Raw genomic sequence first — 115,343 nt, 5'->3', positions numbered from 1 at the left:
TAACATTATCTCCAATCATAACTTCAGACGGATAAGCATTCCTACATTGAATTTGTGAATGGTACAATTGAAGTTTACGTTTGCTTTTTTCTAATTCTAGTAATGAAATAAACGGACTAAACCAATGCTCCACCTGCGCTAAGTTCATCTCATCAAAGATACACATATACATTTGCTCAGGATTTGACTCAGCTTCTATTAATAAACTAACAAGACCAGTTTCACTCTCTTGATATAAACCTGTGCCTGGGTTTAAGAAGCCCAATATATCTCCTGGTTCATGATATGAAGGCGAAATAGGTAATAATTTTATATGTCTCCCATATTCAAGTCCAAGTGTTTTTCCATAAAGTAGCGCGAGTTGTGATTTTCCTGTGCCAGACATACCTCCAATAATCGATAACATATTTGTTTTTAAGCTCAGATGTAAATTCACGAGGTCGGTTTGATCAAAATATAACCCCTCATTACGTGAATTATCAGATAGATTGCTTAGAAATGAAGCCTCATTAGTTTCACCGATGAAAATTCCTGCCTCAACTTTATTTCGGTTTTGTTCTATTACTTTGGATTCTGGCTCTATTGTCTTCGTATTTCCCGTTAATAGTTGTTTCTTTTTCCTCTCAAGCCTTTTATCCTTAGCTTCATGCAAAGGAAAACCATTAGCCGCTATTTCTCTATGGAGCTTATGAAAATATCCCGAAGCAACAACGTATACTTGATCACCATGTCTGAGCAGCACGTTATTAAAGAAATCAGACGTGACCTCCATACAGCGGACTTCATCCGGATTTTGCAAGTAATAGGTGGTTGGGTTGCCTGATGTTTTCATTTTCCCTTTGCTATAAAGAACTTTATCTAGATAAATAAGTGAAGGACTACGGAATAAATCAGGATGATGTGGCAAAACAAAAGGCCGATTTTGTTTAAGTCGCTCATCAAAGTCTCCTCCTTTTTCATTCACACCTAAAAGAGGCCCTGATATAATTTCATATTTATCCTCTATGAGTTGATCCTTCAACTCTTCAATCTTTAGAATTTCTAGGAAAAGATTCGTACTGCTTGAATATAACGAGAAAAGTACAAGTTTGTTCTTTAAGCTTTGTTGTAGCTTTTTTCTCTGTTCTTCTGGCTTTAATCGATCAAAATCGAAAACAAGCTGAGTCTTTATTTTCTGTAAATTATTTGAGCTTCTCGTGCTGCCGCGAAAAATTTTGTTCTGATAAGCAAAATGCTGCGAGATTTCGTCTGGTATATCAGACAAACATTTAATATGAAAAATAAGGAATTCCTGATTTCCGTCTTTTACAGGTTCAAGCATAGAATACGTCATTTCTTCTTCTGTTGTTAATCTTCCTACGAAAACGGCTTTCTTTAATCGTGCTTCTATATCACTCGTAAGTTCACGCGTTAATTTCATTGATAATGGCTCCTTCTAGGTAGTAGATGATTTGTCTCGTTACTGCTGTGGCACTACCGCTTACCGATTTATACGACAGATCAAAGAGTTCTACGTTCTCATCTAAGTAAAATTGCTCTTGCGATGTAAAACAATCGGAATGTATGAATATGTATTTTACGTTTTCTTCAAACTGACAATCCAGTAAGTCAGAGACATCATGAATAGTGATAATTTGACTAGTTGGAAGCATACTAGCATATTCGTCTTGGTTAAAACGTGTAATCAGTACAAATTCGGACTCCGTAACAAGATGAGGTTCTTCTATTACTTTGGTAGCAGCGACCTGCTCCTTCGATTCATATTGTTGCTTAAGACATTCGATCTCTGCTTGCTTCTCTGCATATATTTTTTTATATTCCTTTTCAGAATCAGCTAACTTTTTCTCGTATTCGGTAATCTGTCTCTTCAGCGCTGTTTCTACTTCTACTCTTTCGCTGTTTTGCTTCTCTAGCTTTTTTAGCTTTCTCTCTTGTGCCTTGTCTTCCTTTTCTAGCACGCTTTTTTCTTTTAAGAGGTCTTCGATCATCTTCCAAAGTACCTTTTGACTATCATGAAATGCCATCTGAAAAAAAACTGCTTTTTCCCCTTCAGTCCATTTATTGATTTCATCCATTTTGGTTGAAGCAAGATATGAAAGTTCTCCGATTGTCACAGAATTTTTCTCTTGAATCCAGTCTTTCACGCTACCTTCAACTTCCAGTTGCAGATCCAGACTTTCTTTTATGAGCAAACGAAACTCTTCATTGGCTGAAGCATCTTCCCATGCTAATGCTTTTAATTGAAGCTGCCTTTTAGGAGCAAGTTTCTTCGTCCCTAGATCCTCCAGAGGATGCTTCTTTCCTTGTATGTTCTGTTGAATTTTGTCCTTGTTGTCATTGAATATCTCGGGATATAATATACCGGTTAATGCAATGGCCTCGGCTGGTGTAATCGTATTTCCAATCCTAGATTTATGATAGAAATCTTCGAAATTTATTTTCGACTCCTTCGTTTTAATGGCCGTGGGTTCATACCACTTTTTCATCCAGATATATTCATTCAAATTTTGCCTGAGCTTCTCAATTGTTTTCTTGCGAAGCATAGCTAATGGAGCCTTCCCCTGATTTTTCGAAGTAAAACCTTGAATTTGAGGCTGAATAATGGTTGCGATTTTACGCAGTTCATTTTCATTCAGCAGTTGATATATCATCTCCAACCAAGCATCTTGGCTGATTATTTCAATCTCTTCGTTGTTCTTCACTTTAGTAGCCATGTGGTGTCTCCTTAAGATTCATTTTTCATTCCGTTACTTTAATTAAATCACAGGAGTAGGTCATCTGTTTGTCATGGAATGTATGTTCCTATGGAAAATAATCCTTTTAGTTCCTATGCATATTTGTTTAATTCAGAACGCAACTCACCATGAATCCTCCATATGATCGAAGAGTTGTCGATTCTGTATGAAAAACGAATGGTAACCATCATTGCCAAAATTAAGTAGTATCAAATGTTTTCTGCATCGAGTAAGTCCAGTATATGTTAACTCATCCATTCCAATAGAAGCGCCACCTTCATCGACCCGTGTGCCTGGTTCTAATAGCAGGACCAGGTTCCGAATCTCCCAACCTTTAAAGCTATGAATTGTAGAGAGCTTACTTGTACCTCTATTCATCCAGAAGCTCATCTTCTTGCTCCTTCGGAGCTCATCTAACTGCATTTTCAGCAAAATTGGATCAGTTACTTCCTCCTTCAACTTATCATGCATTTCCTTTTCCTCGAAGGTAGTTGTTGTCCGCTCATTTCGATAAGTTCTGATATATAGATCAAATTTTTGCAGAATGTCGTAGTTCGCTGCTAAAAACCCGATATCATTCGGGTGCAGAGATAAGCCATCTAGCAGTGAGTACAGCTTCTCTGCATGCTCCAATGTGCAGCGCTCTGCGTAATAATAGTGAACTTGATGATCAAAACCATTATCAAAATCCAAAAGCATTTGAACCGGCTTAAGCTCATCTTTCTCATATTTGGTTACAAGATACTTGTCCTGAAACTTGGACGCTATTTCACATACCTTATTGGATAATCGGTGCGTCTCCGTGAGACTGTTCCATTTCCCTGAAATTAGTGTTCTTATTTTACGATCCTCCAGCTCCCGACCGTAGATATTTTGCTTCTCGTCTCCGAAAACGACAAACTCACCACCGCGCTGTAAGAAATAGTTTTTGACAAGTTTCTGCCATTCCAGCTTAAAATCCTGGATTTCATCAATGAAAATAGCATCGTATTTCGTGATTTTTGCGGCTACTTGTTCAAAAAAATGCTCATTATCATAATCGGTGTAATTGCTGACTAATAAGTTATAGTTATTACTTTGGCTTTTAAAAAATTGATGATAGTTAATGATTGTAAACCTACTCCACTTAAACTGCTCTCGTACCCGACTAATTTGATCATGGATATAATTAACAAGCGTAAGGTTATAGGTAAGAATAAGCACATTACCACCTGTTCGTTTGTGCGCATTAACAGCTCTTTTTGCCAACACAAGTGTTTTTCCCGCACCAGCGACGCCCTTGACTTTCTGTTGCCCCGACCTACTTATAGATAATTCCTGTTGCCGTTTGGTATAAGTAATGCTCTCACCATTTTCTAGCGCATGTTCAGATGGGGACAAGTATCGTAGAAATTTTTCGTACAGTTCGTTTGTAAACAATACAGAGGGCTTATCTAGTCGTCGCTTCTGCAGGATCTTATGTAAACTCTCTTCATTGAGCGAGTCATGACCTAAAATATCAAAATAAGCACGATCCCTTGTTTTTTCTTGATCCACAAAATTCGATGCCCGGGACTCCGTTTCATTGTGAAAATATACAGCAAAATGAATCACGGAATAATAATTTCGATTATTAATTTTCTTTTCCAATAACCCTTCAATATGTAACCCATACAAATTATTTTTGTATTCCCGCGCTTGTTCCACCGGTGAACTTACGAACCCTTTATGGTTCTTAAGTCCCCAAACGCCATTACGTTTAACAAAGTAGTAATCGAGGTTCCAGTCTTTTACTTCTAATATCCATACTCCCACTCCTTTCCGCATCACAATGACGTCGGGATTGTCACCATTAAGACAGGGTTGAAAGAACACCTCGTAACTGTTATCTAATGTGGTTGCCAATGCTTTAAGTAATGACCTTTCGCCTGCCGTAGGTGGGACCTTCAATGTTTCAATCTGTTCCAAAGTAGGAGAAAAAATAGCCATATTAGGTTTCCTCGCTTTAATAAAGCACATAATTTCTATACTTGATAAAAACATGCAAGAACCGCGGGATTGATTGTCACCAAACGGTCCTTGCATGTTTTCGATACGTTTTTTATTAGCTTATCTTTAACAGCAACTCAGCACCGAGCCGGACTGCTTCCTTTTCACCAAGTTCCAACTCATTCTGAGTTCGTATTGCTAATTGCCGAGTAGTACCAACGCGGTAAAGTTCTCCTGTTAAAGGTAACACCTCGGTTGGAAAACGAATTGTAACGGATACTGGAAATGGAAGTTTTAAATCTTTTCTAAGTGGCGTGTAGTGAAATTCATCACCCAACTTTTCAAGCTTCTTCTGATTTTGAACCAATTCGTTTTCAAACTTCTTTTTCTCTCGATCAAGTTGGTCTAGTTGCTTAATCAATTCGTTCTTACCACTTGCATTCTTCTTTATCGTTTCTTGCATTTTCTTTTCAAGTTCCTGCCGCTCTTTAATCGATCCTTCATATTTCTCTACTACGTGTTGCATACCTTCATGTTGTGTCATTCGTAGATCCTGGTGGGTCCCAAGCTGCTTCATGCAATACTTCATCATTTCTTTAGCATCAGAAATTTTATTGCTTTCCGTTATCTCGTTATAAATATGAGCTTTATCTATTTTCTCCAGTTCACTTGAAAGATAAGGACCAACCTTACCAGTAAAGTGTTTCTTTTTATCATTCTTACTAAGATTATTAAACTTATTAATTTCTGTATTTAGATATGCACATAGTTCTAATACTTTTTTATCTGCTTTGACAGCTGATAAAAACTCTTCATGCTCGGTTTCCATGTGTAAAATGCTCTCATTGACTTCTTGAAGTTGCGCTGCCAGCTCCTCGTATTTCTCCGTTAATTCGGGAGACATTTGATCCTTCTCCTCTGAAATAATAGCTTTTTTGCTTTCAATCTGCATAATCTCCCAATCAACTCGCTGTTGATCGGACTCCAATTCTTTCCGTTCTTTCGTCCATGTATCCTTCTTCTCTTGAAGCTCTATTTGCTCATGCAATTCCATCTGCTCTTCCTTTAACTGAGCAATATATTCATCCATTTTTTCTAATAACGTTGGCGCAGTCTGCCAGTCAAAAGAGCCGTTTTCAATTGATATAGTAGTACTTTCAAGTTCCTTGATGGTCCGCTCTAAATCATTACGAGTATCCCGATTAAAAAATACACCGAGCAATGATTTTAATAAAGTACGCTTCTCGTTAGCAACTGATCTCGCATATTCCAGTACATCTTGCACCCGTTTCTTAAATGCACCTTTTTCCTTCTCCCATAAATCGTACAATGGATCCTTTTTTGCTTTGGCATCTAATACCCTTGGAGCTAGTTTCCAGCGATGAACAATTGTTCTTGCAAGTGTTCCATCCTCTTTGAACTTTGGTTTTACAGAGCCCTCGAAATAGCTACGTAAGTTTTCTGTTTCCAAAACTCCATGTTCAATCATTTCTAAATCCTTAATTTGAGTAAGGTTAATGTTATTCTCATAAGTTTCGAACATTATTTCATTCGACTTCAATTCTCCTAAAGTAACTTGTTTATTAAAGGTCCACATACGCCCTTGCAACGATTTCAACCTCGATTGAAAATTCTGAAGTTCAAGGCTACTAAGCATAATTCCAGTTTCCTGCTGATCTTGATTTGCCCCACTGAGCAATAGCCCTTCACGGTCATCGGCTAATAAAAAGAAGTTAGTTAACCCCTCGAGCGAATGTATCCTAAAGTTGCTGTTAGGCGGTAGTTCTTTCAGAAAGCGATGATCGTGCTTTAAATCAGTGTATAGACTTACATCAATACCTAATTGAGATTTTTTTTCTAATATATCCATGAACTCTTCGCTGATTCCAAAATGGGACAAGCCTATTTGAATGTGAGAAGTTGCTGACCTTGCAAGTTCCATAGCCTTGTTAGTAAGGTATTGTGTGTTCCAATTGTTATAAAAGTATCCCCTAGGTTGAATTAGTGGATAAACGTCGAATGGCGCTCGAGACTCAACAGCAGGTAATCGTTTACGACCTCTCTGCTCCTCCGTTGAACCCCAAAATCTCCAGACGAAGTAATGAAATGCCTCCTTTAACTGTTCCCCATTCAATGATACAAAAAAGTTACTTCCGTTAGCATTCGATTCCAAACAGTTATATCCGAAGAAATAACCCTTCTTAGTTTCAAGCGCTTTTTGTGGGTCTATTAAAATTTGAAATCCTGTTACCTGATTATCAATCCGGACAATAGCTTTATCGGCTGTAAATTCTGCGAGTGTATCATCTGGCGTACCCAAGAGTAGATACAACCTTATTCCCTTCAATGCAAGCTTCGGTATTTCCTGTATGAGTACTTTTGGCAACGATGAACTACTACTTATACAAATAAACGATGTAGCTTGTCTCACGAGGCTCAGAATAGTATCAAGTAATGGCATCGTGTTGTCGGATGAAACGGAAGTTGATTCTCTCTGCCAAACCTCTTGAAGCACCAAACTGAGGTTTGTTTGATTTTCTTCAAAAATCTTCATTGGGACTGCACCCGAAGTTGTCATAAGTATTGCACCTCTTCTACCAAGCTTAGTCTCTCGTTCAATTTCTCAGGAAATATTTCAGGTAAAATCTCCATGAAAGTAATATCATTCCAAGTGCCTAGCGTATGGATATCTGCATCTTGCATTCTGTCATATCGGCACTGGTCGAGCTCAGCAGTCATTTTATACCTGTGCCAGATCCCATTCGAGCGAAAGGCAAAATATCTGTCGTGCGGTTGGACACTACCTGTATATACATGGTCGTACGTTTCCACTTCCACAGACCTATCCCGAATCGTTACAGACTCTTTAGTGACCAGCAAGACCTTACGCACGCCGTATTCATGGAAAGCCTGAAGAAAGAGCTCAAACTTCTTAATTTGCGCTTGATTTTTCACGAACTTTGAAGAAAATACGAGTACATCTGGTTGTTCACTGCCTACGATCTGATTCACTAACCCCAACATGGATAATTGCTGACCAACCGCAAGATCAATTTGTCTTTGTCTCACTACAAAACGGTCATCGATATCGACGAACAAATCAATAGGAGTTTGCAAGTTCCAGTATGCCTGCTGGTGATTTGATTCTCTTAAATCACAGATCATTTCATCCGGTGTCAACGAATCGATGACATACCGATAGTTACGAAATGCATTTTTACCCTTCAACTCTTCCAGGTATAACAATAATTCTCTTTCACTTTTGTAGCCTCTACCCAAAAACTTGGCGACAAGTAGCATGAGCCACTTTCTCGCATCGGATGAATTTTTCGGAGCGATCGGTACGGCTTGCAACTCTGAAGCTTCGAATTCTCCTAGTCCTATAAAGTTAGTAAGGGCGGGTACTTTTAATGAAGTATTTAAATTGACATAATCTTGGTCTGGCAAATTGTACATGGGAACTTCTAGACATTCCGTAGCTGGATTCCAAGACATTTCGGATCGCTTCACTAATTCGATGATGTTCTGTAAGAAACGCTTCATGTCGAAGCCTTCTAACACATCAGCCATATACGTATCCGATCTGAAAGGTTGTACTCCCCCGCTCTTTAGCTCACCAGTAATCGAAAATTGTGAGATGTTAGTGCGACTCATATCAATATCCCAGCGGAGTCGGCAGGTGCCCTTTTCTTCTGATAAATTTGCAAAGGTTTGATTTCCATCGAATTGCTTGACTTTAAACGCTTTATTATCAATTAGTGAAACATAATTGTTGCCAGTAAACCGCAATTCCTCCATCACTACCGTATTCGATGTTGGCCTTTTTCTTCCACTTCTCTCAAAGTGAATGACGCGATCTTGAAGAATAGGATCCTCCATAAAGTACAGAGTGAACAGACCTCTCTCCTCTACGGGGACGAGTCCGGTTTCAACAACCTCTCGTCCTTTACCTGAGATAGAGCCATTTGGTTTTAGCATTCCTATTGCCTTTAAATGCTCGATAATTCCCTTCACAACCGTAACGGGAACTTCATCACCTATCACTTTGTGCAGATCTTGTTCCCGGGCCATTCCGCCTTGGTCTTTAATATACAAAAGAAGCTCGACCATATCTGGTCGATTGCGTGTCATTGATTCGATCGTTAATACAGCTTCGAACGCCTTAATACCACTTTTTCGTTGAAGAATAATACGCATGAATATCAGCACGCTCCTTATTGATTTGTCATGTGGATTGAATCTCTGGCAAGAAGCTTTAACTGCTCCGATTGGTCACTAGTTAAAAAGTAATTGTACTTACCAACGATAACTCGCTGGTATCTAGCTCTAGTTATAGCCACATTAAGTCTGTTTGGATTATCCATGAATCCCATACCTCTTTCCGTACGTACCATGGACACAAAAGTAAGGTCTGCTTCCTGACCTTGAAACTTGTCAACCGTATAATTCTTTATATCAACGTTACCAATACTAAACCTAGCTAGCTTTTTTTCACCTTTTGCAACTAGCTTATTTAATGCATCGGCAATCAATTCTCTCTGTTTGTTGTAAAAGGACAGACATGCCACTTCCCAACGTCCAGTTTCGTTTTGGTCATTCTGATTTATGTTCGCCCACTCTATGAAACGACGAAGTTCCCTTATCAACGCTGCAACCTCTGCTTCATTACTAGACTTCTTCATTCTTCCATTAACATCCAACCACATATTACGGGCTGGATAGCGATCATAGGTCCATTCGCGCTGCTTTAGAGTATGGCTTGAATTTTGCAGTGCAAAGTCTTGGTAAAACTGTTTACGTGGAAATTTAGAAATATCAGGATGCATTCTATGCTGGTAATCTAATGTTACAAATCGATTGCTTTTCTCCTCTGGATCAAAACCAGAGTTCAATGTTGTAATAAACGATTCATCCCTATTTTTGCCTACTCCCTCCTGAAGTGCTTGGAGAATTGAAGGCAGGGCCACATCCCTAACCACCTCAATATCCCTAAGAGACTGAGGACTAGCGGTTTTGGGTGATAAGAGCTCGAGCTGTCGTCTGTAGCTTACTTTTGCATTTGAGTTCTCAACATTCTCAAGTTCAAATATCCGAACCATACGCCAACCGTACTCGGAGGCCCATGTCTTTTCCTTGAAAAACCTTTTTTGTTCTATAATAAAGTCAATTGGTAGCTTGTCCCGGTGTCGATCTTCTTTCCAAGTAAATTTCAACATGTTATGGAGATCGATTGGGTGTTGCTGATAAAAAGCATTCACCTGATAGTGTTGACTGCTATGCTCCCAATTCTCCTTAATTACAACCATATGATTGGGAATAAAAGGTTCCATTTGTTCGAATAGCTTTTCGTTAACAAACAACACATTCACACCATTTAGAGCCCAAATCACAGTATCTCTTGCTCGAATCTGCTCGTCTGAAATAGTTAAGAACGAAGGTGACGATGTTGTAACATCCGTGTCGACGACAGCGACAGCTTTCTTGATTTCGTCACGTCTTGTAGACGTGAGCTCAAGACGAATCGCATTGATTACTTCTTTGGATTCAACAATGCAAACCGGCATTCGAACCTTGTAATTATGAATGTATTGATAGATGAGCAGACATGCCTTCTTTAGAGATGGATTCAGCTTACTATTATCGTCTATACCCGCGATAACTTGTTCACGCTCGTTATACGGAGGTAGCTGCTTAATATCCCCGACTAGAATCCATTTTTTCGCAAACATTGCAGGTATAAGGAATTCCTGAAAAGTGGTTTTACTGGATTCATCGATGATCAAATAGTCGTATATCGGATTCGCCGGCTGATCCCCAGTTAACTGGAAAGATGGATGTTGAAGGATTCCTACTGTTGTTGCACAAACCAGATTAGCTGATTCAACTAGCAAGTCAAAGTATTTATGACCTACGTATTTATCCAAACAAAATTCCACAATGTCTTCGCTGACCGAGTCCTGTTTGCCAATACGTAAAGGAAAGATCCCTTCCATAAGACCACCGACCTTCAACCTCTCGAGCACATTATCAATGGCAACATGAGTGGATCCGCATAACATGATTCGCTTGCCTCGTCTAACTAGTTGCACAATCAACTCTAGGATTGTTGTTGTTTTTCCTGAACCAGGAGGACCTTCGAGCAACGCAAAATCAGGAGTAGCTAATGCTTTTCTTACGAATTCACGTTGTGCAATGACCCCGTCCCGAGAAGCATCGTCCAAAACATACCACCTCTGTATTTCCTCCTGTGCAAAAGTAGGCCAAAGCCGATGAGATGTCTTTTTCTGCGAGAGCTTAACAAGAGGTAAATGTTCAATTAAAGGTACATTCTTTAATCGTTGAACAGCTCTTTTCTGTTTGTCCAACTGACTTGTGTTGACTTTAATAGATAAGATTTCTGGAATATCTTTATATTCAAACTTTTGCTTATAATTTTCTCCAGTAACGTAAAGGATTCTTTCATCCGCATTGGAATTCTTAATAAGAATTCTAACTCGCTTATCTCCGATGACACCTTCTAGTGTCTCTGTATCCTGGTCAAAAAAATAATCGATCGGGGATTTCGAGAAGAAATCTTCTTCCTCTGTTTCATCTTTCAGTCTAATTGCTAATTGCCCGCCGCGTTGCTTACCTGACACTCGTTCCTTATTTTGAGTGATACGGAACAGTGGGAATTTTATATCGGGGTGTTCATAAATAAATCCTTCCGCCAGTGCAACAGTATTTCCCAATGTGGTGTATTGGTCACCTTTCTTCTCAATCCTTAAGCTCTCTCCAACAATCTCAATCGAATGCGGAACTGGAATTTCTTTGATTGTGTAGCTTACTTGAACTCCGTTGTTAAATAGAGCTTTCGGCGTCGGAAATCCTCGAGCGACAAAATACTTATTACCATGTACTTCCTTTAAGGGAATGGATTCGCCAATCTCGTTCTTGTAAACCTTTCCGCCACCATTTAAGATTTTCCAAATATTCTGTTCGATAAAAAAACCGTTAATTGATAGATCTAGATCTTCATCCAGATCCCCCTCGATCGTGAATTGATAACAACCTCGTGTATGCTGATAGCTCTTACTTATTATTTCAAGAGACTTCCCATTTTGAAGCAAGTTGGAGATTTCAAATTCAGAAATCGAAGCAATACTACCATCTCTTGTTGTAGCAAGCTTCTCTCCGTTATACAATGATGAGTCATGGATTTTCAATAGATAACGTGAATGGCTTAACGGAATACATTCAAATTGGTGTTCATGAAGATTACTCCAGTTTTGATCTAATCGGAGCCCATGGGAATAATCGAACGGTATATCGTTTTGAAGATTCAATTCAAGATAATTTTCCTCCATAAAGACTTCAATTGTTGAAGAGGCGCGAATTGTGATCTCATAGGCTAACGGATCGAAGTGAAGCGCCACGGGATCTTCAACTTTTTCCCATGATGCAGTTATTTGTTCTTTCTCTCGCATTGCTTTGATGGCCAATTCCAAATAACGATCAAATTTAGTCAAATTGTCATAAACAGCTCCAACCATGTTATTGGCAATACGAATTTCGCCATACATAGCACTGTAAAATAAATTACGGCTATTCACGTTACCATCTCCTATACGTTTCCATACGGACAAACAAGTTAATTAAAATAGTTACTTTTACAATAAAATCATTCTACTCACCTAGTTCAAAAGAACTAATAATCACGCTGTAATATATTCTACACATAACGACAAAAACCTTCTCTTTTAACTAATAAAGGGAGATAAGTCACAATTTCCAAAATCCTTTCAAATAAAAAACAGATATCCGATAAACGAATATCTGTTTTGAAATACTGAATTGATTATTAACGCTTTCATGCTAGGCTCAACCAATGGACAGCGGGCGTTCAAAGTCTCTTGTATATTCCTGCACTTCTCCCTACGGAGTTTCAAAGATGTGCCCAATCAACACTTGAAGAGTAGACTGATCCTTTCAGAATAGGGGATCAGACGAAATTACTTTTAATGCTATGCTTATTACGCAAGTTAATGAATGCAATTAGATGTCGTAATGAGTAATATCTTACTTATAAAAATCACCTGACAAGTAATGTCAGGTGATTTTTATTGGAGGTTCCATGATAAGTTACAGGAATGAAATTTTCTCCGATTGACCTTCAATGATATATAAAAGCATCTCACATTTAATACGATTAGATTTTTCAGATGATAATATTTGAGTAATAAGTTTTAACTCTTCTTTAGCAATCTTAGTTGTACGATAATCATTCATAAAATAAATTCCCCATATATAATCATTAAGTATATCCATTGCAGAAACATATTCTAAGCCCTAGCTTTGCTTTTTATATATTGTGTCACAATCCAGAGAGTACGCATCAATACTAGTAAATGTAGATGAAAGTATTCTGGATTCTATCAAACTAGTACTAACTCCTATTAACTGTATTTCCACTTACATAATTACATTATCATTTCAATCAATTCGTAATCCAATTGTGTATTTAGGATCAATTGATTCGAGTGTACTGTTGAAGTACTCTTTCTGCCATAAATATTTAGCTTGAACCCCTGTTTCGAACTCCTCAAGTGGTCTTGTCAATTTAATAAGATCAAATTCATTTAACTTATTAACTATTGATTCTCGAGCTATTCTTAAAAGTTCAAGATACTCTCTGTTAGTATTTACTTCTTCCCATTGAGACAGATAATCAATGAATTTATGATCATCCTCATCTATTATAAATAGCTTTGCTATTTGTTCTGCCTCATCTTGTGGTGAATGAAACCCATTATTAATTGCAATACTCAACGCACTATTTCCAATAAGAATACGAGGATACTTAGCTACTTTACTTTCCAAATGGTACGCTTCAATCATTGCTGGACCAAATACAATGTTATCGTCGTGGACGAGTAAACCGGCTGCTATACCACCACGTAGTAATATTCCAATTGCTAACAATTCAATTTGAAGATGTATAACATCAAGAAATAGAAAAAAGCCTGCCGATACCTCAGAAGATGGATATGATATTACAATCGAGTCTGAGAAAACTGTAATTTCTTTACCCAGCTCTTTCATATTTAGAAGTTCACCATCATTTTCTGCTTTCCTCTCAGCAATATGATTTAATGCAATCTTTATTTTTTTAAAATGCTCAATATCTATTACTGTTCGCTCTACATGATCCTTAAATCCTAAAATATCAATAAATGCAACTATTCGATCCTCATATTGTTCTACATTTATGCTCATTTTTCCGCTCCTTTAATTGGTGTAGTTAGTTATTCAGTTGAATTCTATTATTATCCATATATCCTAACAAATAATTAATAGATTCTCAAATGGGTAACCACGAAAAAATAATAGTCTACTAATTATTACCACTTATTTTCAATTCAATCCTGTGTTCTTGAACTTGAACATAGTGTCGGTTATGCCGGCACTTTACCCTGGAATTTGCAGCGATATGTCCATCATAAAGCTCGACACGCTCCAGCCTCTTGCAACAATAACAGTTCAGCTCATTTAAGAAAATAAAAGAAAATAAAAGAAAATAAAAGAAAATAAAATAAAAGAAAATAAAAGAAAAGAAAATAAAAGAAAAGAAAATAAAAGAAAAGCAACCTCACTGTGGGAGGCATGGAACGATTTGTGAAGATCACTTTTAATCGAGAAACCTTCTAATTAATTCAAACAGCATATACATCTCCTATGAACAGTCTTAATGTGAATATGCTGCCGTTCGAAGATAAACCTCAGCTACTCACATCTGTAGCTGCAGAAGCTACTCGGACATTCTGATCCCAAAACGAATGTTATTTAAACGCATCTCCGGAATATATGAGATGGATGAAGCAATTGATGTTGTTGACAAATAAACCTATCGCCGAATCTAACCGGCTCTTCCGCTCCACCCCATTGATCTCAAAATCCTCGCTGTTTCTCGAACAATAATACTTCATGTTAATCTATTGATATGGCGCCCAGCCAATATATCACATGGCAAATTGTCAATTTCTTAGTAAAAGATAATTCCAATTCCATACTCATAATCATAGACAAAAGGCCAGTCTGCTGAAGCAATTCCCTTGCAGCTTTTTGATTAATTTTTGTAATTTTTGCGTTTACTTTATTGAACCACTGGACAGAAGATAAAAAGTTTCAACTTGTACTGTATGCGGGCAGGCTTTTGGTTCACCTCCCGCCGCGGCAAAAAAAGCCTTGATTTAAAAGGTTTTTTTACATTTTAGCACGGTTACGTTTGGGATGCTTCAACTAAAGCAGATTTTAGATATTTGTTTCCATTTTTGTCCTTGAACAATACGTGTTCAACATCGGATTTTTCATTGAATATTTTTTAGTAACGTACATCCAAATACTTCTTGAACCTAATTGCTCGGTTATTTAGTTACTTTTATAAAAAAAGAAGAAGGGCACCTGCCCTTCTTCTTTTTTTATACTATCTATTCAAATTCAAGCTCATCTGAATCCTCTGTTCATCATACCAGTCATAACTCTTATCAGTTACGACTTTATAACCAATACCTAACTTGTTAAAATATTTCTCTGCACAAAGGATTTTCCGCTTTTCTTTCGGAAAGCGGAGTTCATCTAAATTCAACCCGCCCTTCGTTTCACGAACCAATTCCAATTTAAGAGATCCATCTCGGTAATTGCGGATAATTCCCCAATCAGGATTATAGTTTCCAATAATCTTTGGAAGCTGTATCTTAAATTTTGGCGGAAATTTGAAGTAAAGAACGGTATTTTCTTTTTCGGCATCTGTTATAACTAGATTTTTTACAAATCCTCGTTCTACATCAGAGTCAACTTGAACCTTGTCATATAGACCAGCACTCCCTGCCTCAACAAGTTCACGTTGTGGTTGTTTGAGTACATCTGGGAAAAGCTCATCCAAATCATATACGTCTTTATCGTCTACAAATTCAAAATCAATATTCTCTACTACATGATCACTCAAAATAATGCGTACCTGAGCTAAGAATTCAGAGATCCAGCCCTCTGGATTATAAAAGATCTTCTCTTTTTGATCATTTCTCATTCGTTTAAAAATTTCAATGATAGTTATCTTTGTAAGGTTAGTCTCATTTGCAACTCTTTTAATAAAATCTGGAATTGGATAAGCCGTTTTATCAGAGGACTCAATTATTTTTTGTGCTTTTACGGCCATCTCCGCCTTAAACGAATGCGGTTCCAATTTTTTAATAACTACCTCATTATCGAATTTGACATATGGTTCACCATATTGTTGATCAATACGGAGAATTTTGAACCCCCTCAGTCGCTCATTCCTAGTCAGTTTCATTAGGTCGTCTTTTTCTTCGACTAAATAAACATTATCCTGACTATTACCTTGTGTATCTTCCATTTTTATACGGAGTTTAGCCCGCGTCCCATCTACATTGTCAAGGGAAATCCTATAATCAGCCAGTACAAAGCGTCCTTTACTAATTTCAATCAATGGATTTGGAAACTTTGTATTGTTTAACTTTTCAACACACTGTTCAATTAATTTCTCGGTATCAATTGTAAGTGAATATTGCATACGTCTATTAAGTTTTTTCCAAAAATCCTTAAACTCTTGTGAAGAAAAGAGACGATCATTACGTTTCGACTTTCCTTGCTCAGGTTTTTTTGGTTTGGGCGGAGCATCAGTACCGTCTTCAATATACTCGTCTTGAAGTTTCGTAACGAAGGATTCATAGCTTTCATTTGCGACAACCGTTAGTACGTTGACATCATGATTTTCTGCTCGTTTGCCTTCTTGATCGACAGCTAGCCGCAATCCCCGTCCAATTTCTTGTCGCTTCTTTGCGACAGAGCTTGTTTGGTTCAGTGTACATATTACAAAAACATTCGGATTATCCCAACCCTCTTTAAGTGCTGAATGAGCAAATATAAAACTTACTGGTTCATCGAAAGAAAGTAACTGTTCCTTGTCTTTCATAATTAGCTCGAATGCTTGCTTTTCCATGTCTCTCTGTTTTTGGTTACTTCCATCAGTATCCACTGCATCTTCTTCAGATGAATCAGCTTTTGGTTTTGCAAAATAACCTTCACGAACAAGATTTGCAGGTAAATGTTTATAATCGTTATAGCGGTGCTTTAATCTTTCGAAACTTTCATCAAACAATCGTTTAATTAGCCCATCTTCTGAGGTATAATTCTTTACTCTGTCAATAAAAAACAACGATAAAACCTTGATACCCTGGGGCTTTAGTTCAGCCTGTCTCTCTAAATGCACTGAGATTGTTCGTTCAATTTGAGCTCGAAATATAGCTTCTTTTGAAAGAATAGAATCGACTACAGATAATTCCACTCCATTCTCAAACACAATTACCTGTTCTTCCTCTTTTTTACCGAAGCGAATAGCCTCTACCTTGAACCCTTCATAATCAGGATTTTTTGTTTTCCCAAACAGATCATCATTATTTTTTAATACTATTTCCTTTTCGACTAATGTCCCACTCTCTAAAACCATTGCCTTCAATTTTGCTGTTATTGGATTTCTCGTTACTTCATTCAATCTTAAAACTTTTTCATTGAAATTACCAAGCTCGGAAACCCCAATGACTTCAATTTGTTTCACCAGATTATTTCGGAAAGCTTCCATCGGTGTCAAGCGATAAACCAAATTTGGAGTGTGTCTGTGCGTTGCAGAATATCGTAAAACAAAGAGTGGTTTAAGAGTTCTAATTGCTTCCTTTGATTTTTCTGATTCATAATTCTGTGCTTCATCAAGAATGACAATCGGGCGAATGGCTTGAACATACTGATACGGCTTCCATTCCCCAGGAAGTTTCTCCGTATGCTTATAAAAGTTATTCGATGCTTTGTTGAAAGCATCGATTGTCATGATCATTACCGTCAAATCAGTATTAGAGGCAAAAGAATGCACTTCATTTAAGCGACTACTGTCATATGGAATTACTGATATTTCTCGATTATTATACAATTGTCTAAAATGTTTCCTAGTAATCTCAAGAGTTTTTAATACTCCCTGATATATTGCGACACTTGGAACCACAATAATAAACTTGTTGAACCCGTACTTTTCTCGCAACTCATGTATAGTCCGAATATAAACATAAGTTTTTCCAGTTCCTGTCTCCATTTCAACAGTAAAATGGGGAACACGAACAGAATCAATTCCTGTATTTTCAAGAACCATTCCATCATCAATGTAAATATCCTCGATAATCTCCAATTCACTACCACGTTTTTTTTCGTTATTTCGTTGTTGTACAAGATGGAGATTGTCTTGTAATAGAAATTCGTCCAAAGATTCATCTGCAGAATAGTTTGATACAACATCCTCAACTGTACCTGACATTAACTCTTTTTGTTCCTGGTAATGTATGCCTTCAAAGAGATCTACAACACTAGCAATGGAATCAAGTTGATAATTCTGATTCGGGTCGAATTTAAAAGTTAGCTTTTTACTCAAATTACTCCCCCTCATCAGATTGTTTTCACTTTCATTGTTTCACTTAATAAAATCTTCTCTTGATTAGATAGTGCTTCATCCAAACATATGAACACATCATCCTGATATTTAACCTTTATTCGTGAAACCACTGTTGAAAATAGCTGTTCGTTGAGACAAATAACCATTTTGAATGGTATTTCTTCATGCTCCAAAACCCATAAACTATTATTATCCATTTGTTCTTGTTCAATTTTACTATCCAATGGGAATCCTTGATGCAGCATAAGTTCAATAACAATATTTTTCTCTGTATATCCTTCTGCAAAGTGAGAGGCTGAGAACAAATCTAAACTTGATTGCAATTGTTCGATGCTCTGCCCAGTGTATTGACTCCACTTTTTTATATTCGATTTAGCAAGTTTATAGACAGTAAATCCTAGATCAAAGTTTTCCCTTTTGTTTTCAGAAATGTTTAGTGATGAAATACATCTTCTTATTCGCTCTTTAGAAACCTCCGCTATGTTTGCAAACGACTCATTCTTGATTACTTCGGGTAACTGAACCAAAATATATTTCAAATTTATATCATCTTCTTTATTTACCTCAAGAACAGCATGTGCAGTCGTCCCAGAACCTGCAAAGAAGTCCATAACAATGTCATTTTTCGAGCTTGTTCCCTGTCTAATCAGTTCCTTCAAAAGCGCTGTTGGCTTCGGAAATGACATTACTTTTTCACCGAATAACTCACTTATTTCTCTTGTTCCATCACTTGTAAAACCTAAATCTTTCAAAAGAGATGAAAAACCAGTGTGACTATTTTCATTATCCTTCAAGAACCTTTTTTGCCGTGGTCTACCCGATGGGTCTTTAGGAAACAAAATTTCATTATTTGCGATCATTCTTTGAATTGTTTCTTTGGACTTTGACCAGCCCCTACCAGGATGTGGTGGGTACGCTAAATTAGTAAAAGGATCAACAATATCATAATGAAGATTTGGTCTTTCGTTTTTATCCGCCAAACCAGTCAAGTTTTCACTTGCCCACGGTCCTCTTGGATCATTATCGGGGTTCTTATATTTTGTTAAATCAATTTCTTTACCCTTTAGTTTTGACTTGTCAGATCTTCCATAAACTAATATATACTCGTGATCAGTAGATGCCATATTTATATTTCTATTGTCCGCATTTTGTCTTCTGTGCCAAACAAGTGTACTAATGTGATTTCCATTGAAAGTTTCATCAAGTAATAGTTTGAGATTGGTATACTCGTTGTCGTCGATACTGACAAATATTAAGCCGTCGTCCATCAAAAATTCCTTAGCAAGTTTAAGACGGGGATATATCATGTTTAACCAATTTGCATGAAAACGACCATGTGACTTGGGGTTACTTGTCAATAAACCTTCTTCATCTGCTTGCCCACTCTTCACCAAATATTTATCAACAGGTTCCTTAAAATCATCTTTATAAATCAAGTCACTTCCAGTATTATATGGAGGATCGATATATATCATCTTAACTCTTCTTTTATAACTTTCCTTTAAGATACGCAATACTTCTAGATTGTCCCCTTCAACAAATACATTCTTTGTATTAGACTCATCAACACCTTCACCTACGGCAATATTTAAAGTCCCTTCTGGAGGAGAAAATGCAAGTTTACGTGCTTCCCTCTTTCCAACCCAACGAAGTCCAAAGCTTTCTTCTTCATTATCTTCTAACATATATTCGTCTATGCCGGATATCTCTTCTTTTAAGACCGTAAAGTTTATTCTGCCATCAGTAAATGCTTCTGGGAACAAATCTCTAAGCTTTAGGATCCGATCCGCATCAATTCTGGATAACCGTTCGATCTTTTCAATAGTCATTGCTTTTTTACTCCTCTTCCTGTGATAAGTTCGCATCCAAAATCTCTATTCTCTCATGCTCAGAACCATAATCGTCATAATACGACATAAACTCGCTTTTTGCACGAGTAGACGTAAAGGCATATTGCTTGTATGATTCGCATGAGAAACGAACATCGCAGTTGCGACAAACGTGAACAGCGAATGTCTTATTGTCTCGGATTGTTGTTGTTAGTTTCTCATACGGTGATGGTCTGAATGTATTTTCTTCGATCTTATCGACAATCTCACCAAATGACAGAATACAGTCCATTACCTTGTTTTGATCGATTTCTATTTGAACTTCAGGTTCCCATTCATTTAATACTCTTTCAACTCTGCTGAAATCTCTCGATTGAAAAGCACGTCTTATTTCTTCAGTCTGACCCGTCGCAACAATTGAAGTACCATCTAGCTCTTGCCCACGGATCGTCTGCCAAATATGTGCATAAATATTTAACTGACCAGTGTAATCAGTTTTATTATGTCTTACGTAGTCAACGTCATGTGTCTTGATATCGTAAAGGATAGTACCATCAACTTCCTTCACTACATCAACAACCCCCTGAATTGTATACTTCCGTCCGCAAGGGGTTTCTTGTAATGGAAGGGTCAGCTTAACCTCTGTCTCTGAAACGTTTTCAGCTAAACTTTTCATTTTTTTCCAATACAGCTTAACTTGCTCTAATGCTAATTTCTTTACAAATGGAGCTAAAGAGTGCCCCCCTTCCAGCTTCAATAATTCATAGTTTTCCTCAAAGATTTCCTCAATATAGTGTAACATCTCATCATCTTTCACTAATAGGTTCTCCTCTTGAAGAAATAATTTTATTATGAAGATCCTCAATGGTCTTATGGACCAAGTTGCCAAATAACATTGTCTGACTACGAGATGGTACAAAATCATACTTTTTAAATGCCATATAGTTTCTTGGACATTTCAAATAAAGAAGATAATCTGATGTATAGGAATATACTTTCGGAATGTCCTCAATTTTTATTGAGACAGAAGGCAATGATGAATATGGAACTTCAGGTATCGTTTTATACTGTTTCTCTATGAATAATTGCTTAAACACTGCATGCGTTTTTATCCCTCTACCTCTCGGATTAGCTAGTATAAGCATTTTTTCAGCTCGTGAGAGGGCAACATAAAACAGTCTCATTGAGTCAAATTCAGGAACTCGATGTAGCGGCTCAGAATCACCTGTTACAACCTTCCTAATAATTTCCTCATTTTTTGGTATATTATTTCTTTTCTCTAATGACCCTACAATAACATATGGAAATTCAAGACCTTTCGATTGATGGATCGTCAAAAAAGGAATACGTCCTTTAGGAAACGGGGTTTCATCATTTTCGTATTCTGATTCTCCCAAACGATATAGCCCATACACATACCTTCCAAAGAAATTAGCCAGTAAGCCACCATCAATTAGAACAGCACCAGTTATCATTGATCTACCTTGTTCCAAAAAACGGGCCAGATATTCAGACAACATGGACAAGTTACAGATAGGTCCTTCATCCGTTCCATCCTCGGCAAGCTTAAACATATTCGAAAAATATGAAAATCCACATATTCGATAAAAAAGGTCAAGAATTGTCCAGTCCAGAGAAGTTGAACGATTAAGAACGTACTGTAAGGTGAAAGGTTTCCCCTCTCTTCTCTTCTCGACTACAATTTTATCTAACGTAGAAGATCCAAGACCCTTTTTTGCTTTCTGAGAAAGTCCTGTTATATTCATTAAATCCCTTTTATGTTCACTTGGCTCATACGACTCCTTTAGTGTCCATCCCTTTTTATCCACTGCTTCTAGAAGTCGAATGTAATCTTCCCTACATTCACTAAGCTCTTCTTTTTTCATTTCTACAAATCGAGTAAGCCGCTCGTCATTCTCCATAAGCTCTCTTGAATAACTCATCGAGGTGTCAAGCCAATCATGATAATCACTATAGGCTCCACTATACTCTTCACGTTTAGGTTTACCAAAAATGCTTAGGAAGACACCAAACATGGATCTAGCTTCATCTACTTCCAAGAAGCGTCCAGCACGAGGTGCATATACTTTTAGTCCCTCTTTTTCAAGGGCATGCTTCATTGTTCGAGCCTTTGTATTTTCTTTTAAAGCTGGAAATAGAAACGCTATTTGATTGGGATCGGATACTTTTTTTCCATCAATCAGTGTCTTTACAAATTCCGCTATTTCCTTCGCAACCGCCTCATATGTGTTTGGCGTGGAAGTAACAACTGCTACATCTTCTTCTTGATTGTTAGGCTGAATATCTTTGTTATGTAAGCGGTAATAACCTGTTCCATCTTTACGACTCCAATCAATCTCGTCGATAAAGCTTGTATAGGTGTTCACGATTTGTTTCTTGGAACGGTAATTTATATTAAGCTTAATCTCTTTTGGACTTACTCCTAAATACATATTACATCGCTGTGGAAACTGTACAAAGTTCTCTACTGTAGCACCACGAAACCTGTAAAGAGCTTGATCATCATCGCCCACTATGCAGAGATTTTTATATCCTTTTGATAAACGAAAAATCAATTGTTCTTGTATCTTATTGGTATCCTGATATTCATCAATGATAATGTGTTCAAATAGTTTCGTTACATGATCACTCTGCATCAAAGTTTGCAACGCTTTTTGTTGAAGCAATGAAAAATCCACTTGAGTTCTTCCGAATAAGTAATCTTTGTACCAACCATATAATATAGAAATTTTATTTAGTGTATAATCCTGCAAAATTATTGCTCTATTTTTTATTTCATCTGCAGAGAGATTTTCTTCAGAAAAGCGATTAAAAATACCAATTAATGATTGAGCAGAAGTATGCCTGGAACTCGAACGAGCTTCGAAATAACTTTTTAGTTCAGATCGAAAGTCATCTTCTTCAATATGTAGAAGTTCTTGGATTTTACCCCAGAAGCTTGAAGAATTGATTAGAAAATATTGCTCTAATTCGTCTAATAATACAGGTATTTTGACCCTTGATCGATCTGCTACGAAACGTCTATCAGTAATAATTCTTTGGCAAAGTGAATGAAGTGTACCAACATACATCTTGGATAAATCATATGGTTTTCCCGTATTATTCGTAACAGTCCCTAAAATGGACTGAAGACCATCTTGTAGTTGTTTAGCAGCTTTTTCCGTAAAGGTCGATAAGAATATCTTTTCAGGTTGAACTCCTTGAAAAACCAGCATGTTCACTACTCGCCATAATAATACTCTCGTTTTTCCAGAACCTGGTCCTGCCATTAGAAAAAGGGGACCATTAAGTGATTGAATTGCCTCTCGTTGTCCATTATTTGGAGTAAATCCATGAATATCAAATAACTCTCCTATTGTGAGATTCATTGTGAATCCCCTTTCAATGTTTAGTAGTTCTTTTAACCTAAATTCTTAACGACCATCTACATATACTGTAACACAGCTTAGACTTGATTTCCTTGATTTATACTTGGGAGTCTTTACCTCCTCTAAGCCAGTGGTACGTTTTATTACTCCTTACGGAGGCGTCTATCTTATCTATTATTGTTTTAGCCTGCCTAGAACAATAGGGACACCATGATCCTTTTGAAAGAACATCATTGGGGCGAGCTTCCCAAATATGTCCATATTGACATTGCCATCGTAATTTTACTTTATTACCAATATATACTTCAGATAGGCAAATTCCATTTTTAGACTTTGCCAAATCCGTATCCTCCAATGTGTCGTGAAGTAGGCCAGCTATAATGACTTCCTCATTACATTTAGCCTCAAGTAATATCATTCCAACGCCATAAGGATGGCTAATAAGGGATCTCGGTACCTTTTCTTAGCTGATGCCGATGTGCTTGAGCCCCATCCCTTTTTTACATCAGAAATTTGTTGAATGTATGTTAAGTTTAAAACGAGTAACATATTAATGGAATAAGACGTTTACTTAAAACAAGGGAAGTAGGGGATCATCCAACCATGCTCCTTCCACAACATGCTGCTATCTCGAAACTTCAACAATTTGAATTACATTTCCAAAATAGAGGAAGTTTTCATCTAGATGAAGCCCATCAATATATTGAAAAAATATTTGAAACTACTACAGGTATAGAAATAGTACGAGAATTTCTTATTTTAAAAGGGTACGCATTCACTGAAGAACCTACACACATACATAATGAAAATCATGATACTTTGCATGTTGAGCAAAATAAAGCAATTATTAATGAGATTGATCATGATAATATAGAAGATCTGCTAAAAATGGAACTAGTACTCCAACGTCCAGAAGATCAATTTCTTGCCAATTGCTATTTTTCAAATGATTATCACTTAACGGATTATCATCAGAATGCGAATACTGAATCATTGTATCAATTAGTCGAAAACAATATGAAGCTCGTAAAAAAACTTGTTTTCCGGTATAAAAATTACATGAGTCACAACTTAAGCTTTGATGATTTGGTTTCTGAAGGTAAAATAGGACTGATAAAAGCAATACATAGGTTCGATCTCTCTGTCGGAGTTCAATTTTCAACGTATGCTACATGGTGGATACGTCAAAGCATCCTGTTAGCAATAATTAATACTGGAACGATCATTCGAATTCCTAGAGATGTATTAAGGGATATCATGAAACTAAAAAGAATAGAAGAAAGTCAAGCTATTACCTCAAATACGGATTTTGCCATCGACACTATTTGCAACATAATGGGTATTAGCTATGAGAAATATGTTAAACTCAAGCAGGCTGAGCACCATTTTCTTCATTTAACGTTTCTAAATTCCTCATTTTCTGAGCAAGAACAAGAAGCTGAGATACTAGACTATATTAGTATTGGCAAGTTTAACATCCTATCGTCTACAGGTGGTCCATTTTCCGATCCAGCGTTGATAATAGAAAATAATGATATCAAAGACAGACTTATGAAATTATTGGGAGTTCTTAATGAAAGAGATCGAGCAATAATAATATATCGTTTTGGGTTAGACGGTGATGTAATAATCAATCAGTCGGAGTTAGCACAAAAATTTAATATTTCTCAATCATATATCTCTCGAATTGAACGTAAATTATTGACAAAAATAATTAAAAAATTAACTCCTCTGGAAGATTGGTTTTTAAATGAAAACTGCTAAATGAAATCGATACCATTTAGGGTGTAATTTGTTAAATTGCCACAATTTAAGTATTTCGAGTAAAAAATAACCCTCCTAAGAAAGTGTATCTTAGAAGGGTCCGTACCCTTACGCATGAGATTTAAGCTAAAAAGTAGGCCATGTAAAATTATTCATATAATACTTCTCTTTTAGTTTCTTTAAATCATGCTCCCACTCTGTAATGGCGTGAGAAAACTTTTCTCTCCCTCCTACTTGTGCCTTTCTCAGTCGGACATTTGTTGCAATTGTATTAACGATCTCTTTTAGAGACATTTGAGGGACTGCTTTTTTCTCTAAAATATCCCATCTTGTTTTTCTATTAGAACCAGTTATCCTATAACCAAGTTTATACAAAGGGGTTTCTTCTTTAAAATTACCCTCATTTAAATGATTGCCTCCTTTTGACTCGAGTGCTTCAGTACTTGGCCAAAAAAATGCCTTATTGGAGGTCTTACTAACTAGTTCTTCTTTTCGGTCTACCTTTGGTTTAGATGGATAATCTTCATGATATAACGTAGTTTTAATATGATGAGGTTTAATCGATCGTCCGATTATTGATATCTCATTACCTGACAAATAAACACTATTGCAAGAAGCGCAAAACGGCACCTCTCTTGCCCTGTACCCTAAGGCTTCTTGTAATTTTTTTCTATACAAAGGGAGGTTTACATCTCTTTTTAGCAGTATGTTTAAGCATTTGGGACAATGTGTTCTGGAATTCTTTGTTTGTATGATGTTTTTTACAATTGGTAACCCTTCGAGATAAGTGATCTCTTTTTCCTTAGCAAGGGCAACCGTTTGTTGAATCTTTTCATCATATAATTGGAAAAGGTTTTCTTTCTCATGAACATTAAATAATGTGATCCTACTTTTCCAAACTTGTATATTATCTTTAGTAGCCGACGTATAAGATTTCGGATTTTTTTGTACATATTTCCATGCATGATAGAGCTGCGCTTCTGGTTCTGTCGATGTCAAATAGTTGGCGCTCAAAGGAAAGCTCACCACTATTCTTTGCTCCATTCCTACAGAAAAAGCGTACCAAAATAGTCTATAAAATAACTTCGACTGGTTTTCAAATAAAATGAATTTTTCAGCACTCCCACATATAGCATCTAAAATTCTTGAAACTTCCACCTCTCTTTTATAAATAAATGACAATTTAGCGTATTCAAGCAAACATTCCGCATTTTGGAATTCCAGTATATTTTGATAAATAAGTTCTGAGTGATTAATTAAGTAATTGATAATTTTTTGATTAAAGCCTTTATCTTTTATTCGGTATAGTAATTTAAATGTTAGAGAAGACCAAGCTGCAACTTCATCTAATTTCTGTTCAAGATGTACTGTATCTAAAATTTCTTGGAGTTTGTCCTCTTCCTTATTGCTTATGGATAATAAATGCGTACTAAAAGAAAGGACGCTTATACAAACATCTGCTAATGCTCTATCTTGTTTTTTGATATAGTGCAATAATGCTCCCAGGACTTGCAAGGTACTACTATCCTTATCGCTTTTAATTAAGTTATTCAGTATTGATTTCAATGAATCCGGAGCTACTTGATCAGGTAGTATTGCCACTAAGTTTTTATCTTCTTCCGAGGCATAGGCACGAGCTTCGTGTTGCCCTAATTGCAGTCGTAACTGAACAATTTCCTTTTTAAGTTGATCATTTTCCTTACGAGTATCCTTAAGCTCACAATGAATCGAATCCATAAAAGAAGACAATTGCTGAAGTTGCTGATTAAATTTTTCAAAAATCGGCTCTTCCAAACGCTATACCTCCTCTAAACTGGCTTAGATAAAGAAGCTGCACGTTGGCAGCTTCCCTCAACCGATTTTTTCCTTCTAACTCATGTGCACTTGATAATTTTTCAACGAGTTTATACTATTTGCTAACTTCTCTTTCTCGCCACTAATCTCTGCGTAACTTCCTCAGGAACTTGACCGAGGAAGTAATCCTCAATTAGTTCCCAGAACATTGAAGTATCCGCTTCTTTTTCAAATAAGTAGCGAAGCATTTCTACCGACATCTCATGTCTCATCTGTACGTTGCTTAAAATAGTATTCTGGTATGCAGCCGGTTGATTGACAGTACGTTCAAGCACAGCACGTGAGTTCACACGAATGTATATCTCAGGACACTCTCCACCATTGATTTGGTACAGCAGCAGCCCCATTGCTTCCATCATTCCAAGGTATAAGAATCGCTTTTCCTGATTCTGGCCATAAACCTTAGGATCATAAACCTCAAATACAGTTGAACTCAACTGACGCCCTGGATTCTCCTTAAATAGATTCGTAGTCTCTCGAGTAAGCCATTCAAGAAAACCTGCATACCCTGTGTTTAAAAAATGATAAGCATTTCGACTCTCATCAAATTTCAGAAAACGATTATAAAAGTTATTCGCTTTTCGCATGATACGGTCGAATGTATACATCGAGTTAAGAATAATATCTGCTAACATCTCTGCTTGATATTTTGAAGTTACTCCTCTTACCTCTAGTAAATCACCCGCAACTTCGGAAACGTTAAAATACTCACGACTTTTAGCATAACGTCCCATGATTGAACCAATCCTTTCAATCCAAAGGCGTGTTTCAGATACAAATGCAGTTTCACTTGGCTGCTTTAGCGTTACTATAATCTGCATGACAGGTGTAAGATTTCCTTTAAACGGTAACTTGACCTTGTCTTCTGAACTATAGAAATGGTATTTAAACTCTGGAAAAGATAGATTCGGGTATTTATCTTGCCAAATACTCTTCATGTCACAGGAAATAATTGAACGACTTGTTTTATCATTACCAATCTCACTGACTAAATTGAAATACTTACTCCAAGTAGGGAACACAAGTCCCATAGATTCTTTAGACACTAGCATGTATTCCTTAGCAAATAGACTTCTAGGTCTTGCCACTATCGGAGAATAGGTGAGTTTGGACAGGAAATCTTTCTCAATGATCAACAATGCTGTTTTAATTTTATTGTCAATATCGTCTTGCTGGTCACTACTTCCACCATTTTGGAATATATATCGAAACTCATCTGCACTTATTAATAAGTTTCGAATATTGGAACCTCGGTTTTGTTCGAGTATGGATAGTATCTTTCGGATAACTTCGATTAATTGGTTTTTTCTAATCGTTGAAATTCCATGAAGACGCTGAACATGAACAAAATCCTTTGGAAGAAAATCGAAGTAAGCATATCCTGTCGGTAAATCACGTGCCGCGCGGCCGATCTCTTGAACAAAATCACAGACATTTCCCGTTGGAGCATAATGGTATACATTCTCTATATCTGGGATATCTATTCCCATACCAAAAGCCTTAGTAGCAAGCATCACTAACGAGTCATTCCGCTTATATCTAAGGTAATTCTCTTGCTTTTGTTCCTTCTCAAGCGGTCCATAATATATAGCAAGTTTTCCACGCACTTCATCATTTCCATAAAGTTGAACAAACTGTTTAAAGTCTAATATTGATTTTACAGTAGGAAAATAAACTAGCGTCTTCTTCCGCTGATTGACAAACCTCTCAAGTCTGCGCATCAATATCGTGTTCTTCTCAGTTAAATATTCTTTAAATTTCTTATCCTCATTGATCTTCTTCTTGATCCTTATTTCCAAATTATCACGACGGACATAGCCAAAATAACAAATCGGTGTAATCATATTTAGACTATTTCGGGTTTCTTCATACATATCCTCAAGACCACCATAAATAGCTGTCGCAGTAAAGGTCGCGATCGGAAAGTTTAAGGATTGACGGAGTTTGGTTAAATATGTGCCGAGGTACCAATAATCGGATCGGAAAGCTTTGCCCCAAGTAGTAACGATGTGTGCTTCATCGATAACGAATAACCCAACTCTCCTTTCACCAATTAACTGTGCAATATCTGACCTACTCAATAAAGTTTCAGGTGAAATATAAAGTATAGATACTTTACCCTCTTTGATACGTTCGCGTATTTCCATTCTTTCAACGGGAGTAATGTTAGAGTTTATAGTTGCACTTATCCCAACATTTCGCGAAACTAAACCTTGAACTTGATCTGTCATAAGTCCAATAAGAGGTGAGATAACAATTGTCATAAGTTGGTGCTTTTCCGCTAAATAAATAGCTGGAATTTGGAACATAACAGATTTCCCGGCACCTGTTGGAGATGTAATAAATAAGTCCTTGTAATCCTTACCCTCTTTAGCCTTAAGCGACTCTTGAACAATATCATTAATAATTTGGCCTTGGGAAATATTCACTGTAGATTTATCTCTGCTGCGACTATGAATGTTACGATACATGCGTAGTGAGCGAAAACTTGAATGACCCCAGTATTTTTTTAAAATCGACTGATATGCTGATTCATTTTGAATAGGTTTCTCTACTGTTTCCTTTAAAGCGATTACAAATTTATACCTATTTTGAAGAACGATTTGAAGTGTGCATAGCCGCTCCTTATAATGATGTGGAGCAAGGTTAAGTTCTCCGGACAAAGCAATCATTATTTTCTTATCACTGATAAACCCCATCATTAATTGAGCCTGCAGTTGGAGAAAGTCATCTTCAGTATCGGATAATTCAAGGTGAATATTTGCGGTATCCGTTACAACCTCACTTGGTAATGAGATTGTTGTAGGATAATATGGGGTTGCCTCTTTGATTGTTTCAGCATATGTAACATAATGCTGCCCACCAATCATACGGATATTTCCATAGAATCGACTTAATATCGCAACCTGTTCATTTCCATTATCGTCTACTTCCGTTTCATCAATGCCAACTAACTCAATAACGTGAGGATCGGTATCAAAAGAATATAAAGAAGGGAAAGTACGATCATATAAGTTATTACTTAAGACGTGGACTGTGAAGTACAGTGGTAATAACTCTTCACCGACTGCGATCATCTCCTCACGTGTACACCAAAGCCAATCCAGACCAGATGGTGCCTGAAATAATTGTGGAATCAGCTCTGCCTTCCGTGTTGAAAGGTTTTCTAACGAACCTTTTACTGGGAAATCAAAAAGTTTATTGGCTTGAAGTGGAGTCAAAAATTGCTCATTAAATCCTTGAAACACAATCAATACAGGCTTCTTACTCTGATTAGGTTGAAATTCAAAAAGATGTTTTTGTAAAAGCTCGTTCATTGTATTAACCACCTTTCAGGAAATCCAGATCCATTTTTGTTTGTTTTTAATAGCTCGAAGCTTTCGGAGTGCTTGTGCTTCAATTTGCCGTATACGTTCACGAGTAAGAGAAAAAATCTTTCCAATTTCTTCTAAGGTACGATAATTCCCATCTAAAAGACCAAAGCGGTACTCGATAACCGACCGTTGTCTTTCTGTTAGTGTATCTAGCACATGATGAATATTTTGTTTTACTACGCGATGTTCTACAACAAGTGCTGGATCTTGAAATTCTTGTGGAAGAGAACTAATAATTTCTAATCGCTCATTTGGGATAAAATCAAGTAATTCAGCTTCTTGCTCACCTTCACCCACACTTTGGTTTAATGAAGTAAATGCTAAAAAACGGTGTTCTGTAACTTTCGCATCTCGATATTGATCTGTTGTAATGTTTAATGTTGAGCAAACCTCATCAATAGGTACAATTTTCATTTTCTCATCCAAACGAAAATTGGCCTCCACCTTTTTAATTGCTCGAATTCTCTCTAACATGTGTATGGGGACTCTTACTGTTGTACCCGTGTTTCCGATCGCCCTGATAATACGTTGCTTAATCCAATGAGAAGCATATGTAGATAGCTGCCCACCGTATGTGTGATCATATTTTTCAATTGCTTCGATTAATCCAAATATACCTTCATGAATAAGATCATCAACTGATAAATCATGATTCATATAGCTTTTACATCTAACTGCGATACTGTAGATCAGTTTCATATTGGCATTAATAATATGATGTAGGATATCTTTGCTTCCGGTGCGTTGATATTCTTGCATCATACGATCATTTTCCGCATAGGTAACTTCTCCAACCTTATCTGTATTGGAAATTTCTTTATGATTAGGAACAAGAGGCTTATTTAGTAAGTCATCAATATCATCCCATGCCTCTTCTACCTTCATCTTAACAATATTATGTTCTACTTTATTAACAATTGGTTCAACAGGTTTGGAAGAGATAGCATGATCAACCTGAACATGCTTATATTGATGTTTTTTTAGAAATTCAAGTATTAGTGCAGAATTTATCTGCTCACCTAGTGCTTTCTCGATAGTACTTTGCGCATAGGACAATCGAATTTGATGCTTACGTGGATATGCAATAAGAAACCATTGCAAACTATTTGTTAAATCACCAACTGAAAGCGGCATTCCTAACACCTCATTAGGACTTTTTTCTTTAGTCTATCATGATGCTTTGACAAATAGCTGTCATGAAAACATACGTTCGAACAACTATTTATTATTCGTAATATTAATTCGACACTTTCTTAAATTCCCCTCCTTTTTTGTATTTTTAGTGAATCTTTGTACCTACCGCAATCGTAAATTAGTCATCATATTCCTATATCTTTTGAATATACAAAAATCCCCTGTCATAAGTCTGTCAGGGGATTTTTGTTCATATTTATCGTGAAAATACTTGATAACCGTCATGGGAAGTATAATTTCATCAAATTCATGTTGTTTTTATTTCTACTAGATGCTTAATTTGATTTTCCCATTAAGGTATCCTTACTGCGATTTCCACGATTATTCTAAGACTTAAGATCAATGTTATATACTCCATCTACCAACCGAAATGATGCTGCTCCCTTATCATCTACTTAGTAAGGCTGACCAAACTGGCCGTCTTGGGATCATAGACTACATCTGTAATCGAGCCATCCCGAATACGGCGCACTGCTTCGTCAATTACGTGCAGAGGCACGAGGAACCATTCCTTCGGCCGTACTGGGTGACCGAAGCGGTCATGGATGGTGAGGTCGAGCTGAGCCGCTGCAAAAATGCGGTGGATTACCCCTTCCAGCTTCGTGCGGTTGATGCCGGCTAGTTTATAGCTGGCAACAACTTCAACATCCGCTAGTAGATAGGTAGCATCGTGCGCCGCATTGGCGATACGGGTTTCAACTTTCCCCCCCGTAACTCCAATCTTATGAATGAGTTGGCGGTGCTCCGAAACGAAGGGGTGACTAGACAGGCTACGAAGGACATAGATAGTACCACTTTCGATATCGCCTTCATCCCAGGTCTCGCAGTCAAATATGATAAAAACCCGCAAAAACCGCGGGTTCGTTACCTATTGTTAATGTGCCTTATTTCGAATGGCATCTTCAGTATCATAAATAAAGCTGCTAGCGTTAATTCCGTCTTTTACTGTAAAGAGAAAATGGTGCTGTTGATCTATTAAATTGCGACGGGGGACGTTAGTTTACTAATAATAAATCGACTCTAATCAAACAATGTTAAATTTAACATTAATTTAACGCAGTCTTATAAAAAGCCGTGAAAAATGGTTAAAGATGTTTCACACTGCCCTTCCAAGGAGTCCTGAAATAATTCCTTCGGTTACAGGTGTAGTTTTCGCCGTCCTCAAACGGATCACTTAACCGTCTTTTACGCCTACCCAACCTCCCTCAAAGAGTGAGTCACAGCCCATGGCGCACATCGGCACTACAATTGATACTTCCTTGCGTTTTGCTTAGCTTGCATGACGGCGCTTCTTGATGTGAGCGGTAATAAGATGTTCCGGGTCGAAGTCCCGCCCGCAGAGGGCACATGGCAAGCTATCGCGATCCTTTATCAGAAAATGTTCACCACGGCGCTTGGTTACCGTGAGCAGATCCGTTGGACCTTGAATCGTAACTTCGTATGAACCCTCCAGGACGCTTAGCATCCCCTTATAAGCGGGAATAGCAGGAACACCCCTTTGTGGCGACTGTTGCACCTGCGGTAGGATAAAGGCTGATGCGGTAGTCATCTTTGGGAGCTGATTTCCTTTGTACACGGCCTCTAGCCATTTTCCTCTGTCTCTTTTACCTTCAAACGTCTCACCAGTGGTACGAAGTAATATGTCACGGGTATCGGGACACTCCCGTGTCCAACCGTTCCCAGCATTAATCTCAGAAACTTGGAACTCTCGTTTATCAAAAACACCATTTTTCTTTCGATCTGTGTACGTAACTCCCAATAGCAGCGTTCCCCGCGGCCCCGTGGCAGAAAAGTATTTGACGTTTCCTCCACCGCTTCGCCCCTTGTAAGGTTCAATCTTCATTTGTTTCCCCTCCGGTCCTATTTCCTTATGATAACATATGGAAAAGAACTTATCGGGTATAGTCGCAAAAGGAGTTTTAGCCTTATACTCGTTTCATTGACAGATCGAAATTTACAGGTTATTGATAGAGATATTAAAAGGGGTTGAAACGATGACAATTATAGCGATGTTTCGCTGGGGAGACAAGGCAGTATTTGCAAGTGACTTCCGAGTTTCCTTCACTGCGGGGAATCAGGTGGATATCATGTCTAAATTCATTCAGTTCGAGAATCGGATCGGCATCTTTACGGCCGGTGACTTAGGGATGTGGAAAGGTGCAGTGCCGAAAATTGAGTCTGTGCTTGATGAGATAACGTTTGAGAACGTCGGGCAGCAGGAAGGTCCCTTACATCTAACCTTACAACGGTATACTGAGTCCACTCCCGCCAACGGTAACCTATTCTACGGTGGCATTGGCTTCATGGTAGAGCCTGAACGTGAGCTCCACACTGTATTTAAGTTATACGGACAAGCCGGCCGCGGCCTCTCCATAACAACGCTCGACGACGGATGTGTTGTCATGGGTAGCGGCGATAGAATACCTGGAATCGAAGAACATCTGGGTGATATCTTGCGCAGGCATACGGAAGAACGGCCATATAACCTGCCGGAAGTGGAGTCCGTATTAAAACGAAACCTTCATGAATGGATTGCCCGCTGCGGATCATCCGCCTATCGAAAACTAGGCATCTCTCCCGTCATGGCAACCTCTCGACTTGCAGGTGGTGCCTTCCAAATGACAGCGATTGAAACGCAAGGCGACTACTACCCCTCGAATGGTCCTCGTAAGAGCTACCATTATTCGTTTACGCGGGTGGATGGCCAACTGATGCTTAAAGATCACAGGCAGGATAAAACCTTAGTCGTCAATGAAATCGTGGATTTTTCCACTCAGCAGGATGATGACGAACTGTTTGATCCCCAAGGATTAACCGAGCGGTTTGACTCTTGCTTTCAAGCTGTGGGGGAAACTGTATTCTTGATGAACCAGTGGATTGAACCGGATTTTGTGGAGCGTACCGTATATAAAACGGGGATCTTTCGATTCAGAGGGCAGCCGCTGTGCAATCCAAATTATGAGCGCCTGAGTCATATCACAGTGGAGGACATGGATCCATCGGAAACCGCACCGTATGCTAGTACGGGGTATATCGCCTTACTAATCCCCGAAAGGAAATTTCGCTCATTCGAAGCAGGGATCCAAGAGCATATCCTAAATCATCAATGGATGGCTGACCACATTAACAATTACGAAGAGATTCATCTGATGACCTAACAAAACCCGCTCCCCATCCTTATGATCGGGAGCAGGATTTCTTTTAGATAAAATGATTACATACCCACTTCGCTTTTCGTATGAAGAAGGTTTGATTATAGATTGGTTACTTTGAATATAAAGTACCTTCGATCAGCATTCGGTTTAAAAATTCAATTCCGCCGCGTACGATGATATCCCTAATTTCATTTCCGGTTAGATGTAGCCAGTAACGATCCATCTTTTCTTCTAACAGCTGCGGGTCGTCACCAATGAAATAAGTGGAGTTCTTAAAGGCTTCCTTAGATTCGGGCTTTAATACATAGCCGGTGTAATCCCCTTCCTCAAACTGACACATCCAATAAATCCCCTCATGCGCAACCATATTCCGAACACCGTTGAAGATATCTGCAACATCATTGATGTTAATTGCCTGTCCCTCCATGGTCAGAATATTTTGCGTAAGCGTTTCTTGGTCTTCCGGACGTAAATATTTTGAAAAAAAATCTCGTATGATCTTATACTTATCCGTGATTGCCTTTTGATTGGTCGTCCTATAAAGGGCTTCAATTGTCATAATCCATAATTGCACTTGTATGCCATCTAACCGGGTGGTTTCATCCAGTTTATTAGCATTGTCGGCCATCATTATCCCTCTCACCAGCTGATGCATCGTCCGTTTACTGACTACATTCTGCTGTTCACATGAAAGGATAAAATGTTCTGCGACTTGTTCGGGATCAAAAAATGGTTTGAAGAATGCAAGATAGGTTGGCAAATTACGTTGTAACGATTCAGCCTCTAACCGTTTCTTTACTTCCTCGGTGATCATAGTTGTTCTCCTTTTCAATCAATAGAGTATTTTATCCGATCCCGCTACCCTTCTCCCATGAGAAAGGAAGCGCGTTGTTGTCCTTCTGTTTAACTTACTCCGCATAGACACTTTCGTTAGCTACTCCGAACTTTTTAAATTGAGCCTCTAGTTTTTCGATGAGATAATCGCTGGCTTTTGCGGTAATCTGTATATGCGATCTTTGGTGATGCGTTGATAAGATTTCTGCTGGATGCCGCTTGTGATTGGGGTAGAGGTCCGTGCCCAAGTCACGACAAAGCTCGATTAACGATATTCCGTATTTAATTTGGGCGTGTATGTAACGGCCGTTATGTAGCTCCACATAGTAAGGATAACGACCAGCGGTTTCTCTGTAGAAACGATCCTCGGGACCGATCACATTACCTAGCTTAAACCCTTTTGTTTCAGCGTAACCAATGACCATTGGCGTACCCTGACCTTGTAGAACGTAGCTGACCACAGCCATAAATACCAACTGCCCTTCTTTTATACCTGATGGCCTGCGGCGGAAAAAGGTGCGGTCCATGTGCTCATACAGATCCCGCTTAGGTAAATACGGTTGTTCGGTATTCGGTCATCGCTATTTCCCTCGAACTTGATCCAAACGCCGGTATCTCGATGCTCCTTTTGGCCACCATCTTCTTGTAAGGAAGCCTCAATAAAATCAGAATTCGCATCAGTAGCTACCGGGATCACAAGTTCAGTGGAGCGGGATACATCATCGAGTTTAGCACCCCATTTGAAGTTGTTGTACTCTACTAGCGTAGGATCTTTCTTTTTCCCCTTCCGGCCGGGGAGGGATTCATTAATCTTCGCCTTCTCCCGATCGATCATCTGCTGGGTAACAAGCCAATCTCCTGACAGCTTCATCCGTTCCAATAAACCGAAAAAGTAATCAGAACATTCCTTAGCGAATGCTAGCTCCTGCTCCATGTACATACCAAATTCATGATTCTTATAAAAACCGTTAAAGGTAAAGTTGGCGGAGCCGGTTATGACGGATTGTCCATCAAATATGTAGAGCTTCGAATGAAGGTAACTGTAGCGCATATATTTTCGCACCTGCATGAAGCAGACGTTCGAAACCATCCAGATTGCTGGCCCGCTGGTGCACGTATTGAAAATGGGACAACTATTCAATTATAAACCTATTCTTCGACGTTACGACTATTAACCCTCAAAAATTTAATTATTCTCGTCCATTTCATACATTCTATATATTCTTCGGAACAATTTTAATTTCGTTGTATAAGTGTTATTCATGGTGAAGCTCAGTAACTCCCTCTTTGGTTAAAATGACTGAATATGCTGTTTTTCCTATCATATCGTCATTTACTTGTCTAATTACTTTAGCATATATATCAGCCAATTCTTTTAAGTCTTTTAAACCATTAGGATGCTTTTTAAGCTCAAGTTGAATATTATCAATGGTTGTGTTTTGAAGTTCTTCCTCCGACTGTTCATTTGTGGATTTTGCTTTTATGGTAGCTTCTAAATCCATTGGAGAGAAATCATTATCGGAAGAGAAACCACTTAAAATGGACAAATTATCTTTAAAATATCCTACAAAGAAAGTAGCATCTGGCTTAAGGTTAGGGTATGTAGCTTTAAACATAGCTTTTCCGTATTGAAATGCTTCACTAAAAAACAGATTTGGGTCAGAACACTTTGATAGGAAGTCTCTACGTTCATCTACAAACTCCAAGGATTTTTCTGCGATCAATGAACGCCCTGCATAAGAGACAATATATTGGTCGTTAAATATTCTTACCTTTTTAGAATTATCATTAACATTAATGATTTGCCCAGTTACAACGTTACTAGTAGTAGTCCTTTTGTCAGTGGTCATAATAATATAGTTAGGGTTTTTTACTGCTATTACCATCGTCATTATATATATCATCCTTTATTTTATACTTTTCTTAATCCCACCACTGACGCTTCAGTAGTTTTCATAATTCAACTATCTTCATTCATAGAATCTATTTTAATTTTTATAGCAAAATTTCTATTATGACCCAGGCACTTAATACCATGAATTTAGTGAATATAACTATATGTATATTCAAAATATTCCTTCCTAAGTGTTTGGAACTTCAATACGAAGTCGGTTATGTCACTAGAAACATCTGATGCCACTTATGTGGCTGAAGGTCATTTAGATTGTCAAACGTCGCGTAATACTGTCCGTTAGTTCAGTTGTGTTCCATTATTATACATTTTACCTGCATTTATTAATTAATAAAAACGATTTTTGTCAAACTGCTAAAGATAAAAATCTTAGCTACGCAGTATACATCTTATAAGACAAAACGATCACCCTAAAAGAGTGATCGTCTTTAATGAACCTTATTTAGTTAACAGTAGCGTTGTACTGCAAACCAGGCTAGCAGTTCATTTCAGAAATTTTAACCCTTTATTTCTTCCAAAGATAATGATCAAATAACTGTTATAAATGAACTTCCATTTCTTACTTCCTGTGCTTGCATACCTATAGCCATTAAAATATCATTATCTTCTTTGGCATTTTCATTATACCAAGCTCTAATAAAATGATAGTAATCATCAACATCCCTCTGGTATAAACCAAACATCTCCGGATATCCTATGCTATCTTCTAATTTTTCCTTTTGAAAACCTGTTATTTTACCATCTCTGTATAACTTTTTAATTTCTCTAATACACACTTCATAGCTATGTTCACCTGAGGGATGCCTTAGATATGTGATCACATTATTGTACTGACCGCTTATAAGTGGTTCTATTATATTAGTCAGCTCATTTGAAGTTATAGCTTTTATTTGTACACCAGCAGGAATAGTTGTATTAACAATGGTTGCTGGCTCTGGTCTACCAAGTTCCTCATTCATAGTCAAAAACATAACATCAAACTGTCTGAAATTCGGATTATAATAACCTGGAAACGTTTGGTTAGTCATTGGGAATCCGACACCTACAGTTTGATACTTACTATAAAATTGACTTGATAACCTCTTTCTGGATGTGCTCCATTTAAATATATCATATCCAAACCTTCTATTTTCCTCATTAGCAAGCCTTACTGTCAATGATTCAAATATATATCCCGCGATAACAGAGATATCCTGATTTATGGTTCTTATTGCTACCTTTATCTCACCGTTTTGAGTTAAAATAAAATGTCCAGTTTCTAATGCATCGGCTACAAAATCATCCCAATATTTCATACGCAGTATTTTTAATTTTTCTTCATTTGTAAAAATTGGATGCCTTGAATCTAATATTCCTGCCCCAACAGTACTTAACTTATCTATAATAAATGATTCGATTTGAACTTTATCATCCATATTTGAAATAATTAGTTCGCTCACTTAACCCACCTCACTTATTTAATTCAAGCGGTATCTACGATTTCTCTTTCCCCATCTATGAAGAGTTTAAACCAATTCCTCTACCGACAGATCGAGTCTACTGTTCTCCCACAAAATTTCTAGCCAGTAAGTGCCTCCGCTTTTTGAGATTAACTGTTTTGCAGCACTAAGCCCACCTTCTCTTGATACAAGTTATATAAATCTTGAGGCCTCAACTATCTGACTAGCAGGTTGTTGTACATTAATTAACGTGTTCCCCTCAAAATTCTCATTCCAACCTTTTTATTTTTTTGACAATTGCTTATTTTTAGATTTTACAATAATACTGCAACTTTCTCTATGTATTATGGCGAATCATTCACTTTTTGCTTAGCAAATTTTCACAAAGTAATTCAGAAACTGATAAAATAAAAGAGAGCAATTCTAGCTATTGATAACCATTATTATCGGGGTCTAGAGAGGGGGAAAGAAAATGGACGTTTTTTCAGAGTTGCAAAGTCGAAATTCAAATGAACTATCTAACGAATTTCGAGAACTCCATTCGGAAGCGAAAGAACATCTTCTAAATTCAAAAGCAGAGAATACAAAACGAGCATATACTTCAGATTGGTCACACTTTGAAAAGTGGTGTTACTCTCATTCACTAGATTCACTTCCAGCAGAACCTCATAACCTTGTTTATTACATAACTTCGCTTGGAAAAGAAAAAAAGGCCTCTACTATTAAACGAAAGATGGCAGCAATCTCCCAGCGTCATGAAATGAAAGGATATCAAAGTCCTTGCAAAACAAAACTGGTCAAAGGAGTTTGGGAGGGATTGCAGCGAAAGATAGGGGTGGAGGAAAAAGGAAAAGAAGCCCTCTGGCTTCATGAGTTACGTGAAGTTACTGAAGCCCTACCTAAAGATAAACTTATTGGTATTCGTAATCGTGCTTTACTCGTTATTGGCTGGGTAGGTGCTTTTCGTCGAAGTGAGTTAGTCGGAATTAACATTGAAGACATTTCAAAAACACGAGACGGTATAATAATCCATTTGAATAGAAGCAAAACAGACCAAAAAGGTGAAGGTCAGGATGTGGCCCTACCTTATGCGAGCAACCCCTTAACGTGTCCGGTTCGAAGCTTTGAAGATTGGATTTCCGCATCCGGCCTTAAAGATGGACCGTTATTTAGAAGAATGGATCGACATGGGAATATCATGGAGAGATTAACTCCACCAGCTGTTCGGATTGTGGTGAAGAAAAGCTGTGAGGCCGTTGGGCTTGATCCACAACGATATGGTGCACATAGCTTGCGTAGTGGATTTTGTTCACAAGCTGCAAAAGCTGGGAAAGCGGAGCATCAGATTATGAAGCAGACGAGACATAAGAATTCCGATTCATTGCAGCGGTATATTAAAAAAGCGACTTTGTTTGATGGTAATGCAGCCATTGGAATTGGTCTGTAATTTTTATCCTTTAAAAAAGGCAATGGTACCAGTACCATTACATACAAACCCATATCGGTTAGTAATTAAAGGACAATAGTTAACAATAACACTAATGTCATTTGAAACAGACCTATTCTTTCCTCATCTTACGTTGGATATCGGGTACCATGCAATCATCTCATACATAATGTGTTCTCTGAATTACGAGTAATACTTCCGTTTCAGTTTATTCTTTATTTTTCCTCTTCAGTTCTAGAAAAGCTAAACGAAAAGGATGAGTTATTCTTCGGCAAAAAATTGTTAAATAACGTATTCATTTCATTCAACAAGCCTCTACTTTGAGAAACAGTATAGTTATTTCTTACTATACAACCCGAAACAATTTGTACTTGAGGAGGTGATTTGGAAATCAAATAAAAAAAAAGCCTCTCAATTCATCCTGAGAGGTGCTAATTAGTACGGATGTGAGTAAACAACATTTCCCAATTTCGGAAATTTGGTAAATGAATGTATTAGCCCTTATTACATCATGCGATCATTAGGTTTTATGATTTATGTTTTGGATTTTCAGTAAATTTCACTCCACTTTTTATATCAATTTTACAATGAAGAACATTTGTATTTACTGTATTCGGATTTTCTTTTGCAACTAATTTTATTGCATTTTCAAGTCTTGTTTCAATTGATTCGATTTCAATTTCATATTCAGAAAAATATTGATGGATTAAATCCATACCATTACCTAGAGGAACAAAATCATTTTTTTGTAATTCAGAAACCTTATAATCATTAGAATTTGAAAAATAAGCTAGAAATAACTGATCTGATGTATTGTCAATTCCAGCTAAAATGTAAGCCGCATTAACGTTGGTTATATCTTTCAATTTTATTTTTTTCTGAAAAAAACATTTTCCCTTATTCAATTTTTTAAGATGATTTTCCTTTATCTCTTTTATTGCATCACGAAATATCTCTTGTGCTCTTGCAAAAAGATCATCCTTGCTAATACTCGAATTTTCAGCTAATGTTTTTTTCAACCGCTCTTTTGCTATATTAGTTGTCTCAAATTCACCCGCAGCTGCTAAAACTATAGATCCAGAGACCTTTTCTATTTTCTTTGCCCAATCATCTTTGACTTCTTTAAATTCATTATGCTCATCAAAATCGCTTCTTCTACGGTCAGCAGATATTATTATAAAATCTTCACCCGAAAAACCAATTATTACTGTCATACAAGGACACCTTCCTATGGTTTAGCAAAATCTTATGCATATTATTCCGCATCCTGTAATATTCGAGGGTGCGTGATGATTTTTATCGATCTGTTATTTCCTCATCCAGTCATCATTAAATTTTACTCTAAATTCTTCGAGAACCTCCTCAAACCTCGAAAATCCAGCATCTTTCATTTGTTTCGAGAAACCTATCCACTTACTCATGATTTGGCAACCATTCTCGGATGTCGTACTTAGCTTCTTCATCGTTCAAGCTTAAACTTCTCAGTTCCTTTGTCCAACCCTTTGAAGATTCCGACAATCTGCCGTGTATTTGAGTTACTTATATTAAATTCTGCCATTGCTCCACATTGTACTTTCTTTTTTAGATTTATTAAATCTTTCCACCTACTCCTTTAAACTTATCTACAAAGGCAGAGATTTTCTGAAAAACGCTCTGCTTTTTTGTTAAATAATGAGGATTAAGAGGACTCATTTTAGGAAGAACGTCATTAAGCTCCGTTCCATTTTCACTGGCATATTCTCTTTTTAATGAAGTTAAAATATATCTTTTTGCAGCTTCATCATTAAGATTTTCAGTATTAATCAATTCTTCTGCTTCACGTTTTTGCTCAGTTTGAGCAAATGAGAAGAAGGCATCGATAATACTTGCTTTATCTTGAATACTATCTAAATCAGCTTGGTTGATAAAATCAACTACTAAGCTTTCTTTAGCACGGTTTCCTACACTAGAACGAATTAAGCGACGAACTTCTTCAACCAATGATGCTTTATCTTTTGCTTTTTTATTATGCTCAAAAATAAGTTCCAGAATGAAATCTAAATTGATCTCTTGGGATTTTAAAAGATCTACTTCAAAGACAACGTCATCCCAATCAATAGAGGCAGTTTCTTTTCCTTTTCCAGTTCTTTCACGACGAAGCCAATCACGAATATCATTATATGAAGAACGATAATCTTGAATAGCTCTTTCTTCTAGCACTTGAATCTCTTGCATAACAGTTATATCTTCATCCGTTACATAGTGAATAGACTTAAAATCTTCTAAAGCATTAGGGTCAGTCATATCTACTGTTTGTAAAGCTTTTAAACCTGAAAATTCATCATAGTTCTGTAGGATATTTTCAATACGCAAATATTCACCAAAAAGTTTAGCAAACTCTTTCTTATCCTTTTCAGTATCAATCTCATCAACATTAGGAAAACGTTTCTTTAATTCTTTTACTACATCTACATATCCACGACGGGCCTCACCAGTTGCCAGATCCGTGAATCCTTCCATATATTCTTTATAGCTTTTTTCAAGCACCACATTTTTAGTGTTCTTATCTCCAAAAAGAGTAATAGCGTCTATCGTTGCTTGTTCTAGATCTCTGAAGGTGACAATATTACCAAAGGTTTTTGTGGAATCATAAATACGATTTGTTCTGGAAAAAGCTTGCATTAAACCATGATACCTAAGATTTTTATCAACAAATAAAGTGTTTAATGTAGGTGCATCAAAACCTGTTAAAAACATGCCTACAACAATCAATAAATCAATCTCTTTGTCTTTTACTCGTTTTGCAAGGTCACGATAATAATTTTGAAATTCATTACTTTCTACGCCATAATTGGTTTTAAACATGGCATTATAGTCTTTAATGGCTAGACTTAAAAACTCTTTTGCACTGCTATCCATTGCTGTTGGTTCAAAAGTTTCATCAAGAATTTCACCTATAGCATTTTGCTCTTCATTAGCAGCAAATGAAAAGATTGTAGCAATCTTTAGCGGTTTACTACTTCCTTTTTGTAAGTTATTTAATGATTCATAGTAGAGTTTGGCTGCATCAACACTACTCACAGCAAACATGGCATTAAATCCTTTTGCATTTGCGTTTAGACGATGGGTTTTTACTTTAAAATTATTAAGAATATATTGAGAAATTTCTTTAATTCGTTCAGGATGCAGTAATGCTTCTTTATTTTCTGCTGCCGATAGCTTTTTCTCGTCCTGTTCTTTTTCAATGGTTTTGAACTTGGGACGTACATCGTTATAATCTACTTTGAACTTTAAAACTTTTTCATCTCTAATGGCATCCGTAATTACATAAGGGTGTAACTCTCGACCAAAGATAGAAGCAGTCGTTTCAGAACCTAACGCATTTTCCGGGAAAATTGGAGTACCTGTAAATCCAAATTGATAGAACTTCTTAAACTTTTTATTGATATTTTTTTGAGCTTCACCAAATTGTGAGCGGTGGGCTTCATCAAAAATAAATACCACTTGCTTATTATATATAGGTAACTCTGTTTCGCTTTTAATTAGGTTATTCAGTTTTTGAATCGTCGTCACAATAATTTTATTATCATCTTTTTCAAGGTTACGCTTTAATCCTGCGGTACTTTCTGAACCATTAACACTATCAGGAGAAAAACGCTGATACTCTTTCATCGTCTGAAAATCTAGGTCTTTCCTATCTACAACAAAAAATACTTTATCTATAAAATTCAGTTCAGTAGCCAAACGAGCTGCTTTAAAACTCGTAAGCGTTTTCCCCGAACCTGTTGTATGCCAAATATATCCCCCACTTTCAGTGGTTCTCCAATTCTTGGCTAGATATGAACTTTTAATTTTCCATAAAATTCTTTCTGTGGCAGCAATTTGATAAGGACGCATAATCAGCAGGTTATCGCTCACATCAAAAACTGAATATTTCAGTAGTATATTCAATAAAGTATTTTTCTGAAAAAATGTAGCTGTGAAATCTTTTAAATCTTTAATCAGGGTATTATCTGATCTTGCCCAATTCATAGTAAAATCAAAACTGTTTTTATCACGTTTAGTCGTATTAGCAAAATAACGGCTATCTGTCCCATTAGAAATTACAAAAATCTGTAAATATTTAAACAGAGAGTTTTCTGAATTAAAGCTCTCTTTAGTATATCGATGAACCTGATTAAAGGCTTCACGAATGGCGATCCCACGCTTTTTAAGCTCTACTTGTACTAAAGGTAAGCCATTGACTAAAATGGTAACATCATATCTATTGGCTTGCGTTCCTTTTTGTTCAAATTGGGAAATTACTTGCACTTTATTTTTGGCAATATTCTTTTTGTCTACCAGATAAATATTTTGAATAGGACCATCATCAAAGACAAAGTCATAAATATAATCGTTATGAATTTTACGGGTTTTATCAATGTGGTTATCACTGGGTTTATCTAAAAACTGCTCACAAAATCTAATCCATTCAGCTTCTGAGAATTGTACATTATTAAGGTTTTGCAGTTGCACTCGGACATTAGCAAGCATTTTTTCAGGAGTGGTTAAACTTTGTAGATGTTCATAACCTTGATTTACTAAATCTTGAATGAGTTCTCGTTCTAAATCAGCTTCTGTTTGATAGCCAACCCCTTGTTGATCTATCTTGGTATATTTATCTAGAACTATAAAGTTGTTTGATTCTGCAATTGGTTTGTAATCATTCATTAGCTTCCTCCATAAACAGTAGTTTCATTGTTTTAATTATTTGAATTTATAATTTCTCACAAATTCTTTCATCAAATAATCTAAAACACGTTTGTCATCATCGGACAATTCAGCCATTTCATCCCCTGAATGTTTTGAATGACTTGAAAGATTAATAATTCTTTTCACATATGGATTAGGATTTCCATCAGCTGTCAATGGTAACAAGTCAACCCAATTATCATAACCAAGAAATGTTGAGGTTTTCTCCAAAATATTTCTTAGAAAAGAAAAATGGTATTTCTTTATCTGTCCCGATTCAACAGCTTTTTCAATCTCGTTCTTGAGAAAAAGATGATATGCAAAAGGAGAATCACTTGTTTGTTCCTCTAGTAAAAACATTCCATCATCTAGCTTTTTTAGTCGATATTTTACAAAGTCTTTCTTCGCTTTGTAACTGTACCGTTTATCATCTCTACTAAGTTCATTGTAAAGAACATTATAAAAAAGTGGATTGTGCGTTGTAATGACAAATTTCAGATTAGATTGACTCATTTTTATTAAGTCTGCCAAATTTACAGCTAGCCCGATTAAATGGTTATCATCTAATGAACTTACAGGGTCATCGATAAATACATATTCCAACTCATTTAGTTTATCTGTCTCTCTATCACTTGGATCTGGTATATTCAATACGCCAATTACTTGTTCAATCAAACTATAAAAGACACTCCAAACAAAATTACTTTCCTCTCCTTTCGATATCTTAATATTCTGAGAATATCCATCATTTCCACGTTCAAAAGAAAATGTAACCTCGGTAGATTTTGGATTAAATTTTGGCGTTAATTTATGATTGGTATAATTCTGAAAATTAATAATAACATTTTGATCTTGCCCTTGTTCCTTAAGCACCCATCCCGTAAAAGAGTTCGGCTGAATTCTAAGTTTGAGGTCAACATCATTTTCTAAATCATTATCCCAATAAAATAAATCTTCTGTAAAGGCGCTATAATAAATAATTTTTTTGCTCGCTAGCCCTGTTTCCTCTGTATCATATCGATTTTAGGTTCTACTAATAATCTAAATTCCCGTGACAGTCTTGTTTTACCATTTCCATTAAAAGCATAAATCAGTTGGACTTTTTTATTATTATCTTTTAGCTGTTGTGCAATATCAGTTAATGAAACGCTCATACTACTCCTTTACCTCCTCTTTTTAAAAGCTAAGAAGCAAATTACGGTAATATTCGTATTGTTTTTGACGCAACTCTATTTCACGAGGCAACCTCTCAGTAATTGATGATGTCAAGGCATCGAATTTGTCTAAAATAGCTGCAATACGCTCTTGTTCTGTAAGAGGTGGGAGGGGGATTTCTAACGATTTTATAATGTCTGAATTTAGATTACTAACTGAACCGCTGTTAATCTTACTATCCCAATAGGTTTGAACTAAATCTGAAGAAAGAAAATGATATAAAAAATCGGAGTTCAGTTTATCACCAAAATCACTAATTGATGCCCAACCATCGTGAATAGCCCCATCAATGTTTAGAATGTAAGGTCGTCCAAAGCTCATAGAGTTGGACATTATAAAATCACCTTTTTTCAAAATTCTTGATTTCTCAGCACCTTCTGGTGTGATTCTTTGTTTTGTCTGACTCACATATTTTGAATTTGGTAGAGTATCACCTATCCTAATCCAAGGAACACCATTTTCTTCATCAGTAATAAACTTTGCTATAGGTCGAGGTGAAGCACCTCTTTGAATTTTAGCAACATCCCCCAAAGTCTTCCACTCAACTTCACCCTCTTCAAAAGTCAACAACTTATCACGGTAATATGTATATTGCTTATTACGAGCTGTAAGCTCTGCTGTAATCTCTGATTTAAGCTCTGATTTAAGCTCTGTGAATGCGTCCAATATACGGACGATTTCTTCTTGTACTTTAAGGGGGGGGATGGGGATTATTATTTTTGACATATCAGTAGCTGAAACATCAATAACCTTTGTCCCTTTTGCATATTTTCTTTTCTGATTTGCAAACATTTCTGTTTGTGTAAAATAGGCAAAGTACTTGCCTGAAATCTGATTTGATGGTTTAAAAATCGTTGCGTGCCCTCCAGTAACAGCTTGCACTTTACCAAGATAAACAACGGATTTTCCAACATCTTCTAAATTTTCACTCGTATTTGTTATAACAACATCACCAGTATCAACTTTTTTTAATTTTTTAGCTGTCTCATACGAAACGAAAGATTTTGTTTCTGTCGTAAATGTGCCGTAATAAGTGTAAATCTGGCCGTAATGAATTGCCGGGATTCCAGATTCTATAAAATCCGTTTTAAGTAAACCATTACCACGAACTAATTCACCAACCTCACCCAAGGCCTTCCACTCAACCTCAACCCCCTCAAGGAGTTTCTCCATATTATTCTGCTTAATCATGATTCAATCACCTCAATAATGTCATCAATTTCGGCACGAAGTTGGTCTATCTTTGCTACAGTCGTTTTTATTTTTGCATTCAGCTCATTTATATCAATGACTTCCCTTGTGTCTTTTGCTTCCACATAGGAGCTCACAGATAGGTTGTAATCATTTTGAACGATTGCATCAGATTCAATAGATTTTGCAACATAGTCAACATCTTCTTTGCTGTCAAACATTTTCATAATATGCTCAATGTGTTCATCTGTAAGTATGTTATTATTGGTTGCTTTTTTATAGAAATCTACTCCACTTGCATCAATAAATTGAGTTTTATTATCGGTTTTATGCTTAGAAAGAACCAAGATATTAACCGCTATTGAAGTCCCGTAAAAAAGGTTAGGTGCTAATGAAATAACCGTTTCAACAAAGTTATTATCAATCAGATACTTTCTAATTTTTTGCTCTGCACCACCACGGTAAAAAATACCAGGGAAACAAACGATAGCAGCACGACCTTTACTTGAAAGGTAACTAAGCGTATGAAGTACAAAGGCAAAATCGGCTTTAGATTTCGGGGCTAATACGCCTGCAGGAGCAAATCTTTCATCATTAATAAGCGTTGGGTCATCACTACCAATCCAATTTACGGAATAAGGTGGATTAGATACAATGGCATCAAAAGGCCTTTCGTCACCAAAGTGAGGATCTAAAAGCGTATTCCCTAAAGCAATATTAAACTTATCGTAGTTTATATTGTGTAAAAACATATTCATACGAGCAAGGTTATAAGTTGTATGGTTAATCTCCTGTCCATAAAAACCATCTTCAATAATATGAGTATCAAACTGTTTTTTTGCTTGTAATAAAAGTGAACCAGAACCAGCTGCAGGGTCATAAATCTTATTAATGGTTGTTTGCTTGTGTATTGCTAATTGAGCAATAAGCTTAGATACACACTGCGGTGTAAAAAATTCTCCTCCAGATTTACCCGCATTGGCAGCATAATTTGAGATTAAAAACTCATAGGCATCACCAAAAAGGTCAATGTGACTATCTTCAAAATCACCAAAATTAAGCCCATCAACGCCTTTAATGACAGCAGCTAAACGACTGTTTTTGTCCTTTACAGTATTTCCTAGTCTATTGCTTGTGGTGTCGAAATCAGCGAATAATCCTTTAATATCTAGTTCAGATGGATAACCATTTGCTGAACTTTCAATAGCAGAAAATATAGCAGCTAAATCTGTATTCAAGCTTTCATTTGTGTTGGCGGTATTCGCAATATTAGCAAACAACTGACTCGGATATATGAAATATCCTTTTGTTTTAATGGCATCCTCTTTGATTTCTTTCGTTATAATATCATCAGGAAGTTCTGCATACTTGACACTTTCGTCTCCAGCTTCAATATAGCTAGAAAAGTTCTCGCTAATGAAACGATAAAAAAGCGTACCTAAAACATATTGTTTAAAATCCCATCCATCTACTGAACCACGGACATCATTGGCTATTTTCCAGATTTGAGATTGTAATTCGGCACGTTGCACTGTACTTGACATTTGTATTCCTCCAATTTTTCTTCTTATACATTGATTATAGAAGCACTTCTAAATAGGTTTGAGGTTTTCCTTCCACCTTTAGTTTCTTGCCATATTCACACAGTAATGCAATCTTCCTGTCTATTCTTATAACGTAGCGTTTAAAGGCATCTGTGATGATCTGTATATCTGTTTTATTATGCTTTCGCAAGATATCGCATAATGTCCTTTATCTGTTATAGGTCCTCACAGTATTACCAGCGGGCGGTTTTATATCTACAACTCCAAGATCATACAGCTCGATAATGACACACTTGCACACTTCTTGTTTTCGCCTTTCACTGTAACATGCAGAGCGTGATGAATTTTTTTAATTGGTCACTGTAAACTTAATATAATGTTTGCCTACAACCTATCTTCTACATTTATCCCCAAGCCGCTAGGCTTTATAACCCCTTACCTACTCCATTTATTCTACCTAAGTATTGAGACCAATTACTATCTTTACACCGACATAAAACTTTATGCAAAATCACTCCGTAATACCAGGCTAATAGTCCAATAGACTTATTCCACGTTTTCGCCGGAAACCCCTTTATTCGACAGTGATTTACCACATTATACACCATGCCACCGTCAAATTACTGTCAGCGAGTATGTGTTCGCATGAAAAAACCTCCGCCGCGTGATGGGTGGAGGTAAAATCAACTAACCATTAGCAATAAGACTGATACATTTTCTTAATAACTTCATCATGATTTTTGATTAAATCAGTAAATATCCAAGTGCTATATTGCTTGTAAAGTCAAATTGAATAGTAGATGTATCATACACCGAAAAATGCTATTGCAAAAATTTCACAGAATGTGGCTGCGGCAAGACAAGCAAGAAGATGGTTCCTGTACCTCCAACGTGCTCGAATCGATTTCTTAGAGTAAAACTCAGACGCAAGTAAAATAAAGGCCGTGTTAAAGATGCTGATCCAAAATACGCTCAAATTAGCTATCACCTCTTACTACGACTCTTAGGATACTTTTTATTATGTTAAATATTGCTTTAAGTTAGCCTCCTCTTATTAAATGATAAGGTATTAACTAATTTATCTGCAATTTTGAATTCTTAAGAAAATCGAAGAGAACAGGAGAAAGTATATAAAAATCCCCCAGAGAGCAACTATTCAAATTTGGACTTTTTTGGCAGTTGCATTTTAGTCATTCTAATTAATCATTGTAAGGTGCTGGATTCCGGTTAGGTTGTTTGAGAGTTGGTTGAGAAATTGAAGATTAACAACTAATAATACTGGACAGGGGTTCGATACGATCTTAGTCCAAACATCTTATCTTTGCGAAAGTACCGTCAGTTGCGTCTTGGTGACGCTCTTCGACGGTACTTTTTGTTTAAAAGAGTTGCGAATCTAAGAATCTAATTAACCAATATTAATTTATTTTCGATAATTTAAGATATTTGAAGGAAACAGGAGATTTCAGGAGTTGTTCCCATGGAGAGCATTTGAACGAAAAATCGCCTTTTTTGGCGTTTTACAACTGAATTGCAATCATGACATAATCAACACATGTTCTAAAGATAATCCTTTAAAACTCACGTTAAGCCAGTCTGCCACATATGAGGTAGAGCGTTTGACAAGTTGATGGGACATGTAAGGATGGCACTACAACTTAAAGCCAAGGACTAAAAGTTCATTTACAGATTGGATATGAACAAGGGTACCCTCTCTCAGAGGACCCGTACCAAACTGTTGGATGCTGTGGAACGCCATTTGAAACGTTAGTCATACATACGCTACTCCAAAACAATGCAGGCACCCAGTTTCAATTAGGTAATAAGGCAAGAGCGAAGGACAAGATTAGTCCTCAAACATTGCATACAATCGTAGCCAAAAACAAATTCAGAACTAAAAGGAGAACACTAAAATGAATAAGACTTATGGACAAAAAGGTATCGTTGTAGCAATTCCGAAAGAAATTGACATAATTGAGATTTACGTCGGTATAGAGCTTACAATGGTAGGCGAGCTGGCCGACATGTGGGTAGTAGAACGTGAAGATGGCTCTCAAACGTACCTGCCGAAGGATTGCTTCAATGCACTTGAAGATATCGATGTCAATGATGCGATCAATGATACTTTGGATAAGTTAGACTTCACTATCTCAGTAGCTACCGCTCAGAGCAAAGATCAAATCGTCACGTTTCTAGAGAGCATTAAGGAACAACTGAATGATCTAACTATGGAGGAATTGAAATGAATGCAGCAACTATTGGGGGAACGGTTAGGGTAACCACACCCCCTAACCCTTTCTTCGTCAAAAACGAGGAACTTTATGTGAAAGATGTCCAGACAACAAGAAAGGCACTGACATCCTGCTGTCCAATCTTAATTGTGAGATTATCAACCGTGAGTGGAAGGAATGTCGCTGCCCTAACTGCAATGCTCTGGTCTTCGAGTACGATAAGAAATCCTATGTCCCCCACTCTGTACGTATAAAATGCCGTATGTGTAAAGAAATAATCGTCACACAAGGAGGAAGAGACTTGAGATACACAGAAAACAAGTCACTGCTCTAATTACTCAAATGAAGAGCAAGGTAGAGACAGGCGAGTACCACGTTTACAGAAGTAGCTATCACTCTGATTGCTATGTCTTGGGCGGGGAAATTAACAGAGCAACAAGGTCAAGAGATACTCAAAGCTGTATATGATGGTAATGAGTTTGAAGCTCTAGCAGTTCTGGCCCGCGCCCGCCAATTGATCACACCAGACTAGATTGACGACATCTCTAAAGATTCTGGGCAGTAAATCAATTAACGCTGTTTTCGTATCTTTCTAATACCATTTTGCTAATCAAGCTGCCTCCCCAAACAATCTCAGCATGACACGGCGGCGAATTGTTGATTTGCCAAGCCACGGCTCACCTCCATATAGAGAACCCGCTCACTGAGCGGGTTCTCCCTGTTTGTGAACAGTTTTGTAGACCGTTTGTAGACAACAGATTATAGGGAAGATTTGAAGGTAATCATCTGCAATATCAACAGCTGAACCAATCAGTTGTTCCCTACCCCCAGCATTAACTTTTTTTAGTTTTCGATCTTTTTATGGATACTCTTTTGTCTCCATTCATTTTTTCAACTAGTAAACTGGGTGAAATTGAAATAATTCAATACCTACCTCTTGTGGAAAAGTGATCTATAGGAGCGGGTATTTATATTCGATAACTGCATAGTATCTCTATTATATGAAGTTCTGGTTCTTAACGACGTGTGAGTACAGGGATCTAACTACAATTCGGTGAGAGTCTTCTCAGTACGAAGTATACGGCACAGTAACCACAAGCACTATTGATTCTAAGCCCGTTTCGTCTTCATTTCCATGGTCTAAAATGAAGTGCACCCCAATCATGAGGGGATTTCAAATTATCCAGCCCTTTCGCATAATAAAACATGGACGGTTCAGTTTATGTTAAATATCTCTACTCTTTGTTTTTTCAGCTATTAACTACATTTTCCATCCCTGTGATCGGATAGGTACGTACTATCTCCACAATCCTTCAATGTATTTGCGCAACTTCTTTATGAGAAACTCTTCTGAATCTTGATATTCCATGCACTTAGCTCCTTACTGAACACTTTATTATTATCTGTTTAGGTTCCCCAAAATGGATGCCAACCGCCAAATAGAACCGATGATAAAGCTCTCTTCTTCAATCGCCGCGGTGCATTGCACATATTTGAGTAGTTGAGGCCGTTACATGCTCCAACATGCCTAGAATGAGATCCATGATACTTCGTTTGTCCAGCAAGCAAACATAAGTATGGCAAAATGATGAGGGTACACGCTGGATTCGACTTGAATTATTAAAACCTCCCATTATTCCCTAATACGTCTAGCTGGTGACTATCAAATATTGCTTCATGGAACAATCTCCAAGAAATACTTTTATGAGAGATTAATTAGACTTTAAACCATTCTATTAACTTATCCCAACACAACATAGCTTTCATTCCTAACAAAATAAAGTCCCGATTCCTTCACCGTACACCCAAAAGTCCGCTCCCACTCCCGAGCATAGGTCATCACCTGCGGTCGATAGAAACGAACAAACGCCTCTTCATTCCCCGCTTCAAAATGGTCCGTCTTGAAGTCAACAATCACCCATCCGTCCTCTTCTTCAAACAAAAAGTCGATGACACCTTCAACATAGACAGTACGCACAATGTCTGAAAGCATCCCTTCTTCAATAGAAACAGCAACTTCCGGGTCAGATACAGCATCATCATCGATCTCTTCTGAACTCTTCTTAATTAAAAGCCTGACTTCATGCAGACGTGTTTTCGCTCGAAGCGCTCGTTGCCAGAGCTCACTGTTCGTGAAAGCAACCACAGCAAGAACTGCTTCTGCTATGAAGTTTTCGCACACCTTGAGCTGACCTGCCAGCATTCCCATATAGGCCGCAAGCTGTTCGCCTTCCATGCCTTTGCCAGCAGCTTCAATCCCCATATGCACGAGGCTCCCATAAGCCATCCCACGCCCTTCAGATGACCATTTAGGTACTTCCCCCGAACTCTTAGTCAGACCTGTTACAGATGCACGTGAGTAGGAAGGCTGCCCAAGTCGTACCACATTCGCAGCTCGGTTCGCCATGAATCCCGCTACTTCTAGCTGCCCTCTATACTCGGAACGCCTTTCCGCCTCAAAGGCAGGAACTTCAAGCTCCGGAACCCCATCCATGCCTAGCAGGAGCGGGCTCCACGGGCATTTAGCTGGCTGCTCAGGATACTGGCTGATAACCAGCATTTGCTTCGCACGAGTGGCTGCCACGTACAGGAGTCGATCCCTCTCAGCGTTCATAAACTCTCGCTCTCTGAGGTTCATCGCATCCCAGCCCACGGGTTGAGCCAAGATTTCTTTGACGAAATCATACTTTTGCTGCGAGATTGTAAAATAGCCAACGGCCGGATCTACGGTCCGGTCAACATATTCTGTTGCATCGTGATCCGATTCGCCACAAGGGCATGCGAGGAATATCACAGGCGCTTCCAGACCTTTGGCCTTATGAAGATTCATAATACGAACAGACTGATTCCGCCCCGCATACAAGCTTGAGGTTTCGACACCTCTACCCTGGCACCACTCCGCGAGTGTCTCTGCTAAAGCACCCCATCCCGCGGCGCTGTTGATTTCATCTTGTAACTGCTGCAAAAGCTTAATTAGCGTTCCCGCGCGTGTCGATCCCGCTTCTTTCTGTGAGGCATGAACGAGCAGCCCCATATCCTCCATAATACGAGTTAACGCAGTTACAGCAGGAAGCTTACGAGTCCACGCATAGTAGGTGCGTAGTTTCTCCAGCACAACGTATACTGACATCGCTTCCCGCAATTCTACGCCTTCATCGGGTATAGCCAGATAGTGGAAGGGATGCCCCTCCTTTTTATAATCATAAAGCTCCTGATCACTGATGCCGAACAACTCGCCTCGCAGCACGGATAGCAGTGCAATTTTATTCGAAGGATCTGCTAAACAGGCAGACAACTGTGCCAAACTAAACATTTCCGGATAGATGGCCGCGCTGCCAGCCGTATCTGCCGGAATTCCACAGCTATCCAGTGCTTCCGCATACAGACTGATAAACTCTCTCGTTTTCAGCAAAATAAGAAAATCACTCGGTACAGCTCTCCGCACCTTATATTCGCCATTCGAATCTCGCTCTTGAATATTCAGCCCGTTCTTACCACAAGCCCAAGCTATATAGGAAGATACTCTTCCAGCATCTTCGTTTGCAACAGCTGCTTTGCCTCCCGCAATTTTCGGATACGTCAAAGTATGGATGCCATGTGTAGCCTTTTTCTTAGCGCCAGGATTAGGAGACTGCGTCTGCATTTTCACGAAGGCAGCCTGTTCCTCGCTCGCTTCCTTCGGAAATTTAGACTCAAACTGATAGTTCACATAGTCGCCAATCGCCTGCACAGATCGGAAGTTTGCATGAAGTTGCAACACATCTCCAGACTCTGCGATTCGGCGCTTCACTTCGTTATAGATAGAAATATCCGCACGCCGGAAACGATAAATGGATTGTTTGGGATCCCCCACGATAAATAAGGAGCCCGGACGCGGTTGCAGCTTGCGCCAATCCTTTTCACCTTCGCGCTCTCCTGTACCGGTCAAAAGGAACATCATCTCCGCTTGGATCGGATCAGTATCTTGGAATTCGTCCACGAGCAACCGCTGAAATCTGCTAGAAAAATAGTCGCGTACCCCAATGGATTCCCGTAGCATAGCTGTCGCCTTTTCGAGTAAATCCTGAAAGCTGACAACCCCCGACTCTGTTCTTCTCTGCTGCGCATAGGCAACGGCTGGCATGACAAAACGAATGAATTTCGGATACAGATATTCACGCCAAGATCTCAGGAATGGAAGTAATACGGTTATCTGCCAGTCTTGGAATCGATCTCGTATTTCTTTTGCCATTGCCTTTTCCGTCCAGCGATTTTGCGTGACCTCCAGCTTCTTATCGAATTCCATTGCCATTGAGAGTACATGAAAGTCGTTATCCCAGCTCCAATTGCGCTCCTTTTGCTTAATTAAGCGTAGGACTTTTTGTAGAATATCCCAACCTCTTTCCGGCTCATAAGTCGGCATATAGGGCCATGCCTCTGCCATCAACCGTGGCAAAGACAAGCGAATCAAATCGAAATCGGGACGCGCCACTTCAGGCGCTTCGATCTGCACATCACTGAACAGTGACACACGGTCATACACAGCTTTTAGTGTATTCACGTTAATGCCATACCGCTGAAGCTCCTCTAACTCGTTTACTCGACCCAACTCTACAAGCTGTAGTAGATAATCGTCCCAACAACGGCTTTGGAATTCTTCCCCCGCTTGCTCATCTAACTCCCTAAAAGCCGGGTCTAACCCTGCTTCTACAGGACGCTCACGAAGCAGCATGCCACAGAAAGAATGTATGGTTCCTATGAAATTCTGATCGAGCCCTTCCATCGCAGCCGTAAAACGCTGTTTTTCCCCATCATCTTCCGCGCTGCTCAGTGACTTTTCTAAAGCTAGGCGAAAACGTTCACGAAGCTCATCTGCCGCTTTATTCGTAAAAGTGATCGCGGCAATCCGTTCAACAGATGCGCTCCCTGTCCGAATCAGTGACACCATTCGTCCTACGAGACTCGTCGTTTTTCCAGAACCCGCTCCCGCTTCAACTAATAAATTAGTCTCAAGATCATCAACGATACGTTTTCTAGCTTCCCAATCGCTAGTTCTAGTCAATGGCTTCCACCTCCAAAAGCTCTTTCAGCCTCACGGCATTGTCCGGATGTTTCTTCTTATCTGCCATAACGGAAGCATGATTCACACAAACTGTCGCATAATCACAATATCGGCAGCGCTTCGCTTCCTCTGTCGGTATGTACACGCCTTGTTCCATGGAGGTCAACAAATTTCTTACAAGTCCAGTCAGTACCTCACGCTTATTTTGCAAACGCACTACTTCCCGACCAACACCTCTCGCTGTTGGAAAATAGTACGCTGACTCCGTAACCTGAGCTTCCTTATCTCTTCCCGTATCCTTCAACCACTGCTCCGCGGCTAGCGCATACAACGCATGTTGAAGCTGCGTTCCGCCTGCCAAATACGCATTGTCGCGATATTTACCTGGGCTCCCCGTCTTATAGTCTATGATCCGGTAGGAATGTGGCCCGATTTGATCTATCCGGTCAATAAATCCTTTGATTGTCAGAAAGGAACCATCAGTCAGCTTTAACTGCATGGGTTCTCCATCAATTGTAAGCTCTTGCTCGAAATAGAGAGGGCGTGTCGTCTTTGTTAGTTCTTCGTTATAGAACCATTCCACATCTAGACGGATCTCATCAGACTCTTTTTGGAGGATAAGCTGACTTGGCGCGGGAATCAACCGCTTGTAATTCGCCAATTGTTCTTCTGTTATGGACTGCATAATACTTCTGTCATGAATGGCTGGTAGTGAACCGCTCGCCGTAATTCGATTCAGATACTCATAAAAAATACGATGTAATAAGTTCCCGCGATCCATGGGTTCTAACCAACGCGTTCGGTCAAAGGAAGCTTCATCTTTTGACCATATCCCAAGAACATAACTGAAATAGAATTTCATTGGGCATTCGGCATACCGTTCCAACTGACTTGCACTAAATGCACGTTGCCCCATTTCAGAGGCCAACGTGTCTGATTGAATGAAGCCATCATGCGAAGAGATCGTGTTCGAAACGCGATTCAACACAGCTTGACTACCTCTGCTCATATGAGGATACTCAGCATTCAACATGTCTCTTCCGTTACGCATCCGATTAGACCCATCCCTCAACGCTGCAGTCCACAAATCCGAACTATCTACATGCAGGAAGTTCTCCTCATTGGGTGCCTTATGGGATAAATAACTGACTGGCATGCCGAGTGCTTCTCCCATAACACTGTAATCTGCATCCGACATTTTATGCTTGTTTCGGAAGATTTGCAGAAGCTCAAATGCAGGACTCGCTTGCTTTCCTTCCGCTATCTGATAAGAGGAGTAGCTCAAAGTTACATTCCCTGTTATGCTCCCAAGCCTTTTATGTTGATCAATTTTTGAATGTCTGCCATTTACTGATGCCAGTGTAAGATGAGTGCTGATCATTTGCCTTTCTTCATCTAAAAGAACTGGATCCTGACGTGAACTAACTGACCAGTTATGTTCATCCATACCGACCATATACGTGAATGGTCTTCCAGTTAAGCCACCACTTGAAGCTGATGATACGTGAATGGCACCGGGAGATGGTGTTGCATTTGCTTTCACACGAATACCTGATAGGAGTTGTGCAACATATTGTAATGCTACTTCTTTCTTCATCAGAAATGGCGATATCGCATCCACTGAAGTGAGAGAGGCTACCAATTCATCCATTTCCTTTACAATAACCGCATCATCTTCGTTCTGAATCGTACCGTATTTCGTGACGATCTGTTGTAACCATCTCATTATAAAAGCTGGACTCCATGTGTTTTCACTTGGCCACTTCGCAAAAATCCCTTGAAATATCTTACTGAGATTGACTAGTAGAGCCTTCTCTTCAGCAGTTCCACCCTCTTCAATAGACTCGAGTAACTCTAAATACCGCTCTTTACCCCACCCAATATGAAGTTTCTCTAATGTACGTATCCACTCCGACGATCGAATACTGTCATCCACATTCCGAAGCGTTAATCCTCCATCACGTAACAAAGCAATGAAATCCGTAATCGGAAAGTCATTTTCGATCCAATGAACCAGCTTCAGTAATGTACGGCCCATTCGAGCGTATTGAAGTGGCAATCCACCTCCATACGTACAACTTACATCCAACTCAGAGCTCAGCGTATGAATCGCACTCGCATATGCTTCATAGTTCGATGCAATGACTTCAACCTGATCAAGCGAATTCGCATTGGATAGTACTCTTCTCATTACTTCGCGAACCTCAGCTAATGTACCCGTAGCATGAAATAACTGGGCTTTATCTGCAGGGAAATCAGATTCGGGTGCTGTGAAAGGTAAACCATATTTCGGCTTCACTAAGCTTTCTCCAGCTATCGTCTGAAGGATTGTCTGCTGTACTTTGGTAAGCAAGCTATTCTCAGGCATGATAAAGATCGTGCCATCCTTTTCAGCATCTACTAGCTGGGCTATTAGCATTTGATCTACGAAATGGTGCGCCTGTAACATCTTCTCGTATCGTAGAAGGACTTCTCTCAAATACGTACCTTTACGGTCATCAATGAAATGAGATAGCTCTAAGTCTTTGGCATGGACAAATGCTTGCCGTAAATCTTCTATAGAACGATGAAAACAGGAAACCATGCCAGGCGTGATCATCGCCTCCGTTAGATAGGGATCCTCTCCCTTGGTCAGTTCCATCATGATCTGCTGAATGATCCAGAACGACTGCTGGGGGCGAATAACCGTTTTCTTTTGCTGAAAAATCTTAAGTGCAGCCTGCTTTAGCGCTAGGCTTTCTATTGTTTGTACCTCAACATTCAAAACGTGACCGTAGGCACGACATACTTGATGCAGCCACATCTGTCCATCAGCGAACCGTGGCGCAATAAGTACCTTTTTGGTTAAAGGAAATGCCCGAAAGCTCTCATGTAAGTTACGAATAAAAGCTGATACCATTCTATTTCACTCCTTTTTACTCGTATAGGGTTCTCCATTGATCAAGCTTCTGCTTCATGATATCCCGATACACTTTGGGTTCCAGAATCTCCGCATCCGGTCCATATTGACTTAACCAATTCAAAAATTCACGTTCATGATTCACCGTCACTTCAAAAAGTAGACTTCCATCCTTCTGAGGCGTCAATTTCGGCTTCACAAAGAGCTCTTCTTCCTTTACATAACGAGCGATATTGGGATGAAATTTTACTTTAAAACGAATATGGTCTGCACCGCGTTCAATGGACCATGTATTCTTCATATAGGATTTCAAATTAAAATCGCCTTTATCGAATGTATCACTTAGCATCTTCACATCCCGAAACCGACTGATTCGGAAAGTTCGAATATCCCCTGCAGAATGACAATAACCAATTAAGTAAAACCGATGGTCTCGAGGTACTAAATAATAAGGATCTATATCTCTCTGAGACTCCTCATTGCGGCTTTGCGTGTAATACACAGTTCTTATCGTTTGCTGAGATAACCTGGCTTGAATTATATCGTAAAGGAACGAAGCACTTCCGTCTTCCTCGCGATAGGCGGGTGTACCCATTTGGATGACATCCGTCACATGCTGCAAAATATCGGCTCGCTTCGATTTCTCTTTCTTATGAACACCCATGACCTTTTCCAAGGCAGAGTCAAAACCTTCCGGTAGTAATGACTTCATTTGTTCCAGTACAGAAGGTAACATCGAGAATGACAACGCTTCCTGCTCCGTCCAATCTAGCGGATACATGGAGAAATTACTAATAAACGCATAGCCTTTCCCATGCCCGTGATTCGAGATAGGGATATTCATTGCGTGTAGTGCCAAAATATCACGATATATGGTCCTTTCGGTTGTTTCGCATCGATCCGCTAGCTCTCTCGCCAATATACCCGGTTTCGATTGTATCAAATTAATCATTCGCATTAGCCGTATTAATCGTTCTTTCACGAAAACTTCTCTCCCCTATAGTGCTTTTGATTCAAACTACTAGATATAGTAAATTCGACCTATGGTTAGGAGAGTCCTGCCTATTTCTTTCTTTTCATTTGCCTGTATTTCTGTTCGTGAAGTGTCTTTCTTGTCTTGCTTGAAAAAGTGAAATTTTCTAACTGGCTGTATAACAATTGTGCTTCCTCACGTAACTCAGCATCCTCTGATTTAACAGCTGCCACCAACATTTCATCAGCTTTCTGCTGAAGAAGCATTTTCCCCATTTCCTCATCACCTTGGTCGAAAGCGATTATCGCATGCTCTATTACCATAGCCGATTCCGTGATTTTAACCTGTTTTTCAACGTGGGGGTTCGATGAATGCATGATCAAATTGAGATCATTCGTAAAATTGGCTTCGATTTTGTATTGGATCGTACACAGCTTTGCTGCTTCAGTCACATCGACATAGTCCCATTGGACATTAAAAACTTCGTGATTCCCAAAGGTATGAGGGAGAAACGAGACTTCAAGCAAGATTGACTTTACCTCTTGGTCGAAAATATCTCCCATGGACAGCTTCAGTCCGTTATTGTCTTCTTCAGCTTTATAACCATAGATCCGGGTAATGCGTGTTGTTTCTGAAGGTGACAACGTTAGCTGTACATTTTGGGCAACAACGGATAAAAGACCATCCAATTCTTTGGAGAAAATACCAGGGATGTCTTCCGGCTTCTCAATAAAATAGAAGTTACCGCCGCCATGGTCCGCAATTCCTTCCATTAGTTCCTCGTCGAACCCGTCCCCAACGCCCATTGTTGTTACACCGATACCTAAACTATGAAATTCCTTTGCAATAGACTGAAGTTTCGCTCGATCTGTGATTCCTTCATTCGCATGTCCGTCGGATAATAATAGAACTCTGTTGACACTACCATCTACTTTTCCCTGCACCACATACTGAATCCCCTGCAGCATTCCCCCACTGAGGTTGGTACTGCCGCCATCTTGTATATTCTCTATCTTTTGTTTCATGATATCTTTGTGCATTGTATTCTGAGGAGCAAACACCGTAGCTACCGCATTATCAAATGCAACCATACTCAGTTGATCCCCTGGGCCCATTTGATCCGTTACGAACTGGCAAGCCTTCTTACTATATGCAAGCGGCGCCCCAGACATAGATCCGCTGCGATCCATCACTAGCGATATATTCATTGGTGCTCTGTCAGCGCGAGTTCCGGCATTTCCTTTTAACTCGAGAAGCAAGAATGCTTTTTCTGTCCCTCCCATTGGCCAATATTCCTTATTCCATGCATGGGTCGTTTGGATAGGTGAACTCATGTGCAACATCCTCTCTCATTTGATCTCTTGATAAGAATGTAGCATAGGCTTTGGTCAACATGATGTCAGAGAATGTTCGTTCGCATAAAAAAGACGCTGACCCAAAAGGGTCACACGTCTCATTTAACATTAGTACCGCTTTTCTTTTTCTCGAACTTACGATTGCGTTGGCCATATTCAAGAAGCCGGAAACATCTGCTCCTTCATTCTATTTAACTTTCAGCAGCTGAAGCTAGGTAAAGCCGAAGCTCTTTAGAGGACTATATCGATTTTAAGGGCTACTTTAATAAACATTAACACAAGCACCACTTTTAGAGTAATCATATACTGCTTACGATTGTCCATTTGGAAGGAAGTGGTAAATTTATCGTAATGGAGAGAAGCACATCGAGATTAATTTCTCATAATAAATGGGCAAAGAATACTATTCTTAAAAAAGAAAAAAAACTTGATCCATATTTGCCTCAAACACTTCGATTTTCTCAGCAGAGTTTTTGGGACTTTTTCGAAAAATATGGTTCAGTTATTCTTAAGCCGATCCGTGGATTTTCCGGATATGGGGTGATTATGGTTACTTCACTCGAGCCAGAAAAATATTCAATGCAATTTGAAAATCACAAATTCACAATGGATAGTAAAGAAACAACCATGGATGAAATAATAAAGCAAACTGGCATCCGTAAATATATTGTCCAACCACGTATAGCATTAGCTGAAATAGAAAATAGACCCTTTGATTTAAGAGTTATGGTGCAAAGAAAAAAGCAAGGGTCTTGGAAAGTAACAGGTATGTTGGCAAAAGTAGCCGCAGAGGGTTATTTCGTTACGAATGTGACGCAATCTATTCTTACGGTTGACAGCGCAATACATCAATCACTAGGTCATTCATTTCCAACACAAAGATTACTAGAAAAAATAAATAGAATTTCTTTAATAGCAGCAAAGCAACTAGGTGATTACTATTTTTATCAAAAAAATATTGGTTTCGATATTGGTATTGATGATGAATCCAATGTCTGGATAATTGAGGCAAACTTTAAACCCAGTATACAGCCTTTTTTATTACTAGAAAATAAAGCAATATTTCATAAGATAAGAAAATATATGAATGAAAATAAAAAAAAGAATTTCATTTGAAAGCAAAGGAGCAATTATAATGGGAATAAGAAAACCAGAACCACCCTATCAAAATTTCACTATAAATGTTGCGATTTTTCGAGTTGCTGGGCTAAGTAGCATACCCATAATTAGAGATTTTAATGAAGTAAAGAGACAGTGGAGTGGTATTACAATTAACCAACTAGGAAAGATTGAGACCTTAGCAGAAGGTGTGGCTAACTATCAATTCAACTCTACTGTTCAAACTTTTGCAGAAATGAAACCTGAATTACTTCAAATAGCAATGAAAATTATCCCCAACGCAACCGTGTATGTATTCTATGTTCAAGGCGAGAAATTTTCTGAGGACCCAGGGACAGTTATTGGGAAAGCTTCTGCAGTACCGTTTATAGATAATATATATCCCAATGTAATTGTAATTAATCAAGGTGCAGAAGACTTCCCTCAGGCACTGACTCATGAATTTGGTCATATTTTCTTTATTACTAACCGTTCTGGGAAAAGAGCACTAATGCCTAATCCATATAATCCAGCCGATCACCCCGGAGACACATCGCCGGGAATTGATGACTATCATAGTAATGACGCGAACAATATAATGTTCCCTAGAAGCGGTTTTGGTTTCACGCAGTCATTAACTGCCGAGCAGTTAAGAATTGCAAAAGAGAGCAGATTATTATCCTCTCCACTAATAGTTACACCTGGATTCTTATTAACATCACCAGGTGAAATTGTTGTAGATTAAAGAATTCATACCAATAAGGTAGATAAAGCAAAACCACATCCTCAAGCGGATGTGGTTTTAGATTTTCCGCGGCAAATTGCATGCCAACTTACAGCGAAAAAAATGCTCTTCGGAAGATTACACAATTTGTCTTATTTATTGGATTGTCATTGCTTTCTCAAACTCTGGATAATTGATATGGGGTGAATCTAATTATGGTCTAAAGTTAAAAGATTTCATCCTTTTCCCATTCATTGATCATTGCTTAACTCTGCCTTCAATGACCCATTCCCAATGTTCTAACACACTGGATGGATCGACGAAGTTTAAACGAACCTCGCGTTGCTTGATCCGCGTGACTACACCATGAATAGTTCGTGTCTGAAACTTGTCCGAAACTTCAACCGTAGAATATCCTACTCTAATAAACAGAAGCTAGCCTATCTGGCTGAATAAGGGCCTTTAAAAGAAATAAAATGCATGGATTGTGGGTATCCACGTTTACGAAAGTTATGATCCGAAATCTCCTTTCTTAACATTTCAATGTTTATACCTTGCAGAGAAGAATAAACAACTGGATCCAATTGCTGTAATAAAGCTTGCTCAAGAGATTCTTCTCGCGGTTCAGCATATACAGTAGCTGCTCCAAGAGCAAATAGGGAACTAGTTAATATAATTAATAACTTAGTATTAAACGAGCTCAACCGACATCACCTCAGAGATAGTTTCTCCAGAAATATGACATAAGTATGTGAGAAACAGGGTACCATCAATGCTCACAATGCGACATCAAATTGCCCATCTGGGCAAACAAAAACAGATCGGCAACGAATCGCTCATAGACAAGAAGCGTGCAGATTCGTTTGCTGTGCGATGATTCACCACAAGCAATCATATAATAATTACGAGGTGATTTTCATGAGTACCATTGTAAAATTTCCGGTTCAAAAGAGCATGAAAGAGGTCATTTTCGATAATCGTACCAAGCGACTAGCTGAAACGAAGCAGCTAGAAGCTGAAATTGAAGAATTGAAACGTAAAATATGCATGAACAAGCTATTAACTTAGTTAATTATCTGTCAGCATTAAATAAGAGGCAGCCCTAGGTTTCCCCAAAGTGCTGCTCTTTTTATTAATTCTTCTCAGGATAGTTTGTCTCGTGGAAATTTTGCAAAGCAAACCATTAGCAGAGAAGGCTACCGTTATATTTTATCGACAGCCTTCTTCTGATGTGTATTGCGCTATTGATAATTCGCCGTTAAGTGAATCATTTCATAAGTTTTTTGGGGTAGAGATCTTTTTTTTTCCACCCTGTCAGGGCTGTTGTAACTTTATCTTCATAGACTCAAAAATTTCTTCCTTCAAATGATATAACCAAATTATTCATGGTTAAACATTTCATTTCCTGTGCTATTATTGAGCCTGACTATTGAAAAAAGAGAAGGCAATGAGGGTTATCAACATGAAATTATTTATCGTTATTGGCTGGATTTTCATTCCGTATATTTTGATTTTTCTTAGATGGAAGAAGATCGGCATTGTAAAAAAAGCTTTTGGTATTTTTTGGTCAATTATCGCACTTCTTTTCGTTTTAGCTATCCTTGTACCATCACAACCAACAACGCCGTTAGGTTCACCCCCACCAATCTCAACCAAGGAACCAGAACCGACTGCTACACCAGAAATTGTGGCAAGCACGCGCCCTACTGCAACGCCAGAAGTTCTGGCAATTTCGAGACCTTCTAATACACCTGAAGCAATTAAGGCGAGCTCTGAGCCTACACCTACCGAGCAAGCAAAAAATCCGCAGGCAATCGAAAGCAAGAAATATGACATTGTTCTTCAGTTCCCAGCAGATAAATTCCCAGAAACAGCTTCTCATATCCAAACTGCAATCAAAAAAGGTGAGTCATCTATTTGTACGATTGATCGTCCCGGTGCCGACGATAATCGAGAGCAATCGCTTCAAGGCATTCCAACAAAAGATGGATATGACCGTGACGAATGGCCTATGGCAATGTGCGATGAAGGGGGAAAAGGAGCCGACGTTGCTTATGTTAAGTCCTCTGATAACAGGGGTTCAGGATCTTGGGTCGGTAATCAGCTCGAAAACTACCAGAATGGCACGCGCATATTGTTTGTTATCGACAGCGTAACGGGCAACGTTAAAGAAGTCACGAAACAAGCACCCATTAATACTCCTGTTAGCGCTCCGACATCTACACCAGCTACTGAAAATCAAAGTGTATATTATGCCAATTGCTCTGCCGTAAAAGCAGCAGGCAAGGCCCCAATTCGAAAAGGTGACCCGGGTTACAGCACCAAGTTAGATGGTGACAAAGACGGAGTAGCTTGTGAGAAATAATTGGTGAGAGATGTGAGGAAAAGGCTGCCGAGATGCCGGCTGCCTTTTTCCGGTCCATAATTCTATATTCGCGATAGTTCATCGTACGAAATGCTTCCTCGAACACCAGCAGCCTATCTTTAATGTGCTTTGGTACTTCCTTACGTTGATCTTAAAAAAACTCTAGCTCTTGAATAGCATCAATGAGTTCTTTACGTAGTTCCCATTCAAAGTAAACGTCCTTGTGTCTACCGTACATAACAATTGTCCAATATGTGTTTTTACCGTCTGTTCCAATTGCTTTAAAACGGTTCAATTCCGACTGAACAATCGATCTTAATGATTTTGGATCTATATCGTACTTCATTCCGATTTCTTTACATGACCCCTTGTGAGCGGGTTCGCTATACCATTTCCTAATCGTTTCCAATCGTTTATGGTTGAAGAGAGCATCGTTACGCAATAGGCTTTTCGATTCGCTATCTGTGATGTCGATGTCACAAACATATTCTTTTCCTATTCTCGTAACTTCTTTTGTAATCATTTGTTTCTCTCCGTGTTTTCATTATAATTGCTTGCTATAATTGTTACCGTGGGTCACTGCTGCTCACAGGTATGGTCACCCTTCTCGGCATTTTGCGTCAATCTATTTCTTTTCCGCAGGCTAGCTCCCCAACAACACTATAAAGCAAATGATCCGACAATTAACAAAGCACTCATGGCATAACAGATCCAGCCAGCCCATTTGAAGTTACTTTTACTCAATCCATACCATCCAACCCATGCCCACAAGCCTGCCAGAATAAGCAGGAAAACAGGTGCATAAGATACCATATTAATTCCCAGTAGATACAGTAATCCGAAGATTACCAATGCTACAAATAATCCAGTGAGTAATGCAAGGATAATAGCTTTTCTACTAACTATCATTAATGTTCCTGCCCCTTTTTTGCATGGAGAATGATTTCTGATCCATAAACAGCTTTATTAAATAAGCGATCGTTTGCCACAAGTTCCCGTGCTCGTTGTTCATCAGACTCAGCCATGATCCTTATTCCCGACATTAGTTGATCTGCCATGTATTCTCCGTATGTGATTGCTGCACCATTCCTAGCAGCAGTCTGAACGCCTAGAGCAAAGAAATATTGAGCCATGCCTGTGTAGAACGTCGTGCCACCAATTTCTTTTGGATTTGTTTTCATGCTGTCAACGATGCTTAAGTGCTTGTCCATTCTAAAGCCCCCTATTGTCCAACTTACAATGCAAAACGTCCTTCAAACACGTTATAAATACGCAGCTGCGGTTCTTGATCAAGCGTCCCCAGGTCTTCTCTTAATACGTATGCAAAAGCAGGGTAAAGCTTTGTCAGCCCTAGTAAAGTGGCAGGCTCCGTCGTCTCACTATTCAAAATGCAGTATCGGTCAGAAAACTTGCTATGCCCTGTGGCTTTGAATTCCAAGTAATCAGTTCGTGCTAATTCGATGTCAGTTGAAACTACTGGTACGTACATCCTGTCACCTCACTTTATGGTCTATCATTACACTTATTATACAAGAAAGAAGACAATTATTACCCATTTTTGTTGGATACAAATTGTCTTGATTAATGAAATAATTACTAGCTGTACAACTTTTCTTGTTCCAAATACATTGTGTTTACAATAGTTTCCATTGGTTGACCCTGTTTCACAATCAATATATACTCATCTAACTGGGTAAGTGTTACTTTTTTTGTATAAACAACGGTACTCTTATTGTCATTATTCGCAAACTTGATATTAATTACTAATCATCTCTTCAGCTCTTTTACTCGCCGATCTACATCGGATTGTAACTGATCCCTGTTTTTCTTTACGATCGTCAGCGTAGCGTCAATGACTGCATTTAGTTTAGGGCTCCAATCGCTAGCCCCATTCTTCATAGCTAATCTTGTAATTAGTAATTGATAAGGCTCTGCTCCCTTGCTCATGCAAGAGCTGCAATACGAGGAGGATACTGGGGCAATCCTTGAACTGTATACCCCTTCGGCTATTTGTATCTTACAGACATCGCATAAGGGCTGGGTGCTTTTTTTTCCACTTTGCATATCCATTTTCTGCTCTATGCCTTTTAACGCGGCCGAAAACGGAGCTCGAATTAGTAAATCGAAATGGTCGTCCATGTGGGTCGGTTCCCGATTTATTAAAATCTTTTTTGTGCCTTGAGCCATCAATGGAATGGTATTGGCGGGAGAAACCTGGAGTGAAGTGCCTGCAACCAGTAGTATATCTGCTGCTTCGGATATCTGTTCCATCTGATGAGTATGCCGGATAGGATCGCCAAACAGGACGATATCTGGCAAGAGAAAGCCATCGCAAGACTGATGTTTCACGATTTGAGTACATCGTGGAACATCCACTTGAAAGACCTCATTTAGTCTTTGTTTATAACCGCACCGGATGCATCTCACCTGACCTAATTCCCCATGAATATGATGAACATTTGAAACTCCAACACGTTCAAAGAGGTTATCGACATTTTGGTCAAACACTTGGACATTTTTGTGATAACGCTTTTGAAAGTTGGCAATTGATTCATGCCCAAGTGATGGCTTCAGCAACGACAACGCACGAATGAGATTCGAGTTAGACGGGAACGGAAGAACGTCGTCCATAACACGGTGAAGGAGCTCAATCTGACTCTTCCAAAAATTAGCTGGGTTAGTATCTCTATTGCTCGCCTGTATATCAGTTAGCAGTGTTTCGTTCGACCATAATTTTTGAGAACTGGAACGAAAATCCGGGACTCCACATTCCGTGCTGGTGCCTGCACCACTTAAGAGCACGATGTTGTGGGCATTCAAGATCCAATCTGCTGCTTGCCGGTACTGCTCCTGAAGATTTTGATTCACGCTGGCTTCATCGGACTGCTCCCATTGCCGTTTATAACTGCGTTTCCGAAGTTCGATATTCCATCTAATGTCCCCATCAATTGCTTTTTGTGCGCGATCGACAAGCGTTTCTGTGTAAGGGAACGGAAACTCGTTCTCCTCATTTACTACGGGAAGCCTCCAGACAGGGTCTGAGAAAACAGGGATCTCAAGCATTTCCGCTGGTGTAATTGCTTTCCCTTCATACCCATCTTTTTCGACAGTACAAGAGATTGCTTCAGCATTGGAGGCCCCCTCTGTCTGGATCAACTCCCAAGCTTCGTCACATGTATATCCTCGAATTTGACCAGTAGTGTGATCAAGAAGAGCCATTCCCAACGAATCGTGGCGGTTAAGGGACTTTCTCCAGAAGGTCAACATATGCACGACTTCAAAACGTCCATGTCTGCTTGTTTCCATTGCATTACCTCACTTTCCGATTCGAATATGTTCGCGTACGGAAACTCCTCTTGCCGCTTGGCTTAAGGCGGGCGGTCATTGCAGGTGCGAACGAGACGACCGCCATTAATGCTTCTGGTTCTTATTAATTTATGCACCACTCTAATGAAGCTTGAGAACAATTCCTTGGTTTTGCAGTTCCACTGCTCGTTGAAGCAAAGAGAAACCGTCGAACGGTATGGCGTTAGGATCTACGCCTAGGTCGAGTAAAATTTGGATAAGTTCTGAGCGCTTATGTTTTTCAGTCAAACGGTAGATACGTGGGAAATACTGAATATTGAACCGTACAAACGATGCGGCTAGCTGAAGATTGCCATTCTGAAGAGCAAGGCTGAGCAGAGGTTGTTCAGACAGTAAAGCCATAGATATTCCCCTCCATTTAAGGATAAGGGAAGTGTACCACTCTGCTGTGAGGAACCGTGCTCACTCTCTAAATCAGTCAATTTGAGTAAGCAGGTCTCTCATATCGGGTGAAAATTTATTGAAAAATTCACCGGCGACACGTAGTGCGTTGGATTCTACATTAAGTATGAATTCTTTAAAAATACGGAATGTGACATACTCACTGTGTTCCATCCCACATGTTTTTTTATAGGATAACAAAAGCTCCTTCAATTTTCTTTTTTGCTCCATGTTCAGTCCACTCCATGTGGTATCAAATCCAAACTCGACTCGAATCCGGGTGTGATTTACTTCATGATAATAATGTCGAAGACGAAGCATACAAAAATCTTTATGCCAGGGAAAGGAATTCTCCAAATACAGATGACAAAAGTTGAAATGGCTTCCGTGTTTGTAAACTGCTTTGAAATCTTTTACAGAATCCGCCATGAGTACTACCTTCTCCAGTACCTGCATACTAATACCTCCTCTTTATCCTTAGGTTTATTTGTGATAATAGTTTTTCAGCAATCCCATCAATGTTTCCTAGTACGCACAGGTTTACGTCAGACGCGGTAGCCCCAATCTGAATACGCTTTTTCCCTTCTAGCCCCGCTGCTTTCCATAACAAAGCAATATCAGTGTTTTCAGAAAACTCTTCAGTTGCCAGAACTACATCTGCCCCTTGTAGCAATTGAGATGCTTGCTTAAATCGTTGCTTTGTTAATTCTACGTCTATCATCTCTGAATGAAGAGCCGTCCCACAATGGCATCTAGGACGTAACCTAGTAAACTTTTCGTCGAGTTTGCTACGCAGTCCGCATTTTGGGCAAACAAGCATATAGATACTGCCATTTAGCTCGATTACTTTATTACATTGGGCTGTTTGAAAAAGCCCATCAGGCGAAGAGGTAATGACAGCGGAAAGTTTTTTTGTATTTTCGAGAGTTAACGCGAAGTTATGGATACTATTCGGGCGAAACGCTTGAATTGCTTCAAAAATAGTATCCTTACTAGAGACCACCGGCATATAGGGTTGGAATTCGGATAACAACTGATTCCGAAACAAGCTCCAATCTGTTTCAGGTGACATTCTAGATATAGTTTTCATCTCTGGAAAGCCGCTTTCAAAGCTAATAGAGGATCCTGCTAAAACAAGTATGGACTTTGCCTTTTGTATCCATTTTACAGCCTTATGTGCAGTAATTTCATCGGAAGTTTTTTGAACTGAAGTTTTTCGTTTTCGTAATTCCACTGAAATCTGGCCGCGGATTCCACTGCGGATGATCCGTTTTATTTGGCGTTTAAAGCGTTCTGTGCATTCGAATTGGATACATCCATTTTCGTCAAGAACCGGTATTGTCCAATATTGGCAATCAAACGGTGGCAACCCTTCGATTGCGTCCAAAAGACGGGTTTGAAATTGTCCAAGCATGCTTTTTGACGCAATTGCATTCGTGGCTCCATGTTCGAAAACATGCATCCAAGCTTCATCAAAAGACCAGGCGTGACACGTACTCTTAGAAATATTTTTAACTAGAAAACCTGCCTTTTGCTTAAACTCCAGACTGTTAGGTACATACAAGAGATGAAGAATCTCGAATGATCGCTCTAAGGATGGCTCTAAACCATACGTTTTTTTCCATTGAGCATGCCACTCATCTTCTTGACCAGCTAGAGCCATTAAACGTATAAAGGTACCTTTTGGTGTGTGGAAATCTACAGAATCGATAACCCAGGTCTCATCCATATAGGTGAGCAGATCTCCCGGTTGGCAATCGTATGTGATATCCCTTGGTGTTAACAGAACTGATCTTTTACCATCGACCAGAATCGTCTTATCGATTACACGTACTATGACTACGCCTGGCCCTTTTTCATCCTGATAGTTCGGATCATCTACGCGATATGGATTCCCATTAAATTGAACAATCTCATTTTTTTGTACTGCCCTCCCCAAATCACTTGGGCTTATGATGATAATCTTGCTCTCAGTAATTACATGATGTTGATCCAGGTGAACCACTCCTTCCAAATACTATGAAGTGTGTTCATCGTAGCATATTGCTGTGATTATCTATTCTCACATTCAACCCCATACGAGCGCTTCTTTAGCAGCCCTAACGCAAGTTGCGGATAGCAGAGCAACTGTAATCCGCTTGTACGCGTTGGCTGCTGCATGGCGACTCCATGTTGCCGCATCTTCCTTCTGCGTACATATCATACTTGACGACATCGTACACGACTTCTCTTTCACCGGACCAGTACTGACACGCTCCACAGCGTGGGAAATTAATTGGTACAGCTGTTTCTCCTGCCATACTAGACTCCTCCTTTTGATAATTGAGAGTATTTGCTCTCTACACATGTTAATTGAAATTTAAAAAGTAAATTTAAGTTCACTTAGTCATGCTCGTTCTTGATTGGCTCAAAAATATATGTTCCCCCAGGATGATTCCACTTGTAATGATTAGACTCTGGACTAATAATCGCTTTGCTGGAATCAATTTTTCCGTTGGAAGCTTGTTCGATCCATCTACGAATTTCTTTGATTCTGGTTCTTGCTTTGCCGCTCAAGGACCTCATATTTGTATTTTTTAGATTTTCTGCTGACTTTTCTTTGTCACCGCTATGGTTCGCTGCTTCCAGTAGTTCCATGATATGAACTTTATCTGGATTTTTGATCAATGTTTCTAGAACTGCCGTTTGACTTTTGGAAACTTTACAAGACCCTTCACTTGTCCGCAGATAAGCTTGATGATTCATCGAATCTAAAATGAGAGGAACGGGGTCCGATAATGAGTCAGTAAGATTTGATAAATAGAATCTAGCCTCAGAAACACCGCGTCTTATCCAGGCTCTGCTACTCATGTTGTAAATCCTTACGTCACTTGATGTTCCCATCAAATCGATATAAAGTCGCAAAAACTCCAACTTATGATGTCCATCAAAATCCAGCGGGGAGTCTTCTAGTTCGAAGAGAACTTCATCAATATCTGCTGCTTTCCTAAGATGAGCGCAGCAGATTGCGTATGCTAAGTACAAGTTAAATGAGTGTTCTGGAGCTATTTTATTGCGATGTTGAAAAGCGTAAGTTAGTCGCTCATATGCTTTATCCCATTCCTTTTTCTTGATCCAAACCATTCCAAGGTGGTAGGAGACATTTGGTTTTTGTTCTTTCGGGGCATGCAGGAGTGCTTCTTCGTACATCGCAAGGCCGCTTTCTGGGTTCCCTTGCATTTTCATCGTACGTCCTTCGGTCAAAAGTAGATTTGCTAACTCCATTTTCAGGTTCGTTTCGTTTGTAGGATTGAGCCGAATTTGTTGCTCCAAGTTTTTAATAAGTTTGACTCGACCTGCTGAATCTGATCTCACGAAATAGCTCTCGTATTTTGCGCGTAATATCTTGAGATAGTCAGACCGGGACTCTGGATCAATTGTATTATGCTCTAGCATCAACTTATAAAGATCTGCGAGTGCTTCGCTATGAGGTTGCTTCTCACGCATCATTTGTGCTTGAATCTTGACGTATTGTTTGAATAAATGTCTACGCTCTACCGATTCTTCAGTGTTTATCGCGTCGACTAAAACCTGTAAAATCTCCTTTCGCAACTCATAAGTTAAATTTGGAAACGTATCTGCCCCTATTAGATAAGAAATTTTCATCTCACAAACACCCGCAAACAATCGCTTAAAGATTAAACTTGTTGAAAACAAATTCGTTAATTGTCTGGAAACACTAGCCATTGCTTGTAAACCTTCGTATGTCAGTGCGAAGTCTGTAGTCTCTGGTATCCCTGATAGTATTCTAGTTATTTCTTTCGCCGCTGCGTCATACTGTACGGAATCCGGCCATAGAATAACTTCCGATGCTTCTTCAATGATGCTTAGTTTACTTTCATAAGTCTCTGGATTGCTATCTTCCAGAAGTTCACGATTGAGCCCAATAATCTGTTTTGTCAGGTTTTCTCGTGTATGGGACTTCTCCGGCTTTTCCTTAAACTTTTTTCTGTCCGAATGAAGAAGTATTTCTGAAAAGTAGCTGGTTTCTTTGTTCATTTTAACGCATCCTTTCTTTAAACCATCTAATTGTATGATACTGACAGATGTGAGGATCAATTCTCACACTGCATTGTGACTTTTAAATACCGTTATCATGCATTCCAAACATCTACAAACTCTCTATTAATCCCATAATAAAAGAAAGCCGCCTGGTTCGTAACGAACTCAAGCGGTATCTGATTCAGACAACATTATCCATTTATTTCATACTTATAAGAAAATATCTTGCGGCCCAACCTTTTCCTCGGGAAATAAGCAAACAACAATGCCATTGTCCTCATCCCAATCACAGTCAAATAACATTCCATAGCTACCATCCCGTTGGAAGACGAGCTCTGTCGGTTTTACTCTGGATTGCAGAGAATGGAGGATAGCGTCTGCACCCTTAAGTGAGTTGTAATATTGTTGTAAATGAGTACTGATTTTTTTTTCGATATTTTTTTGACTCTCAAGAAATGAACGGTAACTTTTTTGCTGCAATTCTACTATTTCTTCGCCTTTATATGCTGACGCAACACAAGAAATCCGATAGCTCCGATCCCATAAACACACTTCAATTGGCTTTGTCCATCCATAGGAATAAGTTACTTCTCCGAATACAAGATCCATTTGACTCATTGGATATCACCCTCCGATTTATACTTGGTTATCATTTATTTTTTTGATCTCAGAAATACCACCTGTGTGGGTAACATTATTATGTACTTCGGATGGTACTTTCTGCATTGTCCTACAATTACTACACTCATGCCAAGTATACCCGTTTTCTTCACGCCATTTCTTTACTTCTTCCGGGGAGCATCCTCGTTGTTCAGCAAGTTTTTCATCGGCTTGTGTAAAGTTCTTTCTTCTTGAATCCGAAAAATCTTCTATATCGACGTTCCCTTTGGATATTTCACTAAAATCTGGCTCCCCGTCTTTAAAGGCTATACTATCTATCCCATACTTACGAAGCACTTCGTCCCACGTTACATTATCGGGGTTATACCTTGGAAGCATTGCATCCTTATCAGGAATCCATTCGGAATTCCCGCGTTCCCCGCTCCAATTCCCGCCATTGCCTTCAATTGGGCACCCTTTTACTTTTTCTGCATCCAATGCAATGGGGCGATCCAGCTCTTTTATATCAAGAGATTTATTGGTATAGGACTTAGCAACTTCAGAAAGGGGTGATTCTTGAACATTAGTTTCTGCAAATTTAAAGAATGCGTTCATTACAACCACTCACCACTCTCTACGGCTTGCATACGCCACGCGGCATAAATCTCTAATCGATCTGAGTCCTTCTGTGAGAAATGTTTCATTAAACATTGAGAAATGCTTAACTGGAGTTCATCAGAAAGATTTGGAATTTGCTTATTTATTAATTTATGAAGGGAAGAATTCAAAGCGGTAAAGCTTTTCTCTGTACTAACTAGTGATTCAATCGCTGTTCGACTGCATATCAATTCAGAAACAAGCTCCGCAGCTTCAGCGAATCTATCATCACTCCATATTTTTAGTTGATGCGTCTGTTGATACTCATCGATTAGGCTATAGATTCCAAGTTTATTTTTTGTGGAGATATTCATCTGATCCACAGAGCTTTGAATAAACAAAATGTCATGTTCCATTTTTTCGTTGATTCGTTTGGATAATAGTAACTCGATTAATTCTTCTTTAAAGCGGTACTCATCCACGCCTGACACTTGTTCGGCAGGCACGTACTGATACACTTGTTGAGCTGAATCATCAAACTTCTTTACCTGACATAATACGGGCTCTAACCAATCGTTCTGATAGACAACCGCTACTCCGCGGGGAAGCTTCGAAATTTCATCCAACTGCTCATCCTTAAGGGCAGCCGATTTTCCAGCAAGGCGCCTGTCCGTTTCCTCAGGCAATCGCATGATGATTTTCGTATTCGTATTTCGAATAGCTGAAATATCCACTGCATTTGGAGATTGGTCGGCAATAATGAAGCCTTCACCGTAGGTTCTCATTTCGGCAATCGCGTTCGCCAACATCTCGACGGACTTCCCTGCTACATTTGAACCTTCCGAGCTCTGTTCCGTCGATGTGCGTTTAAGGATATGATGAGCCTCCTCCAATACAGTAACATGCTTTAATGGAAGATTCATGCCCTTGGAATAAGCCATCCTATGCTCATTCAACCTCATGACGAGGATACCCATTATTAATGACTTTGTCTCCAAAGATCCTACTCGGCTCAGATCAATGATCACATTCTTATCGAATAAAATCTCATTCGGTGTTTCATCAGCGGCAAAGATCTGTCCGTTAAGGCCATTAGTCAATGACTTCACTCTTGTTACAAGCGAGCCTATATAGTTGCTCTTTAATTCTTGGGAATAGGCGGAGCTCTCAATAACTTGGACCAATTCGGCCTGTAGATCAGCAAAAGTAGGGAACAAATTATCAGAGAATCTGTTCGTGGAATGCACCAAATCCCAACCACATACCTCATAAGCTTGAAGCACTGCATCCTTCAATACTGCAGGCATTGCAGCATACATTGGCCAACATACGTTGAAAATTTCGATCAACCGGTCAACGTGCTCCAAAATATGGACCCCTGTAGGAAACCGGAATGGATTGATTCTCAACAGTTCACTGTATTGCGAATTGGTTCCCAATACATGAACGTCTTGTCTATTGCCAAATACATGCTTGTATTCGCCCTTTGCCGGTTCGATTACCATGAATCGAATATCCACTGCGTCAAGCTGACGAAGGATTTCGTATACCGTATTACTCTTACCGGACCCTGTAGAACCAGTAACAAACGTATGCATGGATAGTGTATTTCGATCAAGTTCCACTCGATTCTCACAGACGCTGCCCATATTAAACAGATTGCCCAAATTAACGATATGCGTGGCATTAGAGCCATGGTATCTTACTACCTCTTTGCCAAAATCAACATGTTCGATGACAGGAAATCCACAAACAGACCGTCGCGGCAATCCCATGTGCAAAGCCAGCTCATTACCGCTCACCAAGGAGATAGGGGTAACAGGAATATTTCCAGCAATATTATTATAGGAAAAGACGGGATGAATAAAGTTCGTTACATACTCCCTAATATATTTGGTTTTGTCTCCATCATGTTTGCCCCATGAGTTAATCGCGGAGATTTCAACACCAGAATTCTCTCCTCGCATCAAAGCTTTATAGGTTGAGGCGGCAATCTCGGCAGCGTATGGATTATCCGACATAAAATACGCAGCACATTCCCACATACCCAAGCTTTCAAAATCCTGCATTCGCTTCAGTTGTACGTCGATTTTATCCAATATATTCATAATGGTTTTATCCGTCATACTTAAAGTCATATTCTGCGAATCACCTGATTGCAGACCTTGGGTCGTGGTGCTGCTTTCATTCGTACTAGTAGTCACCCCATGGCTAGTGCCATTCGTCTCTGTGAAGCTCACAGTGTTTGAGTTTTGAGAGGACTCACTGATCGTATTCGTTTTTTGGATAGCTGTGCCAAGTATCCCCAAGCCACCGGATACAACGCCACCAGCAGCCAAGCTTATCCCCCCGGTAAACGGTGCAAGAGCTGCCCCTATTAATCCCGCTGCTGCAGCCACACCTTTTACCGCCTTACTGCCAAAACTCTCTTCGGAAACGGACGTGGATGTGTTACTTCCAGTAGTTGTAGTCGAGCCATTAGTGGCAGATGAATTCTCACTATATGAGTTTCCAGTTGAGCTTCCAATGGTCATACCTTCCGATAGATTATATGATTTATTCATGGAATAGCTAATTTGTGTGGTGGCAAAAGGAGAGAGCTGGGTATAGATTTGTTCGTAAGCCCTGCGGATTTCAACTAATTGGCCTTGGGATGTTCCATTGGCCAGGATAACAGCAGTGTACTTCTCTCCCTGCATGGACAATGCCAGCTTTTCCAATCCCTGAATGAAAGATTTATTCGATCTATTGTCTTGGTCTTTGTTGTTAGCAACGGATGAAACTGCCGAAATGTTGTTGGTTTTCATGCGCTTGACAACATCACGCATATCTTCGTCCAGGTAATCTTTGGTCTTAATGCCAGGGAATTGACCGGTAATCGCACTTTTCAACGTGTCCTTTAACGAATTGGTTGTGCGTTCCGAATCAAGGGAACGAATACCCATGTAGAAATCCGTTTTTTCGCCATTACTGTCGATAATAATAAACACTGCACAGTTTGCTGTAGATAAAGCATTAAATACACTAGCAAATTTATAAGTGGAGTATTCATCTTTCTCGTATACCATTTCTGTAATCTTAAAAAACCGCACATTATCTACTAGATTGGTCTCCAAGGTTTGTTCATCCAGCGGAACTACATCTAGTTCTTGAAGCCTGGAGATGTAGTTTTTCAGTATGATATCATCGACAACCGTCAAAGCCGATGCAAAGCTTGCTGTTAACTGTTCGTGCTCCGGAATGGGGTATTCCTGAATCGTATTCTGCTTCTCCCCGAGAGTCATGGAATTCATATAAACCTCCTTGGCTTAACCTTTGCAATCATAACTCCGCCGACAGCGGTCAGGGCAATTCCAGTAGCAATAACGAAGCATTTGGGAATAGCCGCTCCTGCAATAATGGTCGCAACTCCTGCAACAGCCAGACCAGCTCCAATCAGTTTCTTTGCGTCAGATTTTTTTTTTTTTGGAGGTCTAGGTATATATACAGCTTGGTTGACACTGCTTCGTTGGTTTCCGAGTCCAGATGCTCTGGATGTGTTTGCCTGAGCTTTAGGTAAACTCGCTTGTTGTTGAACTACTCGACCTCCGTATAAATGCTTACAGACGTTTTTCAAAAGCGATACGCGCTCTTTGGAAAAGTTATATAAAACTTTAACCATCTCAATATCCATATAGTCTTTAGTCCAAAGGGCAGATGATTGCTGCAAAGATCCCCCATCGTGATCATCATACAAATGTTTCAGACGTGTTTCCGCATAGGAAATCAATTCATTAAACTCTGCCTGAGTAGGATCCACGATAAGACTATCCTTTAACATGATCCGAACCCTTTTCATATTCTGTTGGAGCACTGCCTGTTCAAATTCCTTGTTGATCATCTTGGTTGTCCTCCTAGAAGTTTCTTTTTACTATAAAGCCTAGATATCAAGTATCGATTCAATCCTCATTTGAATATTTTCCAGCCATGCTAAGCGTTCTGTCGTCTCTCGAATCACTTGCTCTACATTGGAATGATCCTGAGCACACGCAGCCAGTTCGTCAAGCTTTTGTTGAAGCACATAGTCGAGCTCATCGAATTTCATATCGAAGTCGTTCTTGATCTTTAGGGCTGCCTCTTGGGCATACTGTACTGCACACTCTGTATTTTCAAGTTGACGTTCTTGAATAGGGGCAAAATATTGCTTAGCAAGCTCGGATGCACTGATATATTCCTGGTTATCATATATTGCTTTGTAATGTCCGGACTCTTGAAGATAAGTCCAGGGTTTATACCATTTTTTATTCGTATTAGGGACCCATTCCTCGCCAACCTTCACAGTTTCGGTTTTCACCAAACCATCGATCAGAGTAGCCGGGTCTGACAGCCTTTCAATGTCACCGTTCAATAATTCGAAAGGTTTGATAGACACAGAACCTATCTCGATATCCTGAGCTAGATCGGCAATGCGCTGCCGATACTGATCCAATAAATCCTGAGCATTCTTCTGGACGTGATTTGTAATTGCATTCTCAAACTTCACTTCAACTTCTGCTTGAAGGTTTTCTGTAAACTTTTCAAATACGAGACAAATGCTTTCCGCATCTTTTTTGGTTAACTTAGTATCTGTGGCCGCTTCCAATTGGGAAGAAATCTTCTTTTGAGCTTCGTAATCAATCGAAAAAGCTACGTTTGTAATTTCTACGTCATAATTAATTGCTTGTACCTTTTCCTTAAACTTCTTTGCTTCTTCTCCATTTTTTAATTTGCTGCTTATGGCTTCAATTTGCGTTAAAATTTCTATTTCTAGGTCTTTATTTCGTGCAATTTCCTGCTTAGTATGTTCAAATGACCTGGCGCTTTCCAGCTTCTTAGCAAATGTGTCGACAATATTTTTGATTTTTGCAGTTTTGGCGTATTTGGCTACGTACATTCGAATCGCTGCTTCAATTGGAATGATACCTGAATGGATTAATGCTTCTGCTTTCATTGCCTCAGAACGAACCATACGATCCCCATTAACCGTTGAAGTTGAGTACTCTTCCAGTGCAGCTGCAATCTCCCCTCTAACACTCGGAGTAAGAGATGAATAGCTTTCCAAGTGCAATTCTTGATTACGATTCATTTTCCTCATTTTTGCAATAGACCCAAATACCTCAGAATCTAACTCATCTAACTCATCTTGTGATAAGCCTTCAGTTTGAACGTTTTTCAACGTCGTCCGAATATCAAGCGCTGTTAGGGCGGAAGCAGGATAAATGCTCGGATTTGTAATTCCTTTATCCTCTAAATACTTCCTCACCTTGGCGATTGAGCTGGCTACGTTATCCTCACCCTTTTTGAAATCGTCCAACTTGTTCACGACGAAGATAAAGCGATCTTTCGATTGCTTGCCGCCGATAGACATACTCTCAGCAATATACGACAGTAAGTTACTGTCATCATTTACGCCTAGTTGAGTCGCATTTAATACGTACAGAACTACTGTTTTGGATGATTCAGAAAGCATCCGGTATGTTGTTGCTTTATGCTCTGGATCACGAGAATTATTAGGTCCCGGAGTATCAACAAGTACTAATGAGATATCATTAGAAGATACAAATGGAATATTCCCTTCCGCAATGATGGTAGAAACCTGGGGGTTAGAATTAAACTGTTCCATTTTATCAAAAGTTAATTCCGGTTCGGTTGCCAGCAACTGCTTGTTTTTGTCAAAAACGGTTGCATGGAAAGATCCCATTCCGTTGTCCTTAATTTCAGTAATCGTGGCCGTACAAGCCTCTTGCTTCGCCGGCATCAGTTTCTGCTGGAGCAGTGCGTTAATCAGCGTAGACTTGCCCGCACTCATAGTCGCTACTACATTTACGGGAAACTCGCTACTGTTCGCCATTTCAAAAGCTTTTACAACATCTGGCTGCTTCAGTTCTTCGAAAGGACCTTCCTGAATGTTACGGAAGATATCTGCTATTGCCTGCTCCTTGTCTTGAACCTCTTTCGCTGGAATATGCTCACAAGTGATGCGGATACCCTCAGCTTGAGCGTCTTCAGCTACAGAAATCAAATCTTCAAAGTCTAGAAGCGTGCCGTGGAAGCGAATTGTAAATTCCCTGGTATTGCATTCCTCAACCAGACGATGTGGAAGCTCCTCCACCCATTCCTGTAACCGCTGATTACCTACATTTAACGCACTGTTTTTCTTAATATTTTTGCCATCGATTGTAACTTCAGTTTCCACTTTGTAAGGGTTGTACTTCATATGAATATTTCTCATTCCGACAATCACTCCTAAGTTTTACTTGGTGCTCATTAGCCTTTCTAATGAAACGATTCCTGCCTTCTCCAGCAGTTCCGTGTACTTTTCCACAGTCTTCGTTGATGCATTAGCTGATTGATAATAATGATAATTGTTGGATTCCTCCACAGAAGGGTAGAACCGGGACAAGTCATATTCCGATTGTTTGAATTTACGAACGAAGATGGAAAGCTCGTCTTGTTCATCCTCATTCAAATCCTCGGAGTACAGCCCCTTCTTGGCAAGTAAGCCTGCGTAAGCGGACACAGGACAAACTTGTGGCTGTTTAAATCCAAGCTGAATTAGCTCCTGTACCAATGTCTGCATCGTGTTCTCAATCGAGTCTTCACCTAATTTGTATCGATCTAACTTGTTTAAGACAAAAATCACTTTCTCCTTCGGAACATGCTCCTTGATAAAATCAAGATAGTATCTATCGTCAGTGGAACCAATGTTTTCACCGTTAATAATATAGATCAGCTTGTCAAATGCACCCTCTCGGATGGCGGCATAAGTCAAAAGTTTGTGATCCTCGTTTAACGAAGAATTAACTCCTGGTGTATCCATCATACACATTCGCGTAGAACTAAAATAAGGTGATCGGAAGTAAGTGCCTGCATAAACTTGTTCATTAACATTGTCAGGATGGTTAAGCATCACATTACTTTGGTCTGCGTCCAAATCAAGCGAATAGTCCCATTTCGAATTCAAACCGTCTTCAAACGGTTTATTGTAAATATAGTGTAATTTCGCCGTACAAGCCTCACTTTGGGTACGATTGATCCCTTTACCGATAAGCGCATTTATTAAGGATGACTTTCCTGCACTCATATTCCCCGTTACGAGCAAGTTTAATGGTTTTTGAGACATGAATTGCCTGTTCGTACGCCAACTCCGTAATAAATCACTAATGATATCGTTATGGGAGTAGGTCAGACCTTCATATAGTGCTTTAAATAACTGCCCCATTTTTTTATGGTAACGTGGATGGAATAAATGTTCCATCTCCTTCTTAATCTGGATCGCTTTATGCTCATCCAATATACAATTGATGAAGCAGCAGTCCAAAAAAAGATTATAGCGATAAGTAAAAAGCTTTAATTTTCTAATTTTGATTCTGGTTGCCTCTTTCACGCTTCTATGGACCCCTTGCTCGCTGTAAGAAGTTCTTGCATTAGGTAACAGCTTCTTGCTGAAGCTTCGAAGTACCTCCATTGCCCAGATGTCTTCACGGGAATACTTATGGGTTATGTAAGCCAATACATGCAGATAAGCCGACTTGTACTGCTCTTTCTCTTTCATTATGGGATGTTGCTCAATATATTGTGCAATACCCAACATCTCATGTGCCAACCTTGCATCCTCCCAGTTAATCAAGTAGATATTGACTTAACTCTAATAACGCCCTGTCAACTAAACCACCTATTTATGCACTTAGACTATTATCTCTATCGTAATTGAATAGGTCTTCCATCTTTCTCCTCCAATATCCAGTCTGCAGGTATGAGGTCCAAAACAATCCACGTATATGACACCAATAAAGGATTTAGTTTCTAAATACAATATACGATATGGTTTAGTCGATGTTTTGTCAGGGAACAAATGTTTGTAGGCCAATTTACTTTCAAATCATTCTTAAAATGAGATATTAGAATATAGGAATATTTAACTACACAATGTTGTGAAGTAAGACAAATATACCATAATTGATGACTAATATTTGTCACATATTGTCGAATGTATTCGGACTATTATTTGACATAATTTAGAATATCGATAAATCTACTAGATGAACATTTTACCGTATATCTAAATGATAAATAGTTTTCAGAGAAACGTATGTTTTACATTAACCATTCAATCAATAAGAAAGTTTATTCTGTGAAAAGATAAAAATACCGAACGATTTATGTACCAATTGCTCGGGGTTTTTATTTAGTAATTTAACAGAAGTGCATTAAACCAAAAAACGAATTAGGGATTGAAGCTTTTCGAGAAAGACACTTTCAGCCTTGTTGAAATTGCTCGTCTCTTCTTAGCCGACAACGAGTTATTAAGTATAAATATAAAGTAAGATAGGCTCACTAACGTTTGATATGTAAGGAGCCAATCCAAAAAACTTATTTTCTAAAGATGTTATCACGATGCCATTTTAGATATTCAAGTAGTGGTTGGAAATCTTTGTGATTATTCAACCTCTTGTTTTTATATGGCAATTTACGCGCGTTTTTGGTCTTCAAATCTTATATGGAACCTTTTCTATCCATTGACGAGCCTTATAGAGAACATTATCTATTTACTTGGGTGTTAAACGCATCAAATCAGCCGCTTCCTGCATACTGTAACGTCCTTCGCCTTCTGTTCAGCTAAACAGTTCGCTTACAATCATTCAACAAAACAGTCATTTTGTTTGACACGCCAAAAAGAAAAAGAACCCCTTTCGGAGTCCTCTTTCAGAGATGGGAGTAGATGTCTTTTTTAAAACAACAAACAACCTGTGAGACTCGAGAAGAAAAAGCGTAAGTTCTTTCATTCTCAGCCCCGTATCTTAAAGTACGCGAATCAGAAATATACCCTATGTATTTTTTTGCAATGCCTATTCTAATGCGCTGAAGAACGTGGATGCATTAGGAACAAAGAATATAATGTTTTATCCTCGATTTATCGTATCAAAATACCCATCCAACTTCACTTGTCTGAATCCCATTTTCATCTAAAAAGTATTTAAATTTATGTTTGTAATCAGAAAAGAATTCAGATGCCTTTTCCATTTCAGAAATGGATTGTTTTATATCACCATTTACGTATAAATTAGCACTTTTAAAATGCTGTTTTAAAAATTGGATATAAATTTTGTGAATTTCATAGATATCTTTAGGTGGTGTAAAGTCGGCTTCAATTAGTATTTTATTTAGATTATCAACATCAGTTACTGTCTTTTTAGGAATTTTGAATATTTCCAAAAACTTATTATGTATTACCATAGTTTTATTTACATATTCTATTAATTCCTGTTTCAATTGTGCTTTTTTAGCTTCAACAATTTGCATTTCATATTTCCGCTTAGCGTCTTGTAATAGGCTAGTTATTTCAGGATTATTAGGTTTCTGCACAGATGCTTTATTAAAGGCTTCAACGGCTATATCATATTTACTTGCAGTCATTGCTTGCTTTCCTATTTCAAGCTCAACTTTAAACTGCTGATTACTACATCCAACAAAGATTAAAAGAATAAATAACATCAAGATAAATGTTATGATTTTGATTTTCAAAATACGTCCCCCTGTAATCTTTATTAATGTGATTTAATTTGTTTGATGAAAAAGATTAGCACAAGCACAATTAGTAATTTTGTACAAATAAGCTATGCTTGCATTCTTTTTGACCAATAGTGCACGTAAATCCGAAACTGTAGTCGACGATTGTGATAATTTAACATCAACACTGTATGCATCTGCATCCCAAGTTACATCTGCACCCAAATTACGTAGAGCTGCGATTGGAACCATTGTTTTCCCAACGTAGATCATTGCATGAACATCGCCAGTATCGACCAATGATCCGTTTGTTTTTAACTTCACGATGGGATTGCCGTTACGCCAATGACGATGTTATCTCGTTCCATGATGCATTCCAGAATGGCCAATGCTTCTTGCATGAGTTCAGGAATAGGATTGGTCATTTGTTCACAGTAGTTAGAGTAGGTCCCGTAGTTCAACTTTGGTTAAGCTCCTTAGCAGAGAATGGGGGAAGTGCTGCTCCCGTTGTAATTATTACGAAATCTGCTTCACCCTTTGATGATTTCCTTGACGGTATCCATGCCAACTACGTTCCAGGCAATCAACAATGCATCAACGACAAAGAGACAAGCCATTAGAGCTACCAACACACGGCTACGTCCCCAGGCTTGATAGATGGTCCAGACGCATCCAAAGAGCATGAATACGCCGCAGGTGGCCATGATCCGTTCTACAGCATGTTCGTTTTCTCTGAAGATCAGTTTAATGATTACGCCAAAGAACAAAGTCAGGATGAAGGTTTTAGCCATGATGGCTGCTAACTTCATTTTCATACAAAACAGTCCTTTCTTTTTGGATTAGCTCTTGCCAGTCGTGCTATGTGCTGACGTTGGATCTGATCCAGTTCAGTGCCTTGAATGTACCTGTCTACTTATTCTTGCTAGTAAAATCTCGATATACCTTGATTGCCTTATACGGTGCCATCCTCAGCTTCTTATGCTTCGCTAGAACGTCGGCAATCTTCTCACGATCTAAGCCAGCCTTCTTCATGGCAGAGATGTACATCCTACTTCGGCTTCCCAAGTCATCACATCATCAACTAATGGATCAAGTTCTTCAATTGGAGGGGATGCCGTCCCCCATGTTTCTTTGATTAGATTCCCGTCAACATCAAATTCACGGATCATGATACGTCCATCATCTAGTGGGATAAGCTCAACCTTATCTGAACCAGGCGCATTAACTTCTTGTTCCTGCGCCCGGTGCATCGCACGCAGTTCACGTTCATTACGGGGTTCACTGCTACTCAAAAGTCCCACCTCCACCTATTATAATGCAAACCGTCCCTCGAATCTCTTGAATACCTTCATCCTGGGCTCTTCTTCTAACGTTCCCAGATCCTCTCGCATAGCGTAAGCCCATGCTGAATAAAGTTCTGTCAACCCGCGTAAGGTTTCAGCGGTGTCCGCGTTCTTTAGCATGGCGTAGCGTACACGGTATTTACTGTCACCAGTCTCTATGTATTGTTTGTAGTCAGCCCTAGCTATTTCCAAAATATCAGCATCTACAACTATATATTCCATTTGTCATTTCACCCGTTTCTCCAATTTATATATTACATATTTGTCTTAATTGTAATCCCGTTCCAATGTCCAAAACGTTGAAATAAGTGTTCCACGAAGAATGTAGAAGGAATAAAATCTTTGAACCATAATGTATCTGTGAGAATTTCTGTGTAATCTACTAATCTCTAAATCTATGAAAGTAGTATACAAGTCTATTATCGCGGCAATACTATGAGTATCATTCTTAGGAGGTCTCACTTGGACAATGTAATCAAATTAAGATTCAAGCCTAAACTTAACCCTACGCCTACAATTGATATGTACATCCACGCAGCTCGTCTGCAAATGCTAATGAAGATATATCAGGATACCGTTGAATTTTATCCTTTACTTCCTTCAAATGACCAAGCGAAGATTGATGAAATCGAATGTGAGATAAACCAAATATTAGTTGCACTGGATCATTGCCGAGCTAAATAAAAAAAAAGCGCTAGGCCAACGATAGGCTTCGCGCTTTTTTCATTATTACGCGTACCTCACTAATCACACGCCTAGTAAGCTATAATGCTCAGGAGGTTAATTAATCGACTTCACCATACCAATGAAACCTCTCACTTTCAAGTGGTCTGGAGTTCCTTTTCCAATGCCGGATGACAAGTTAGCTTCTAGCGTAACTGTATCATGAGGCTTGACTTCGAAAGAAGGAATACTATAAGCACCAGTGTCCCCATAGACTTTGGTTCCATCCGCGTAGTATTCATCCCAACCGAGTTGTATTGTGGTAAAAGTGTACACGGAATTATTGGTAATCGTATATTTATTACCATCGACCTTAGCGTTGGCAAACATGTCATCTAATATTTTTTGAGTGTTAACTCTTTCCTCACCCAATAAAACTGTGTTAGTTTCTCCTTCCCAACCAACTTTTAAACCAATAGCTTCCCCTGCTGCACGAACAGGGAGATACGTGGTCCCATTGTAAGTTATTGGGTAAACAGTGTTACCCTCAGCGTCCTTGGGTGTCCATTCGATACCATTAATCTTAATGTTCAGTCCCATGTTCAAATAAGCGGATATCTTCTCCAAGTTCGTTGCAGCATATGCCCCAATCGACATTGATGATAATGAAATTACAGCACCTGCCATTACTAATACTAATTTCTTACGCATAATTAGAGACTTCCTTCCTATTACGATAGCTTTCAGAATCATTTTTCTGGCTATTTGTGGTATACGGACAATTGTACTATATATTTTACATATCCGATATTGGATAATATTACCTACGGCATCTATTCCCTCTAATCCTGGAATCTATTAATAAAAGGCTGTTTTACAGAAATAGATTGTATCGAAAAAGAATAAAACCCAGCTCGAGCTCGACTGGGTTTTTCGTATGACTAGAACATAGGCTTAATTCATTAATTTCATTATTATCCTTTTTTATTAACCACCTATTTTTGTATATGCCATCTGAATATATTGAAAAGCTAAATCTAATTGACTTTCGTCATTAATAGTAATTTCAATGTTTCCTGTGCCGAAGTGACCTATATTAGTAACGTCCCTCGCGTTATCAGGGAAATTGTTGAAATCAGAATGAACAAGTTTTAAATAAAGTAATATTTTAGACTTTTGAATTTCTAAGCATACAAAATTTTGCGCGATCTTATAAGCTATGTAATTCTTTTTTGGTGCTTCTTCAATTGCTTCATCAAGTGTTAAAATGTATTCACGAATGGATAATAATAAGTTTTTAATTTTTTCATTTGAATGTTCAATATGCTGATCTAACGAATACGTTCCTGTCGATCTTGTTATCGCTGCTTTTTGTCCAATTGTCAATCCTGCATTTACAGACGTTCCTCTTCGAAAGACTTCTTCTAGGTACAATACGCTATTATTAAATAATCGATACTGCCACAATTCAATATTTGCTCCCATCATTTGAACTGCATGTAAGTCATATTTTTTGTAACCCGGCGCTAAACAAATGACTCTAATTTCAGACCAGTCAACATTAATATTTCCCCCCAAGGCTTTGCTCGCAGCAACTTGGAAATCACCACGATGATCACTAAGCCAAGACAAATAGTAAAGACTTTGCGTAATTAATTCTGATGATTCTACTTTTTTATATTCGATAATAACGGGATTATTATCTTCGGACAAACCAAGTGTATCAATTCGCCCCACTTGTTCAACTGTAGACAAAGTGTATTCAGAGGCTATGAAGCGACAATTAAATACTGTTTCTAGATTCATTTCAATTAGTTTTTGTAGGTCTTTTTCATAATTGAAATTTATGATTTCTGCTAAGGTAAGCTTTTGATTATTGATTTCAAATAAAGGCATAGAATCCCCCATAATGTTTTATTCATAGTATATCGCTTATTAACTATATTTACCAAATCAAATCAATAAATAACTCAAACAAGGTGGCGGTTAATTCCCCGCCACCTTGTCTCTTCGGCTTTTCTTTTATCCACCATGTCCTGTCCGTTCCCGCCGGTGTGTGAGTACAAACGTCGGCGTGCCCGTTTTAGCACTTCCTTCACTCCACTTTCCGTCATGCTTAGATGCGCCGCAGACTCCGCTGAGCTGAACGAGAATGCATCGATCAGGATGATGTGAGCACTATCTGCCTGGGATTTAGATTCTGGATCCGACGCTGGCCAGCATCTGGGATCCATATACATCATACGAAATGATTAGAAGCACCCAAGGAGTCTGTTTATTTCTCAAACCTCGTAATTCCTCATACCCGCCTTTCAGGTCAAGTAGAGTAAACGTGACGCTTCCAACCAAGTTTCCGCAAATCGCCTGTTGCGAGCTGTATTATTCCGGTTCCAAATTGCAACAATTTTCTTAGGCATATTGCTCAAGAACCTAAAACCGAGTTTTCAATCAATTTGATGAATGGCAAAAGAAATAGGCAACTAGTCAAGATATACACACATACATACACCATAGATATCACATAGATTAGTACAAAATCTAGAGAATATGAGTGAGTACAAAAGGGGGAGCCTTCTAATGGCAGGCAACCAAGAAAGAAAACAAATGGTTCCTATTGATCGTGGACATCCAGCAAAACCGATGATTTCGATTATATTTAATGTCGCTTGGGGAAATGAATTTCTGAAAGCAGTATTGGAAATATTGAACATCTATCAAACGAAGGCTACTTTTTTCCTACAAGGCTCTTGGGTACATCGATTTCCTAATGAAGCTTGCCATATCAGGGATGAAGGACATGAAATTGGCAGCCACGCCTATACACATCCTGACATGCGAGAACTCGACATCAAACAAATACAATGGGAATTGAAACGTTCCAATAAAGTTATTAAAAAAGTGCTTGGAATTAAACCGACTCTTTTTTCGCCTCCATACGGGTATTGGGATCAGCGAGTTATTGAGATTTCAGCTCAGCAAGGAATGTCTACTATTCTATGGTCATTGGATACGATAGATTGGAAATTGAAACATTACCAAGACATTCTAGCAAGAATCCTTCCAAATCTACACAGCGGCGCATTCATACTCATGCATCCGACAGAGTCATCCATGAAATCACTTCCAATCATTCTTAATACAGCACATGAACAGTCCTATATGATCGTTCCAGTAAGCGAAATGCTTAGTTCGAGCACAGATCTAAGTAAAATCAATCCAATCGAAGGTGGACTCGATGAGCAGTAACTATGAGATGGAATTTCAACCTTTCATTCGTTGTATTCGAATGAACCATCCAGAGCTGGCCAACGATCAATTTCAACTAGTCGACTCTGGTTGGTCCAATTATATTATTAATGTAGGGAATCGCTATATTTTTCGATTTCCAAAAACAAAGAATGCAAGGAATGAGCTAGAGTTAGAAAAACGTATTTTGCCCAAGCTAGGTAACAGATTAACGATTGCCATCCCTTCATTTAATTACTCCTCAGGCTCAAATGAGGCAATAGCCTATGTTTGTTACCCATTTATTCAGGGAAGCAAATTATCTCAGAAAACCTTGCTCTCCCTAACGCATGAACAAAAAGCACAGTTGATACAAGATCTTGGTGCATTTTTGTCCACTCTCCATTCATTCCCATTGAAAGAAGTATATAAGTCCACTTTCACATCAGTACATGTCAAAAAAAACTGGGAGCACTTCTATAAAAAAATTCAAAGAGAAGTAAGTCCCCTTGTGAACAGAAAGCTAAATAATGAGATTCAATTGTTATTTGAAAATTTCCTGTCAAATCCAGCCTTTTTCAACTTTGAACCTTGTCTATTGCATGCAGATTTAAAGCCGGATCATCTATTATTTGATTTAGAAAGTAATCGTCTATCCGGTGTGATCGACTTTGGAGCAATGGAAGTAGGCGATCCCGCTTTTGAATTTGTAGGTCTATATAGAGCATATGGCGAAGAGTTTGTTAGAGAAGTATTGAACTCCTATACGGGAATCATTGACATCACTTTTTGGGAGCGAATCACCTGTTTTTATTTGAAAATAATGAGCTTCTATGGTGTGTTGTACGGAATTGAAACAAGGAATGCAGAAATGATCCAAAAATATTTATCCAAACTACAAAATTTAGTCAAAAGTAGTACGGATGGTCACGAGATGACTTCAGACAAAGGTGGTTAACATGCGCATACTATTTCTAGAAAGTCACCCTATGTGGGTACACGGCCTTCCCAATGGATTCCGTGACGCGGGACATACGGTACTAATTTCCGGATCGCTTACAGAACAGAATATTCCAGATATGATTACTCACTTTCAGCCAGATCTAATCATTTCAATAGGATGGACTGCAGAGCATACACCCCAAAAACAAAAATGGGTTCGTAGGTACATGCAACAATTCAAAATCCCCCATGTGTACTGGGCCACGGAAGATCCTGGATATACGTTAACCTTCTCATTACCTTTAATCAAAACAGTAGAACCAGATTTTGTATTTACCATTTGTCCGGAACGGGTGGAATTTTATAGATCACTAGGCATTAATTCGGCAAGGATGGACTTTGGTTTCCACCCCAGCGTGCACAATTCTACGGACATTGTAGAACATTACCGCTCCCCTCTCGCCGTTGTCGCTAAAGCTTATCCGCAGCTTTTTGCAAAATACCCTGAGCACTATCGTCTAACCACTTCCATGCACACGTTAATTCGTCCCCTGCTCGAGAAAAATATAAGGATCGATTTTTATGGGCTTTATTGGGATGAGATGAAGCCGTATTTAGGTATGGATATACCTCAGGATTGGATTCATGATTATGTCCCTTATACAGAAGCAAACAAAGTGTATAGTTCATCTTCAATTATTATAGGATTGCAAAATCACCCTACCCAAATGACACAGCGGACATATGAAATACTTGGATCCGGAGGATTTCTGTTGACCAATGACACCCCTGAAATTCGGCGTGTGTTCACCCCAGGCCACGATTTGGTCGTCACTTCTTCACCTGAAGAAACTGTACGTCTAGTGCAGCATTATCTGAACCATCCGAAAGAACGAAGTCAAATAGCTGAGCAAGGCAAACTTGCCGTTGCCAAGCACTCGTATCGTCACCGTGCGGAATATATGATTGAGGTATTGCAAGAACAGGGGATTTTCAGTGGAAACAAAAAATCATACGACTTGAATGCAATCGAGCAGGTTCTCCATGAGGACATAACCAGTGGAATTTATACCGTACGCCACGGGGATACAATGTGGAGTATCTCACACAAAGTTAATCTCTCTATAGATGTAATAAAAAGCTTAAATGGACTGAAATCGGATCGAATTCATGTAGGTCAATTACTTAAAATTCAACCAAGTCTTACATGACGAAAGGAGTCTATATATGCTAGCAAGCAAAGAGAATCAAGAAAAGCTCGATAATACTAAAATTATTTATCAAAGTCCTAAGCAAATCGCTTTAACCTTCGATGATGGCCCTGATCCGGAATATACGATAAGAGTGCTTAATATGTTGTCTTACTACGACGTGAAAGCAACTTTTATGTGTGTAGGAAATCTTATTTGCAAACATCCTCAAGTTCTGAACCAAATTGTGAAAGATGGGCATGTCGTTTGTAACCATAGTTGGGATCATCCCTATTTGACCACCTTGTCTCTTACTGATGTACGTGCTCAAATTAAGATGACAGCGGACGAAATAAACCGGGTTGCCGGTATTAAACCACGCTTGTTTCGACCTCCTTACGGAGATTTGAATCAAGATGTTATACAGGTAATAGCCTCACTTGATAATTCGATCATTTTATGGAATATTGACAGTTTGGATTGGAAAGAGGAGCTCAGCGGACCACAAATTGCCAGCAACATACTTGCCGAGATTAGTCCTGGATCAATAATTTTACTACATTGTCAAGGCAAGGCTACAGAAGGCACCCTTCAAGCGCTTCCGTATGTAATTGAAATTTTATATCGTCAAGGCTACTCGTTCGTAACAATTCCGGATATGCTCCACATTCCAGCTTATCATTCAGATTAACCCCTCGGAGGTGATTATATGCGTGTTTTGTTTTTGGAAAGTCACGCTATGTGGATTCACGGACTTCCGAATGGATTTCGGGACGCTGGACATAAAGTGAAAATATCTGGTCCACTTACCGAAAAGAATATACCACAAATGATATCTGAATTTTGTCCTGATCTTATTATAAACATGGGCTGGGGGCCTGAAAACACAACCATTGAACATCAGAAATGGATTCGAGAGCATGTAACCGCAAGTAAAATACCACAAGTATACTGGGCTACAGAGGATCCGACCCATACTCATACGTTTACAATGCCGTACCTAAGAAACGTTCAGCCTGACTTTGTTTTCACCATTTGTTCTCCAAATGTTGATTATTACAGATCTTTAGGCATAAAAGCAGCCCATCTGGATTTCGGCTTCCATCCCAGTGTTCATTACCCTTCAGGCATCCATGCTGCATATCAGAATTCGGTTGCTGTTGTCGCCAACGCGTATCCAAAAAAATTAAAGATATATCCGAAGCATTATCGTCATCAATCTCTACGTATACTCCTCACCCCCCTGCTTGAAAAAAATATACAGATTGATCTTTATGGGCGATATTGGGAGGAAATGAAGCCTTATCTAGGTACTGATATTCCGCAAGAGTGGATTCACGGATATATCCCTTATACCGAAGCAAACCAAGTATACAGCTCATCTTCGATCATATTAGGATTACAAAATCACCCTACCCAGTTGACACAGCGGACATATGAAATTCTTGGATCCGGGGGATTTCTTCTGACCAATGACACTCCTGAAATACGGCGTTTGTTCACCCCGGGACAAGATCTTGTCGTTTCTTCTTCACCTGAAGAAACTGTACGTCTGGTGCAGCATTATCTAGAACATCCGAAAGAACAAAGGCAAATAGCTGAGCAAGGAAAACTTGCAGTTGCCAAACACTCGTATCGCCATCGTGCGGAATATATGATTGAGGTATTGCAGAAGGAAGGGATTTTCGAAGGAAATAAAAGCACGTACAACTTGAATGCAATCGACAAAGCGCTCCATACAGATAACAACAGCGGATTCCATATTGTACGTACTGGAGATACATTGTGGAGCATTTCAAAAAGATATACGGTTCCTATCGATCAAATTCAAAAATTAAATGAACTGGAATCGCACTGGATCTTTGTAGGTCAGTTTCTTAAAATATTTCCATAGATGTTATTAATGAGGTGTAGCGATTATGCGAGTTCTGTTTCTTGAGAGTCATCCTATGTGGATCCATGGGCTGCCTAATGGATTTTGCGATGCCGGACATAAAGTAATGATCTCTGGTCCGCTGACCGAATTGCATCTGATAGATATGATTTCGATATTTCAACCTGAATTGATCATTACGATGGGATGGACGACGGAACATACGCCTCAGAAGCAGCAATGGATCCGCAAATATAGCCACGAGTTTGCAATTCCCCATATTTACTGGGCAACGGAAGATCCTACCTTTACACTAGCTTTTTCTCTTCCACTGATTCAAAATGTACAGCCTGACTTTGTATTTACTATATGTGCAGAAAGGGTGCCGTTTTATCAAAAGCGGAGTATTCGTGCTGCCCATATGGATTTTGGCTACCATTCCAATGTTCATTCCCCTACGAATATTGTGGATAAATATGAAAGCAAAATTTCGATCGTTGCAAATGCCTATCCACAGGTCCTCGAACAATACGCGGATCATTACCGCCATACCTCTCTACAGACGCTCATAGTTCCACTACTACAAGAAAAAATACACATTGACTTTTATGGACGTGATTGGGATAAAATGAGCCATCTCCTAGGGGTGGACATTCCGGAAGATTGGATTCACGGATATTTGTCCTACACGGATGCCAACAAAGTCTACAGCTCCTCAGCCATCATCATCGGTTTGCAAAATTATCGGACACAAGTAACGCAAAGAACGTATGAAATTCTCGGCTCAGGCGGATTGCTATTAACAGACGATACACCAGCCATCCGACGATTGTTTTGTCCTGGCAAAGATTTAAACGTGTCTTCATCGCGTGAAGAGACACTCCGATTAACACAATATCTTCTGGAGAATCCTGAAGCGCGCCGGCATATAAGTAACCACGGACGAAGAGCAGTTTCTAATGACACCTACCTCCATCGAGCACATTATATTCTTCAGAAACTGCAGGATGAAGGTATACTGACCCAAATTAGTTCGGAGAAATCAGGTGGAGAGCTTGTTCATTATACCGATTATATTAGAAACAAGTATGAGTATCATATCGTGATTCCAGGAGATACACTTTGGGAAATATCAAGAAGGTTCGGTTTGTCAGTCAAACAAATTAAAGAAGCTAATGGACTTACATCCGATATTATTTATGAGGGAGAGTTTCTCAAAATTAGAAACAGAACATCTTCATAGTTCTGTACTTATTGCTTATCAATGATCGAATGAGGTGGGAACAATGCGAGTATTATTTCTAGAGAAAAGTCCGGTATGGATATATGGCTTGCCGAACGGATTCAGTGATGCTGGACATCATGTGATGATCTCAGGTCCACTTACCGATACTAACATTCCTTGTATAATCTCTGAATTTTGCCCGGACTTAATTATCGTAATTGGCTGGGGACCTGAACAAACGAAACAAAAGCAATTATTGATTGAAAAATATGTTCACGAAGCTTCAATACCGCTTGTTTACTGGGCAGTCGAAGACCCGGCATTCCTCGAGGTCTGGTCCTTGCCATTGATTCAGACGATTAAGCCAGATGCTGTATTCAGCATTTGTCCTTCTAGTGTAAATGTTTACCAAAGCCTTGGAATTCGCGCTTTTCACATGGATTTTGGCTATCATTCAAATGTACATTTCCCTACAAATATTGTAAATAAATATCATTCCCAGATCTCGGTCGTTGCCAACGCTTATCCTCAAGTTCTCGAAAAATACCCTAACCATTTCCGCCACACTTCTCTCCAAACACTAATCCTACCACTACTGCAAAACAATCTGCGTGTTGATTTCTATGGACGAGATTGGGATAAAATGAGGAATTTTCTTGGAATGGATATTCCTGAACAATGGATTCATGGATATTTACCTTATACTGAAGCAAACAAAGTCTATAGCTCCTCCTCCATCATCATCGGTTTACAGAATTACGAGACACAAGTAACACAACGGACGTATGAAATTCTTGGATCCGGTGGATTCCTCCTGACAAGTGATACCCCAGGAGTAAGGGATCTATTTACACCTGGCATTGATCTGGGCACTTCTAGCTCGGCAGAAGAAACCTTAAGGTTAGTGCGTTACTACTTGAAACACCCGGATGAGCGAGAACAAATCCGGAGGCAAGGTAGAAGAGCTGTTGAAGCAGATTCTTATCGCCACCGGGCTGAACAAATGATTCAAGCTCTGATCGAGCATGGTGTGCTAAGAGAAGATGCAGCCTCCGTAAGCGGTGAAGGAAAAGTAGAAAATTATTTTGTAAGTGATAATGAAAAATATGAAATATATCTGGTCTGCCCTAGTGATACGTTATGGAAAATCTCTAAGAAGCTCGGTGTCTCCATAAACCAAATCCGGCAGTTGAATGGGATCATAAATGATACAATTTATACAGATCAATATTTGAAAATAAGAAGTAAAACAGATACGGAGCTCCTGTCTTTTGCGAAACAGGACATCTCACAGCAAGTGTCACCAGAGATTGCTAAAATGTTGAGTAAGGCTAGCGTCTTATTAAATTTGGATATCAAACTTCTTTATGGAATTGCCTTTGCAGAAACTAATATGGGTAAAAATAATACCGTAAGCAGCGCTGGGGCATACGGCATTATGCAGCTCAAACCAGAGACTGCCGAGGAAATGGGCGTAGACCATACCAAGCCGTGGCCAAACATCCTTGGAGGTTCAATGTATATTAAAGAACAGCTAATAGAGTTCGGCGGAGATGTATCCAAAGCTCTAGCAGCATATAACTGGGGACCAACCAATGTCAAAAGGATAGTGCAAGACTATGGTTCTATCTGGTTAGAAAATGCACCGGAGGAAACGCGTAGGTACGTAATAAAAATATTAACATTCATGGAAATCGTTCAATAAATCCCTCTTACACCTGAATTCCGTGAGGAGTGTTGTAATGTATTATAAAGTCGTTAGCGGAGATACACTCTGGGACATATCACAAAGGTTTGGTGTCCCTATCGAACAGATTCAACAACGTAATCATATGCAGACACACCTCATTTACCCATCACAGCTTCTGATTATTGAAATACCAGAAGCGGCTGAAGATGAACTGGCCTCAAGTCAGTATAGGGTTCGCCTTAACGATACATTATCGTTAATCGCTCACAAGTTTGCTACGAGCGTTGAGAGATTAAGGTATTTGAACGGATTGAGCACTGATTTAATTTATCAGGGTCAAGTCATTAAAGTGAGGAAGAAAGCTCCCTCTTCTTCAGTTCCCCCTTCTCTTCTTGTCGTCAAGGGAGATACCAATCGAAGACAAATTGCACTTACCTATGATGCCGGTGGAGATGCCGGCGTTTCATCAGAAATTATGGATATTCTTAAAAAGTATGGGGTGAAATCGACCTTTTTCTTAACAGGTAGATGGACAGAAGATTTTCCAGAGCTAGCTAGACGTATTGTTTCTGAGGGGCATGAAGTTGGCAACCATACCTACAACCACCCTGATCTTACAAAGCTATCAGGCGAGGAAATTACTGATCAGCTTGATCATTGTGAATTTGTCATACATCGTACAACATCCGCGATGGTCTCTCCTCTATTCCGTCCTCCTTTTGGAGCATGGAATATCGAGGTTCTTCAAGCTGTCGGCAATGCCGGGTACCCAAATTGCATTTATTGGAGTATTGACACGCTGGATTGGCAGCATCCTCCTGCAGAAAACATCGTTCGACGCATTTTAGAAAAGGCCGGAAACGGTGACATCGTTTTAATGCATCTGGGGGGACATTCTACAGGTTATGCTACGGACCTGGTAATCCCACAATTGCAAGCTAGAGGCTTCGATTTGGTAACAATTAGTAAAATAATGGATTGAATGAAAAAAAACTTGATTCACACGCAACATGATCTGACTCATTAGAATAAGGTTGCTACCGTCGATATTTAATGAGTTCTGTATGCACGATCGATAGGAGCGGTGCGATTACAACCGTCAGCCCCATTCCCTTACTATCTACTAGGATACCGAAAATAGGTACACTTTTACATTCAATCCTGCGACCTGCCGAATCAACAAATGGTGCATTGAGCCATCTTTCTATATACATCAGTACACATGGCTCTTTTGAGTGTTTTCTCACTGTCTCCAACCGTTGGAATGCCAAGCCCTCGCGTTCCGCCGGATTTTCATGAGAGTGCATTTGCACATGCAGCTCGTTGTGCTGAATGCTGTAAAGGCATGATGTTTCGGAAAGACCATCTAAGGAAATAAGACGGCGTGAAACATACATCATCCTATTGTTCTTCAGATGTCATTAGCAATAAAATGTTAATAGATACTGTATTAGACGAATGGTAGCATAAAGATTCACTACAATATCGCCCGGCCCATTCCTTTTGGAGCATAAACATTAAGCGGAGGAAATCAATCCTCCGCCCATTTAAGTAACACTGAACACTCCACATGTGCCGAGTTGACAGGGAGTACAGGCAATTATGGAATAGTATTTGCTCACTGAAGGGCGGTAAGTAACCCGCTTCTTTTTTAAACTTTACTGCATCATTAAAGACGTGTGATGTAGTTTTAGTTTATCCAATATGCTTAGTTCTTCTTGCGACTACGACACCATTTTCCGCGGAAACATAGCTTGTCCAACAAAACTACATCATTTTGTGTCCACAACCTCGGGTTATCGCCTAGAAGTGCTTCAATTTTTCGTCATTAGATAGCAAAAAACTCTGTATATCCCTACTGTGCGGTGAATGACCTTTGAATTCATAAGGTACTAGTTCAACTTGGAGGACATGCCAATATGGCATGCAACCAGCTGCCAATATCATTATATCGACATCGAATTTATGCTCAAGCTTTCCAAGATCCTCTAGGACCATCCAATAATTTTGTGGGTCGGTGGTTTTAGCGTAATAGTTTATCCTTGATATGCGGACCTCGGGGATTCGAGAGCAAATGTTCTCTTGAACCTATACTTCTTTCCAATATTAGGACAATTGGTTAGTGGTTTATAGATATAACTGTTTACTTTTTGTTCAAATGGACTTTGATGCGCTCTACACGATCACCGTTCCGGCCAATATAGATTACTTCTCGCTCGTGTGGGATTTCGTATCTGACTTCTCCAGATTCTGAAAAGATTAAAACGTTCGGATTTACCATGTTTGAACACCACGTTCTGTTCTTTTAGGAACTCACAATTTTATGCTCTCCTTATAATTATCTTCTGAGGAGTGATATCCACTAATTCTATGATTAGTAGATTAATAGAGAGCCAGCTGCATAGTAAACCGGTTTTCACCGTTCTCATGCGATACATTAATAGTTCCCCGGTACTTTTTTGTTAGTCGCGTTACAATAGCCAACCCAAGTCCACGGTTCTTTCCGCCCTTTTTTGTCGAAAAACCAGATTCAAATATTCTATTCACAATTTCATCAGGAATGGGATTGCCTGTATTAGTTACGTTGATGTCAAGCAGACCGTCGTGTATCGCAACTTTAAGCTTAACTCTCTTTTCATTAGAAGAATTGTCCATAGTAGTTGCTTCAAAAGCATTGTCGAGCAAATTACTAATAATTTTCACAACTTCAGTAGCTTTAATCGCGCTATTACCAAGCTCCTCCATGGTATCGAGTTCGTGTTCAAAGGCTATTTTTCTATCAACCGCCTGTGCGGCCTTTGCTTGTATTAGAGCACAAAGCGCTGGATTATCGATTTTAATAATATCGTTAATTTCAATGGTTTCTCCAATAATCTCTTTTGCGTATGTCTTTAACTCTTCCAATTTTCCAAGCTCAATTAGAGTGTGAATTGTATTGACATGATTCGTAAAATCGTGTCTTTGTTCTTTAATAGAGTTGAATAGTACATCAATGTTGCCTGTATATATCCCCTGAGCGTCTAATACAGCTTCTTCTTTGGATCTTTTTACCATCTTAAGTGTAAGAATAAGCACGAATAAACTAATAATGGTGACGGCCAAAATAATTAAAAGTAAGTTCACTTGTTGTTTAAAAAGCGTGTTTTTTATTGTTTGATAATCAGTGACAATACAGAGAAGTAATTCTGCATTGTAGGGTCCCTGAACTATATTTTTTAAAGATATGTATGTTCTCATTATTTCTTTACCTTCAACTTTAGTGAAAGTATTGACTTTCTTACCGCTTTTCAGGTCGTTGAAGTCAGAGTTCGTATTATTTGTAACTACATCCGGATATGAATACTTACCAAATTGTACTTCGCGTTGTTGATACCAATTTGGATCCATAGGTACTTCTTGCTTTTGTTCATCTATTAGATGCTTTATTACACCGATCTCAATAAGCCACTTATTTTTCTCAACCAGTTGGGTTATTGTTGCATCAACACCAGTAGCTTTTCTAAAGTTAAGTAGGTGAGTATCATGTACATAAGGATCTATAAGATAATTAGTTCCGCCATCATTATAATAACCCCATTTATCAATGTTTTTTGTATTTGTAGATGATGTATCAAATGGACCACTCCAATAATGCGGGAGAAACTGTCCGTATTTAATTAAATCTCCTTTCTTCGCTTCATGATTATCGAGCAGTTGATTAAAAGCTGGAAACCATCCATCTGTCCAACTTTTTGTACTCATTCCTATCTCCTTGGGATCTGTTGAACGATATCCAACAATATCGTCACCCTGTCTCTTTAATAGAGTAATGCCATCTATCAATAGTTTGTTTTTTATTTCAACAAGTTTTTCATTTTCAACTTTTTCAATATCTGCGGGAAGTGCATATTGCGTAGCCACTGCAGCGGTCCGCAAGTTTAAGCCAATCATATCCTCGAATAGTTGCTCGCCTTTGCTGGAATTTTGTATTGCAGTAGTCATACCATTTACAATGGTTGAAATCTTTTCTTCCTGTTGTGAAACAAGTGCACTTTTAGTCGTGTAATAGTAAGTAACATTAATAGCAGAAATAATTAATATTACAAAAGCGATGTATACAATTGTCATTCTTTTCAACGTAAATTCCCTCCAGTACCTTTTCCATGTTGTAATTAATAAAATATTTGTTAGAGAAAGGAGAAAGATTATTTCAAATGTATTCATTTGGGATATTTACATGCAGAGCGAAATTTCATATAACTTGTTCCCTATGAATTTGAATCATGTTTTGAAGAGTATGATTGGTTTGCATTTAGCATCTGTTGTTAACGCATGACAACAAATACAATAGGTTGTTTGCACGTTGTCACCTCCGATTTTTGTTTGCTTCTCGTGATGTTGTTCTGTCTCCTAAAAGCCAATAACTTTGTCCTCTCCTATTGTCTTAGCTGAATAGCGGGACTTGCTGTATCCTATGCACAAAGGAAAGAAGCCTTCAAGTCTTACTTTAGCTCGAAAGCTTTCTGCTATTTTATATTAATTCAGATAAGCGGGCATACCATGCCTCAAATTCTTTTTTATTTCTTCTTGATAAATCCACTTCAACATCATTAAAGTCCATTTTCACTTTACTTTTACCAAATACAGATGTGCACGGGTATACCATTTTTATATACTTGAAGTTTATCAAGTTAGATTGATTTGGAGAAAAGACATTCTCAGAGCATTGGGCTAGAATGTCCGTTAGTGGTGTTGAAGTTTCAATTTCAGACAATTTATCATCAACAAACACCTTTACTTTATGCATGCCCCTGAGTTTTTGGGCATATATAAGTTTATTTTCATTTACCAATATGGTTCTATAATTACTTTTCATTTCAATAATCTTGCCCGGTACTGCTTTAGTAAACGAACTGTCTCTTTCAATGATTGCCTTTGCTTTCTCTACCGCCAATGTAAGCCGTTCAAAAGTAACTGGCTTACTTACAAAATCAATACAATTCATTTCAAGGCCGGCGAGCACCAAACTATAGTCTTGCGTTCCCGAGACCACAATTAGATACGGATTAATCCCCTTATCCAGTATTCTCTTGTACGCAGTAATCCCGTCTGTTCCTTGAAGACCTATATCAAGAAACACGAGATCTGGTACGAACTTTTCGCAATCTTCAATAAACCATTCTCCCGATCCTGATGTGCTTAGAACTTTAAGATCCAGACGCCTGGCATATAACTCTAGCTTTTCACGATCTATTTCCTGATCTTCAGCAATTACGACAGATAGTTGTTTATTCATAGACAAGACCTTCCTCCAGCTGCAAATTAAACTGGAGCCTCAATCCATCGGTTTCCACATGAATTCTGAGCATCTCTGAATTGTTATCTACCATATAATGACCCTCCTTAAATTTTGGTTTTATAGGCAATTCGCCTTGATAATTTGGATGCAAATTCCCACGCTTTCTTTATGATTATTTATTGTTTCTTTGTGTAATTTTTCTTGTTTTGATCGCATTCGACATATATCGACATAATTTTTGCTGCATAGGCTTAAAATTGCACCATATAGGCATTTTGCAACTTATGTCCTAGATACGGGATATAATTGATGTATAGTTAGTACGAAACAACTACAAAAAATGCACCCGTCATCAATAGGAGGAAAAAATATAATGTCTATGAACTTTACTATTTTACTTGAAGAGGATTTTGCTCAAAAAAATTTTGCAGCGTATGTACCTGAACTCCGTTTAAATGTGGTCGGTGATACAGAAGAAGAAACATTAGAGTGCATTCGTGATCTAATCCAAATTCAACTTGAGAAATCACCAAATCATAAAAAATTCTCCTCTAAAGTTGTTACCATACAGGTGGATTTCGACGCTACACTTAAAGCCGTTCAAGAAGCAGTTTAATTAGCAATATTCATTGAAACCTTTAACCATTCTTCGCCGCCTGCAGCAGAGCAAGCGGTTTTATTGCATTTAAAAGTGAAAATGAAAAAGGGCAGTAGGCAATCTTCCACATTTGTTGTTGTGGGAAGCAGCCTAATACCAAAGGTAGAGTTAATGTACTTCGGCAACCAGGCTGCCATGAATTCTTTGAGGAACTTTTGAGCAAAAGCTTTGCGTCCTTACCTTTCAGTAAGTTTGCCATATCAAACATCTACATAAACTATAGAATCCCGCTCCTATATTGAATAAATTGGTAATATATAGTTCGTATTTACTATAATATCACATTATTCGACAAATGGAACAAGGATTTAAGGCAATTTTTACCGAAAATATGGTATTTAGTAGTAAAATCCGCCTAAAATACAAGGCGGATTTTATAAATTTTGACTGTTCGAGATTTAAGATTTTCCATCAAATCTCTCAAGTAATTTCACCACAAAATCCGCGGTCACTTTGATAGTGATGGGGAAATCACAGGAATTGTAATACTTAAATTCAACATCGTAGCCGTGCTATCCGATGGAATGCTCCTGCCTTGCATCAGACGTGTCTCAATTTCCATCAACAGCAGATCCTTCGCATTCTTGCAAACGTCATCCCACGAATAGCCGTGCACGCCAAGTCGCAACGCTGGGATATATCCAACATAATCACCTTGTGCTTTATCTTCTTCAATTAATACTTGGAAACTTTGCTCGTTCTTCATAATTTGCCCTCCTGAATGTTAGTGATATTGTTCGGCCAAACGGGCAGCCTAGTCAGAGATTAGAAGTAGGATCATGTGGTAGTCCACACAAAATTGCTTCTATTCCCCTCAAGATGTCCGTTATTACACGACGGATAATAGGAGACGGTTTGTAATAGGTGAGTGCCGTAGCTATAAACATAGCAGGCAAAAGTACCAGAGCCGCTGTTACTTTCCATCATCGCTGTATCGTTAATCTCAAAGTCCAAACGGAATTTAGGGCTAACAATGACTGTTTCAACAATGTCTCTCATCCTAGCAACTAGTTTCGGATAATGAACCTTATTTACGTTTCTTACTTTGAATATAGACATAGAATTGCCTCCTAAGTATTTATTCTATATGGGACCTCTGTCACTAAAAGAGGGTAAGACTCTTGCTCCGGCAAGTTTGTCGTTAAGCTGGACTGATTGATACGCATTTTCCAATAGCTCCTCTGTTTTAGGCGCAAAAAAAGACCAGAGAAAACAAAAAAAGCGGACCTTAATAAGGTACACTTCTGTTCTCCTGGTCATAATTGCTAATTATGCAGCATAAAGTCTGCCTGCAAGCTCGTTCTTCGCACGAAAATGTATCGGCGTAGAAAAATCTGTTGATTCAGTAATAAATTTAGTATAACACATCTGCTTATTCTATTAAAGAAAAACATAGATGGCCCCATGTTCGCAACTGAATTGGCGTGCTCTAAAGTCCACTGTTGAGGTAATGCGATATCATAACATTTGAGTGATCAATCTCCATGCCTATACCGCAGTGTTATTTCTATTTATATACGTGGGTTGCAGCAAGCATTGAAGTATTACCGCTTGCATTTTTGGGCTAGATCTTGCGTTTAGTTTGCGTTATATGTTGTATATATGTACCATCAAAATTTTCTCAGTAACGTTAAGCTCATTCCCGAGTTCACTGTTACTTGTCCATTTAAACGATTTTTAATTGCAGGATTTCGACCTACCTTCTCGTGAGGTTATAGCGTTTCCGAATTACTTCAAAGTAATGATTCATTGTGGTTCCTGACTGCAATAAAGTTCGGTCGATCATAGCATAAAACTGCTTTCAAATCAGGTAATATTACACCATGGCGAAAAAGGACGAAATAAACGAGCGCGAATGTTAACATAATGAACCCACCTTCAACTACAGAACACTTCATCGTCCCTGTGATCATAAGATCCCATTTCAAACGCCATATAAACGGAGGTAGAGGCTTAACCCCGTGATTCGTCAATGAATCTGCCAATAGATGAAGCAGATAAGTTTGGCCACCGGCAATCTGGCTTTTTATTCGCTCTTTCCTCTAACATTCATTGAAATCCCTTGCATTTTACTTCGTGCCGTGGCACTGAACGATTAATCTGTTGTTTCAGTTGCAGCTGTTGCATTTAGCATCTTCTACTCGTTTATTGGGTTCATTTTCACTTACAATGATAATTGATATTGAATCGAGACTGGATAATTAAATGGAACTTTATTTTTTCATACTTAGGTTCTATTTGTGTAATGTGCTGTATATGGGTAAAAAAAATAGAGCTGCAGATGCAGCCCATGTTGGTTAGCTAAAAAATTATTCTACAAAACGATGGCGAAGACGCAGTAACTGTTTTTGTCAGTTCCTAGTTTTTTCATCTCAGTCAGTGGCTCGTCACGGTTGCGTTCTCTTCTTGGGAAGCGGAATAACTCTTCTCGCGAAGAGATATGTCTTCTTCCAATGCGCTTTGTTGAGGTTGGTCAAGAATACATTTGAAAATGGGATGCAATGGATCATTCGTTGATCCCCAGCGTAGATACCTACATGTCCAACAATATCCTTCGTTGGATGCTTATCAGGAACGTAAAAGAAAAGGAGATCGCCAACTTGCAAGTCAGTTTTATCAATTTCAATACCTTGTTGTGATTGTTGTATGGTCGTACGTGGTAGCTGGGTGCCATATTTGGCGTACACATTTTGGGTGAAGGATGAACAATCCAATTGTAACCGGGATGGATATTTTTTATACTGCATGCCGATGAATCGTTTGGCGTATCGAACAATCTTCATTGAACTGGAACGCTTCATTTAATCAAACCACTTGGTATACGAAATATCTGGCGTACTTGAAGTTTTATTCTTATTTCCCCTACTTAAACACATACTGCATTCTCCAGCCATATACGAAGTGTACTTTCCTGATGGGTGCCGATATCCTTCACGGTGAAGCCAAGCATGTTGAAGTGAACCTGCAAGCACTAAAGTAGATACACTAGTATTCGATAAATTTGTTGCATTGATTGTTACGGTAAGTGAAGCAGTTTCAGGATCTGAAGCATTAACTCCCTTGATTGTAAAAGACCCAGATTTCTGATACATGATGTAGGCTTTCGCCGCGCGGTTAAATCCATTAGCAGCGATCATTGTAGTGAACCCATCCATCTGAACCGCTGCTGCTGCTGCTCCATGAGCTAGCTTCTCCTCGAACCAAACTGGGGCTAGATTAAACCGTGCGTATTTATTGACACAACTCTGATATCGAGAACGGGCTGCTCCATTGTTCAACTCATCAAAATGGCCAAACCATTCTAACAAAACTATACCGATCATCTGCTTTATCCGATTAGTTTGTGCCGTTGTAAACCGTGTGTCCACGTAAAATGTCATTGTTGACGGTAATGCAACAGGTACTGGTGCGGTTGGTACGGTCACTTTAACTGTTTTATACGTTGCCATATTGTTCATCCTTTCCAATTCAGCATGATAGATTAGTGTATGCATCAATTGGTGGCGTGAACTGTACAGGGTAAGCCAAAAAAGGTCACCACGGTTGCTTCCGATTGGTGGCCTTCTATGTTCAGTCAGTCTTATACTACAAAGCGAACCGACGAATTCAATACCTTTGTATATACAGGCTAGAGTGGTTCTTGATAAAGCACCCGTTCGAACTAAGTCGACGGCATTCGCGCTAATAAAAACCAGGTTTATTTGATATGTCTAAAACCTTAAGTCCCCTAGTTCTTGCTGTAATTCTCGCATTGGTGTCAAATGAAACAAATAGTACGGATGCACGCTGCTTACCTTGTTCTTCGAGATATGCTGCTATTATTCGATCATCCGCACTAGCTGGTTCCAAATTTTGTTGTGCCATAAACTTATTATCATGCATAAGTATTTTCAATCGATTGGATTCCTTTTGCATTTTTTCAATTCCGTTCGAGATTTTTCTGGCTACACCACTTAATTTCGGGTCTTTTTTTTTCTTGTCTAGTTCGTTTATTACTGTCGTTGTTAACATGAATGAACAATGCGGATTTAATTCCTCAAGCAACATCGGATGTTTTATGAGTACATTTGTATCAAAACATAATTTATATCCGTGAGAAGCGAAAGAATTAAGTGTAGCAATAAAGTTATTCGCATTTACCAATATCTGATCTTCTTCTCGATCTATTGCAGCACCAATTTTGATCGGAGCGTCTAATGTTAATTTAGCGGTTGTTTTATTAGTAGCGGCTCTTCGAGCTTGTGCAGCAAATAGACCACCGGAAAGCAGACCACTTTCGGCTGCGTTATCCATTGATTTTCTTAACACATCAATAGGTCGACTCACTTGATTAATTTCTTTCTTCGGTGTAAAACTTCGAAGAGGATCTACTACCAGGTGCCTAAGGGACGTATGAGCTTCGGATACCGTATTCCTCTTGAAGTAAGAATTCGCCTGCCGAAGTACTTCTGAATCAAGTCGCATTTGAATCCTATCTTGATGGGATTTTTGCTTTTTCTTCTTTGCCACTCGAAATGAAGAGTAAAAGGAGATAAACCATGTTATCAAAAGACCAAGAGTTACCCCCACTAAAATTAAAGAAAACCAAAACCAGATGGACCACTGGGAATATTCATTTATGAGTTCAGCTAAAAAACTTCCCATTTAACACCTCCTTGAAGTCGTGACATATGTATCACTACTTCGCTTAGACAGTGTACTTATCCTTTTTATCTCAATTACTTTGAACTCATAGCAGAAGCTCAAACCACTCGTCAACTAAGCAAAAATTGCATCGCGGTCAATACAATGCCTAAAAAAGTTATATCTCGCGTAAATTTTGTCACTTCTCATTCTGGAAATCAACAACCACAAAAATCACATTTCAACCACAGCTGACTTTTAAGCATTTACCTCGAAAGCTCTCCCCCAAACATCCAAGTTATTTAGACTCCACACTTGTCCGGCGCAATTCAAAACCTCTACGCAATTCATCAGACAACTTACGTTTCATATGTGACGGCAAGTGATCATAGCAGTAGGTCATCTTTTCCCTGTTCAAATTAGGGACTTTCCCAAGCACATCCCACTCGTCACGCGTGAGCTGTGTTCCGCAATTGGCAAAGATACAAGTACGATCAACCTTTGCGTTTGGTTGATTTTGTAAGGAATCAATGTTGGTCTCGGCTGGAGCGGATTGAAGCAAATGCCGAAGTGCGGGATTACCGCCCCAATCATTCTTATTAAATTCAGCTAAGTCAGACCATCCTAATTGCCAAGTATCCAAGCATTCACGGATCGCTTCATTTGTAGCCTGGTCAACCTTATTGGAAAGTTGTTTCGCCTTTCCTCCCGCTTCCGTGCTGATTTCGGCGAATCCGACCCCTTCGCGGTGATGCTGACCTATCGTTACGCGTGCAATCACTTTGACATATCCGTGAGGAATGTTAATCTCAACATCGCGAATTTCAAGATCCCAACGTCCGCCTGTCTCCCGCTCCACGCGATCGGTATAGACTTGATTTGGGATATAGGCACGATCATTGTCCTGGCGTCGTTGGACAGTGCCTTTTGGGAATCTCGCTTTAAGCCGCTCGATAACCTCTAGATAGTTAAACTCTTCCAAATTGGATACCCCCTTACTATAAATTCATCTTCCCGAATTTACCCATATAGTTATCGAAGAGGGTGTACACCCGCTGCGCCATCTTCACTCGATCTGGCAATTCCCGAAGCAAACTCTTGAAATACTCCTCGCCAGAATCAGTAATCTCGTAGAAACGATTATACCTATTGTCCCCTTCCCATCGCCGTGTAACGTGGCCACTCTCAGTGAGTGTTCTTAATCTCTGACTGAAGTAAGCGTCGTTAACACCAACTCCGTCTAGGGTTGTAGTAATAAACTGTTCCATTTCGCTGTGATAGCGGCGGCCATTCATTAAATCAGAAAGAACGATAAAGTCGATAACTTGTTGAACCTTGACAACATTGCCAAATGACTCGGTTTTTTCGATAGGATTTTCATTGCGCGGCATACACGGCACTCCCCTCTAAATTTTCATGATCATACATCTTCAAAATTGTAATTACCTCAATATTCAAACAGTGTTCATGTTCTTGTCACTAGTCCCTTGCAAAAGCAATCCTGCAGGCGATCGATCTTTACTTCCAAAATTGTAGTTGCAAAGAGTGCAAGGGTAAAAAATGTGACGAAGGCGAATGAGGTAAAAGAGGGTTTCGGGGACCGCAAGGACCTCAGGGTGATATCGGGCCTCAAGGTCCTCAAGGAACTTCAGGGTCAGGAGTTACACCTGTATATGGTTCTCTCTATGAACCAGAATTTTCAAATACAGCATCTTTCAATACCTACGTGTGGTTTTCTATAGCCGGTCCATCCTGAGGAACTATTCTTGACCTTAATGATGGTTCGATAACAGTAGAAAGTCCTGGGTTATGTTCAATAACATTTTCAACACAGCTTTCAACGGAAGCACAACCTGGAGCATCCGTATTAATTTAATCCTACCAATATAGCAGATATTCGATATAATTATGACAGCTCTACGATTGCAGATTTATAAAACACAACTACTGTTTCTAAAACAGCTCTATTTCGATTAAATAATAACGACTAAGTACAGATACTAGTTAATACCGTATTTGGGAATCTTAAGTATTCAGGTGCCTCGCTAGTCATAACAAAAGTGGATGATTAACCTAATTAATTGTGTTTAAAAGCTTTGGGGTACAGAACTTCCAGAGCTTTTTTCTTTGTAATTTAAACATTCAACCTGTAATTATAATCGTAGACCATTCCCAAGAACCTCAATATTCAGCGAATGTTCATCAGAACAAGCTTAATTGCCCTGTATTAAAATTCATAAGCAGTATCACGTAGAATTTCCTTCATATTTCCCATAATTATCTAATTATTTAGCCCTCGCAGGCAAGATACATAAGCATATCTTATTATATCCAACTGTGGAAAGGAATGATAAAAAATTAAATTAATACTAAATCACTTCTATGGGATTGTTTACCGAAAATCCAATAGAACCACAACCGTTTTAAACGGTCTTGCTGTTGCCCGAGGTCGTACTTTCATTATAATCAGATTTATGAATACCAAAGGAGTAGTTGTTTTTAGAAGACTTAATCATCACCAAATTATTAGATTTATCGCCATTGATGGTATTAAAGCAAACTAGTGTGGCAATTGCTAATAATTATACTCAGTTCGATGAAAATAAAATTTAATCGAAATATTTGTAATATAAAACTTGCAAATTAGTTTTCTTTAGCAATCACACATTCTATAGCCTTAGCCTGGCAGAATCAGTATTATATTTGCATATCTGCCTCCCTATTCGTTTGATTATATTATTAAGGTATTCAGTAATCATTTGATTGCACATGTATGGAGGCTCCCCATTATGACAAATACAAGTCCTAAGCCTGATATTTCTCGTGATATAATTCGTTTCGCACGTTCCTACAGAGGTAAACTCAGGTACTTATTTGGCATTAAAAATATTAGATCTTGTTATGGAGACTGTTCAGGTTTCTGCCAACATGTTTTTCTGAAATCGACTGGTATTGATATCGGTGACAATACTTCTATTCAGGTTAAAAAGGGAAAAAGAATTCCAAAAACAAATGCGCGTGCTGGTGACCTTGTATTCTTTAAAAATCTATACAGACCCGGTGTCTCCCATGTTGGGATAATTGCTAGGCCGGGTATATTCATCGGACTACAATTATCAGGATGTAATGAGCGTTCATATCTTAAAGGTTATTGGAGGAGGAAATTTATGCAAATTCGTCGTATGAATAATACAAATAGAGTAGTTGTAAGTAATAACCGTTTATCCTTTGTAAACGTTTATGCTGTCGTAACGACAGGAAACCCCATTTCAGATCAAAGTATAAAACTGGATTTACTACGTGCGAGTAAGATTTGGAGTAAAAGTGAGATTTCTTTTCGTTTAAAAAAAATAGTAAGACTCACAAAAGATTCTTTTGAATTTAAAGATGGTGAGTACTTCACGGGTGTTTTCTTAAATAAACAGCCCAAAAAAGTACAACGCCTAATAAAATTCAACCCACCAGGAAGCACAAGAAATGATGTCGTTGTAATATATATGAACTCCAAAACATTCCTCGACGTGCCTGCTAACAATTATACAAAAGGTGGAATTTTCTTTTTTAATCAAACAAAAGGTCCACGAACAGCAACTATTGTGATAGCATCTCGCTCAAAAGAACGTGCCCAAATGTTAGCCCATGAGTTGGGTCATGCATTATTTGTAGATCCTCGCACTGGTTTAGCCGTCAATCCTAGCCCTACCGGGAATCGTACACATGATACTGATCATAGAAATCTAATGTACTCAACACCGCCATCTAAGCCGTTAATTAATCGTGCTCAGATTGAAAAGGCTAAAAAGAGCACGTTGTTAAAAAATGTTTAAAGATTACAAGTGTTCGGAGAAAATAAAGTATTTTCTTAGTGCCATTACATGCTACCCGCGTATGTGTGTTAATTAATCGGATCAACACAACGTCAACTATTCAAAAGATGAACTTCACCCCCATTTGATACTCTTCATGTTTTTTGAGCTCCCTTGGTTCGATTAAGGCTTCTCACGTATGCGTTTATTTCAGGATTTCACCCATGTTAAAAAAATAGAAGGTTTAGAAGAGAGTCACCGAAATAGACCTTGCAACATGAAGGCGCACTGAAACAGAGGGCGATGTTAACATCCTATATATGTCCATATACTGCACACATTCTCCACACCGCCCCTGGAGGTCTTCACTCCCATGTCTCAACGGGTCATGGCCCTCTAATTCCTTCGTTACACATGTCCATGAGGTGGAGCCACAGTCTTGCTAACGTTACGGGTCTTTGCCATTTGGTTCAATACATCCGGTACACTCTCGTCCTCCTCCATTTCGCATGCACCATCTACAGAACGATTTGGCTGGATTTTTTTCTTTTCCGCACTCGCATGAATCTCTGCAAAGTAATAATAAGTTTAAATTTATAGGTTTTCTTCGTTCATCTCGGTTAACATGAGCCAATATATGGCCTTACATCTCCGGCAGGGGAGGAGAGGAATGGTCTATCGTATCAATCACGCCATCCTGCACGGCACCAACATCATTCAAATACATGTATGATCGTGTCCAAACATGCTTATAGGCAAACACGCCACCAGTCTCATACATGAACATATAGTTACTCATCACCAGTTGCTGCTGCGCGCCGGACAAATTCATCTTCGCAATCGCAATCAAAAGAGGATCGAACGTGTTCTCACCTGATACATTAATCATCGTAGTACACCTCCAACATACCGAATGTATATTCGTATACCCATATTATACCACACACACGAGTCTATTCAATATACTTGTTTACACCCATTCCAATTTGGCCCGCTTCTGCTACTTCTTTTTTCTTTTTCTTTGTTTATCCCCTTCCGACCATTTCTTCTACTCTTCTGTACCTAGAACCGAACCAAGAAGCAGAACTATACTTCTGCCACTATATCCGTGTTTATTCTTTTGCTCTTTTCGGATCAAGTAACAGAACTCCTCCCTACTCCTTCATACGTACCAAGTTACAGAATTCGAATGACCGGGGGGCCGCTCCGCGCGCTGCGCGAAAACCTTGTTTCAAAGGGAAAAACAAAAACCAAAGGGGAAGTCAACAGAAAAGTTAGTAGAAGAACATCATAGGGTGCAGGTTCCGACAGATCGTCGGTGGAAAAATTGAAGGTGAGAAGTAGGATTATTAAATATAATATAAATAGGATATAAATGCAGAAATGGGTTACGCGATGGCGAAACTAAGGAAGCGGGCTGAGGTAGGATCGTAAATAAATGAGCTGTGGCGCGGCAGCCGAACCTCCGAAAAGACGTTGTGCGCAGAGGCGCGAAAGTTGCAGGGCGAACATGGCAGTTGGCAGGGAAGATCACAATATGAGTGTAAACAAGTATATTGAAAAGAAGTGTATGACTTATATAAAGTTAACAGACCACTGCCTGACTTGTAGGCGGATAGAGTTGAATTCCTCGTAAGAACAGCCTACATTTGAAACTGTTCAATAGGTAGATTACATGATTAGAAGTGTTTATTTACGAATATACTCAAGAACTAGTAATGGTTTGAAACATACCTGGGATGTAGTAAAGCTATGGAAATATTCCGAGCAATTCCCTGTTCAAAAGAATCGAGATTAATTCAATTCGGGATATTAATCCTGATTGTTGGTTCCAACACACTGGAAGCACGCCAGTTCCTAGCATTCGCGCTGTGGCTTGGCATTGCTAGCGAATCATTAAAGCGAATTGGAGTATCCAATTATATTATCTACTGAAGTTCATTTAATTGACAGGTCACTTCGCGTTGCGAAAGCGATTATTGATGGACAGGATAAAATAGATGCAAGAATTGTTACGATCCCCCCCCCCCCGATAAGAGTGTAAACAAGTATATTGATAACGATTATTTCGAAAATATTGAGATGGCAGCCGATTTCGAAGAGAATCGACCACCGTCTCAAACGGAGCGGGACTTTTATCGGTTAAACTACACTTCCAAATGATAAACAAAAGAGGAGCTGCCGCGAAGCAAGCCCCTCAACTATAGTTCCTCGATAGTTGAATACGTTGTTTAATCTTGAGATAGATATTTCCAGTTGTCTTTGAGTACATTTTTAAAATCAACGTATTTGTTTACTATATCTTCCAAAGTCATTGCGATATCCTCTTTATTGCAAACTATCCTTGTTTCCTTGCTCATTTTCCAATCACAAAACCCTTGGTCAACATTACTAATCAAGTCCTCAACTAATTCTAAAACCTCATTAATTTTAACGTAATCAAGTTCTATTTCAGATACAGTAAATACTTTTATAATATTCTCCCTTCCATCTACATCCCTAAAACCCCACCTTTTTGAGGGGACCACCTTCTTACAAGTAAAATGACTGTCAAAATAATTAGTAACATGGAAGGTATTCCAACACCTATCATTACTACTGTAGTAATTAGGTCAATCCCGCGTTGAAAGTTAGCTGTCGATCCAAGAATGAGCCAGATAATCCCAGATAAATTAATAAAAACGGTGAATATCCAGAGAATCTTTATCCATTTAAGTAATACTTTCACCCTTCTAATAAGACTCTAATATTTTGTGTCACACACAGATTACTTTATGTTCCAGTTTCCTCTACTTTAACATAACATACCTATTTCGACGATATGCCCTATCAAGTTCTTCTGCCCGTTAGTTTAATGCCCCACGATATATTTATTATGTGACTTTGTTGGCAACCCGAGATATTCTTCGACTAGATCGGCAATCGGATCAAATAAAAAAGCCGCCATTTAAGCGGATATTAATCGGACTATTTTCTTGTCACCAGACATTTATACTGAAATGTTGTACTTGTCATTGAATAATCCAATTATTTGCCTTAACTTGAGATCGAGTCTTAGCATTACTTCGGATATAATATCGTTTGGTATTTCCTTATAGTAAGCATGTGCAATACCACCTGTAATACAAGCTATCGTGTCACTGTCTCCACCAATTGATATAGCCTTTCTAATCGCATCTTCAAAATCTGTTGATTCTAAAAATGCAATTATCGCTTGTGGGACCGACCCCTGACAGCTTGGATCAAAAGCATAGTTTGGCCTTATGTCGTCTAGTCTTTGCTTGAGATTATACTTGAATCTCTGCTGAATAAATGATTGAATTTCATCTTTTGATTTATTATTTCTCGCTAGAAAGACTGCACAAGCTACGGCTTGAGCACCAATGATACCTTGCCTATGATTGTGGGTTACTAATGCTGATCTTCTGGACTCAATCATCACTTCTTCTAAAGAGCTAAAGGCAAATCCTATTGGGGACACTCTCATAGCCGATCCGTTACCATAACTTCTGTATGGTTTGGGGTTGTTACTCAAAACCCATTCCTCAAACTTTTGACCATACCCAACGTTAGGATACCATCTAGCGTATTGCCTTAATTTATTAGCATATAATCTCTTGCTTGCGTAATAATCAAACAGTTTATTACTTTGTTTTTTCTTGTTTAGAATAGCATCAGCTAGGGCTACTGTTAAAACAGTATCATCTGTAAATCTCGTGAACCTATCATAGAGTTTAAACTCAGTAGATTTGGTATTATGCCACTCAAAGACTGAACCAATTACATCCCCTATAACAGCACCTAACATAATCCACCTCTTGCCAAAGCCTTATTAACTTTTGCCATATTCTTATTATTCGAGAAGAAACTAATTTTTCATTTAAGCTATCTCTACTCAGTTCTAGGATTTGTAAATAAACCGATAATTTCAATAATCTCGGCTTCAGCAACACGTCTTGGTCCCTCCATGAAATATCCTTTAAGTCCTACTTTAATGTCATGAATATGTCTTTCCTTTCGTGCTTTAGGAAATAATATCCACATTCTAGCGGTGCCTAATTCTAATACTGAACGTGTCTCATTAATAATTATTTCTCCGTTCTCATCTTCGAACTCTGGGTGAATGACTCTCAACTCAATCCCTGTCTTTAAAAAATCATCTTCTAAAGCAAAATCACTTCTATATCCTTGTCGAGGAAGTATTTTCCTACCTCCTTCTTCTTGCGTAAAAAATCTATACTTCACTTTAAAATCAGGTGGAAACCCGCGAATTACTTCATTCGATATCTACAAATGAATACCCCCAAAAGTGTTTTATGAAGTTATTCTCTACATTAGAAATATTTCCTTTATTTGTAACTAACCTGCCCGTTACTTGAATGAACAAAAAAAGAGCTTCGGCGCAAGCTCCTTCACTATCGTTCTCCGTTGGCATAAGCATCTGCTGCTGCGATAACTGAGAGTCAGTTGATCTATACCGGCTGCCACGTTACATTGGATATTTAGCTTTCGTTCCAGTATAGGTTGTTTGATTTCCAGAGAGGTGTTACTACTTATCTCATAGCTCTGGAGGAGTTGGTACCTC

At 38.9% G+C, this 115,343-nt stretch carries 90 protein-coding genes, 1 pseudogene and 1 riboswitch (1 of these 92 running past the window's edge); of the genes and pseudogenes, 20 read left to right on the top strand and 71 right to left on the bottom strand.

Annotation, left to right across the window (positions count from 1 at the left end):
* From AC58QO_RS30835 to AC58QO_RS30780, 12 genes are all read right to left on the bottom strand, one after another.
* Positions 1–1,420, bottom strand: the 5' portion of a protein-coding gene (locus AC58QO_RS30835; protein ID WP_497272359.1) for an McrB family protein. 602 nt of this gene lie to the left of the window's left edge; only the first 1,420 of its 2,022 coding nucleotides appear in the window; its start codon is at positions 1,418–1,420; its stop codon lies off the left edge, out of view.
* Positions 1,404–2,714: a hypothetical protein gene (locus AC58QO_RS30830; protein WP_497272357.1), complete on the bottom strand. Its 1,311-nt coding sequence runs from the start codon at positions 2,712–2,714 to the stop codon at positions 1,404–1,406. Before AC58QO_RS30830 ends, AC58QO_RS30835 begins: the two co-directional genes overlap by 17 nt.
* A gap of 144 nt (positions 2,715–2,858) precedes the next feature.
* Positions 2,859–4,703, bottom strand: a complete 1,845-nt coding sequence (locus AC58QO_RS30825; protein ID WP_497272355.1) for a nuclease-related domain-containing DEAD/DEAH box helicase — start codon at positions 4,701–4,703, stop codon at positions 2,859–2,861.
* Positions 4,704–4,818: 115 nt separating this feature from the next.
* Positions 4,819–7,281 carry a phospholipase D-like domain-containing protein gene (locus AC58QO_RS30820; RefSeq protein WP_497272353.1) on the bottom strand — a complete coding sequence of 821 codons (2,463 nt, stop codon included), beginning with the start codon at positions 7,279–7,281 and terminating at the stop codon, positions 4,819–4,821.
* A complete protein-coding gene (locus AC58QO_RS30815) occupies positions 7,278–8,900 on the bottom strand; it encodes a hypothetical protein (protein ID WP_497272352.1) in 1,623 nt (540 codons plus the stop codon). The genes AC58QO_RS30820 and AC58QO_RS30815 overlap by 4 nt, the downstream gene beginning before the upstream one ends.
* Positions 8,901–8,917: 17 nt before the next feature.
* On the bottom strand, positions 8,918–12,295 hold the full coding sequence (locus AC58QO_RS30810; protein WP_497272350.1) for an AAA domain-containing protein: 3,378 nt from the start codon (positions 12,293–12,295) through the stop codon (positions 8,918–8,920).
* Between the two features lie 880 nt (positions 12,296–13,175).
* Positions 13,176–13,958, bottom strand: a complete 783-nt coding sequence (locus tag AC58QO_RS30805; protein WP_497272348.1) for a hypothetical protein — start codon at positions 13,956–13,958, stop codon at positions 13,176–13,178.
* A gap of 1,207 nt (positions 13,959–15,165) precedes the next feature.
* A complete protein-coding gene (locus tag AC58QO_RS30800) occupies positions 15,166–18,174 on the bottom strand; it encodes a restriction endonuclease (protein WP_497272346.1) in 3,009 nt (1,002 codons plus the stop codon).
* A gap of 14 nt (positions 18,175–18,188) precedes the next feature.
* The gene (locus tag AC58QO_RS30795; protein WP_497272344.1) at positions 18,189–20,024 is read right to left on the bottom strand and encodes a site-specific DNA-methyltransferase; all 1,836 of its coding nucleotides are present in this window, start codon (positions 20,022–20,024) and stop codon (positions 18,189–18,191) included.
* Between the two features lie 7 nt (positions 20,025–20,031).
* Positions 20,032–20,841 carry a PD-(D/E)XK nuclease family protein gene (locus AC58QO_RS30790; RefSeq protein ID WP_497272342.1) on the bottom strand — a complete coding sequence of 270 codons (810 nt, stop codon included), beginning with the start codon at positions 20,839–20,841 and terminating at the stop codon, positions 20,032–20,034.
* Positions 20,831–23,413, bottom strand: coding sequence for an ATP-dependent helicase (locus tag AC58QO_RS30785; protein ID WP_497272340.1), 2,583 nt, complete (start codon positions 23,411–23,413; stop codon positions 20,831–20,833). Before AC58QO_RS30785 ends, AC58QO_RS30790 begins: the two co-directional genes overlap by 11 nt.
* A 97-nt stretch (positions 23,414–23,510) precedes the next feature.
* Entirely contained in the window at positions 23,511–23,831 is a 321-nt protein-coding gene (locus tag AC58QO_RS30780; RefSeq protein ID WP_497272339.1) for a zinc-ribbon domain-containing protein, read from the bottom strand.
* A 185-nt stretch (positions 23,832–24,016) separates the two neighbouring features.
* Between AC58QO_RS30780 and AC58QO_RS30775 the strand changes: the two genes are divergently transcribed.
* Positions 24,017–25,177, top strand: a complete 1,161-nt coding sequence (locus AC58QO_RS30775) for a sigma-70 family RNA polymerase sigma factor (protein WP_497272337.1) — start codon at positions 24,017–24,019, stop codon at positions 25,175–25,177.
* A 126-nt stretch (positions 25,178–25,303) separates the two neighbouring features.
* Here the strand turns inward: AC58QO_RS30775 and AC58QO_RS30770 are convergent, their stop codons facing one another.
* The 5 genes from AC58QO_RS30770 to AC58QO_RS30750 form a co-directional block, all read right to left on the bottom strand.
* Positions 25,304–26,971, bottom strand: a complete 1,668-nt coding sequence (locus tag AC58QO_RS30770; RefSeq protein WP_497272335.1) for a hypothetical protein — start codon at positions 26,969–26,971, stop codon at positions 25,304–25,306.
* A 122-nt stretch (positions 26,972–27,093) separates the two neighbouring features.
* Entirely contained in the window at positions 27,094–30,348 is a 3,255-nt protein-coding gene (locus AC58QO_RS30765; RefSeq protein ID WP_497272333.1) for a DEAD/DEAH box helicase, read from the bottom strand.
* Positions 30,349–30,363: 15 nt separating this feature from the next.
* Positions 30,364–31,539 carry a sigma-70 family RNA polymerase sigma factor gene (locus AC58QO_RS30760; RefSeq protein WP_497272331.1) on the bottom strand — a complete coding sequence of 392 codons (1,176 nt, stop codon included), beginning with the start codon at positions 31,537–31,539 and terminating at the stop codon, positions 30,364–30,366.
* Between the two features lie 451 nt (positions 31,540–31,990).
* Entirely contained in the window at positions 31,991–32,449 is a 459-nt protein-coding gene (locus tag AC58QO_RS30755) for a GIY-YIG nuclease family protein (RefSeq protein WP_497272330.1), read from the bottom strand.
* A 420-nt stretch (positions 32,450–32,869) separates the two neighbouring features.
* Positions 32,870–33,442 carry a hypothetical protein gene (locus AC58QO_RS30750; protein ID WP_497272328.1) on the bottom strand — a complete coding sequence of 191 codons (573 nt, stop codon included), beginning with the start codon at positions 33,440–33,442 and terminating at the stop codon, positions 32,870–32,872.
* 151 nt (positions 33,443–33,593) lie between these two features.
* Here AC58QO_RS30750 and AC58QO_RS30745 point away from each other — a divergent pair, with 151 nt between their 5' ends.
* Positions 33,594–34,757, top strand: a complete 1,164-nt coding sequence (locus AC58QO_RS30745; RefSeq protein WP_497272326.1) for a hypothetical protein — start codon at positions 33,594–33,596, stop codon at positions 34,755–34,757.
* A 106-nt stretch (positions 34,758–34,863) separates the two neighbouring features.
* On the opposite strand, the gene AC58QO_RS30740 is transcribed toward AC58QO_RS30745, so the two are convergent.
* From AC58QO_RS30740 to AC58QO_RS30720, 5 genes are all read right to left on the bottom strand, one after another.
* Positions 34,864–35,568 carry a hypothetical protein gene (locus AC58QO_RS30740; protein ID WP_497272325.1) on the bottom strand — a complete coding sequence of 235 codons (705 nt, stop codon included), beginning with the start codon at positions 35,566–35,568 and terminating at the stop codon, positions 34,864–34,866.
* A 94-nt stretch (positions 35,569–35,662) separates the two neighbouring features.
* Complete coding sequence (locus AC58QO_RS30735) at positions 35,663–36,115, bottom strand: hypothetical protein (RefSeq protein ID WP_497272323.1); 453 nt, start codon at positions 36,113–36,115, stop codon at positions 35,663–35,665.
* Positions 36,076–36,657 (bottom strand): phospholipase D-like domain-containing protein, encoded by a 582-nt coding sequence (locus AC58QO_RS30730; RefSeq protein WP_497272372.1) that lies wholly within the window; start codon positions 36,655–36,657, stop codon positions 36,076–36,078. The genes AC58QO_RS30735 and AC58QO_RS30730 overlap by 40 nt, the downstream gene beginning before the upstream one ends.
* Before the next feature lie 187 nt (positions 36,658–36,844).
* On the bottom strand, positions 36,845–37,480 hold the full coding sequence (locus tag AC58QO_RS30725; protein ID WP_497272321.1) for a hypothetical protein: 636 nt from the start codon (positions 37,478–37,480) through the stop codon (positions 36,845–36,847).
* A 547-nt stretch (positions 37,481–38,027) separates the two neighbouring features.
* A complete protein-coding gene (locus AC58QO_RS30720) occupies positions 38,028–38,939 on the bottom strand; it encodes a hypothetical protein (protein ID WP_497272319.1) in 912 nt (303 codons plus the stop codon).
* Between the two features lie 472 nt (positions 38,940–39,411).
* Here AC58QO_RS30720 and AC58QO_RS30715 point away from each other — a divergent pair, with 472 nt between their 5' ends.
* Positions 39,412–40,386 carry a site-specific integrase gene (locus AC58QO_RS30715; RefSeq protein ID WP_497272317.1) on the top strand — a complete coding sequence of 325 codons (975 nt, stop codon included), beginning with the start codon at positions 39,412–39,414 and terminating at the stop codon, positions 40,384–40,386.
* 527 nt (positions 40,387–40,913) lie between these two features.
* Here AC58QO_RS30715 and AC58QO_RS30710 read toward each other — a convergent pair.
* The 6 genes from AC58QO_RS30710 to AC58QO_RS30685 all read right to left on the bottom strand — a co-directional run bounded on the left by AC58QO_RS30710 (position 40,914) and on the right by AC58QO_RS30685 (position 49,046).
* Positions 40,914–41,600 (bottom strand): hypothetical protein, encoded by a 687-nt coding sequence (locus AC58QO_RS30710; RefSeq protein WP_497272315.1) that lies wholly within the window; start codon positions 41,598–41,600, stop codon positions 40,914–40,916.
* Positions 41,601–41,976: 376 nt separating this feature from the next.
* Positions 41,977–45,075, bottom strand: a complete 3,099-nt coding sequence (locus AC58QO_RS30705; RefSeq protein WP_497272313.1) for an HsdR family type I site-specific deoxyribonuclease — start codon at positions 45,073–45,075, stop codon at positions 41,977–41,979.
* 36 nt (positions 45,076–45,111) lie between these two features.
* Complete coding sequence (locus tag AC58QO_RS30700) at positions 45,112–45,969, bottom strand: AAA family ATPase (protein ID WP_497272311.1); 858 nt, start codon at positions 45,967–45,969, stop codon at positions 45,112–45,114.
* 119 nt (positions 45,970–46,088) lie between these two features.
* Positions 46,089–46,250 (bottom strand): hypothetical protein, encoded by a 162-nt coding sequence (locus AC58QO_RS30695; RefSeq protein ID WP_497272309.1) that lies wholly within the window; start codon positions 46,248–46,250, stop codon positions 46,089–46,091.
* A 22-nt stretch (positions 46,251–46,272) separates the two neighbouring features.
* Complete coding sequence (locus AC58QO_RS30690; protein ID WP_497272307.1) at positions 46,273–47,502, bottom strand: restriction endonuclease subunit S; 1,230 nt, start codon at positions 47,500–47,502, stop codon at positions 46,273–46,275.
* The gene (locus AC58QO_RS30685; RefSeq protein WP_497272306.1) at positions 47,499–49,046 is read right to left on the bottom strand and encodes a type I restriction-modification system subunit M; all 1,548 of its coding nucleotides are present in this window, start codon (positions 49,044–49,046) and stop codon (positions 47,499–47,501) included. The genes AC58QO_RS30690 and AC58QO_RS30685 overlap by 4 nt, the downstream gene beginning before the upstream one ends.
* Before the next feature lie 1,910 nt (positions 49,047–50,956).
* Here AC58QO_RS30685 and AC58QO_RS30680 point away from each other — a divergent pair.
* Positions 50,957–51,289, top strand: a complete 333-nt coding sequence (locus tag AC58QO_RS30680) for a hypothetical protein (RefSeq protein WP_497272305.1) — start codon at positions 50,957–50,959, stop codon at positions 51,287–51,289.
* A gap of 1,726 nt (positions 51,290–53,015) precedes the next feature.
* Here AC58QO_RS30680 and AC58QO_RS30675 read toward each other — a convergent pair.
* The 4 genes from AC58QO_RS30675 to AC58QO_RS30660 all read right to left on the bottom strand — a co-directional run bounded on the left by AC58QO_RS30675 (position 53,016) and on the right by AC58QO_RS30660 (position 61,521).
* Positions 53,016–56,315 carry a UvrD-helicase domain-containing protein gene (locus tag AC58QO_RS30675; protein ID WP_497272303.1) on the bottom strand — a complete coding sequence of 1,100 codons (3,300 nt, stop codon included), beginning with the start codon at positions 56,313–56,315 and terminating at the stop codon, positions 53,016–53,018.
* Complete coding sequence (locus tag AC58QO_RS30670; RefSeq protein ID WP_497272302.1) at positions 56,308–59,214, bottom strand: PD-(D/E)XK nuclease family protein; 2,907 nt, start codon at positions 59,212–59,214, stop codon at positions 56,308–56,310. The genes AC58QO_RS30675 and AC58QO_RS30670 overlap by 8 nt, the downstream gene beginning before the upstream one ends.
* A gap of 16 nt (positions 59,215–59,230) precedes the next feature.
* The gene (locus tag AC58QO_RS30665) at positions 59,231–60,196 is read right to left on the bottom strand and encodes a helix-turn-helix transcriptional regulator (protein ID WP_497272300.1); all 966 of its coding nucleotides are present in this window, start codon (positions 60,194–60,196) and stop codon (positions 59,231–59,233) included.
* Between the two features lie 80 nt (positions 60,197–60,276).
* Positions 60,277–61,521, bottom strand: a complete 1,245-nt coding sequence (locus tag AC58QO_RS30660) for a vWA domain-containing protein (protein ID WP_497272298.1) — start codon at positions 61,519–61,521, stop codon at positions 60,277–60,279.
* A gap of 372 nt (positions 61,522–61,893) precedes the next feature.
* Here AC58QO_RS30660 and AC58QO_RS30655 point away from each other — a divergent pair, with 372 nt between their 5' ends.
* A complete protein-coding gene (locus tag AC58QO_RS30655) occupies positions 61,894–62,658 on the top strand; it encodes a YheC/YheD family protein (protein WP_497272296.1) in 765 nt (254 codons plus the stop codon).
* 19 nt (positions 62,659–62,677) lie between these two features.
* Positions 62,678–63,385 carry a hypothetical protein gene (locus AC58QO_RS30650; RefSeq protein ID WP_497272294.1) on the top strand — a complete coding sequence of 236 codons (708 nt, stop codon included), beginning with the start codon at positions 62,678–62,680 and terminating at the stop codon, positions 63,383–63,385.
* Between the two features lie 419 nt (positions 63,386–63,804).
* Here the strand turns inward: AC58QO_RS30650 and AC58QO_RS30645 are convergent, their stop codons facing one another.
* On the bottom strand, positions 63,805–64,068 hold the full coding sequence (locus AC58QO_RS30645) for a hypothetical protein (protein WP_497272293.1): 264 nt from the start codon (positions 64,066–64,068) through the stop codon (positions 63,805–63,807).
* A gap of 214 nt (positions 64,069–64,282) precedes the next feature.
* Here AC58QO_RS30645 and AC58QO_RS30640 point away from each other — a divergent pair, with 214 nt between their 5' ends.
* The 3 genes and pseudogenes from AC58QO_RS30640 to AC58QO_RS30630 all read left to right on the top strand — a co-directional run bounded on the left by AC58QO_RS30640 (position 64,283) and on the right by AC58QO_RS30630 (position 65,729).
* Positions 64,283–64,432 carry a hypothetical protein gene (locus AC58QO_RS30640; protein WP_497272291.1) on the top strand — a complete coding sequence of 50 codons (150 nt, stop codon included), beginning with the start codon at positions 64,283–64,285 and terminating at the stop codon, positions 64,430–64,432.
* Between the two features lie 691 nt (positions 64,433–65,123).
* Positions 65,124–65,510, top strand: a pseudogene (locus tag AC58QO_RS30635) (NucA/NucB deoxyribonuclease domain-containing protein); the annotation flags it as partial.
* Positions 65,499–65,729: an excalibur calcium-binding domain-containing protein gene (locus AC58QO_RS30630; protein ID WP_497272371.1), complete on the top strand. Its 231-nt coding sequence runs from the start codon at positions 65,499–65,501 to the stop codon at positions 65,727–65,729. The pseudogene AC58QO_RS30635 and the gene AC58QO_RS30630, both read left to right, overlap by 12 nt.
* A gap of 151 nt (positions 65,730–65,880) precedes the next feature.
* Here the strand turns inward: AC58QO_RS30630 and AC58QO_RS30625 are convergent, their stop codons facing one another.
* The 23 genes from AC58QO_RS30625 to AC58QO_RS30515 all read right to left on the bottom strand — a co-directional run bounded on the left by AC58QO_RS30625 (position 65,881) and on the right by AC58QO_RS30515 (position 85,807).
* Positions 65,881–66,252, bottom strand: a complete 372-nt coding sequence (locus AC58QO_RS30625) for a hypothetical protein (RefSeq protein ID WP_497272290.1) — start codon at positions 66,250–66,252, stop codon at positions 65,881–65,883.
* 137 nt (positions 66,253–66,389) lie between these two features.
* Entirely contained in the window at positions 66,390–66,638 is a 249-nt protein-coding gene (locus AC58QO_RS30620; protein WP_497272288.1) for a hypothetical protein, read from the bottom strand.
* Positions 66,638–66,940 (bottom strand): hypothetical protein, encoded by a 303-nt coding sequence (locus AC58QO_RS30615; protein WP_497272286.1) that lies wholly within the window; start codon positions 66,938–66,940, stop codon positions 66,638–66,640. The genes AC58QO_RS30620 and AC58QO_RS30615 overlap by 1 nt, the downstream gene beginning before the upstream one ends.
* A 23-nt stretch (positions 66,941–66,963) precedes the next feature.
* Positions 66,964–67,218, bottom strand: coding sequence for a hypothetical protein (locus AC58QO_RS30610; RefSeq protein ID WP_497272284.1), 255 nt, complete (start codon positions 67,216–67,218; stop codon positions 66,964–66,966).
* 278 nt (positions 67,219–67,496) lie between these two features.
* A complete protein-coding gene (locus AC58QO_RS30605; protein ID WP_497272283.1) occupies positions 67,497–69,035 on the bottom strand; it encodes a Sir2 family NAD-dependent protein deacetylase in 1,539 nt (512 codons plus the stop codon).
* A gap of 141 nt (positions 69,036–69,176) precedes the next feature.
* The gene (locus tag AC58QO_RS30600) at positions 69,177–69,437 is read right to left on the bottom strand and encodes a hypothetical protein (RefSeq protein ID WP_497272281.1); all 261 of its coding nucleotides are present in this window, start codon (positions 69,435–69,437) and stop codon (positions 69,177–69,179) included.
* A 72-nt stretch (positions 69,438–69,509) separates the two neighbouring features.
* On the bottom strand, positions 69,510–69,932 hold the full coding sequence (locus AC58QO_RS30595; RefSeq protein WP_497272279.1) for a hypothetical protein: 423 nt from the start codon (positions 69,930–69,932) through the stop codon (positions 69,510–69,512).
* 1 nt (position 69,933) lies between these two features.
* Positions 69,934–71,481, bottom strand: coding sequence for a Sir2 family NAD-dependent protein deacetylase (locus tag AC58QO_RS30590; RefSeq protein ID WP_497272278.1), 1,548 nt, complete (start codon positions 71,479–71,481; stop codon positions 69,934–69,936).
* A gap of 94 nt (positions 71,482–71,575) precedes the next feature.
* Positions 71,576–71,776, bottom strand: a complete 201-nt coding sequence (locus tag AC58QO_RS30585) for a hypothetical protein (protein ID WP_497272276.1) — start codon at positions 71,774–71,776, stop codon at positions 71,576–71,578.
* Positions 71,777–71,858: 82 nt separating this feature from the next.
* Positions 71,859–73,514, bottom strand: a complete 1,656-nt coding sequence (locus tag AC58QO_RS30580; RefSeq protein WP_497272274.1) for a tetratricopeptide repeat protein — start codon at positions 73,512–73,514, stop codon at positions 71,859–71,861.
* Between the two features lie 213 nt (positions 73,515–73,727).
* Positions 73,728–74,135: a DUF6985 domain-containing protein gene (locus AC58QO_RS30575; RefSeq protein WP_497272272.1), complete on the bottom strand. Its 408-nt coding sequence runs from the start codon at positions 74,133–74,135 to the stop codon at positions 73,728–73,730.
* Positions 74,136–74,153: 18 nt separating this feature from the next.
* On the bottom strand, positions 74,154–74,732 hold the full coding sequence (locus AC58QO_RS30570; protein WP_497272270.1) for an HNH endonuclease: 579 nt from the start codon (positions 74,730–74,732) through the stop codon (positions 74,154–74,156).
* Positions 74,732–78,007 carry an ATP-binding protein gene (locus tag AC58QO_RS30565; protein WP_497272269.1) on the bottom strand — a complete coding sequence of 1,092 codons (3,276 nt, stop codon included), beginning with the start codon at positions 78,005–78,007 and terminating at the stop codon, positions 74,732–74,734. Before AC58QO_RS30565 ends, AC58QO_RS30570 begins: the two co-directional genes overlap by 1 nt.
* Positions 78,004–78,594: a hypothetical protein gene (locus AC58QO_RS30560; protein WP_497272268.1), complete on the bottom strand. Its 591-nt coding sequence runs from the start codon at positions 78,592–78,594 to the stop codon at positions 78,004–78,006. Before AC58QO_RS30560 ends, AC58QO_RS30565 begins: the two co-directional genes overlap by 4 nt.
* 39 nt (positions 78,595–78,633) lie before the next feature.
* Positions 78,634–80,964, bottom strand: a complete 2,331-nt coding sequence (locus tag AC58QO_RS30555) for a dynamin family protein (protein ID WP_497272267.1) — start codon at positions 80,962–80,964, stop codon at positions 78,634–78,636.
* A gap of 21 nt (positions 80,965–80,985) precedes the next feature.
* Positions 80,986–82,338: a dynamin family protein gene (locus AC58QO_RS30550; protein WP_497272266.1), complete on the bottom strand. Its 1,353-nt coding sequence runs from the start codon at positions 82,336–82,338 to the stop codon at positions 80,986–80,988.
* A gap of 1,316 nt (positions 82,339–83,654) precedes the next feature.
* Positions 83,655–84,257, bottom strand: a complete 603-nt coding sequence (locus tag AC58QO_RS30545; RefSeq protein ID WP_497272265.1) for a hypothetical protein — start codon at positions 84,255–84,257, stop codon at positions 83,655–83,657.
* Positions 84,258–84,290: 33 nt separating this feature from the next.
* Positions 84,291–84,566, bottom strand: coding sequence for a stalk domain-containing protein (locus tag AC58QO_RS30540; RefSeq protein WP_497272264.1), 276 nt, complete (start codon positions 84,564–84,566; stop codon positions 84,291–84,293).
* Positions 84,563–84,703, bottom strand: coding sequence for a hypothetical protein (locus AC58QO_RS30535; RefSeq protein WP_497272262.1), 141 nt, complete (start codon positions 84,701–84,703; stop codon positions 84,563–84,565). The genes AC58QO_RS30540 and AC58QO_RS30535 overlap by 4 nt, the downstream gene beginning before the upstream one ends.
* A gap of 69 nt (positions 84,704–84,772) precedes the next feature.
* Positions 84,773–85,057, bottom strand: coding sequence for a hypothetical protein (locus AC58QO_RS30530; protein ID WP_497272261.1), 285 nt, complete (start codon positions 85,055–85,057; stop codon positions 84,773–84,775).
* 94 nt (positions 85,058–85,151) lie between these two features.
* Positions 85,152–85,274: a hypothetical protein gene (locus tag AC58QO_RS30525; protein WP_497272259.1), complete on the bottom strand. Its 123-nt coding sequence runs from the start codon at positions 85,272–85,274 to the stop codon at positions 85,152–85,154.
* The gene (locus AC58QO_RS30520) at positions 85,271–85,534 is read right to left on the bottom strand and encodes a hypothetical protein (protein ID WP_497272257.1); all 264 of its coding nucleotides are present in this window, start codon (positions 85,532–85,534) and stop codon (positions 85,271–85,273) included. Before AC58QO_RS30520 ends, AC58QO_RS30525 begins: the two co-directional genes overlap by 4 nt.
* 18 nt (positions 85,535–85,552) lie before the next feature.
* Complete coding sequence (locus AC58QO_RS30515) at positions 85,553–85,807, bottom strand: hypothetical protein (protein ID WP_497272255.1); 255 nt, start codon at positions 85,805–85,807, stop codon at positions 85,553–85,555.
* 240 nt (positions 85,808–86,047) lie between these two features.
* Between AC58QO_RS30515 and AC58QO_RS30510 the strand changes: the two genes are divergently transcribed.
* Positions 86,048–86,269, top strand: a complete 222-nt coding sequence (locus tag AC58QO_RS30510) for a hypothetical protein (RefSeq protein WP_497272253.1) — start codon at positions 86,048–86,050, stop codon at positions 86,267–86,269.
* Between the two features lie 96 nt (positions 86,270–86,365).
* Here AC58QO_RS30510 and AC58QO_RS30505 read toward each other — a convergent pair whose 3' ends face one another.
* Together AC58QO_RS30505 and AC58QO_RS30500 are read right to left on the bottom strand one after the other, a co-directional pair.
* Entirely contained in the window at positions 86,366–86,959 is a 594-nt protein-coding gene (locus AC58QO_RS30505) for a stalk domain-containing protein (RefSeq protein WP_497272251.1), read from the bottom strand.
* 276 nt (positions 86,960–87,235) lie between these two features.
* Positions 87,236–88,144, bottom strand: a complete 909-nt coding sequence (locus AC58QO_RS30500; protein ID WP_497272249.1) for a DUF5655 domain-containing protein — start codon at positions 88,142–88,144, stop codon at positions 87,236–87,238.
* Positions 88,145–88,825: 681 nt separating this feature from the next.
* On the opposite strand from AC58QO_RS30500, the gene AC58QO_RS30495 reads away from it, so the two are divergent.
* Genes AC58QO_RS30495 through AC58QO_RS30460 form a run of 8 tightly spaced genes read left to right on the top strand, consistent with a single transcriptional unit; the run spans position 88,826 to position 97,375 of the window.
* On the top strand, positions 88,826–89,494 hold the full coding sequence (locus AC58QO_RS30495) for a polysaccharide deacetylase family protein (RefSeq protein WP_497272248.1): 669 nt from the start codon (positions 88,826–88,828) through the stop codon (positions 89,492–89,494).
* A complete protein-coding gene (locus tag AC58QO_RS30490; protein ID WP_497272246.1) occupies positions 89,484–90,431 on the top strand; it encodes a phosphotransferase in 948 nt (315 codons plus the stop codon). Before AC58QO_RS30495 ends, AC58QO_RS30490 begins: the two co-directional genes overlap by 11 nt.
* A 1-nt stretch (position 90,432) precedes the next feature.
* Positions 90,433–91,626: a DUF3880 domain-containing protein gene (locus tag AC58QO_RS30485; protein ID WP_497272244.1), complete on the top strand. Its 1,194-nt coding sequence runs from the start codon at positions 90,433–90,435 to the stop codon at positions 91,624–91,626.
* A gap of 16 nt (positions 91,627–91,642) precedes the next feature.
* Positions 91,643–92,296 carry a polysaccharide deacetylase family protein gene (locus AC58QO_RS30480; protein ID WP_497272242.1) on the top strand — a complete coding sequence of 218 codons (654 nt, stop codon included), beginning with the start codon at positions 91,643–91,645 and terminating at the stop codon, positions 92,294–92,296.
* A gap of 18 nt (positions 92,297–92,314) precedes the next feature.
* A complete protein-coding gene (locus tag AC58QO_RS30475; protein ID WP_497272240.1) occupies positions 92,315–93,499 on the top strand; it encodes a DUF3880 domain-containing protein in 1,185 nt (394 codons plus the stop codon).
* 25 nt (positions 93,500–93,524) lie between these two features.
* Entirely contained in the window at positions 93,525–94,721 is a 1,197-nt protein-coding gene (locus AC58QO_RS30470; protein WP_497272238.1) for a DUF3880 domain-containing protein, read from the top strand.
* A 43-nt stretch (positions 94,722–94,764) separates the two neighbouring features.
* The gene (locus tag AC58QO_RS30465; protein WP_497272236.1) at positions 94,765–96,408 is read left to right on the top strand and encodes a DUF3880 domain-containing protein; all 1,644 of its coding nucleotides are present in this window, start codon (positions 94,765–94,767) and stop codon (positions 96,406–96,408) included.
* A gap of 37 nt (positions 96,409–96,445) precedes the next feature.
* The gene (locus tag AC58QO_RS30460; protein ID WP_497272235.1) at positions 96,446–97,375 is read left to right on the top strand and encodes a polysaccharide deacetylase family protein; all 930 of its coding nucleotides are present in this window, start codon (positions 96,446–96,448) and stop codon (positions 97,373–97,375) included.
* A 1,400-nt stretch (positions 97,376–98,775) separates the two neighbouring features.
* Here AC58QO_RS30460 and AC58QO_RS30455 read toward each other — a convergent pair.
* A complete protein-coding gene (locus AC58QO_RS30455) occupies positions 98,776–100,500 on the bottom strand; it encodes a sensor histidine kinase (protein ID WP_497272369.1) in 1,725 nt (574 codons plus the stop codon).
* Positions 100,501–100,903: 403 nt separating this feature from the next.
* Positions 100,904–101,668 (bottom strand): LytR/AlgR family response regulator transcription factor, encoded by a 765-nt coding sequence (locus tag AC58QO_RS30450; protein ID WP_497272233.1) that lies wholly within the window; start codon positions 101,666–101,668, stop codon positions 100,904–100,906.
* Between the two features lie 376 nt (positions 101,669–102,044).
* On the opposite strand from AC58QO_RS30450, the gene AC58QO_RS30445 reads away from it, so the two are divergent.
* Complete coding sequence (locus AC58QO_RS30445) at positions 102,045–102,287, top strand: type II toxin-antitoxin system HicB family antitoxin (RefSeq protein ID WP_497272231.1); 243 nt, start codon at positions 102,045–102,047, stop codon at positions 102,285–102,287.
* A gap of 159 nt (positions 102,288–102,446) precedes the next feature.
* A riboswitch (cyclic di-GMP riboswitch) is annotated at positions 102,447–102,536 on the bottom strand.
* Positions 102,537–102,777: 241 nt separating this feature from the next.
* Here AC58QO_RS30445 and AC58QO_RS30440 read toward each other — a convergent pair.
* The 7 genes from AC58QO_RS30440 to AC58QO_RS30410 all read right to left on the bottom strand — a co-directional run bounded on the left by AC58QO_RS30440 (position 102,778) and on the right by AC58QO_RS30410 (position 108,343).
* Positions 102,778–103,035, bottom strand: coding sequence for a type II toxin-antitoxin system HicB family antitoxin (locus AC58QO_RS30440; protein WP_497272229.1), 258 nt, complete (start codon positions 103,033–103,035; stop codon positions 102,778–102,780).
* A 71-nt stretch (positions 103,036–103,106) separates the two neighbouring features.
* On the bottom strand, positions 103,107–103,388 hold the full coding sequence (locus AC58QO_RS30435) for a hypothetical protein (RefSeq protein WP_497272227.1): 282 nt from the start codon (positions 103,386–103,388) through the stop codon (positions 103,107–103,109).
* A 1,328-nt stretch (positions 103,389–104,716) separates the two neighbouring features.
* Entirely contained in the window at positions 104,717–105,130 is a 414-nt protein-coding gene (locus AC58QO_RS30430) for a C40 family peptidase (protein WP_497272225.1), read from the bottom strand.
* Complete coding sequence (locus AC58QO_RS30425) at positions 105,131–105,778, bottom strand: hypothetical protein (RefSeq protein ID WP_497272223.1); 648 nt, start codon at positions 105,776–105,778, stop codon at positions 105,131–105,133. It lies immediately after the preceding gene.
* A gap of 232 nt (positions 105,779–106,010) precedes the next feature.
* Positions 106,011–106,973, bottom strand: coding sequence for a PIN domain-containing protein (locus AC58QO_RS30420; protein ID WP_497272221.1), 963 nt, complete (start codon positions 106,971–106,973; stop codon positions 106,011–106,013).
* A 277-nt stretch (positions 106,974–107,250) separates the two neighbouring features.
* Positions 107,251–107,934, bottom strand: coding sequence for a hypothetical protein (locus AC58QO_RS30415; RefSeq protein WP_497272219.1), 684 nt, complete (start codon positions 107,932–107,934; stop codon positions 107,251–107,253).
* Positions 107,935–107,950: 16 nt separating this feature from the next.
* The gene (locus tag AC58QO_RS30410; protein ID WP_497272217.1) at positions 107,951–108,343 is read right to left on the bottom strand and encodes a PadR family transcriptional regulator; all 393 of its coding nucleotides are present in this window, start codon (positions 108,341–108,343) and stop codon (positions 107,951–107,953) included.
* A gap of 1,398 nt (positions 108,344–109,741) precedes the next feature.
* Between AC58QO_RS30410 and AC58QO_RS30405 the strand changes: the two genes are divergently transcribed.
* Positions 109,742–110,779, top strand: coding sequence for a C40 family peptidase (locus tag AC58QO_RS30405; protein WP_497272216.1), 1,038 nt, complete (start codon positions 109,742–109,744; stop codon positions 110,777–110,779).
* 622 nt (positions 110,780–111,401) lie between these two features.
* Here the strand turns inward: AC58QO_RS30405 and AC58QO_RS30400 are convergent.
* The 4 genes from AC58QO_RS30400 to AC58QO_RS30385 all read right to left on the bottom strand — a co-directional run bounded on the left by AC58QO_RS30400 (position 111,402) and on the right by AC58QO_RS30385 (position 115,003).
* Positions 111,402–111,647, bottom strand: a complete 246-nt coding sequence (locus tag AC58QO_RS30400) for a hypothetical protein (RefSeq protein WP_497272214.1) — start codon at positions 111,645–111,647, stop codon at positions 111,402–111,404.
* Positions 111,648–112,989: 1,342 nt separating this feature from the next.
* Positions 112,990–113,286: a hypothetical protein gene (locus AC58QO_RS30395; protein WP_497272212.1), complete on the bottom strand. Its 297-nt coding sequence runs from the start codon at positions 113,284–113,286 to the stop codon at positions 112,990–112,992.
* 461 nt (positions 113,287–113,747) lie between these two features.
* On the bottom strand, positions 113,748–114,566 hold the full coding sequence (locus tag AC58QO_RS30390) for an ADP-ribosylglycohydrolase family protein (protein ID WP_497272210.1): 819 nt from the start codon (positions 114,564–114,566) through the stop codon (positions 113,748–113,750).
* Between the two features lie 83 nt (positions 114,567–114,649).
* The gene (locus AC58QO_RS30385) at positions 114,650–115,003 is read right to left on the bottom strand and encodes a hypothetical protein (protein ID WP_497272208.1); all 354 of its coding nucleotides are present in this window, start codon (positions 115,001–115,003) and stop codon (positions 114,650–114,652) included.
* Between the last annotated feature and the right edge of the window lie 340 nt (positions 115,004–115,343).

The sequence above is a fragment of the Paenibacillus sp. J31R30 genome, from assembly GCF_059692115.1.
The sequence above is the reverse complement of the archived record's forward strand: the minus strand, read 5'-3'. Positions and strand labels throughout refer to the sequence as shown.

Bases quoted from the DNA above. Each gene is read 5' to 3' on its own strand.
- AC58QO_RS30830 (WP_497272357.1), bottom strand. From the start codon at position 2,714: ATGGCTACTAAAGTGAAGAACAACGAAGAGATTGAAATAATCAGCCAA.
- AC58QO_RS30825 (WP_497272355.1), bottom strand. From the start codon at position 4,703: ATGGCTATTTTTTCTCCTACTTTGGAACAGATTGAAACATTGAAGGTC.
- AC58QO_RS30820 (WP_497272353.1), bottom strand. From the start codon at position 7,281: ATGACAACTTCGGGTGCAGTCCCAATGAAGATTTTTGAAGAAAATCAA.
- AC58QO_RS30815 (WP_497272352.1), bottom strand. From the start codon at position 8,900: ATGCGTATTATTCTTCAACGAAAAAGTGGTATTAAGGCGTTCGAAGCT.
- AC58QO_RS30805 (WP_497272348.1), bottom strand. From the start codon at position 13,958: ATGAGCATAAATGTAGAACAATATGAGGATCGAATAGTTGCATTTATT.
- AC58QO_RS30795 (WP_497272344.1), bottom strand. From the start codon at position 20,024: ATGACTATTGAAAAGATCGAACGGTTATCCAGAATTGATGCGGATCGG.
- AC58QO_RS30785 (WP_497272340.1), bottom strand. From the start codon at position 23,413: ATGAATCTCACAATAGGAGAGTTATTTGATATTCATGGATTTACTCCA.
- AC58QO_RS30780 (WP_497272339.1), bottom strand. From the start codon at position 23,831: ATGATATTACTTGAGGCTAAATGTAATGAGGAAGTCATTATAGCTGGC.
- AC58QO_RS30775 (WP_497272337.1), top strand. From the start codon at position 24,017: ATGCTCCTTCCACAACATGCTGCTATCTCGAAACTTCAACAATTTGAA.
- AC58QO_RS30765 (WP_497272333.1), bottom strand. From the start codon at position 30,348: ATGAACGAGCTTTTACAAAAACATCTTTTTGAATTTCAACCTAATCAG.
- AC58QO_RS30760 (WP_497272331.1), bottom strand. From the start codon at position 31,539: ATGCCGCTTTCAGTTGGTGATTTAACAAATAGTTTGCAATGGTTTCTT.
- AC58QO_RS30750 (WP_497272328.1), bottom strand. From the start codon at position 33,442: ATGAAGATTGAACCTTACAAGGGGCGAAGCGGTGGAGGAAACGTCAAA.
- AC58QO_RS30745 (WP_497272326.1), top strand. From the start codon at position 33,594: ATGACAATTATAGCGATGTTTCGCTGGGGAGACAAGGCAGTATTTGCA.
- AC58QO_RS30740 (WP_497272325.1), bottom strand. From the start codon at position 35,568: ATGATCACCGAGGAAGTAAAGAAACGGTTAGAGGCTGAATCGTTACAA.
- AC58QO_RS30735 (WP_497272323.1), bottom strand. From the start codon at position 36,115: ATGGACCGCACCTTTTTCCGCCGCAGGCCATCAGGTATAAAAGAAGGG.
- AC58QO_RS30730 (WP_497272372.1), bottom strand. From the start codon at position 36,657: ATGCAGGTGCGAAAATATATGCGCTACAGTTACCTTCATTCGAAGCTC.
- AC58QO_RS30725 (WP_497272321.1), bottom strand. From the start codon at position 37,480: ATGACGATGGTAATAGCAGTAAAAAACCCTAACTATATTATTATGACC.
- AC58QO_RS30715 (WP_497272317.1), top strand. From the start codon at position 39,412: ATGGACGTTTTTTCAGAGTTGCAAAGTCGAAATTCAAATGAACTATCT.
- AC58QO_RS30710 (WP_497272315.1), bottom strand. From the start codon at position 41,600: ATGACAGTAATAATTGGTTTTTCGGGTGAAGATTTTATAATAATATCT.
- AC58QO_RS30705 (WP_497272313.1), bottom strand. From the start codon at position 45,075: ATGAATGATTACAAACCAATTGCAGAATCAAACAACTTTATAGTTCTA.
- AC58QO_RS30695 (WP_497272309.1), bottom strand. From the start codon at position 46,250: ATGAGCGTTTCATTAACTGATATTGCACAACAGCTAAAAGATAATAAT.
- AC58QO_RS30690 (WP_497272307.1), bottom strand. From the start codon at position 47,502: ATGATTAAGCAGAATAATATGGAGAAACTCCTTGAGGGGGTTGAGGTT.
- AC58QO_RS30685 (WP_497272306.1), bottom strand. From the start codon at position 49,046: ATGTCAAGTACAGTGCAACGTGCCGAATTACAATCTCAAATCTGGAAA.
- AC58QO_RS30680 (WP_497272305.1), top strand. From the start codon at position 50,957: ATGAATAAGACTTATGGACAAAAAGGTATCGTTGTAGCAATTCCGAAA.
- AC58QO_RS30670 (WP_497272302.1), bottom strand. From the start codon at position 59,214: ATGGTATCAGCTTTTATTCGTAACTTACATGAGAGCTTTCGGGCATTT.
- AC58QO_RS30660 (WP_497272298.1), bottom strand. From the start codon at position 61,521: ATGAGTTCACCTATCCAAACGACCCATGCATGGAATAAGGAATATTGG.
- AC58QO_RS30655 (WP_497272296.1), top strand. From the start codon at position 61,894: ATGGAGAGAAGCACATCGAGATTAATTTCTCATAATAAATGGGCAAAG.
- AC58QO_RS30650 (WP_497272294.1), top strand. From the start codon at position 62,678: ATGGGAATAAGAAAACCAGAACCACCCTATCAAAATTTCACTATAAAT.
- AC58QO_RS30640 (WP_497272291.1), top strand. From the start codon at position 64,283: ATGAGTACCATTGTAAAATTTCCGGTTCAAAAGAGCATGAAAGAGGTC.
- AC58QO_RS30625 (WP_497272290.1), bottom strand. From the start codon at position 66,252: ATGATTACAAAAGAAGTTACGAGAATAGGAAAAGAATATGTTTGTGAC.
- AC58QO_RS30620 (WP_497272288.1), bottom strand. From the start codon at position 66,638: ATGATAGTTAGTAGAAAAGCTATTATCCTTGCATTACTCACTGGATTA.
- AC58QO_RS30615 (WP_497272286.1), bottom strand. From the start codon at position 66,940: ATGGACAAGCACTTAAGCATCGTTGACAGCATGAAAACAAATCCAAAA.
- AC58QO_RS30610 (WP_497272284.1), bottom strand. From the start codon at position 67,218: ATGTACGTACCAGTAGTTTCAACTGACATCGAATTAGCACGAACTGAT.
- AC58QO_RS30605 (WP_497272283.1), bottom strand. From the start codon at position 69,035: ATGGAAACAAGCAGACATGGACGTTTTGAAGTCGTGCATATGTTGACC.
- AC58QO_RS30600 (WP_497272281.1), bottom strand. From the start codon at position 69,437: ATGGCTTTACTGTCTGAACAACCTCTGCTCAGCCTTGCTCTTCAGAAT.
- AC58QO_RS30595 (WP_497272279.1), bottom strand. From the start codon at position 69,932: ATGCAGGTACTGGAGAAGGTAGTACTCATGGCGGATTCTGTAAAAGAT.
- AC58QO_RS30585 (WP_497272276.1), bottom strand. From the start codon at position 71,776: ATGGCAGGAGAAACAGCTGTACCAATTAATTTCCCACGCTGTGGAGCG.
- AC58QO_RS30580 (WP_497272274.1), bottom strand. From the start codon at position 73,514: ATGAACAAAGAAACCAGCTACTTTTCAGAAATACTTCTTCATTCGGAC.
- AC58QO_RS30575 (WP_497272272.1), bottom strand. From the start codon at position 74,135: ATGAGTCAAATGGATCTTGTATTCGGAGAAGTAACTTATTCCTATGGA.
- AC58QO_RS30570 (WP_497272270.1), bottom strand. From the start codon at position 74,732: ATGAACGCATTCTTTAAATTTGCAGAAACTAATGTTCAAGAATCACCC.
- AC58QO_RS30565 (WP_497272269.1), bottom strand. From the start codon at position 78,007: ATGAATTCCATGACTCTCGGGGAGAAGCAGAATACGATTCAGGAATAC.
- AC58QO_RS30560 (WP_497272268.1), bottom strand. From the start codon at position 78,594: ATGATCAACAAGGAATTTGAACAGGCAGTGCTCCAACAGAATATGAAA.
- AC58QO_RS30555 (WP_497272267.1), bottom strand. From the start codon at position 80,964: ATGAGAAATATTCATATGAAGTACAACCCTTACAAAGTGGAAACTGAA.
- AC58QO_RS30530 (WP_497272261.1), bottom strand. From the start codon at position 85,057: ATGAAAATGAAGTTAGCAGCCATCATGGCTAAAACCTTCATCCTGACT.
- AC58QO_RS30525 (WP_497272259.1), bottom strand. From the start codon at position 85,274: ATGAAGAAGGCTGGCTTAGATCGTGAGAAGATTGCCGACGTTCTAGCG.
- AC58QO_RS30515 (WP_497272255.1), bottom strand. From the start codon at position 85,807: ATGGAATATATAGTTGTAGATGCTGATATTTTGGAAATAGCTAGGGCT.
- AC58QO_RS30505 (WP_497272251.1), bottom strand. From the start codon at position 86,959: ATGCGTAAGAAATTAGTATTAGTAATGGCAGGTGCTGTAATTTCATTA.
- AC58QO_RS30500 (WP_497272249.1), bottom strand. From the start codon at position 88,144: ATGCCTTTATTTGAAATCAATAATCAAAAGCTTACCTTAGCAGAAATC.
- AC58QO_RS30495 (WP_497272248.1), top strand. From the start codon at position 88,826: ATGGCAGGCAACCAAGAAAGAAAACAAATGGTTCCTATTGATCGTGGA.
- AC58QO_RS30490 (WP_497272246.1), top strand. From the start codon at position 89,484: ATGAGCAGTAACTATGAGATGGAATTTCAACCTTTCATTCGTTGTATT.
- AC58QO_RS30485 (WP_497272244.1), top strand. From the start codon at position 90,433: ATGCGCATACTATTTCTAGAAAGTCACCCTATGTGGGTACACGGCCTT.
- AC58QO_RS30480 (WP_497272242.1), top strand. From the start codon at position 91,643: ATGCTAGCAAGCAAAGAGAATCAAGAAAAGCTCGATAATACTAAAATT.
- AC58QO_RS30475 (WP_497272240.1), top strand. From the start codon at position 92,315: ATGCGTGTTTTGTTTTTGGAAAGTCACGCTATGTGGATTCACGGACTT.
- AC58QO_RS30470 (WP_497272238.1), top strand. From the start codon at position 93,525: ATGCGAGTTCTGTTTCTTGAGAGTCATCCTATGTGGATCCATGGGCTG.
- AC58QO_RS30465 (WP_497272236.1), top strand. From the start codon at position 94,765: ATGCGAGTATTATTTCTAGAGAAAAGTCCGGTATGGATATATGGCTTG.
- AC58QO_RS30460 (WP_497272235.1), top strand. From the start codon at position 96,446: ATGTATTATAAAGTCGTTAGCGGAGATACACTCTGGGACATATCACAA.
- AC58QO_RS30455 (WP_497272369.1), bottom strand. From the start codon at position 100,500: ATGACAATTGTATACATCGCTTTTGTAATATTAATTATTTCTGCTATT.
- AC58QO_RS30450 (WP_497272233.1), bottom strand. From the start codon at position 101,668: ATGAATAAACAACTATCTGTCGTAATTGCTGAAGATCAGGAAATAGAT.
- AC58QO_RS30445 (WP_497272231.1), top strand. From the start codon at position 102,045: ATGTCTATGAACTTTACTATTTTACTTGAAGAGGATTTTGCTCAAAAA.
- AC58QO_RS30440 (WP_497272229.1), bottom strand. From the start codon at position 103,035: ATGAAGAACGAGCAAAGTTTCCAAGTATTAATTGAAGAAGATAAAGCA.
- AC58QO_RS30435 (WP_497272227.1), bottom strand. From the start codon at position 103,388: ATGTCTATATTCAAAGTAAGAAACGTAAATAAGGTTCATTATCCGAAA.
- AC58QO_RS30430 (WP_497272225.1), bottom strand. From the start codon at position 105,130: ATGAAGCGTTCCAGTTCAATGAAGATTGTTCGATACGCCAAACGATTC.
- AC58QO_RS30425 (WP_497272223.1), bottom strand. From the start codon at position 105,778: ATGGCAACGTATAAAACAGTTAAAGTGACCGTACCAACCGCACCAGTA.
- AC58QO_RS30420 (WP_497272221.1), bottom strand. From the start codon at position 106,973: ATGGGAAGTTTTTTAGCTGAACTCATAAATGAATATTCCCAGTGGTCC.
- AC58QO_RS30410 (WP_497272217.1), bottom strand. From the start codon at position 108,343: ATGCCGCGCAATGAAAATCCTATCGAAAAAACCGAGTCATTTGGCAAT.
- AC58QO_RS30405 (WP_497272216.1), top strand. From the start codon at position 109,742: ATGACAAATACAAGTCCTAAGCCTGATATTTCTCGTGATATAATTCGT.
- AC58QO_RS30400 (WP_497272214.1), bottom strand. From the start codon at position 111,647: ATGATTAATGTATCAGGTGAGAACACGTTCGATCCTCTTTTGATTGCG.
- AC58QO_RS30390 (WP_497272210.1), bottom strand. From the start codon at position 114,566: ATGTTAGGTGCTGTTATAGGGGATGTAATTGGTTCAGTCTTTGAGTGG.